The sequence below is a fragment of the Spirillospora albida genome (genome assembly GCF_000718255.1).
Taxonomy (GTDB): Bacteria; Actinomycetota; Actinomycetes; order Streptosporangiales; family Streptosporangiaceae; genus Spirillospora; species Spirillospora albida.
The window spans coordinates 1-111152 of the sequence record NZ_JOFJ01000015.1 but is presented as its reverse complement, the minus strand read 5'-3'; the positions used below and the strand labels follow the sequence as shown (position 1 = coordinate 111152).

Here is a 111152-nt window from a genome sequence, read left to right as displayed (position 1 = left end):
TACTCCATGTCGTTGGACTGGGCAAGCGCGCGCCCGGCATCGATCTTCTGCCCGGTGCGCAGATCTCGCGGACCCGCCGCCGCGAGCATGAGGGCGAACGCCTTCGTCCTGCTGGAGTCCCTTCGGTATTGCTGAGCGAACCAGTACCTGCTGCTGAGCGCCGGAGCGTCGACCTCGATGGCCTTCGTCGCACCTTGTGTGAAGGCGATGACGGCGGCAAGGTCGTCGGCCATCTTCCGAGCGTTCCAGCCTTCGTAGTAGCCGCTCAGCGCGGTCTTCCAGAACCAGCTGCGGAGCGCGGCGAACTGGTGGGCATTCGGCTTCGGGAGCCGCCGGAAGATCTCGATGACGACGGCGAGCTGGTTCGGGTAGGGCAGCGCCTCGGCCGTCGGCGTGCCGATCTCCGTCGTCAGGAAGTCGACCGCTCGCCGTGCCGCGTCCTCGGTGGCCGCGATGGCGGCCGGCAGAGCCGCAGGGTCCAGGTTGGGCAAGTTCTCGATGTCCCTCGTCGCGAATCCAAGCCCGGCTGCCGCAGCGATGGAACGCAGCAAGAGCTTGCGCTCGATATGGCCGTAGTGCTTGCGCGCCAGGGCCTCGCGGACACGATCGATGGCGTCGAGGAGGTCGAAGTCGTCCCGCCACGTGGCAGCGCGGACGAACTCGATCGTGGTGAGCGGAGTGCCTCGGGTGTTCACCCGTTCGAAGATGCGTCCCACCTCGGTGAACGATGTCGCTTCGAGGGTGACGACCGCGACCTCGTACTTCGTGAACCGGTTGAACAGCACGCGCGCCCTTTCCTGCTGCTCTCTGGGCAGCTCCATGACGCGCTGGAAGAAGTCCGATGGTTCTACCAGGAATCGGAGAGGGATCTGGTGCTTCGGCGCGTCGTCCAGGTCATGCCGATGCAGAAAACGCTCTTCCTGCAGGTCGTACACTAGATTCCAGTAGCTTTCCGGGTCGCCGTGCGGCTCCCAGTACAGGGCACCGCAAATCGTCGATAGACGTTGGCAGCCGTCGAGCAGGTAAGCCGGCTCGTCCTTCCCTTCATAGACGTCGACATCGAGGCCGGCAATGCTCCTTTCACTCGCAAGGTCGAGCGGGCTGCGCCATAGGAGGAGACTGCCGATGGGATAGTTGCGCGCTATCGATCCAGCAGATCGAGCACCTGGGTGCGAGACCACACGAATTCCCGCTGGAACTTCGGAAGTTTGATCCGACCTGCACGGACACGCTCTGCGAGTCCCGTGATCGGTTCCGGTACCGGCCTGTGCTCCCGTTCCTGTGAACTCTTCGCCACGTGGTCCCCGATGTCTTCGATTCCGACCTTTACCACCATTCTGGCATCCAGATCGTCCACGATCGGTGGCTTTGAGGAATTCAGGGGGTGAGGGCGCCGCGTCCGATGGGGCGGGCGCCCTCGTTCGCGGGGCGGCCGCAGTGGGCGCAGACGACGACGGGGTCCAGCCGTTCCCCGCAGACGTGGATCCAGCGGACGGGCGGGTCGGCGGTGTTGAGGTGCCGGTCGCCCCATTTCATGAGCACGGTGAGGACGTCGCTGAGCTCCCGCCCCTTGGCGGTGAGGTGGTACTCGTACCGGGGCGGGTGCTCGCTGTAGGGCTCGCGGCGGACGATGCCCGCCTCCTCCAGCTTGCGGAGCCGGGTGGTGAGGATGTCGCGGGCCGCGCCGGTGTTGCGGACGATGCCGTCGAAGCGCCGGACGCCGTAGAGCAGCTCCCGGATGATCAGCAGCGTCCAGCGCTCGCCGACGACCTGGAGGGTGTCGGCGACCGAGCATTCCCTTGGTGCGACGCCCTTCGCCATGCCCCCAGGGTAGATCAGAGCCGCTCGATGATCGTCGCGTTGGCGAGGCCGCCGGCCTCGCACATGGTCTGCAGGCCGTAGCGGGCGCCGCGGTCCTCCATGGCGTGCAGGAGGGTCGTCATGAGGCGGGCGCCGCTGGCGCCGAGGGGGTGGCCGAGGGCGATGGCGCCGCCGCGCACGTTGACCCTGGCGAGGTCGGCGCCGGTCTCGTGCCGCCAGGCCAGGACGACCGGGGAGAACGCCTCGTTGACCTCGAACAGGTCGATGTCGCCGAGCGTGAGACCGGCTCGGGCCAGGACCTTCCCGGTCGCGGGGATGATCGCGGTGAGCATGAGCAGCGGGTCGGCTCCGGCGACCGCGAAGGAGTGCAAGCGCGCGCGGGGGCGCAGGCCGAGGCGGCGGGCGGCGTCCGCGCTCATGATGAGCAGTGCGGCGGCGCCGTCGTTGACCGGGGAGGCGTTGCCCGCGGTGACGTTCCAGCCGATCTCGGGGAAGCGCTCCGCGTGGGCGGGGGTGAAGTAGGCGGGCTTGAGCCCGGCGAGGGCCTCCATGGTGGTGGTCGGACGGACGGTCTCGTCGCGCTGCCCCGTCCAGGCGACCTCGCGGTCGAACTCGCCGCCGTTCCAGGCGGCCGTCGCGCGCATGTGGGACTCGTGGGCGAAGGCGTCCAGCTCCTCGCGGGTCATCTTCCAGCGGGCGGCGATCAGCTCGGCGCTGATGCCCTGGCCGACGAGCCCTTCGGGGTAGCGGGCGTGCAGCCGGGGGCCGAACGGGTCGCTGCCGGGCAGGACGGCGGAGCCCATCGGCACCCGCGACATCGACTCCACGCCGCAGGCGATGGCGATGTCGTAGGCGCCGCTCATGACGCCCTGGGCGGCGAAGTGCGCGGCCTGCTGGGACGAGCCGCACTGCCGGTCGACGGTGGTGGCGGGCACGCTCTCGGGGAACCCGGCGGCGAGGACCGCCGTCCGGGTGACGTTCAGCGCCTGGTCCCCGACCTGGCCGACGACGCCCCCGATGACGTCGTCGACCAGGGCGGGATCGATCCCGGAGCGCTCGACGAGCTTCTCCAGGGTGAGGGCGAGCAGGTCGGCGGGGTGCTCGGCGTGCAGGGCCCCGCCGGGCCTGCCCTTGCCCATCGGGGTGCGGACCGCCTCGACGATCACCGCGTCTCGCATGGCTTCCTCCTCGTCCGGAACGCGCGTCCAGTGAGACGACGATAGGGCGAGTAAGTTGGAAAATACAACTCACTGCGGAGGAGACCCGCGCCACAGCCGGACGGCGCTACCTGACGGGAACCGGCTCCGAGAGCGGCGCCCCCTCCGCGTGCGGGGCCTCGCCCCGGGTGTTCGCGGCGCGCAGCCCGATGACGGCCGCCGCGGCCACGAAGACCGCGCAGGCCAGCAGGGCGCGGGAGAAACCGCCGGTCAGGGCCTCCGGGGGCGCGACCCGGTCGGCGAGCAGGCCGTTGGTCCGGGACGTGGCGACCGCGGTGAGGATCGCGAGGCCGAGCGCCCCGCCGAGCTGCTGCGACGCGTTCAGCATCGACGCGGCGAGCCCGGCCCGCTCCGCCGGGACGTTCGCGTTCGCGGCGGTGGTGACGGCCACGAACGCGAACCCGAGCCCGACCGAGGTGATCAGCAGGCCGGGCAGCAGGTCGGCGACATAGGTGCCGTCGACGGGGATGCGCGACAGCAGGTAGATGCCGGCGGCGGCGATCAGCATCCCGGTGACGATCAGCGGGCGGGTGCCGAACCGTCCGGTCAGCTTCCCGGCGACGCCCGCGGCGACGCCGACGCCGAAGCACAGCGGCAGGTAGGCGGACCCGGTCTCCAGCGGCGTGTAGCCGAGGACGCTCCCCATGTAGAGGCTGAGGAAGAAGAACATCGACCCGAGCCCGGCGATCCCGATCAGCTGGGTGAGGTCGGCGGCGACGAGTCCCTTGACGCGGAGGATCGACAGGGGCAGCAGCGGGTCGCGGGTGCGGTGCTCGACGGCCAGGAACGCGGCGAGGAGCAGCAGCGCCCCGGCGAGGCCCCCCACGGTGCGGGCCGTGTCCCAGCCGGCGTCCGGCGCCTCGACCAGGGTGTAGACGAGCAGGAGCATCCCGCCGGTGACGAGCAGCGCGCCGGGGACGTCGATGTCGGCGAGCCGCGCGGTGCGGCGCTCCCCGTCCACGAGGAGGAACAGCCCGGCGATCACGAGGGCGCAGACCGGCGCGTTGACGAGCATGACCCAGCGCCAGCCGGGGCCGTCGGTGAGCAGCCCGCCGAGCAGGACGCCGGCGGCCGCCGCGCCGCCCGCGACGCCGCCCCAGATGCCGAGCGCCATGTTCCGGTCGCGCCCCTCCTTGAACGTCGTCGTGAGGATGGACAGCGTCCCGGGCAGCATCAGCGCGGCGCCGGCGCCCTGCGCGAGCCGCGCTCCGACGAGCGTCCCGGCGTCCTGGGCGAGCCCGCCGGCGAGGGAGGAGAGGCAGAACAGCACGGTTCCCGCGACGACCACGCGGCGGCGCCCGAACAGGTCGGCGACGCGCCCGCCGAGCAGCATCAGCCCGCCGTAGGCGAGCAGGTAGGCGCTGGGCACCCACTGCAGCGCCTGGACGGAGAAGTCCAGGTCGCCGCGTATCGCGGGGAGCGCCACGTTCACGATGGGCGCGTCGGCGAAGTCGATGAACGCGATCGTGCACAGCAGCGCCAGGGTGAGCCTGCCGCGTCCGGTCGCGAGGAACGACCCTTCGGTCATGAGGTTCTCCTTGGAATCGGTCACGCGAACATGAGCCCTCGCGGGGCACCGGATGTGACATCGCGGCCCGCCGATGAGGGCTACATCACATTCCGGTCACCGATGTCACACTCGGACGTCCCGGACGCCTCTCAGGGGGCGAGGAGGTCCGCACATGCCCGAGGGAACCGCCACGCGCGTCTTCGCCGACCACAGGGAGCTGCTGTTCTCGGTCGTCTACAACATGCTCGGCAGCGTCGCCGACACCGAGGACGTCCTGCAGGACGCCTGGCTGGCCTGGGCCGCCAGGGAACGGGACGTCGACAACCCGCGCGCCTACCTGGTTCGGATCGCGGTGAACACCGCCCTGTCCCGGCAGGCGGCGATCAGCCGCCGCCGCGAGACCTACGTCGGCCCGTGGCTGCCCGAGCCGCTGCTCGGGCCCGCGTCCGGCGGCGCGGACGAGCACGCCGAACGCGGCGAGACGGTGTCGATGGCGCTGCTGGTCGTCCTGGAGTCGCTGTCGCCCCTGGAGCGGGCGGTGTTCGTCCTGCACGAGGTGTTCGGGTACGCGCACGCCGAGATCGCGGGGATCCTCGACCGGAGCCCGTCGGCGGTCCGGCAGCTGGCGCACCGGGCGCGCGAGCACGTCCACGCCCGCCGGCCCCGCTTCCGGGCGGACCCGAAGGTGCGGCGCGAGGTGACCGAGCGGTTCCTGGCGGCGGCGCTCGGCGGCGACATCGACGCGCTCATGGAGATCCTCGCCCCGGACGTGACGCTGTGGACGGACGGCGGCGGCAAGGCCCCCACGGCGGCGCTGCGCCCGATCACCGGCGCCGACAAGGTCGCGCGCGTCGTCTCCGCCACGAGGGGCCGCCCGTCCGGCGAGGTCGACATCCGCTACCGCACGGTCAACGGGGATCCGTGCGCGGTGCTGTTCGACGGCGACGCCCTCTACGGCGTCATGGTGCTCGACCTCTCGGCGGACAACCGGGTCGTCGGCGTCTACGCGGTCGCCAACCCGGACAAGCTCGGGCACATCAGCGCGGACGAGTGAGCACGGCCCGGATCAGTGGCCCGGGAGGACGCACATCGCGTCGAGGCCGAGGACGTGGTTGAGGCGGCCGAACGCCAGCCACGAGCCCAGGCACATGCTCAGCTCGACGATCTCGCGCTGGGTGTAGTGCTCGCCCATCCGCTCCCAGAACGCGTCGTCCAGGCCGTGGTGGTCGAGGGCGTAGCGTTCGGCGTACTCGGCGGCGAGGCGGGTGCGGTCGTCGAACGCGTCGGTGGTGCGCCACTCGGTCACCGCGGCGGCGAAGGTCTCCTCGACCTTCTCGCCGTCGCGGTCGGTGCGCCAGTCCAGGCAGAAGAGGCAGCCGTTGATCTGGGCGACGCGCAGCCGCGCGGCCTCGAACTCGCGCAGGCCGAGCGTGGTGTGGGCGTACACGGCGAGGGACAGGTTCGCGGCGGCGGGGCCGATGCCGGGCACCATCTCGCCCCACACGTACTGGATGGGGTCCTTGCCGTCGGGGACGTCGATCATGGCTTCCTCCCGAGCGCCCGCGTGGGCCGGAGTGGGACGTCGAGCGCGTCGTAGAGGCCCGGGTCGGCGCCGGCGAGCCAGTCGATGGCGCCGACGAGGCGTCCGACGGCGGTGGCGTTGCCGCCCGCCGCCCGGTTGCCGTGCCGGTCGGTGGCCTCGACCGTCACCTCGATCCGCGGGTCGCCCTCGATGACGACGCGGTGCGCGCCGTCGCCGTCCGGCGGCACGGGCCAGTCGGGCGCGCAGGACGCGTGGATGCGGGTGACGTGCTCGATGACGATGCGGGGCACGCCGTCCACGATGCCCTGCACCTCGAACCGCACCGCGCCCTGCGTGCCCTTCTCGAAGTCGCCCATCTTGTCGGTGGTGACGGTCGCGTCGAGGGGGCGGCGGGCGACGGTCTCGCGGATCTCGTCGAGCTCGACGCCGAGCGCGCGGGCCATCAGCCGGATCTGCCCGCCCCACACCATGGTGGGGACGGTCGCGGCGAGCATCGGCGGCTCGTAGTCCATCGGCTGGCCCATGCCGACGAGGTAGCGGACGGAGTCGGGCTGGTCGTAGGTGGTGTAGTCGAAGATCTCCTGGCAGCGGATCACGTCGACGGTGGCGCCGAGGCCGCTGACGAGCAGCGGCAGGACGTCGTTGCCCCAGCCGGGGTCGACGCCCGAGACGAACAGGGAGCCGCCGCCCGCCTCGACGGCGTCCAGGACCTGCCGCCGCATCTCGGGCGGCGCGTTGCGCTGGTCGTAGAGCGCGTAGAGCGCGGGGGTGACGACCACGGCCCCGGCCCGGATCGCGCGGGTGATGTCGGCGAGCGCCTCGTCGGGGCGTATGTCGCCGGACGCCGCGTACACGACGGCCCGGGGCCCGGCGGCGAGGGCGGCGTCCACGTCCGCGGTCGCCGCGACGCCGAGTTCGCGGCCGGTCCCGGCGAGGTCGCCCGCGTCCCGGCCGACCTTCCCGGGATCGTGGACGATCACGCCCGTCAGCGCCAGCGCCGGATGGGCCTCGACGGCCCGGATCGCGAGCCGGCCGACGTTCCCGGTGCCCCATACGACCGTGGAGATCATGCGTCGGAATCTAACAGGGCGCCGGCGGGTCTGCCAAGCAAGCATTTGGTTAACTCTATGTGATCTCATACCACAACTTTGTGATCGACCGCAAGTTACTTGCGCGTATCTAGTGACGCGGCCCATCACGTCGATATAGAACCTGTTCCAGCCTGATCGAGAGTGAGGTGGGTCACATGGACGACTCCACTGCGCACAACGCCGAACCCATGCGCCTTTCGCGGCGCGGGTTCGTGCTCGGAACCGGTTCCATCGTCGGTCTGGGGCTGCTGCAAGGAACCGGCATCGCCCGGGCCGCCGCCGCGCCCGCGGCGCCGATCGGTGACGGCGCGCGCGTCCCCGTCCTGGTGATCGGCACCGGCTACGGCGGCTCCGTCGCCGCCCTGCGGCTCGCCGAGGCGGGCGTCGACGTGCACATGGTCGAGATGGGGCAGTCCTGGGACACCCCGGGCACGGACGGCAAGATCTTCGCCAACACCCGGACGCCGGACTACCGGTCGTTCTGGCTCAGGACGAAGACCAAGCAGCCCCTCAGCAACTTCCTCGGCTTCCCGATCGACAAGACGGTCCCCCGCCACACCGGCATCCTGGACGCCGAGGACTTCAGCGGCATCACCGTCTACCAGGGACGCGGCGTCGGCGGCGGCTCGCTGGTCAACGGCGGCATGGCCGTCACGCCGCGGCGCGACCGGTTCGGCGCCGTCCTGCCGTCGGTGAACGCCGACGAGATGTACTCGGTCTACTACCCGCGGGCCAACGCCGGGCTCGGCGTCAACGAGATCGACCGGGCCTGGTTCGACACGACCGACTGCTACCAGTTCGCGCGGGTCGGGCGGAAGCACGCCCAGCGGTCGGGCTTCGAGTTCGTCTACGTCCCGAACGTGTACGACTTCGAGTACATGAAGCGGGAGGCCGCCGGGACGGTGCCGAGGTCGGCGCTGGAGGCGGAGATCCTCTACGGCAACAACCACGGCAAGAAGTCGCTCCAGCAGACCTATCTCGCGCGGGCCAGGGCGACCGGCCGGGTCTCCATCTCGGCGCTGCACCGGGTGACCTCGGTGTCCCCCGCGTCCGGCGGCGGCTACCGCGTCACCATCGAGCAGATCGACACCTCCGGCACCGTCACGGCCACCAAGACCGTGACCGCCGCCCGGGTGTTCTTCGCCGCCGGCAGCGTCGGCACCAGCAAGCTGCTGGTCAAGCTGAAGGCGACCGGCGCGCTGCCGAACCTGAACGGCGAGGTCGGCCGGGGCTGGGGCGACAACGGCAACGTCATGTGCGGACGCGCCAACCACATGTGGGACCCCACCGGCAGCCTCCAGTCGTCCATTCCCACGGCCGGCATCGACAACTGGGACGCGGGCGGGGCCTTCGCCGAGGTGGCGCCGCTGCCCACCGGGATCGAGACCTATGCCTCCTTCTACCTGTCGATCACCAAGAACCCGAACCGTGCGCGGTTCACCTGGAACGCCGCGGCCGGGCGGGTCGAGCTCGACTGGCAGACGGCCTGGAAGCAGCCGAGCATCACGATGGCCAAGACGATCTTCGACAAGATCAACCAGAAGGAGGGGACGATCTACCGGACGGACCTCTTCGGCGCCTACAAGATCTGGGGCGACCACCTCACCTACCACCCGCTCGGCGGCGCCGTCCTCAACAGGGCCATCGACAACTACGGCCGGCTGCACGGCCACCCGGGCCTGTACGCCATCGACGGCTCCCTCATCCCCGGCAACACCAGCGTGAACCCGTTCGTCACCATCACGGCGCTCGCCGAACGGAACATCGAGAAGATCATCGCCACCGACCTCTGACGGCGGCCCGCGGATCCGGCCACGGGCGCGTGTGGCCGGACCCCGATTCCCGACCTCTTCCGAACGCCCATTTAGTCCGCTTCGCAACATGTGTGACACTTGCGACTCTTGCTGCGCTTAATGATCATTGGGCCGGCCGGGATTCGGGAGAGGCATGCTGAAGCGCAGTGCGATCGGGGCGTCCGTGGCGGTACTGGCCGTGGCGGGAACGGTCACCTACACCGTCACGTCGGAGACCACCGCGACCCGGACGGCGGGATCGGACCGCGGCCGCGTCCACTCGCGGGCCCTCGAGGACCTGCCGGGCGCCGCGTCCGGCGGGACCGGCGGCAAGGCCAAGGGCCTGTCCCGCCGCACCACCGAGCCGTTCAGCATGGTCGGCGTCACCTGGGACAGGCCCGCCGAGGAGCTGCGTGGAACGATCCGCTTCCGCGCGCGGGACGCCGGGACCGGCACGTGGTCCGGCTGGAAGGCGATCGAGCCCCACAGCGCCGACGCCCCCGAGCACGGCGGGCGGGGCGGGACGAGCGGCCTGTGGACCGGGCCGTCCGACGGCATCGAGATCACGGTGGCCGGCGCCGCCGCGCTCCCCGTCGGCCTGCGCGTCGACCTCATCGACCCGGGCACGGCCGGGGCGACCCCGCGCGCGCTCGGTGAGGGCGGGATGCGGCTCATGGCGGCGCGGGACGTCACCGCCCCCAGGCCCGCCATCGTCCCCCGCGCGACCTGGGGCGCGGACGAGACGCTCGTCAAGGAGCCCCCGGAGTACGACACGTCGGTGAAGGCGGCGTTCGTCCACCACACCACCTCGGGCAACGACTACACGTGCGCCGAGTCGGCCGCCGTGGTCCGGTCGCTGTTCCTGTACCACGTGCAGGGCCAGGGCTGGAACGACATCGGCTACAACTTCCTCGTCGACAAGTGCGGCACCCTCTACGAGGGCCGGGCGGGCGGCGCCGACCGCCCCGTGCACGGTGCCCACACCTACGGGTTCAACACCGACACGACGGGCATCGCGCTGCTCGGCACCCACACCGCCGCGAACGACCCCGACCTCCCCGGAGTCGCCCCCACCCAGGCGTCCCTGAACGGCGCCGCGAAGGTCGCCGCCTGGAAGCTCGGACTGACCGGCGCCGACCCGACCGCGAGGACGACGCTCACGTCCGCCGCGCCCGACGGGACCGGCGGCAAGTACCCCTTCGGCCAGGAGGTGGAGTTCGGCACCATCGCCGGGCACCGCGACGGGTTCGCGACCGCCTGCCCCGGCGAGCAGCTCTACGCGAAGCTCCCCGCCATCAGGACGGCCGCGAAGCAGATCACCGTCCCGGCCATCGCCACGGAAGTGACCGGCGCGACCCTGGCCGGCGGGCGATACCACACCAGGAGCACCGCCACCCTGAAGTGGTCGCCCGCCCAGGGGGCGACGTACAAGGCGCACGTGGACGGCAAGGCGGTCGCCACCGGCACGGGCTCCGCGACGGTGACGCTGGCCCCCGGCACGCACACGGTCCAGCTCCACGGCTCCTACGCCGATGGGACGACGTCGTCCTCGCCCGCCTACACGATCGTGGCGGACACGACGCGTCCGACGATCACGGGCCAGGCCCTCTACCTGCGCCGCAGCACGGTCAGCGGAACCGCGATCCCGGTCGCCCTGCACTGGAAGGCCGCCGACAACGCGTTCCTCGCCGCCGTGAAGGCGACGTCACCCGCCGCGAAGACGTTCGAGACGACCGCCACGAGCTGGGCCGCGTCCGCGAAGCCGTACACCACCCAGTCGTGGTCGCTGACCGCCGCCGACGCCGCCGGGAACACCGGCACGGCCGCCATCAGCCGCTACGCGGGCGTCACGAACGAGCAGTCGGCGACCCGCACCGGCACGTGGAAGACCACGACCACCGCGTCCTACCTCGGTGGCCGCGGCCTCTACAGCAGCGCGAAGGGCGCCGGCGCGAGCTGGACGTTCACGGGCCGGACCGCCGGCCTCATCGTCAAGCGCGGCTCCGGCCTGGGCGCCGTCCACGTCTACGTCGACGGCGCCAAGCTGGGAACCCTCGACACCCGCGCGTCCACGACGTCCTACCGCCAGCTCATCTGGACGCGGTCGTGGAGTGCGAGCGGCAAGCACACGATCAAGATCGTCGTGGCGGGCACGTCCGGACGCCCCACGGTCGGCATCGACGGGCTCGCCTACATCCGCTGACGCGAAAGGGCCGCCGTCCCCCCGGGACGGCGGCCCTTCCAGCCGCGGTCAGGCGCCGAGCGCCTTCCACGTGCGGCCGCCCACCACGCCGTGGGCGGTGAGCTTGTGGTTCTTCTGGAACTTCTTGACGGCCGTGCGGGTGTTCTCGCCGAACCGACCGTCCGCCTTGATGCCCAGCGCCTTCTGCAGGGCCTTCACCGCGTCCCCGCGCGACCCCAGCCGAAGCGTGGTGTCCTTGTAGCGGGTGAGCGGGCCGGCCTTCCGCGCGGGCGCCGGGACCTTGACGGGTGCGGGGGTCTTGACGGGTGCCGTGGTCGTCGCGGGAACCGGAGCCGGAGCCGTCGCGGGGGCCGCGACGGGGGCCTTGACCGCCGGGGCCAGCAGCGCCCGCCACGTGTCGGCCGTCATCGTGCCGGTCTGCGGCAGGCCGCGGCCCTTCTGGTAGTTCACGACCGCCAGCTTGGTGGCCGCGCCGAACTTGCCGTCGGCGCCGACGCCGAGCGCCTGCTGGACGGCCGTGACGACCACGCCGGACGAGCCCGGCCCGACCTGCGCGCCGGAGTACCGGTACAGCTTCGCGACCAGCGCGGACGCGCCCACCGGCGCCTTCACGACCGGGTAACCCGGGCAGGCGGCCGTCCGGGCGGCCTGGTACGGCGGCGCCCAGTTCAGGTCGCTCGGACGGCACGGCCCGTAGTCGACGGCGGCGGCCTTCTGCGTCCAGTAGGACGTGCGGCCCATGGCACCCGCCCAGGTGAGCGAGATGTGGACGTGGTCCTGGTGGCACAGCGTCGTGCCGGAGCACGCGTACGGGCGCCAGCCGTCCTGCGGGCGGTACAGCCCGAAGATCTTCTTGTCCCAGATCAGGTACATGACGCCGAGCCGGCGCGCCATCGCGTACTTGTTGCCCTTCGCGTCCGTCGCGAGGAGCCAGCTCAGGAACGCCTCGGCCTTGGCCTTCTGGGCGGGCACGGCCGAGTCGATCATCCAGTCGACGGCCCGGCCGTCGGAGTGCTCGGTGGTGCCGTCGACGCAGGACCGCCCCAGCCCGTACGAGGTGCCGGGGTAGGTCGTGCGCAGCAGATCGCCGAGCGCCTTGGCGCCGGGCCGGGTGACGGGGTCGCAGGCGACCTGCGGCAGGTAACCGGACGCCGCCTCGATGGCGGCGGGAAGGCCCGCGGGGACGGCGGGCGTCGCGGGGGCGGCCGAGGCGGGCACCTGGACGACCGCGGTGGCGCCCACCGCCGCGGCGGCGAGGGCGAGGGAGAAGCGACGGGACGAGGGGAAACGGGACAACGCTGACCTCCAAGGACGGGTTTCCGCCCTCTTCGGCCGCGGCACTCACCATCTGAGGTGTTCCGCGCGGCCCGCCGCCTACCGCTCCGCCGCGTCGGGCGCGCTCCCCCGCTCCCGACGCGGCGTGCCGCTCAGCGCGAACGGGTCACCTCCAGACGTCGACGACGATCCGGGTCGGGTTGCTGAGCTTGGTCAGCCTGACGTTCGGGTTGGAGACGTCCGTGGTGACGCCGAAGCTGACCGTGGCCTCGAAGTCGCCGAGCAGCGCGAAGCCGTGCAGGAACCGCATGCGCAGGTCCCGGATGAACCGCGGCCCGCGGTACCGCGTGTGCGCGTCGGCGAACCACATCGTGACCTGGACGTTCCCCCTGCCCGCCAGCGGGACGGGGTTCCCCGAGCCGTCGTAGTGCAGGCTGTAGGGCTTCGTCACGCGGACGGTGCCGGGCATCCGGCCGCGGATGTCGATGACCATGCGGTCGTAGTAGCTGTGCGCGCCGAAGCGCACGTTCGTGACCTTGCTGATCGGCGGTGTGGTGACGGCGGGCGGTACGGCCGCGACCGCCGAGGTGCTTCCCCCGACGACCACGGTGGTCGCCGCGGCGAGCGCGGCGAGCAGGCGACGTTTCATGACGTCCTCCTCGAATGTGGCCTACGTCACAGGATTGTACGCTCCCGTCTCATGCCGCACTCTGGTACCTCGCGTCCCGCCGGATGGCGGCGGGACGCGGGCCCCGGCTCCGCATCGCCGAGACCCCGCGCCCCGCCCCCGTCATCCGGCCGCGCTCATCCGGACGCGGCCGGATGCCATCGGGTCAGGCGGCGCTCCAGCAGGACGAGCGCGTAGTTGAACGCGAGCCCCACGACGGAGATCGTGACGATGCCCGCGTACATCTCGGTGATCGCGAAGTTCTGCTGGGACGAGTTGATCAGGAATCCGAGGCCGTTCTTGGCCCCCACCATCTCCGCGACGATGACGACGAGGACGGCGGCCGCCCCCGCCAGCCGGATCCCGGTGAAGATCGTCGGCACCGCCGCCGGCAGGATCACCTTCTGGAAGATCCGGACCGGTGGCAGGCCGAGCGACCGCGCCGACTTCACCAGCGTCGGGTCCACCGTCCGGACGGCGCTGATCGTGTTGAGCAGCACCGGCCACGCGCACGCGTACAGCACGATCGTGATCTTCGACGTCTCGCCGATGCCGAGGATGAGCGTGAACACCGGCAGCAGCGCGATCGCGGCGGTGTTGCGGAAGACCTCCAGCAACGGGCCGAGGAGCTCGGCGACCGGCCGGTACCAGCCGATGACGAGCCCGAGCGGCACCGCGACGGCGAGGGCGAGCGCGAAGCCGCTCAGCGCGCGGATCAGGCTGGCGCGGGTGTCGTCCCAGAGCCGGCCGCTGCCCGCGAGGTCCGCGAGCGTCGGGACGATCTCCGACGCCGGGGGCAGGAACGTCCGGTCGACGAGGCCCGCGCGGGGCGCGAGCTCCCACAGGGCGAGGAACGCCACGATCGCGACGCTGCGCCGGAACAGGGTCGCCGCCCTCCCGACGCCCCGCCGGGCGGGCGCGGGACGTGCGGCCGGGATCTCCTCGCGGGTGACGGGCGCTCGCAGTGCGCTAACCAAGGCGGGCCTCCTCGCGCGGTGCCGGGACGGTGAGCCGCTGCGCGGCGCTGACCTCGTCCCGCAGCAGTGACCAGACACGGTGCCGGTGCGCCGCGAACTCCGGGCTGGAGCGCAGGTCGTCGACCTCGCGCCGGGACCCGAGGTCGATGTCGACGACCTCCTTCACCCGGCCGGGGCGGGACGTGAGGACGGCCACCCGCCGGCCCAGGTAGACGGCCTCGTCGATGCCGTGGGTGATGAACACGATCGTCTTCCCCGTGCTCTGCCAGATGCGGAGCAGCTCGTCCTGGAGGGTCTCGCGCGTCTGGGCGTCGAGCGCGGCGAACGGCTCGTCCATGAGCAGGACGCCCGGGTCGTAGGCGAGGCTGCGGGCGATCGCGACGCGCTGCTTCATCCCGCCGGACAGCTCGTGCGGGTAGCGGTCCCCGAACCCGGAGAGCCCGACGAGGTCGAGGTGGTAGCGCGCCACGTCGGCCCGCTCCTTGCGGGTCAGCCCCATGCCTTCGAGCCCGAACTCGATGTTGCGGGCCGCGGTGCGCCAGGGGAACAGCGCGTACTGCTGGAACACGACCCCGCGGTCGAGGGCCGGACCGGTGATCTCCGCTCCGTCGAGCAGGACGCGTCCGGAGGTGGGCCTGGTGAGCCCGCCGAGCAGATCGAGCAGCGTCGACTTGCCGCAGCCGGACGGGCCGACCACGACGAGGAACTCGCCCTCGGCGATGTCGAGGCTCGTCTCCTCGAGCGCGGTGAACGCGCCCCCGCCCCGGACCGGGAACTCCTTGCGGACGTTCTGGATCTGGATCTTCACTGGGCGCTCCCCGCGTACGGGTTGAACTCGTTCGTGTAGAGGCCGTCGACCTCGACCTCGCCCTTCGGGATCTGCCCGACCTGCTCCAGCCAGGCGATCCAGGTCGTGAACTCCTTGTCGGCGATGACGCCGCCCTTGCCCGCGACGCCGTACGACCGCCAGTACTTCAGCGCGTCCGGGCTCTCGTTCCGCTTGCGCTTCTGGACGATCTGCAGGAAGCGGGCGATGACCTGGTCGCGCGGAGTCGTCCGGGACCATTCGATGGCCTTCGCGACGCCGGCGGTGAACGCCCGCACGGTCTCGGGGTCGCGCTTGATGAAGTCGTTCCGGAAGACGTAGCTGCCGCCGGTGAACGAGCCGAGGAACTCGTAGTCGGTGAACACGGGCCGCAGGCCGCCGGTGGCCAGCGCCTTGTCCCGGAAGATTCCGGAGAGCGCGGCCGCGTCGATCTGCTTTTGCCGCAGCGACTGCTCGGTCGTGACCGGCGGGAGGGCGAGCGGCTCGGTGCGCTTCACCTCGTCCGGTGTCAGCCCGTTGCGCTGCAGGTACAGGTCGAGGACGGCTTCGGAGTGGCCGCCGAGCGTGTTCATGCCGATCTTCTTGCCGAGCAGGTCGCGCGGCCCCCGCACCGGGCTGCCCTCCGGGACGAAGAAGCCGGTGTAGGTCTCCTTGTCGGTGCCGTAGTAGCCGATGACGGGGGTGAGCGGCGCGCCGGCCGCCTTGAGCTTGACGACGGCGCCGTTGAAGGCGCCGCCGAAGTCGGTCTGGCCGGTCGCGGCGGACTGGATGTCCTGCGGGCCGCTGATGGTGTTGCCGACCCACTTCAGCTTCACCTCGCCGAGGTAGCCGAGGTCCTCGGCGAGCTCGAAGGGCGTCACCTGGCCGGTCCAGCCCTGGTAGCGCAGCGTCGTGGTGCCGGACGCCCCGGCGGAGGCGCCGCACGCGCTCGCGCCGAGCGCGGCCGCGCTCAGGACGGCGGCGAGGAGGATGGATCGTCGTCTCGTGGTGCTCAACGGGTGTCTCCCGGGTGTGGACGGTCTGGGGGTTCAGGGCGTCCGGGGGAGACAGAGCGCGCTGGCCTGCCGCCTGAGGTCGACGTGCAGCCGGGCGACGAGGGGGGCTCGGCGGTTCACACGGCGAGCATCGCCCGAGCATCGAACTAAGTCAATAGGTTTAGTAGGAAATATTCAGGACTTAATTGGTAGGAATAGTTGACGAACGCTCGTCCCGCGTGCTTGGCTTGCGGCCATGCGGCAACTGCTCCTCACCCGCCGGCGCCACGTTGACCTGGTCCGTGTCGCCGCCTCGGCCTGTCAGCGCTGACCGTCCGCCCGCCCCTGGCGCGGGCCTCTCATCCCCCTGCACCCCCGCGCGGACCGGTCCGCGCACCCTGACTTCCCTGAGGAGAGGCATGTCCCAGTTCGATGTCCGCAAGGTCGGCGGCCGCATCGGCGCCGAGGTCGTCGGTGTCGACGTCCGCGACCTGTCCGACGAGGTGTTCGCCGAGATCGGCGCCGCCCTGCTCGAGCACAAGGTCCTCGCGTTCCGCGGCCAGGACCTCACCGACGACGACCAGATCGCGTTCGCGTCCCGCTTCGGCGCCCTGACCGGCGCGCACCCCACCGTCCCGGGCGACGAGGAGCGCCCCGAGATCCTGCCCGTCGACAGCGAGTCGAGCCGCGCCGACCAGTGGCACACCGACGTCACGTTCGTGCGGACCCCGCCGAAGATCAGCACCCTGCGCAGCCTGGTCGTCCCGCCCTACGGCGGCAACACGCTGATCTCCAACACCGCCGCCGCGTACCGGGACCTGCCGGAGGAGCTGCGCCTGCTCGCCGAGCGGCTCTGGGCCGTCCACACCAACGACTACGACTACGTCCGGCCCGCGTCCGCCGGCGCCGACCCGGAGAAGTTCGCCGCGCACCGCGAGGCGTTCGTGTCCCGCGTGTGGAAGACGGCCCACCCCGTCGTCCGGGTCCACCCCGAGTCGCAGGAGCGGAACCTGTTCATCGGCGGGTTCGCGCAGAGCGTCGTCGGGCTCTCGTCCCGCGAGAGCCGGGCCCTGCTGGACATCTTCCAGTCGTACGTCACCCGTCCCGAGAACGTGTTCCGCTGGCGGTGGGCGCCGAACGACCTGATCGTCTTCGACAACCGCATCACGCAGCACTACGCGGCCGACGACTACGGCGACCTCCCCCGCCTCCTGCACCGCGTCACCGTCGCCGGTGACGTTCCGGTCGGCGTGGACGGCAAGGAGAGCTACCGCGTCGAGGGCGACGACGCGTCCCACTACACCCCGACCGCCACGGCGGCCTGACAGGACCCCCGGGCCCGGCGCACCCCCCTCCGCGCCGGCGCCCCGGGCTCGTGGGACGGACGCGGTCACCGGAGGCACCCACGCCCTCGCCCTCACCAACGCCGCCGAGGGCGAGGGGCCGCCCCTCCAAGCGGTCGAGCTACCGGTCGTGACGTCCGGAACGGATGTCACGGGCCAGCGCGATGAACGCGTCCCGCACCAGGACGATCCGGGACCCGTCCGGGTCCCTGGAGTCCCGCACCGCCACGACCGACCCCACCCCGGCCACCTCGACGCAGTCGCCGCCGGAGGAGTCGCTTCTCGCGCTCTTGCGCCACTTCGCGGACGACAGATCCAGTGTGCTCACACGCTCTCCATGGTCGAACGGATCAGGTGCTCCGAATCCTCCGCGGACAGCGCGGTGGACCTGATCAAATTGAAGAGTACGGCAAGCCTCCTCACGCTCGCCGGTTTCGTGAGCATCTGCCCGTAGCCGCTCGCACCGTCCACGTACGCGACGTCCGCGCTCTCATCGAACGACAGCAATTGGAACCCGCTGCCTTGGAAAACGCGGGCCCGAGTCGGGATGATCTGAATGGAGACGTTGAGCATCTGCGCCATATCGATGAGCCGCTTGCACTGCTCCTCACGGATCTCCTCGCGCAGGTCCCTGACGACCGCCTCGCGGAGCAGGAGGAACACCAGCGGGGGCTGGGGTTTTGCGAAGATCGACTGCCGCGCCATGCGAAGGGAGAGTAGTTCCTCCACCTTGTCCGGGGGCTGCTCCGCCTCGAACACCATGCGCGCGTGTTCCTCGGTCTGCAGAATGCCAGGGATCAGCAGCGGGGCGAAGATGCTGAACTGTGAGGCATCCGGTTCGGCTTCGGCCAGTGGTCGAAAGCCGCTAGGAATCAGCCCGCGCCGACGCACCTCCATGTGTCGTTCCCACATACGGCGGAATGCGCCGTGCGCCTCAAAGTAGGTATCCAGGTCATCCGCCAGACCTTCGGACGGCGCCTTCTCGAACGTCTCGACCTTGGCGATCCATTGCGGGGTGCAGCCCAGTGCGGCCGCGAGCTTGTTGCGGGACAGTCCGGCCATCTCTCGCCGGGCCCGGAGTTCGCTGACGAAGACCTCCTGGAAGGGTGAGCAGTCGGCGCCGTGTGAGGGTGTCACGGGGGTGCCTCCCGGGTGTCGGTCCGCCGGTTCGGGGTGTCACCCCCGTCCGGCCGGGTGCTCGGAGGTGGGTGTTCGGTTCGTAGCTCACGGTAACTCCGCGCTGCGAGGCTCGTCCGCGAAAAGCCGGAACGACCTCGCAGGGGATCCATTCCATGGACGATCAAGAGCGTGCCCGACTCCAGGAGCAGTACCCGTCCTGGCATATCCGCCATCCACAAAACGCGGCGTTCGTCATCGCGCCCCGTCGTGGCCGCCCTCTCACCAGCGAAGAGCTCTACCAGGGCCTTTGCGCGACCCTCATCGAGGACACCTGCGAACGGATGCAGGAATCCCTGGCCGCCCAGCTCGAGATCGAGAAGACCCTGTGATCCCGGCCCTCGCCATCGTCGGCGGATCACTCCTCACCCTCTACCTGATCTGGATGCTCGCCCTGCTCGTAGGCATGGCCTTCACCGGCAGCGGCTATGTCGGCAGGCATCGCGCGACATAGCACCCGATTCCCGGCGTCCGGTCGTGAACCGCGCGGTTCACCGGGGGCGGGACGAGTCGGCCGGTTCGTGCCTGGCGGACGTCGCGTCGTCGGTGTAGAGCCAGGATGTGGCGCGTTCGTAGGCGAATCGGAAGGCGAGCGGCATGATCAGGTTGCGCACGCGGCGGGCGATCGGGCCCATGGTTTTGGCGTCGCGGGAGTCGTCGCCGGCTTTGAGCGTCCTGGTCACGCGGGCCTGCCTCGTCCGGCGGTACGCGGCCAGTGCGGTGGGCACGTCGGCGGTGGTCTCCAGGGCGCGGGCCAAAACGATCGCGTCCTCGATCGCCATGGACGCGCCCTGGCCGGCGCCGACCGGGTGCAGGGTGTCGCCGACCAGGACGATCCGGTCGTTGTGCCAGGTCGGCACCTTGGCGAGCGAGTGCATCAGGGTCGGCCGATGCAGTGCGGTCACCGCGTGCAGCAGGGCGTTCGGCACCTCTTCGCGCCGGTACAGGTCTCGCAGCACGTCCAAGCCGATCGCGTCCGGATCGGGCGCGTGCGCCGCCGCGGCCACGACCTGACCGACCCCGTCCAGCTCCGCGACCGTGGCCACCGGCTGCCCGGCGACCCGGCCCTGCTGGCCGCCATGATGGGCGCCGCCACGTCGATGTTCGGCTACGCCTTCCTGACCGCGGGCACCGAAGAGGCCACGGACGAAGAGATCATCGACACCCTCGCCGCGCTCTTCCTCAACGGCCTGAAAGGTCCATGACCTTCGCGGTGCTAGCCTCGAAACCGGTCACCCAGCGTGGCGGCCCCGGACGAGTACGTCGTACCCGGCATGACAAGACGACGTGGACATTCGCCAGTCTCTCGCGGAGGTACGTCGTCGTGGCGTGGATCGTCCTTGTCATCTCGGGTTTCCTGGAGACCGCCTGGGCTGCGGCCCTGGCCTCGTCCAACGGCTTCACCCGTCCGCGTCCCACGGTGCTGTTCGCCGTCGCGCTGGCCCTGAGCATGGCCGGGCTCGCCTACGCGCTGCGCGCCATCCCGGTCGGCACCGGTTACGCGGTGTGGGTGGGCATCGGGGCGGCGGGCACGGCCGTGTACGGCATGGCCGTCCTGAACGAACCCGCCACGACCGCGCGGCTGCTGTGCCTGGCGCTGATCGTCGGCGGGGTCGCGGGCCTGAAGTTCCTGCACTGACCCTAGAACGCCGGGGAGATGATGACGCGCTGGTCGCGGACGGCCGCGCGGCGGTGGCGGTAGGCGTCGAGGTATTCCGGGTCCTCGAACAGGTCGAGCACGGCCGCACCGGACGGGTAGTGCCCCACGACGCCGCTGCACGGCTCGTCCCGGCCGTCCTCGTACTCGGCCCGCTCGCGCAGCGCGAACAGATTCACCAGGACGACCGGCCCCGCCACGCCGGCTGCCTGCTCCAGCGCCGCCGTGTCCTCGGCGCTCAGCCGCATCTCCGCACCCATCGCTGGACTCCCTCGGGTACCCGGCGTGCTCGGGACGCACGACACCAGCAGGTACACCGTACCGATCCCTCCCGGACCGGCGATGGCCGCTGCGCGGGTCAGGGGCAGGGCGGGTAGAGGGGGCGGGTTCCGCTGGTGTACGCGGCCTTGTCGGTGAACCGGCAGCCGTAGGTGGGGGTCGCGACGGTCTTCGGGTTCGTGGTCGTGTCGCCGGCCGGGCGCTTGCCCGTGTCGATCCAGTGGATCAGGTCGTCCCAGGCGCGGGCCGCTTCGGCGGGGGTGAACTCGCAGTGCTGGGCCGCGCGGATCGCGCGCTGGACGAGGAGGCCGGAGCGGTGGTGGCGGGCCGTCTCGGACGCGTAGACCTGCTCCATCGAGAACGGGACGAACAGGTCTCCGAGGTTGTGGAGGGTCAGCACCGGGACGGTCGGCCGGCCGTTGACGCGCGGGATGTGGGACAGGCGGTTCGACAGGCGGGCGGGGAGGTTCTCCGGCCGCACGCGCTGGACGGCCGCGTTCACGTCGAACGGCGTGTTCGGGGTGTAGCGGGTGAACAGGTTCGTCGCGACCTGGCCCGGGTTCTCCGCCGGCGGGGCGCCGGGCAGGGAAGGCGATGCCAGGGTGAAGGGGAAGTCCTTCCAGACGGCGAAGGCCGCGTCGGCGCCGGGGCGGGGGCCGCCCGTCCGGTTGGTGACGATCGTCCGGAACTGCTTGCCGCGGTCGTTGGTGGTGTCGGGGCCGCCGGGGCGCAGGCCGTCCAGGCCCAGCGCGGCCTGGATCTTGGGGACGGTCACCGTCGCGTAGGCGGAGGTCACCGGGTACTCGCGGACGCCGGACAGCGCCTGCGCCGCGAGGTTGTAGTCGAGGAGGTAGTCGAAGAGGGCGTTGTCGCCGAGCACCCCGCACATGGGGAGGGCGCCGGAGTAGTAGCCGGGGTACTGCTCGATGGAGCGTCCGGCGACGTGGCCGCCCATGGAGACGCCGACGATCACGCGGTCGCGGGGGCGCCCGATCCTCGCGGTGAAGAGGTCGGCCAGGTCGCGGGTGCCGAGGACGCCCGCGCGGACGTCGTAGCCGTTGGCGTAGTAGGACGACGCGGCCCATGCGAAGCCCTGGTCGAGGAGGCGCTGCCGCAGCCCGTAGGGCGGGGGCGAGACGGTGAGGACCTTGCCCTGCCCCGCGTAGCCGTGCGCGTAGAGGGCGAGGCGGCCGTTCCAGCGGGGCGGGACCTCGATGTCGTACGCCGCGTGCCGGTGCACGCCCTGCAGGACGCGGGACGGCTCGCCGTTCACCTGGACGGGCGGCAGCACAGGGTTCTGGATCGTGTACCCGGGTAGTGGCCGGTCGTCCGGGACCGGGTCGGCGTGAGCGGCCGCCGGGGCGAGCGCGGCGAGGACGGTGGTGACGACGGCGAGTGCACGGATGCGCATGGGAGCCCTCCACGGTGGTCCCGCGCATTACATACCGCCCGGTCGGTATGGGGCAGCCCGATGGCCACATCCGGACGGACCGGCCGGGGACCGAAGGCCCGCGGGAAAGGGACGAACGTCCCCCGTTCGCCGCTGCGGAGCGCCGCCAGACTGGCCCGATCGGGCCGGACCTGCGGTTCGCCGCGGAAGGGAGTGCCATGGCGGATGTCGTCAGGGCGCTGGCCGGCGCCGTCGGCGCCGCGCACGTGCTGGCCGGCGACGCGGTCCCCGACGACTACGGGCGGGACGAGTCGCTCGGCGTCGCCGCGACGCGTCCGCTCGCCGTGGTGCGGCCGGCCGACACCGCGCAGGTCGCCGCCGTGCTGCGGATCGCCGGCGAGCATTCCGTGCCGGTCACCGCCCGGGGCTCCGGGACGGGCCTGTCCGGGGCGGCCGTGCCGTGTCCCGGCGGGCTCGTCGTGTCGTTCGAGCGGATGAACCGGATCATCGACATCGACACCGCGGGCCAGATCGCCGTGGTGCAGCCCGGGGTCACCCTGAACGAGCTCGACCGGGCCACCGCCGAGACCGGCCTCGTGTACCCGGTGTTCCCCGGCGAGGGCGGCGCGAGCATCGGCGGGACGGTCGCGACCAACGCGGGCGGCATGCACGCGGTGAAGGACGGCGTGACGCGGCGGCACGTGACCGGGCTGGAGGTCGTCCTCGCGAACGGGGACATCCTCCGGACGGGCGGCCGGTACGTGAAGAGGTCCACCGGCTACGACCTGACGCAGCTGATCGTGGGGTCGGAGGGCACGCTCGCCCTGGTCACGGAGGTGACGCTGCGGCTCCGGCCCCGTCTCGCGCACATGGCGGGCGTGCTGGCGCCGTTCCCCGACCTGCCGGGCGTGACGGCCGCGGTGCCCGGCCTGGTGCGGTTCGACCCGCTCGTCCTGGAGTACGTGGACGTCCTGGCCATGGGGGCGATCACCGCGAACGCGGGCGTCGACCTCGGCGTTCCGGCGGACGTGCGGGAGCGGGCGCAGGCGTACCTGCTGGTGGTCCTGGAGAACGCCTCCGCTGACCGGCTGGCCGAGGACGTCGAGGCGCTGGCGCGGCGGCTCTCCGGAACGGCCGACGTCTACATGCTGGAGGACGACGCCCTGCGGCGGCTCGTCTCGGCCCGGGAGAAGGCGTTCTGGGCCGCGCGGAACGCCGGGGCGAACGCGATCGTGGACGCCGTCGTGCCGCGCGCCGTCCTGGCCGACTACTTCGCCGCCGTGCACCGGCTCGCCGAGAAGAGCGGCACGCTCCTCAGCGGCTGCGGCCATGTGGGCGACGGGAACGTCCACCTGTCGGTGTTCCAGCCGGACGCGGACGCGCTGCGCGCCGTGATGGACGGCATCCTCCGGGCGGCCGTGGCGCTGGGCGGGACGATCAGCGGCGAGCACGGCGTCGGGCGGGAGAAGGCCGCGCATTTCCTCGCGCTGGAGGATCAGGCTGGAATCCGGCTGATGCGGGGCATCAAGCAGGCAATCGACCCGGACGGGATACTCAACCCCGGTGTCCTGTTCGGTTGAGCGGTGGGAGACGCATATGAACGGCGCGCAGGCGATGGTGCGCACGCTGGCGGACGCGGGCGTGACGGTCTGGTTCGCGAACCCCGGGACCTCAGAACTGCATCTGGTGGCCGCCCTCGATGAGGAGCCGCGCGCCCGGGGCGTCCTGTGCCTGTTCGAGGGCGTCGCGACGGGCGCGGCCGACGGGTACGGGCGGATGGCGCCGGACCCGGCGGCCGTCCTGCTGCATCTCGGGCCGGGGCTCGGGAACGGGCTCGCGAACCTGCACAACGCGCGGCGCGGCGGGACGCCGGTCGTCAACGTCGTCGGCGACCACGCGACCGGGCACCGGCGGTTCGACGCGCCGTTGCAGTCCGACATCGCGGCGATGGCCGGGACGGTCTCCGTCTGGACGGGCGCACCCGAACGCGTGGCGGAGGCCGGGGGCGCGGCGGCGGAGGCCGTCGCCGCGGCGCGGGCCGGGGGCGTCGCGACGCTGATCGTCCCCGCCGATGTGGCGTGGGACGAGGGCGGGAGCGTCGCGGCGCCCGCCCCCGCACCGGCGGTGCGGGACGACGCCGACCTGGAGCCCGTCATCGCCGCGCTGAACGGCGGTGAGCCCTGCCTGCTGCTCATCGGCGGCGGCGCGACCCGGCGCGAGGGCCTCGAGGCGGCCGACCGGATCGCGGCGGCGACCGGGGCGCGGGTGCTGTGCGAGACGTTCCCGGCGCGGCTGGAGCGCGGCGCGGGACTGCCGGCGGTGGGGCGGCTCGCGTACCTGGGCGACTTCGCGGCGATGCAGCTCGACGGCGTCCGGCACATCATCCTGGCGGGGGCGCGCCGCCCCGTGACGTTCTTCGCCTACCCGGGCCGCGAGGGGGACCTCGTGCCGGACGGCTGCGCGGTGCACGACCTCGGCGCCGCCGCCCTCGCCCGGCTCGCCGACGCGGTCGCGGCGGACGTGAAGCCGACTCCGCAGCCGCTCCGGCGGCCGGACGTCCCGGACGCGCCGCTCACGGCGGAGACCGCCGCGGCCGTCATCGGGGCGCTGCTGCCCGAGGACGCGATCGTGTCGGACGAGTCGAACACGTCCGGGCTGTGGCTCGCGGACGCGACGGCGGGCGCGCCGCGGCACGACTGGCTGACGCTGACCGGCGGCGCGATCGGGCAGGGCCTGCCGGTCGCGACGGGCGCGGCGGTCGCGTGCCCGGACCGCCCGGTGATCTGCCTGGAGTCGGACGGCAGCGCCATGTACACGATCTCCGCGCTGTGGACGCACGCCCGGGAGAACCTCAACATCACGACCGTCGTGTTCAGCAACGGCGCCTACGCGATCCTGTCGATGGAGATGGCGCGGGTCGGCGCGACGGAGGCCGCGCCGACGACCGAGGGGACCGCCGTCAAGGACATGGTCGACCTGTCCCGTCCCGGCCTGGACTTCGTGGCCATGGCGACGGGGATGGGCGTTCCGGCGACGCGGGCCCGCACGGTCGAGGAGTTCGCGGACCGATTCGCGCGGGCGCTCGCCGAGCCGGGGCCGCACCTCATCGAGATCGCCGTTCCGCCGATCGGCTGAGCCTGCGAGCGGGGGGCCGGATCGTCCCGGCCCCCGGGGTCGCGGCGCGGGTCAGCGGACGGGCCGCCAGCGGACGGCGGCGGACGGACCCTCGTTGCCCGCCGCGTCGATCTGGTAGACGCGCAGGGTGTGCGTGCGGCGCGGCAGTTTCCGCAGGTGGAGCGAGCTGCCGCAGGCGCGGTAGGCGGTCCGGTCGAGCTTGCACCGAAAGCTCGCGCCGCGCTCGCCGCGGATCCGGACGACGACCTGGTCCTCGCCGACGGGGCGCGGGTCGGTCACCCACGGCTGGTCGGGGTTCGTCCGGTCGACCGTCCAGGAGTCGGTGTGGGCGGCGCCCGGGGTCCCGTGGGCGTTCACGCCCCGCACCGACAGGGTGTGCCGCCCCTCGGCGAGGTCGCGGGCACGGTACGGCGAGGTGCAGTGGTGGTAGGGGCCGTCGTCGAGGCGGCACTGGAAGGACGCGGCGGAGCGGTCGCCCGGGGCCGGGGCGAACAGCACCGCGATGTTCGTGTACTTGGTGACGGTCGGGGCCCCGGAGACCGTGGGCGCCTTCGGTACAGCACGGTGGGACGGGCCGTCCGCGAAGGTCGCGGTCCCGGCCGCGGTGAGCAGGCCCAGCGCGAGCGTGACCGCACACGCCGGTGACGTCATTCGTTGCACACGCATTCTGGTTCTTTTCGACGGGTGCCGCCGGGCGGCACAGGAATGGTCAGGCCGCCACCCTGCCACCGTTACCGCGTGCGTTCCCGCAGCTCAGAGCGGGTAAGTCCTTTTCTTTGCCGAATCCAGCCGCGCGTGAGGGTTATTTCCGACGGCAATATCACCGGCGCGCGTCCCGCCGGGCCGAGGCCGCCGCGCGCGCGGCCCCGGGTCGACCGCCGGGCGGCGGTCGGCCCGGGGCCGACGACGGGGCTCGCGGCTCAGACGCCGAGCGAGCGGCCGATGATCTCCTTCATGATCTCCGTGGTGCCGCCGAAGATCGTCTGGATGCGGACGTCCTGGTACGCCTTGGCGATCGGGTACTCGGTCATGTAGCCGTAGCCGCCGTGGAGCTGGACGCAGCGGTCCACGACCCGCTTGAGCAGCTCGGTGTTCCAGTACTTGAGCATCGCGGCCTCGTCGGCGGAGAGCTCGCCCTTGCTCTCCTTGACGATGCACTCGTCGGTGAAGGACCGGGTGACGGTCAGTTCCGTCTTCATCTCCGCGAGGGTGAAGCGGTTGTGCTGGAACTTGCCGATCGGGCGGCCGAACGCCTCGCGGGTCTTGCAGTACTCCAGTGTCTGCTCGAACGCCGTCTCGGCGGCGGCCTGCGCCGTCGCGCCGATGGAGAGGCGCTCGCGGGCGAGGTTCTGCATGAGGTAGATGAAGCCCATGCCCTCCTCGCCGAGGAGGTTCTTCGCCGGGACGCGGACGTTGTCGAAGAACAGCTCGGCGGTGTCCTGCGCGTGCATGCCGACCTTGTCGAGGTTGCGGCCGCGCTCGAAGCCCTCCATGCCGCGCTGGACCATGAGGAGGCTGACGCCCCGCGCGCCCGCGGACGGGTCGGTCTTCGCGACGACGATGACGAGGTCGGCGAGGATGCCGTTCGAGATGAACGTCTTGGAGCCGTTCAGGACGTACTCGTCGCCGTCCTTGATCGCGGTGGTCTTGATTCCCTGGAGGTCGGAGCCGGCGGCGGGCTCGGTCATCGCGATGCCGGTGATGAGCTCGCCGGAGCAGTAGCCGGGGAACCAGCGGGCCTTCTGGTCGTCGTCGCACAGCTGGCGCAGGTAGCCGCCGTTGATGTCGTTGTGCACCGAGAACCCGGGGCCGTGCACCCCGGCCTTCGCCAGCTCCTCGTTCAGGACGACGTAGTACCGGTAGTCGTCGATGCCGCCGCCGCCGAACTCCTCCGGCATGTCGATGCCGAGCAGGCCCTGCCGCCCGGCCGCGAGCCACACCTCGCGGGAGACGACGCCGTCCTTCTCCCACTGCTCGTGGTGCGGCGCGATTTCCTTCTCGATGAACGAGCGCACCGTGTCGCGGAACGCCTCGTGCTCCGCGGTGAAGATCTCCCGTGCCATCCGGCGGACTCCCTCGGTAAGTACGTCCTGATACACGATTAATGTAACACTAGGACTGTCACATAGAGGAGGCCGGGAGTGGAGCTCACCGTGGACGAGCTGGCCGCGCGCGCCGGCGTGACCGTCCGGACCGTGCGGTTCTACGCCGGACGCGGCCTCCTCCCGCCGCCCCGGCTGCGCGGCCGCACCGGCCTGTACGGCGAGGACCACCTCGCGCGGCTGGAGCTCGTCCGGGAACTGCAGTCCCTCGGGCTCACGCTGGCCGCGATCGAGAAGCACCTGAAGAAGATCCCGGCGGACGCGCCCGCCGAGGACCTCGCGCTGCAGCGGGCGCTGCTGTCGCCGTGGGCGCCGGAGCGCCCGGAGCTGCTCGACCGGCACGAACTCGACCGGCGGGCCGGGCGGCACCTCGAGGACGACGCGCTGGAGCGGCTCGAGGCGCTCGGGGTCGTCGAGCTCCTCTCCGACGGGACGGTCCGCGTCATCAGCCCCGCGCTGCTCGGCGTCAGCGCCGAGCTGGCCGAGCTGCCGATCCCGCTCGACACGCTGGCCGCCGCGCACGCGGCCGTCGACCGCCACACCTCGGCGCTGGCCGTGGAGCTCCAGGACGTCTTCCAGCAGACGATCGTCCGCCCCTACCGGGAGGGCGGCCGCTCCCCCGACGAGCGCGCGCGGCTCACGGAACTGGCCGGAAAGCTCAAGCCGCTCCTCATCCAGTCGCTGGTCACCTCCTTCCAGCACGCCGTCGACGAGGCCATCCGGCGATCCGTCCCGGACTGAGGCCGGCCTGTCCGGTTCCGGCCGCGAGGCTTCGTCCGGCGCCCGGGACCCCGTACCGTCCTTTCTTGCCAGTAGACACTGGCAAGGTACGGGCCGCACCGCCCGCGACGCCATGGAGGCTCCATGTCATCCGTGCCCACCCGCCGCGCCGCCACCCCGATCACCCTCACCGCTCTCGCCACCGCGCTGCTGGCCGCCACGCCCGCCGCGCCCGCCGCGGCGGACCCGCCGGACGGCGCGTGGACGTCCACCGTCCCCGCCCTGACCCAGCCGGCCGCGCTCTACGGCGTCACCGCGCCGAGGACGCGGACCGCCTGGGCCGTCGGCTCCGAATCGGACGGGACGGTCCCCGTCGTCCTCCGCTGGGACGGCTCGTCCTGGACCCGCGATCCCCTTCCGCCCGGCACCGCCCCCGCCCTCATGGGCGTCTCCTCCAACGGCCCCCGCAACGCCTGGGCGGTCGGCCAGTCCTCCGACCCGGCGGACACCCGGTCGCTGCACTGGGACGGACGCTCATGGAAGCCCGTCCCCTACCCGCTGCCCACACCCCTCGCGGTATCGGTCGACTCGCGCGGCGGCGCATGGTCGGCCGGATGCCAGACCGAGGCGGACTGCGCCGTCCTCAAGTACACCGGCGGCGCCTGGACCGAGCAGGACATCGGCCTGGACCCCCTGCCGCTGGCCACGGTCGCCGCCCGCACGCCGCGCGACGTCTGGGCGGGCGGGAGCGGCGACGCGTCCGACCCGACGGCGCTGCGCCGCTTCGACGGCCGGACCTGGCAGGACATCGACTTCCCGACGCGGTGGCCCCAGTGGATCCTGCAGATCCTCCCGGTCGACCGGGACGACGTCTGGGTCCTCACCATGCCGTTCGACCCCCTGTTCTCCGGCCCCACGCTCATGCGCTACAAGGACGGGACCTGGACGGAGCACAAGCCGCCGCGTCCGGCCGCCGCCGCCGCGCGCTTCACCCCCGCCGACCCCGGGTTCCTCGGACGCATCGCCGCGGACGGGCGCGGCGGCGTCTGGTTCCAGGGCAACCAGGCCGCCGTCTACCAGCACTTCGACGGCACCGCGTGGACGAGCGTCGAGCGCGCCCTGCCGCCCGGGGGCGGCATCCCGTCGATCTACGAACTCACCCAGGTCGGCCGGGGCCGCACGGTGCTGGGCGTGGGGCACACCACGCGGGAGCCGGTCATCGAGCGCTTCCGCTGACACCGCGGCCCCCGGCCGGTTAGGAGTACTTCCACTCGTCCTTCTGGTACTCCACCAGGCGCGGGTGGACGAGCGTGTTGATCTCGGCGTCGTCGCGGCGGAGATCCTTGGGGAAGACCGTGGCGGCCTGGAGGAGCGGCGTGTCCACGAAGCGGAGGTCCCCCGCGTCCGGGGACAGCCGCACCGGCGGCGGGGCCCCGCCCGGGGCCGCGAGGACGTAGCCCCAGTCGCCGAAACTCGGGACGTCCACGTGGTACGGCGCCGTCGCGTACCCGGCGGCGGCGATCGACTTGCGGATGCTCCAGAACGACCGCGGCGCGAAGTACGGCGACCCGGACTGGACGACGACGCGCCCGCCCGGCGCCAGCACCCGCTTCACCAGGCCGTAGAACTCGACGGAGTACAGCTTGGCGGTGGAGACGTCGTCCGGGTCCGGCATGTCCACCACGACCGCGTCGAACTTCCCGGTGCCGCGGCGCAGCCAGGAGAACGCGTCGGCCGCGACCGTCCGCACGCGCGGGTCGTCGAACGCGTGCCCGTTCAGCGACGCGATCGGCCCGTAGGTGCGGGCCAGCCGGATCATCGCCGGGTCGAGCTCCACGAGCGTGACGTCCCGGACGTCCCGGTAGCGGAGCACCTCGCGCAGCGCCAGGCCGTCCCCGCCGCCGAGGATCAGGACCCGGCCGCGCGGCCCCGCCATCAGGGGGTGCACGAGCGACTCGTGGTACCGGTACTCGTCCACGGACGAGAACTGCAGGTCGCCGTTCAGGAACAGCCGCAGATCGGACGTGCCGCCCGACAGCGACACCTTCCGCGTGATCACGATCTCCTGGTACGGGGTGCGCTCCGCGAGCGCGATCGGGGCGGCGTAGAGCGCCTGCCGCGCCGACACCTCGAACCCGTCCGCGAGCGCGTACGTCCAGCCGAGGACGGCGAGGACGGCCGCCATCCCGCCGCACAGCGCCACCCGCGCGGCGCGGCCCAGCTGCCGCCGGAACAGCCACAGCACGACCGCGATCCCGGCGACCGCGTTCACGACGCCGACCAGCAGCGCGCCCCGGATGTGCCCGAACGTGGGCAGCAGCAGGAACGGGAACGCGAGGCCGCCGATCAGCGCGCCCACATAGTCGGCGGCGAACAGGTCGGCGACCGCCGACCCGGCGTCCTGCCTGCGGATCCGCTGCAGCAGCGTCATCAGCAGCGGGATCTCCGCGCCGATCAGCGCGCCGACCGCGAACGCCACGACGACCAGCGCCGGCACGTACAGGTTCAGCCACGCGTACGCGGCGTACAGCACCAGCACCGACAGCCCGCCGGCCAGCGCGAGCAGCCCCTCGATCACGGCGAACGCGACGACCGGGCGCCCCTGCAGCGGCTTCGCCGCGAGCGAACCGACCCCCATCGCGAACACCATCACCGACAGCACGACCGACGCCTGCGTGACGGAGTTGCCGACCAGGTAGCTGCCGAGCGCGACCAGCGCCAGCTCGTACACCAGCCCGCACGCCGCGCACGTGAACACGGCCGCGAGGACGAGCGCCCGCGCCACCCGCGCCGGCGCCCCGAGCGACGCGGCGCCCGCACCGCCCTCCGCGACCGCACCGGTCTCCGCGACCGCACTGGTCTCGGTGGCCGGGTCGCATCCGGCGCCCGTGCCGCTCTCGGCGGGCGGGGTCAGGAGACCGCCCCGGCGACGATCGCGGCGACCGCCAGGTCGGTGGCGGCGACCACCCAGCCCGCCGGGTGGATCGCGGACCCGCCGACGAGCGTCTCGCCCAGCTTGCCGGGCGTGACGACGTCCAGCAGATAGAACGCGACCACCATGAGGACGATGCCGATCCCGCCGAACACCGCGGTGTCGACCAGCCCCTGGCCGAGGTCGTCGTCACTGGTGACGATCGCGGTCGTGACGATCGCGCCGACGCCGACCAGCTTCGCCGACAGCAGCAGCGCCGCGCCCCGGTTGGCCTCGGCCCAGATCTGGTTGCTCAGCCGTCCCGGCGTGGTCACCTCGACCACCAGGTAGCCCAGCGCCATCAGCGCGATGCCGAGCGCCCCGTAGGCCAGGGTGGCGCCGATCTCCTGCAGGATGTCGTTCATCGGTTGCTCCTCACTCGCCCGAATCCGGGCCGCTCACTTGCCCGATCCGGGGCCGCCGCCGCGGAACGACGCGGCGCCGCCGCTGGTCCATCCGTGGCTGCCGGGGGCGATCCACAGCACGCCGACGTGCGAGTGGTACCGGCGGTAGCCGCTGTCGGGGTCGTCGACCGTGATGCGGCTGCCCGTCCCGTCGGGCAGGACCCCGACCACCAGGTCCGGATAGCGCAGGAAGAGCCCGCCGCCCGACCGGCCGAGGGAGTCGACGGTGTCGATCGGCTTGTGCTTCCGGCCGATCTCCGCCGCGACGGCCTTCGGCGCCTTGCCGGAGTGGTACGTCCCGGCGGACACCTTCTTGTACTTCTTCCCGATCCAGTTCTCCGGCGAGTCGTCCTTGAGGACGGCGATCGCCACGATCGCGACGATGACGGCGGCGCAGATGCCGCCGATCCACCAGAATTTCTTGTTCACGGCGTCTCACTCACTCGGGCCTCGTGCGGCTCGTCCGGCCTCACGAGGCGGCTCCGCGTCATGACGATCTCCCGGGTCTGGGGGTAGGCGTGCCACGTCCGCCAGCCGAGGCCCGCGCTCCCGGGGCCGCCGCTCTCGAGGGCCAGGGCCGTGACGGCGTGCCGGGCGCCGGGGAACGTTCCCAGCAGCGCGTCGTCCCGTCCGGCGAGGCGCGTCCGGACGTCCTCGACGGCGGCGGCGAACGCGGCGTCATCGGCGTGGACGGCGGTCGAGGCGGCGAACCGGTACGTCCAGCCGCCGACGGCCCGCGCGGCGCCGGCGGGCAGCGGGTCGGCGGTGCCCGGCAGGCACGCGACCGTCTCGCTCAGCGGCCCGGCGAACACCTGGTGGGACGTGCCGAGGAGGCGGAACTCCACGGCCGTCCCGCCGCGCTCCACCGCGAGGACGGCGAGGGCGTCCATCCTGGGCAGGTCCAGCGCGAACGACAGCGCGTCGGCGCGGGCGTCGGCGTAGGGGACGTCGAGGGTCGCGAGCACCGTCAGCTTCCGCCCGGGTAGATGGTGAGGGCGCCGTTCGGGACGCGGTCGCCGAGCCCCGCCTCCCACTGGCCCGCACCGTACTGCTCGAACGACAGGTACTTGCCGCGCGGGCCCGCGTAGTCGAGGTACTCGACGCGCCCCTGGACGCCGAGACCCGTCGTGCCCTCGCTGGTGTAGTCGGCGGTGCCGTGCTCCTCGCGGCGGTACTCGACCCCGTCCACGGTGATCGTCTTGCCGCCGGGGCTCAGGCCCTCCATGTCGCGGCCGGTCCACCAGACGACCTCGAGGTCCGGGTCCTCCTCGACCGACAGCCACACCTTGGCGCCCTCGATCGTGTCGGCGTCGAGGAGGTGCTCGCTCCAGGTGAAGCCGCCCTCCTTCAGCCGGACGGAGCCGCGCACGAAGTAGCGGGTGCCGAGGTACTCGATCATGTCGCCGGCCTTGATCGTGCGGGGGTCGCCGCCGACCTGGTCCTCCGCCGCGAACGGGTCGCGGGGCGCGGCGGGCGCCGGGGCCCCCTCCGCCTTGGAGCGGCGGCGCAGCAGGACCCCGATCAGCACACCGAGCGCGAGCAGGATGAGCACCAGCAGGACCACGATCACCGCGTCCACGGGAACCTCCGTCTAATCGTCCACTCGGACCGGTACTGACCTGCGGATTCTACCCGCAGGGCGGGCGCCGGTCCCTATACCGGGGTGAGACGTGACAAAGCCGGAACCCGTTCCGGAGGGTCACAGCCGCGCGACCGCCTCCGCCACCCGCTCGTCGGTCGCGGTCAACGCGATCCGGACGTGCCGGGCACCGGCGTCCCCGTAGAAGTCGCCGGGGCCGACGAGGACGCCGAGTGACGCGAGGTGCGCGACGGTGTCCCAGCAGGGCTCGTCCCGCGTGGCCCACAGGTACAGGGACGCCTCCGAGTCGTCGATCCGGAACCCGTGCCCCTCGAACGCGGCGCGCAGGGCCGCGCGGCGCTTCGCGTACCGGGCGCGCTGCTCGTCCACGTGCGCGTCGTCGTCGAACGCGACCGCCATCGCCGCCTGCACCGGCGCCGGGACGATCATCCCGGCGTGCTTGCGGACCTCCAGGAGTTGCTTGACCAGCGCGGGGTCGCCGGTGACGAACCCGGCCCGGTACCCCGCCATGTTCGAGCGCTTCGACAGCGAGTTCACCGCGAGCAGCCCCTCGTGGGAGCCCTCGCACACGTCCGGGCGCAGGATCGAGACGGGCGGCTTCTCGTCGTCCCACCCGAACTCCAGGTAGCACTCGTCCGACACGAGGATCGCGCCGCGGCTCCGCGCCCACGCCACCATCTTCCGCAGATGCTCGACGGGCAGCACCTTGCCGGTCGGGTTGGACGGCGAGTTCACCCACACGATCTTCGGGTTGACCGGGCCGAGCGTGAGCAGCCCGTCCGCCGCGATCGACTGCGCGCCCGCGAGCCGGGCACCCACGTCGTACGTCGGGTACGCGAGCCGGGGGAAGACGACCTTGTCACCGGGCCCCGCGCCGAGCAGCGTCGGCAGCCACGCGACGAGCTCCTTCGTCCCGATCACGGGCAGGACCGCGGCGGGATCGGCGCCGGTCACCCCGCAGCGGCGGCGCAGCCACCCCGCGACGGACTCCCGCAGCTCCGGAGTCCCGTACGTCGCCGGGTAGCCGGGAGCGTCCGCGGCCCGCGCGAGCGCCTCGCGGATCGGCTCCGGCGTCGGGTCGACCGGGGTCCCCACCGACAGGTCGACGATGCCGCCGGCGTGCGCGCGGGCGCGCTCCTTGTACGGCTCCAGCCGATCCCACGGGAAGTCCGGCAGCGTGAACACGGCTCGTCCTCTCTAGAAAGCCGCAGGGCCGCGGCCTCCGCCGACGCGGAGCACCACGGCCCGAACGGAAAGTCCCAGCGGGGGATTACTCGTCGTGGGTCTGCGGGGGCAGCGCCGCCACGATCGGGTGGTCCTTGTCGATCTTGCCGACCTTGGACGCGCCGCCCGGGGAACCGAGGTCGTCGAAGAACTCCACGTTCACCTTGTAGAAGTCCTTCCACTGCTCGGGGACGTCGTCCTCGTAGTAGATGGCCTCGACAGGGCAGACCGGCTCGCACGCACCGCAGTCGACGCACTCGTCCGGGTGGATGTAGAGCTGACGCTTCCCCTCGTAGATGCAGTCGACCGGGCACTCCTCGATGCATGCCTTGTCGAGCAGGTCCACGCAGGGCTGCGCAATGACGTAGGTCACGTCAGTGACTCCTCTCGGGTTTCCGGCCCCGCCGCACGTCACGGCTCACCGCAAGCTCGCTGTGAATAGTATGGCCACCACCACACAGTCGATTCGACATGGGGGTCGCACATGTCCCGCTTCGCCGCACGGCTGGTGGTGTCCATCAGTCCCGCGGACGTGGGCCAGCGGGTCTCGCTGCGCCGTCGTCTGCGTACGGGAGAGTACAGCGACGTGCTGGGGCACCTCGAATCCTGGTCCGATGGAACGCTCCTCATCCGGCGCCGCACGGGGGAGCTCGTCGAGGTCCCCGAGGCCGACATGGTGGCGGGCAAGGTCGTCCCGTTCGACCCGCCCGCCCGCCGCCGCCCCCGCGCCGGATAGGCGTCAGCGGGTCGGCCAGTCCGGCACCTGGGCCGGGAGGTCCTCGCTGACGCGCATCGGGAACTTCGCCGGCCGCTTCTCCAGGAACGACGTGACGCCCTCGCTCGCGTCGGCGGCGGCGCCGAGCGCCGCCATCAGGCGGGAGTCGGCCGCGTGCGCGTCCCACGGCGACGGCGCCGACAGCCCCGACCACATGAGCCGGCGAATCGCGGCGACCGACACCGCCGAGGTGTTGTCGGCGATCTCCCGGGCCAGCGCGTAGGCGGCGGGGAGCAGCTCGTCCGGCGCGTAGAGCCGCGACACGAGCCCGCCCGCCAGGGCCTCCCGCGCGTCGAAGACCCGTCCGGTCGCGGCCCACTCCATCGCCTGCGCGATGCCGACGAGACGCGGCAGGAACCAGCTGGAGGCGGCCTCCGTGACGATGCCGCGCCGCGCGAACACGAACCCGAACTTGGCCTTGTCACTGGCCAGCCGGACGTCCATCGGCAGGGTCATCGTGACCCCGACGCCGACCGCCGCGCCGTTGAACGCGCCGATGACGGGCTTGAGGCAGCGCGCGATGCGCAGCGCGACCGTGCCGCCGCCGTCGCGGGGCGTGCCGTCCTCCAGGACGTCGTCCTCGCCCGCGTACATGTCCTTCGACTTGTCCGCGTCGAAGGTGCCGCCCCCGCCGCTCAGGTCGGCGCCGGCGCAGAACGCCCGCCCCGCGCCCGTCACGACGACCACGCGGACGTCGTCGTCGGCGTCGACGCGGTCGAAGACGTCCAGCATCTCGTTGCGCATCGTGAAGGTGTAGGCGTTCATCTTGTGCGGGCGGTTCAGGGTGACCGTGGCGATCCCGTCCTGAACGCTGTACTCGATCTCTTCGTACGGCACCTGCGGCTCCGATCCTCGACGAATAGAACGCGATTCTAGTACGGGAGCCGTAGCAGCGGCCGAGTCTGGTGGCACGCCACCGGCCGCCGATAGGCTCGCCTCCGCGTTCGGTCAAGAGGGCGCTCGGCGGCGCGGATGCGACCAAAGGGGAGACCAGAGTTGAGCGATCCGGCATTCGCTACCCGCCCGCATCCGGACGAACCGCCGCAGGACGCGGTCCCCGGCGCTCCGCCCGCGAAATCCCGGAAACGCATGGCCATCGGGCTGGGAGCCGGCGGCGTGGCGGTCGCCGGCCTCGCCGCGGTCGCTGCCGTCGCGCTTCTGGGTGACGACGGCACAAGGCCGTACACCCTCACCGCGCCCCCTGCCGTGGCGGGACTCCCCCTCGACTCCGATGCCACCAAGTCTCTCGAGTCTGCCGGCTCATCCCTTGAGGACTACGAGCGAAGAGCCGGCGCAGCCCTGGGGGGCGAGATCGACGGCAGGATGTTCGCCGTCTATTCGGCCGGCGCCGACGGCCTGAGGATCAGCCTCGACGGGCGGACGGGCAGCGGGCTCGCCCCCGGCGAACTGAAATCGGGCCTGGAGAGACTCGCGCGCGAGTCCAACAACCCCATCCGAGGGCTCCGGTCGGTCGCCCCCGGCCCGCACGGCGGCTCAGCCGTGTGCACTGTCACCCCTCGCGTCGGCTGCGCCTGGCTGACGTCCACGACCTTCGTCCTGATCGATTTCCGAGTCGCGGACGAGGAGAACAAGCCGCTCGAGCTCGACGAGGCCGTCGAACTCCTCCACAGGATCCGCGCTGCCGTGGAGAAGCCCGCTTAGCGGCGCCCTCACCTGCTCGCCTCGGGGAAGAGGCGCACCAGGACGTCCCGCCGCCAGTCCTCCAGCGCGCCCTCATGGCCGGGCGGCGGGACGGGCGTCAGATGCCCCTCCCCCGCCTCGGCCAGGCCCACCTCGACTCCCGGCGCGAGCTCGATCGTCTCGGGCGGGGTCGGGGACGCCGCCAGCCGCAGGACGACCTGCCCCAGGACGCGCGCCCAGCCGTCCCCGAGATAGGGCGGCAGGTTCGCCATCCGCACCTCCGGAAGGCCGCGCGCGGCCAGCCCCACGGTCTTCAGCTCCAGCCCGTTCGCGCTCTCGGCACCGATGATCCGCACCTCGCTCATGATTCGACGGTACGGGGCCGGCGCGCCGCGTGCGCACCGGCTCCACCCAGGGTGAACTGGATCACCGCCGCGCGGCGCGACCACGAAAGGCCACTACATCGACGACTTGTCCGTTAAATTGGGACAGTGAATTGGGCCGTGTCCACGTACGACTCCGCGTTCGGGTACGTATCCGCGCACGGTGCCCCGCTGGTGGACCTGCTCGACCCCCAGCCCGGCGAGCGGATCATCGACCTCGGATGCGGCACCGGCATGTTCAGCGCCGAGATCGCCGAGCGCGGCGCCGAGGTCCTCGGCATCGACGGCTCCCCCGAGATGGTCGCGCAGGCGGCGGCGCTGCACCCCGGGCTGTCGTTCATCGTCGGAGACGCCCACGACTTCACCGTCGGCGAGTCGTTCGACGCCGTCGCGTCCAACGCCGCCCTGCACTGGATGAACCGCGACCCGGACGCCGTCATCGCCCGCGTCCACGCCGCGCTCCGCCCCGGCGGCCGCTTCGTCGGCGAGCTCGGCGGCGCCGGCAACTGCGCCGAGCTGGTCGCCGCGATGCAGACGGCGTGGCGCGTGTTCGGCCTGGGCGAGCCCGAACTGCCCTGGTACTTCCCGACCCCAGCCGAGTACGCGGCGAAGCTGGAGGACGCCGGGTTCACGTTGCGGCTCCTGGAGCACGCGGACCGCCCGACCCGGATGACGGAGGGGCCGTCCGGCGCGGCGGACTGGGTGCGCGCGTACGCGGCGACCGCCCTCGCGGAGGTGCCCCCGGAACTCGTCGCCCCGCTCCTGGCCCGCGTGAACGACCTGGCCGCGCCCGCCCTGCGCCGCGAGTCGGGCTGGGTCGCGGACTACGTGCGGCTGCGGTTCGCGGCCGTCCGGAAGGCCGACGGGGGCGCCGCGATGCCCCTCGGCCCGCTGCTGAACGACACACCCCTCTAGGGTTGGGAACGTGCTGCGACTGCACGACCAACGGACCGGGCGCCTTGAGGACCTCCCAGGGGGCCGTGTTCTGCGCGTGCTGGTGGCCGACGAGGCAGGTCTGCGGACATGCATCGTCGCCGACCTGCTCCGCCGGGTCGCCGGCCGCGCCGGCCGGCACGCGCTGGTGATGGGACCGTCTCCTGACCTCGCCGCGTACGGGGTGCAGCCCTTCGATTCCGTGGACGGGCGTCCGGTGGACGTGCAGGTGGGCGGGGATCCCGGCGACGCGCTGACCTTGGCCGTCGGTGCGGAGCCCGCCTCATGGGCGGACGGCCTCGATCCCCTCTCGGCCCGCCTGGCGGCCTTGCAGACCCATTACCGGGAGCCCTTGGCCGGCCGCGAGGCGTCCGAGCGCCTGGCCGGGTGGCGGGAGGCGGTCGCCGAGTGGGCGAACGCGCCCGGACGCCCGATGGCCCGCGAGTACGCGGGGGCCGCGGAGACCGCTCTGGCCGATGATCTCGACAGCGCCCGAGCCCTCGCGGTCCTGGACGAGATCGCCGCGGACGCCTCCCTGCCGCCGGGCGCGAAACTGGAGACGTTCATCCACCTCGATCTGCTGTTCGGGCTGGATCTGGTGGCGCTCGTCGGCCGCGCATGATCCCCCGCGGTGACCTGCGGAGTGTCGGCTACCGTGTGATCCGTGTCGACTGAAGCGCCGGAAGCCTCGGCCCCCGCCCCACCGGCCCGGCGCCCGCGCCGCCGTCTCCGCGCGACCCTGCTGGTGTTCCTGACGCTGCCGGTTCTGGCGTGTGCGTCCATCGGCGGGATCGGCTGGCATTTCTCCGGCGTCGCGACCGAAGTCGCCCACGGCGACGAATACCCGCTGACCGTCCTGGAGGTCGGCTCCGGGACGGTGACGCTGCCGCGAGAGCCGGAGACGGCACGTCCCGGCACGTGGGGCCTGGTCTGGAAGGACGGACGGGCGCTGCTCGGCCCGGTCGTCGGCGGCGACGCGTCCAAGGTCGTCCGGAAGGTGACCTCGGTCGTCCAGGGCCGGCTGGCCAAGGGTCTCGCGGTCGACGTCGACCACTGGGTCTACGGAGGCGACCCCAAGCGCGCGCTGGGGATCGACTTCCAGGACGTGAAGTACGCGTCCGAGCTCGGCCCCATGCCCGCCTGGCTGCTCCCGGGGAAGTCGCCCAAGAGCACATGGGTGATCGGCGTCCACGGGCGGAACGCCGACAAGGCCGAGACGTTCCGCGTCATGCGGACCGTGCACGGCCTGGGCCTGCCCATGCTGTCCATCGCCTACCGCAACGACGTGGGGGCGCCCGCGTCGTCCGACGGCAAGAACCACCTGGGCGACACCGAATGGCAGGACGTCGCGTCCGCTGTCTCCTACGCGCGTTCCCAGGGGGCCACCGGCGTCGTCCTGCACGGCTGGTCGATGGGCGGCGCGATGGTCATGACGACCCTCCGCCGCGACGCCTACCTGCGCGCGCACCCGGCGTTCGTGCGCGGCATGGTCCTCGACTCGCCCGTCATGGACTGGGGCGCCACCCTGGACAAGCAGGGCGACGCCCGCGACCTCCCCCGCTTCCTGACCTTCGTCGCCAAGCAGACCCTCGAACAGCGCATCGGCATCGACCTGGAGTCGTTCGACCAGCCGCGCCACGCCGCCCGCCTGACCACTCCGACCTTGATGTTCACCACGAACGATGACGAAACCGTCGCCAATGCCCCCGCCTATGCCTTCGCAATGGCGGCGCCGCCTGGGATGGTGACTCACATTCCGACGGCCGGCGACCACACCGACTCATGGAACGTCGACCCGGCCGCCTACGAACGCGCCCTCGCGGCCTTCCTGACCAAGGTCCGCTGACACCCTTTCGATACCCGCCGGTCGCAACGAATCGCTTTTCTCCCCACACGCACCTCTGTAAGCTTTTCCGCGTATTCCGCCCCGTTGTCGGCTGACGCTCAGGGATGGCGATGCGCGCCGTACGTACCTCCCCGTCCAGGTTCAGCCACGGTGCCCTCATGCTGGCCGCTGCTCTGGCCCTGACGGCCTGCGGCCCTTCCCCGTCCGCGTCCGACGGCAAGCTCGACCCCGCCGGCTCCGCCGGAGACGCGCGCCCCTCCCCCGCGAGCACGGTGGCCGCACCGTCCGCCCAGCCGACGGAGCAGCTCTACAAGACCGTCCTCGACCGGTACCGCGAGTACCAGGCGGTCTACAAGCGCACGTACGAGAGGAACGATCCGTCAGAGCTCTCGACGGTCGCCATGGAGCCCCTCCTCAGCCGCCTTGTCAAGGACGTCGAGAAGACCAAGGCCAAGGGTGAATTCTGGCGGTTCACCAACTCGCTCAACCCGCGCGTCTACGCGAAGTCGAAAGACAGCACGAAGATCTACGTCCTCGATTGCGTCCGCACCCTGGCCGCCTACCGCTTCTCCAGCGCGACGGGGAAACGCCTCGGCGGAGGCCCAGGCGGCGCCTACGTCGTCAGGACCACCGTCCAGTACGACTCCGGCACCTGGAAGGTCGCCGAACTCGTCCAGGACCGCCCATGCTGACGGTCCGCAGAGAAGGACACGCGATGTCTCCGCTCACCAGCCTGCCGCGCAGGTCCATCGCATGCGCGGTCACAGCAGCGTCCCTCATGGCACCTTTGCTCGCCGCCGTACCGGCACGCGCCGCCCCGTGCAATTCGGTCAAGGATCCGTCGAGCGGAAAGCTCATCTGCAACCCCGTGCATGTCGGAGACAGGCCACCGGCCGGCGGGGGTCCGGGAGGCGGCGGAGGCGGCGGCGGTGATCCGGCGGCTCCACCACCCGAAGGGCTCAGCCCCGACCAAGGAACCGGCTTCGTTCCCGTTCCGGGCGGCCCTGCAGAACCAGCCCCCTTGAACACTGCCCAGCTCGTCCAGATGGCGATGGCGAGCGCCGCCTTCCCGGTCCCGAAAGTGCACACGGCCCCTAACGGGAAGACGTATGTACGAGTGCGGACGTCACTCTGGGTGGAAGGTTTCCGCGTCGTGGAGACGAATCCGGTGAGTGCGGGCGCTCAAACGGTTCAGGCGAGGGCGGAACCCGTGGCCGTCGAATGGAACATGGGGGAGAACAGGATCCGGTGCGACAACGCCGGCTCCAGGAACGGGAAGACCTGCGGTTATACCTACCGGCGGTCATCGGCCGGGCAGTCGGGGAGCGGCTCCTACAAGATCACCGCAACCATCATATGGAACGTCACGTGGCAATGCCAGGGTGCCGACTGCACCGCTCCCCAGGGAGCTCTGCCACCGATGGTCATGACCTCGCCGCCGACTCCGCTCATCGTGAGCGAGATCCAGACCAACACTGATCAGTGAACGAGATGGGGACACGCAGCTGGACGCTGCCCGGCTTCATCGAACTGAAGGAGCTGGGCTCGGGGGCGCAGGGAGAGGTCGTCCTCGCACGACACGAGACGGGCACTCCGGTGGCCATCAAGTACCTCTCTCCCGCCCTCCTCGGCGACCCGTTCATTCGGAACCTCTTTCAAACCGAGGCGGATCTCCTGAGACGCGTCATCGATCCCCACGTGGCGCGGCTTTTGGAGTACGTGGAGTCGCCCTACGGCGCCGCAATCGTCATGGAAGCGGTGCCGGGGCGTTCACTCCGACGGCTGCTGGAGGAGCGAGACGAGACCCTTACGCCAGAGACCGCGCTGACCATTTTGAAGGGTTCACTACTCGGGCTGGGTGCCGCGCACGCCGTGGGTGTCGTCCACCGCGATTACAAGCCGGAGAACGTGATAGTCCGGGACGACGGACAGAGCAAGCTGATCGACTTCGGGATCGCCGTCCTCGCCGGCCAGGGCAACCGCTTCGGCACGCCATCGTACATGGCGCCGGAGCAATGGGAAGGGGCGCCGTCTACATCGGCAACCGATCTCTATGCCGCCACCTGCGTCTTCATCGAATGTGTCAGTGGCCACAAGCCCTTCCGAGGAACAACTCTGGCAGAGCTTGAAGCGCAGCACTCAGAGGCTCCTGTACCGCTGGACGGCGTCCCGGAGCCGCTGCACCCCCTGATGCTGCGAGGTCTCGCAAAGTCCCCCTCCGACCGCTTTTGGAACGCTTACGAATTCGTTGCCGAACTAGAGGCGATCGCCGTCCAGACGTACGGTCCGGACTGGGAGCGCCGCGGCCTCCTGACTCTGGGTGCGTTGGCGGCGGCCATCACGACAGCAATTCCGCTAGGCATTCTCGGCAGTGCGCTCCTATCTCCCGGCATCTCGGCTACCGGTGGCGGTGCGGCAGCCTCCGGTGCAGCAGGAACCGGCCATGCGACAATGGCGGTCGGTCAGAGCATCTCGCAGGACGCGGCGTTCGGAGCCGGATCCTCTACCTCCAAGGGTGTGCTTGCCAAGGTCGGCGGAGCGAAGGGAGCCGCAGGCATCGGAGCCGCCACTGCCGGTGCCGTGGCCGCCGCCTGGTTCTTCTGGCCCGGTCCAACCATTGGCGGGACGAGTCAAGGAAGCGTCCATGCCGCATTCGCGAACCCGGGGATTCTCCTCAGTCAGGCGGACATGCCGGCCGCCGAGACGCCCTATATGGACTTGAAATTGACAGTGACTCCGGCACGGGCAAAGCCGGGGACAGCGGTGCGACTGGTGACACAGTTCCGAGCCAGAACCGTCGTGGGAGCCCTGTACCGACGAGGAGGATCCCGACAGTGCTACGGCGAGAACCCTGAACAAGAACAGATCAAGGGCTACGAGTTCTTCATGGGCGAAGAGCTGGAGAGCGACGACAAGAACCCGTACATCTCAGTGTTCTACCGCGTTCCCCCACTGAAGCGTAACGAGCTACCGAAGGATTCGAAGAACGCCGTCATCATCCCGGTCAACGGTAAGATCACCGGCGAGTCGCAGCCGTACATCCAGTCCGAGTGCGCCTACATGAGTTCCTGGACGGACACCCGCACGTTCAAGCTTCCCGGCCCCCGCGTCCTGCGACCTGGAAACTACCTCATCTCCCCAGTGACGCCGCCGCGCTTCGTGACCGCGGTCCAGGATGGCAAGAAGATCCCCGCCGCGTCGGCAGGCGCCATCGCGGAGGGGTCACTGCCGATGATCAAGATACTGGACGACTGAGCTTCCCATCCGCACTCAGTCAGCACGTGGCGACATCGACCGCTCGCCTATTCGTCCCGCTCACTCGCTTCCGCGACGAAGGTGCCGCGTCCCGGTACGCCGATGACCGCCCCCCGCTCCCGGAGCACTCGGAGCGCGTCCACGCAGGTACGGCGGGAAACTCCAAACTCCTCCGACAGCGCCGTGGCGGATGGGATCCGGCGGCCGGGCCGATACTCGCCCGCCGCTATGCGCCGCTCCACCTCCGCCACGATCTGGAGATAGATCGGCGTCGGCCCATCGAGGTCGATCATGACAAAACGGTATCCGACCTGCACCCATGCTTCCCGGCACGGTTTGGCAGGAACCGGCCTCGCCTGGCTCTTCCCTGATCTTCCCTGGTTCGCCTAGGCTAGTGAATGACACAAGAACGCCCCGCCCGGACGCTGCGACCCGCCGGACGGGGCTAGGACCGAACGCCTATAGGGAGGCGAACGACCCGTGAGACCTGATGCTAGGGCGCGGCTCGACGCGCTGGGAACCGTGCTGCGCGTGCATGGGATGCGCGCGTGGATGACACCGGACGGCCTGCACGTCGAGAACCCGCAAGCGGAAGGCTGCTGCTGGCTGCACCCGGCCGCCGTCCTCGCCATGGAGGCGCGCCGGGACGACGCCGGACGCCCCTGGTTCTGGGCCACGTGGCGTCTCGCCCTCGCCGAGGCCGACCACGTCCCCGACACCGTCACCGCCGTCAAGACCCTGCTGCACGGCCGCCCGGGAATGCCGCTGTGATCGCGCTCGCCTCCGCCTCGATCGGCGCGGTGGTGCTCGTCGCCGCCGCATCCGCCATCGCCGTCACCGTGAGCCGCAGGCCACGCTACGTCGGTCGGCACCGCACGCTCTTCTGACGCCCCTCGGCAAGGCGGCCCGACTTCGGTGGTCGGGCCGCCTTCCCACTCCGGGGGGACGGCGCTCCAAGACAGAGCTGCGAGGAAGCGGCGCGGCCGGTCGAGGAAGGCCCGCTACCGGATGCGGGCCGGTGCTCTGGCCTTCAGGCCGGAGGTGAAGGCCCGCGCTGGGAGGGCCGTCAGGCCCGAGCAGTGCCTTGACCGGGAGGGCTCTGCCGCTCGATGTACCGCTTCACGAGGTGAACACTTCGCGCCGAAACTTCGTTATTGCACGGAAATCAAATGGACATGTGTCGCGAAACGCGATGTCCACCAGTACGGATACCTTTAAGATCTATCATTTGCCGATGGTACGGTGCTTTTTGTGCAGCTCCGTGACCAGTTCCGCGTCTACCCGACGCCTGGCCAGCGGATCGAGCTGGCTCGGGCGTTCGGGTGCGCGCGGGTGGTGTTCAACGACGGGCTGCGCCTGCGGCGGGAAGCCCGCGAGCGGGGTTTGCCATACATCTCGGACGCCGAACTGTCCAAACAGGTCATCACGCGAGCCAAGCTGACCCCGGAGCGGGCGTGGCTGGGCGAGGTCGGTGCCTTCAAAACGCAGCGTCGGCAAGGCGCAGCACCACGGAATGTAAAACACATTTCAATTTCTGTATAGGCCACCGTCGACAAGGGGGGATATCTGGTGTTGTGCACCGAATGAGCAGTGCATGCCCTGGCGTTCGATGCGTTTCGGTTCGCAGAGTCCGCAGGCCATTCGAGGTGAACCTAGGACACCGGACCCCGCTCAGCCGGGGTCTGGCGGCCACCATTTGAGACGCGTCCTGTGGATCTTGAGCCATGGCCCATGGGCTTGCGCACCCATGAACGGCCAACGCCCGCGCGGTCGGCACGGCCTCACGCGACGGCGCCCGCTCAGCTCTCGGCGATCAGCTTGCGGTAGACGTCGTAGGCGGGCTTGGGCTGGTAGCCGCTGGTGGTCAGCCCGAGTTGGGCGGTCGGCTCAGGGCGGGCGGAGTCGGCATCACGCAGACCGAACAGTTCGTAATGGGTGACGTTGCAGTGCGCGGCGGTGGCGGTCACCGTGCGGATCATGATGTCCAGTCGGGCCGCCTGGTCGTCGACCGTGCGGTCGGGTCCGGTGGGGGTGCCGTTCTCGGCGACGTGAATGGGCACGTCCGGGCCGAGGTGGGCGCGCGGCATGCACTGCTCGCGCAGATGGCGCAGGGCGTGCTCGGTGAGCCCGGCCAGGGCGGGTTCGGGCACCGGAGAAAAGGCGTCCGGGTAGAGCCCCAGGCCCACATAGTCAACGTGGGCCGCGAAATCCGATGGTGCGAGCGCCTCCAGATGCGCCCAGAATTCCTCGTCGCCGCCGAGGAACTCGGGTGGTTCGGCGACAGAGAAGCCGAGCTGGACGTCACGGTGCCCTGCCGAGTCGAGCAGGTGGCGGGCGTGGCGAATCCCGGCGGTGAGGGCGTCGAGGACTCCGGGAGAGCTGCCGTCAATCCAGGGCAGCTTGAAATTCGGCTCCAGGGTGATCTGCAGGAAACGCACGATGGACCCGTATCGGAGAACCACCCGCTCGATGAAGTTCAGCCAGCCGTCGAGGTCGGCTTCGGGCGGCAGGTAGCACAGGACCAGGTCGAGCCGGCGGTTTCCGGTGCGGTACCACTGGTCGGGCATGGTCAGCTCACGCATCCGCCGCTCGGGCGCCAGGACCCGCGCCTTCTCGGGGTCGGCCGGAGTTCCTAGGAAGTGCACGTATTCGCGGACGACGAAGGGCCGTCCGCCGCTCAGCCCACTGACCAGATCGTCGATGGCCGCCGGGGCGTCGGGCGGGCCCGCCGTGGCGGCCACCTGGCCGGCCGCGTAGATGCCGTAGGTCAAGCCGTTCACGTTCACCCCTTCGTCGGCCACGCCAGCTCGCCGTTGTCGACGCGCGCGATCAGCGCGCGGATCCATTCCGCCTCGGAGCGCAACTGGTGCAGGACGAAGTCGACCTCGATCATGGTGATCTCCGGCAGTCCGGAATCGCCCGCCCGCTCCAGCTCCGCGATCCGCTCGTCCAGCGACTCCTGCCGCCCGCGCAGGATCTCCGGGGCCTCGGAAGGGTCGAGTGCGCCGAGATAGGCCAGGGCGTCGATGAACGTCGAGGTGTTCACCTTGACCTCGCGGATCTGACGCCGCACCCGTTCCTTGAAGACGTCCCAGCCCTGATCGGTCAAGGCGTAGACGGTACGCGCCGGACGATTGCCCATCTGCTCGACCCCGGTCGGAGCGACCCATCCGGCCGCCTCCAATGACCGCACGAGCGTGTAGACGGAGCCGCTCTTGGCGTTCAGGTAGGGATACCGCTCGTTGAGCGCGACCGCCAGCGCGTACTGGTGCATCGGCCGCTCCACCAGGAGGCCGAGCAGCCGCAGAGCCAGGGGGTTGTCCACCGCAGTCAATGGCATACCCGAATACTATCACTCGTATACGGCTATATTGCCAGGCGGGATGTGCGCGGCTGAGCGCCCCGATCCACACGACGCCGCGCCGCTCACGTGCCGCATGGTCAGCGGAGGGGGCGGCCTTTTATGGCGCGGCCCAGGGCGCTGCCTTCCTTCCATTCCTCCCAGCCGATGGCCCAGGGGGTGGGGCCGTTGCCGAATTCCAGGCGGCGTTCGGTGCCCGTCACCAGGACGATGTCGCCCCGTCTGGTGAAGTCGTAGAACCACTCGGCGTCCTCCGGGGACACGTTGATGCAGCCGTGGCTGACGTTGCGGTCGCCCTGGTCGTACACCGACCAGGGGGCCGAGTGGATGAACGTGCCGCTGTAGGTCAGGCGGACGTTCCAGTGAGTCCTGACCCGGTACTCGCCGGGTTCACCGACGGTGTCCGAATCCATGATCATCTTGGCGCGCTTCTCTTGGGCGATCATGGTGCCGGACCACGTCTCGTAGCCCGGCTTGCCGAGACTCACCCGCATCTCCCGGATGGCATCGCCGTCCTCGTAGACGGTCGCGTGCAGCGTCTCCCCGTCCACGTGGGTGATGTGCCGGTCGCCGACCCTGAAGTTCAGGACGCGGTCGTGCGCCCCCAGCAGCCCGTTCCCGAGCCGAATGCCCTTCAGGTCCGCCACGACCCGCACCCGCTGCCCGGCGGGCCAGGGCTCCCTCGGCCGGAAGTCGACCTCCCGGTCGTTGATCCAGCGCCAGGCGCCCCAGACCCGCTCCGACATCCGGACGGTCAGGCGGCGCTCCACCTTCCGCTTCGCGGACACGCCGGTGATCGGCGCGGAGAAGAACACCTGGACGGGCATCCCGACACCGACCAGCTCGTTCTCCAGCGGCGCCATCCGCAACGCCAGCCGGCGCTCCGCGGCCGAGGCGAGCGTCACGTCCTCCTGATCGACGGATACGGGCTGCCGGGCCCCGCCGGTATCGGTCCGAGTGGTCCCCGCCAGGGCGAGCGCCGCGGCCAGTGTGCTCATGATGACCGCCCGTACGGCCGTGTGCTCGTCCATGCCGCCCCCCGAAACCGACACAGGTGATCATCGGTATATGCGCAGCGGGGCGGAAAGTAACCCGGGAACGTTCCAAAAGCGTCGCAATCCTGGCTCACCGGTGCGATAGGTGTGGCGGATGCGGTGCCCGAGAGGCGCGGATGCGGTGAGGCGACCGGGGCGGTCCGGGCACGCTGCTATGATCGCGGCCGTTGCGCGGGTGAATGCAGTGACACGCCCGGGAGCCTCGCCAGGCGGTCCGGCGGGCCGCATCTCCCCGGCTCCCCGCCCGGAAAGACCGAACCGACGGCCGCAGCCGACAATCACATAGGACGAGAGACGTCCTGCCCGCCGCACGTCCAGAGTAGGTGCCCGGTGTTGCCATCCCCTCGCAAGGGCCGAAGCCCGGCCGAGCCCGCCGGACGGCGGCGCGGTTCCGCGCGGGCCGCCGTCCTGGGCAACCGGCTGTTCGCGGCGCTGGTGGCCGTGGGCGTGGTCCTGCGGGTCGTGGCGATGCTGGGGTATCCGCCGGCGCTGTGGTTCAACGACGGGTACGACTATGTCCGGATCGCGGACGACCCGTTCCCGCATCCGCTGCGACAGGTCGGCTACGGGTTCTTCCTGTGGGTTCTGAAGCCGTTCCACAGCCTCGCCCTGGTGACGGGGCTGCAACACCTGATGGTCGTGGCCCTGGCGGTCGTCGCGTACCGGGTGCTGATCCGCGATTTCGGGGTCCGGCGGCCGTGGGCCGCGGTGGCGCTCGCGCCGGTGCTGCTGGACGGCTACCAGATCGAACTCGAGCACATGGTGCTCTCGGACACCCTCTTCACGGCGCTCGTGTTCGCCGGCGTCCTGCTGCTGGCCCGCCCCGGCCCGGCGGCGGGATGGCGGCGGGCCGCGCTCATCGGGGGGCTGCTCGGCCTCGCGGCCCTCACCCGGACGGTCGGGATGCCGCTGATCGGCATCGCCGTCCTGTACCTGCTGGTCAGGCGGGCCCGCTGGACGGCGCAGGTCGCCCTGGTGGCGGCGTTCGCGCTGCCCCTCGTCGCGTACGGCGCGTGGTTCCACGGCGTCCAGGGGCGGTTCGGGATCACCGGGCCGGGCGGGGTGTTCCTGTGGGGCCGGACGGCCGCCTTCGCCGACTGCGACCGGTTCGCGCCGCCGCCGGACATCGCGCGCCTGTGCCCGTTCGGCGCGCCGGACGACCGGCCCGCGTCGTCCCACCAGATATGGGAGGACAACTCCCCCACCGGCTGGAAGAACGGCCAGGCGTTCTCGCCGAAGACCGACGACGACGCGCGCCGCTTCGCGATGTGGGCGATCGCGAACCAGCCGCTCGACTACGCGCGGGTGGTCTCCTACGACTTCTTCGTCCGGACGTTCTCGTGGAACCGCGAGGCTTACCCGACGCCGGGCACGGAGGCGAAGTACCGGTTCCCGAAGCGTCCCGACCGGATGCGGCCGCTGCCGGTGATCGGCGGCGGCGACCGGCTGTCCGTCGTCCGGGAGTACGAGCACGGCTCGGGCCGGACGGAGGTCGTGGAGCCGTTCGCGGGCGCGATCCGCGGCTACCAGCGGCATGTGAGCGTGCCGGGGACGGTCCTCGGCGCGGTCCTGCTCGTCGGCGCGGCCGGGGTGCTGCGGCGCCGGGCGCGGCCGGGCACGGTGCCGCTGTGGCTGACGGCGGTGGTGCTGCTGGCCGTCCCGCCGGTCACCGCGGACTTCGACTACCGGTACATGCTCCCCGCCGTGCCGTTCGCGTGGATGGCCGCGGTGGCGGCCTGGGCCGGACGCCGCCACCCGGACGAGGCGGCGCCGGAGCCGATCCCGGTGCGCGTGCCCCGGCAGGAGCCGGAGGCCGAGCCCGCCCGCGCGTGAGGCCGTCCGCCCCCGACGCGCCGGCTCAGGGGCGGCCCGGCGGGACCCAGCCGCCGAAGCGCTTCTCCAGGTGCATGGCGACGGCGATCGTCACGTGGTCGTTGCCCGGGGCGCCCGCGACCTGGACGCCCAGCGGCAGCCCCCTCCGGTCGAGCCCGAGCGGCACCTGCGTCACCGGCAGACCGAGCAGGTTGAACGTGAGCGCCGGAGCGATCAGCCAGGGGCGCGCGACGATGCCGCCGTGCCGCGGCGCGACCGTCGCGAACGACGGGTGCAGCCACACCCCGTCCCCGACCGTCTCGGCGGCCTGCTCGGCGAGCCGCATGCCCGCGACCCGGAGCTTCGCGGCCTGGCGTTCGGGCAGCCGGGCGCCGAGCGCCTCCATCCCGACCAGCATCCGCGTCGCGACGGTGTGCGGGCCGCCCCGCCGCAGCAGCGACCGGACGCGCGGCGCCGCAGCGCCCTGCTCGATGAGCGTCTCGGCGAGGGTCTTCTGCGAGATGTCGTCGAAGGCGGTGAGGTAGAGCCCGATCACCGTCCGCAGGTTCTTCATCGGCACCCGCCGCAGCCTGGCGCCCGCGTCGGCCAGCGACCGCGCCGCCGCGACCCGCGCGGCCAGCATGTCCCTCGATATGGGCGTGTACGAGAAGTCCTCGGAGACGACGACCTTGAGGCCGCTCAGGTCGACGGTCTCCGGGTCGCCGAGGGGCGTCTCCCGGACGAACGTGTCCACACCGTCCGGCCCCGCGATGATGCGGAGCAGCGGCATGAGGTCCGAGGCCCGCCGGGCGATCGGCCCCTTGGACAGCATCCGGCCCTCGCCCGGCGACCCGCCGGGGAACTCGCCCGTGTTCGGGACGATCCCGGGCGAGGTCTTGTGCCCGAACACCCCGTTGAAGAACGCGGGCAGCCGGATCGACCCGCCGATGTCCGAACCGATCCCGAACGGCGACCCGCCCGCTCCCACGCAGGCGCCCTCGCCGCTCGACGACCCACCGGACGTCCGGGACGGGTCGTAGGGGTTGCGCGTCCGCCCGTAGAGCCGGTTCTCCGACTCGATCCACATGCACAGCTCGGACGTGTTCGTCACGCCGAGCGGGACGGCGCCGGCGTCCAGCACCCGCCGCACCACGGTGGCGTCCGTCGTGGCCAGGACGTCCTTGCGCGCCACGACGCCCGCCGCGTTGGGCATCCCGGTGAACGCGAGCGACTCCTTGATCGTGCACGGCACTCCGAGCAGCGGCGGAAGCTCCTCCCCCGCGTTCGCCGCGATCCGCGCGTCGGCCGCGTCGGCCTCGGCCCGCGCCGCCTCGAACCGGTCCCGGGCGAGCCCGTTGACGACCGGCTGGACCCGCTCCAACACCGCGATGTGGGCGTCCACGACCTCCCGGGACGTGGTCCGCCCGTCGCGGATCGCCTCCGCCAGCTCGAACGCGGACGCAAGGGTGAGCTCCACGATCCCTCCACCTAAAACTAGAGTCTCTAGATAAGGTCTGGAATGTAGCGCCCGAACCGCCATGAGGGGAAGAGATGGGACGACCGTCCACACCACTGCTGACCCGCGACGGCATCCTGCGCGCGGCCCTCGACCTCGTCGACGAGCAGGGCCCGGACGCGCTGACCACGAACCGCCTGGCCGCCCGCCTCGGCGTGCGGGGCCCGTCCCTCTACCACCACATCGCGAACCGCGGCGAGATCATCGAGGGCCTCCGCGAACTGATCGTCGCCGAGATGGACGCCACCGCCGCGTCCCTGCGCCCGTGGACCCTCGCCCTGGACCGCTGGGCCCGCTCCTACCGCGCCGCCTTCGCCGCCCACCCGCGCGTGATCCCCCTGCTGGTGTCGACGCCGGTCCGCGCCCCCGCCGCCCTGGCGCACTACGCGTCCGCCGTGACCGTCCTCCGCGAGGCGGACTGGCCCGACCACCTGGTCATGCCGGTGATCGAGACCGTCGAGTCCTTCCTCCTGGGCTCGGCCCTCACCCTCGCCGCCCCGAATCCTCCCGCCGCGGCCGAAGGCCTCCCGCCCGAGCTGGCCGCCGCCCTGGCGGCCCGCACCGGCGACCCCTCCGATACGGCGTTCGAGATGGGGCTACAGGCCCTGATCCAGGGTTTGGAACACCACCGCCGCACCCTGGAAGAGTGATCACGCCAGGACGTCGCGTTCCGCCAGGACGATGCCGTCCTCGTCGCTGTAGAGCCAGTCGCCCGGCCGGAACTCGGCGCCGCCGAAGGTGACCGGGACGTCCACGGCGCCCGCGGCGTCCTTGGCCGATTTGCGGGGGTTGGAGCCGAGCGCCTTCACGCCCAGGGCGAGCGTGCGGAGCGCCGGCACGTCCCGGACGGCGCCGTTGATGACCACGCCGGACCAGCCGTTCTCCACGGCGGCGGCGGCGATCATGTCGCCCATCAGCGCGGACGCCAGGGAGGCGCCGCCGTCGACGACCAGGACCCGTCCGGAGCCGGGGGTGTTCAGCAGCTTCTTGACCAAGCCGTTGTCGCGGAGGCAGCGGACGGTGACGACCGGGCCGGAGAAGACGGAGACGGCGCCGTACTGGCGGAACTGGGTCTCGCAGCTGCGCAGTTCGTCCCCGAAGTCGTCGATCAGGTCGGCGGTGGCGAAAGAGCGGTCCATGCGCCGTAGCCTACTGGCCGGTAACCGGCTCGGGCGAGGGGGCGTCCGTCGGGCGGCCGATCAGTCGGGACAGGACGATCGACGTCTTGGTGGCCGTGATGTTGTCCTCTCGGCGGAGCCGTTCCAGCACCTGCTCAAGGTGCTGGATGTCGCGGGCCCGGACGTGCACCAGCGCGCTCGCGTCACCGCTGATCGTGTACGCGGCGACCACCTCGGGATGGACCCGGACGCTCGAGGAGATCTCCTCGGGGGACGTCGCCCCCGTGCAGAAGATCTCGATGAACGCCTCGGTCGTCCAGCCGAGCGCGGCCGGGTCGACGACGGCCGAGAAGCCGTTGATGACGCCGTCGGCGCGGAGGCGGTCGACGCGGCGCTTCACCGCCGGGGCGGACAGGCCGACCTTGTCCCCGATCTGGGCGTAGGAGGCGCGGCCGTCCTGCAGGAGCCGCGCAACGATATGACGGTCGAGCTCGTCAAGACGCAACAAACAACACCCCCCGAGTACACTTTCGTCATTGGTCGACGGTAGATCCCGAGATTACGCTGTGAAACGGATCGGCGGCCACCCCGTCCTGCCGACCACCCCTCCCCCCCCGGATGCCGGACGCCGTCCGGCGTCCAGTGTTGCCCCGGGCCCGACCGGCCCGGGTGGAACCACGAGAGGAGCGTCGTGACGAACACCGACCGGCTGCGAGCGATGTCCGAGGACCACAGCGCGCACAACTACCACCCGCTCCCGATCGTGGTCGCCGAGGCGGACGGCGCGTGGCTGACCGATGTGGAGGGGCGCCGCTACCTCGACATGCTCGCCGCGTACTCGGCGGTGAACTTCGGGCACCGCAACGCGCGGCTCGTCGAGGCCGCGCGGCGGCAGCTCGACCGGGTCACGCTGGTCAGCCGGGCGTTCGACCACGACCAGTTCGGCCCGTTCGTGACCGAGCTGGCGGAGCTGTGCGGCAAGGACATGGTCCTGCCGATGAACAGCGGCGCCGAGGCCGTCGAGACCGCGCTGAAGACCGCCCGCAAGTGGGGCTACGAGGTCAAGGGCGTCCCGGCGGACCAGGCGAACATCATCACGTTCGAGGGCAACTTCCACGGCCGCACCACGACGATCATCAGCTTCTCCACGGACCCGGACGCGAAGGAGTCCTACGGCCCCTACACGCCGGGGTTCCGCACCGTCCCGTACGGCGACGTCGCGGCGCTGGAGGCCGCGATGGACGCCAACACCGTCGGTGTGCTGATCGAGCCGATCCAGGGCGAGGCCGGCGTGAACGTCCCGCCGAGCGGCTTCCTGGCGCGGGTGCGGGAGCTGTGCACCGCGCACGGCGCCCTCATGATCGCGGACGAGATCCAGTCCGGTCTCGGCCGCACGGGCACCACGTTCGCGGTCGAGCACGAGAACGTCGTCCCCGACATCTACCTGCTGGGCAAGGCGCTCGGCGGCGGGATCATGCCGGTGTCGGCGGTCGTCGCGGACACCGGGGTGCTCGGCGTCTTCAAGCCCGGCCAGCACGGCTCGACGTTCGGCGGCAACCCCCTCGCCTGCGCGATCGCCCGCGAGGTCATCGCGATGCTGCGGACCGGCGAGTTCCAGGAGCGGTCCCGGACGCTCGGCGCGCACATGCACGAGCGGCTCGGCGCACTGCCCGTCGACCTGGTGCGCGAGGTGCGGGGGCGCGGGCTGTGGGCGGGCGTCGAGCTGCACGGCGAGGCGCGTCCGGTGAGCGAGCGGCTCATGGACCTCGGCGTCCTGGCGAAGGAGACGCACGAGACGACGATCCGGCTGGCACCGCCGCTGATCATCTCTTTGGGCGACCTGGACTGGGCGCTCGACCAGCTGGAGATCGCCCTGAAGGGCTGACCCGATCGCGGGTCCGCGAGCGGGGACGGGCGGCGCCGGTCAACGGCGCCCGCCGCCGCCCTTCCCGCCCGAAGCCCGGCGAGCCCCCGCGGTTCGCCGGGCTTCTGCGTTCCTCCGGGCGTCTCTCCATGGCTCGACATGATCCCTCTGAGCGGATTAGTCTAAGTGGACTAATCAATGTCGACCATCGGACGAGTCCGTCATGTCACGACCGCTCACACCGCTCGCGCTGACCGTCCTGCGCATGCTGTGCGACGCCCCCATGCACCCCTACGAGATGCAGCAGCGCATCCGCGACCACCACTACGACAGCGCCGTCAAGGTCACCCACGGGTCGCTGTACCACTCCGTCGAGCGGCTCGCCTCCGCCGCGCTCATCGAGCCGCTGGAGACCAGCCGCGAGGGCCGGCGCCCGGAGCGCACCGTCTACGCCGTCACCACCGCCGGACGCGACGCCGCGCGGATGCGGCTCGCCGAGCTCCTCGCCCGACCCGGCGAGGAGTTCCCCCTCTTCGGCACGGCGCTCGCGTTCGTCAACCTGCTGCCCGAGGCGGAGGCGGCCCGCCAGCTCCGCAAGCGGGTGGTCGGGCTGGCGGCGCGCCTCGCCGGGCTGCGGACGATCAACCAGACCCTCCGCGAGCGCGGCGTCGAACGCCACAAGCTCCTCGACCAGGAATGGTCGATCATCCAGATCCAGGCGGAGCTCGGCTTCGTCGAGGCCCTCGCGGACGACCTCACCTCGGGCCGGCTCACCTGGCGGGACGAGGCGCCCTGCCCGATGCGCCCCCACGACACGGAAACGGGGACCACCACATGAACCGCTGGCGCGGCAATCCGTGGGCGATCCTGCTCACGCTGTCCCTCGGCTTCTTCATGACGCTGCTCGACCTGACGATCGTCAACATCGCCATCCCGAGCATGATCGACAGGCTGGACGCCTCGCTGGACCAGGTGCTGTGGGTCGTCAACGCCTACGTCCTGGTGCTGGCCGTCCTGCTGATCACCGCCGGCCGGCTCGGCGACCTGTGGGGCAAGAAGAACCTGTTCATCGCTGGGGTCGCGGTGTTCACCCTGGCGAGCCTCGCGTGCGGGATCGCGCAGGACCCGGCCCAGCTGATCGCCGCCCGCGCCGTCCAGGGGCTCGGCGCGGCGCTGCTGATGCCGCAGACCATGTCGCTCATCATCGAGGTGTTCCCGGCGGAGCGGCGCGGCGCCGCGCTCGGCGTGTGGGGCGCGGTCGCCGGGGTGTCCACGGTCGCCGGCCCGACGGTCGGCGGGCTGCTCGTCACCACCCTCGACTGGCGCTGGATCTTCTTCGTGAACCTGCCGATCGGGATCCTGGTGCTGGTCATGGCCGTCCCGGTCCTGCCGCCGCACACCCGCGCCGTCCGGCACCGCTTCGACGTGCGCGGCGTGCTGCTCGCGTCCGCCGCGCTGTTCTGCCTGACGTTCGCGCTCACCGAGGGCCAGAAATACGACTGGAACGCGGCGATCTGGGCGCTCGTCGCCGCCGGATGCGTCCTCACCGCCGTCTTCCTCCTCTACCAGCGGACGCAGCAGGACGGGGAGCCGCTCGTCCCGTTCTCGCTGTTCCGCGACCGCAACTTCACGATCCTGAACGGGGTCGGCGCGGCCGTGTCGGTCGGGATGATGGGCGTCTTCCTGCCGATGACCATCTACTTCCAGTCGGTGCTCGGGTTCAGCGCCCTCAAGGCCGGCCTGGTGTTCGCGCCGTCGTCGCTGGTGTCGATGTTCGTCGCGCTCGGGGCGGGCCGGCTCTCCGACCGCATCGGCGGCAGGTTCATCCTCATGGCGGGCCTCACCGCCTACGGCCTCTCCACCCTGTGGATCCTGCTCCTCGCCGAAGTCGGGACGGGCTGGCCCGCCTTCATGGCGCCGTTCGTCCTCATGGGGTTCGGGATGGGCTGCGTGTTCGCGCCGATGGCGACGGAGGCGACCCGGTACGTCCCGCCCCGGCTCGCGGGCGCCGCGTCCGGGGTGAACACCACGATCCGGCAGGTCGGGTCCGTGCTGGGCAGCGCGGCCGTCGGCGCCGTCCTGCAGAACCGGCTCGCGGCGGCGCTGGAGGACGAGGCGGCGCGGCGCTCCGGCGCGCTCCCTCCGGACCTGCGGCCCGGATTCACCGAGGGCTTCGCCGGCGCGGCCGAGGGCGGCCTCGAGGTCGGCGGGCGGCATCCCGGCGCGGGCAGTCAGGTGCCGCCCGGTGTTCCGAGGGACGTGGCGGAGCGCGTCCAGGACCTCGCCGCGCAGGTGTACGCGCACGGGTTCGTCCACGCCATGAAGCCGACGCTGGCGCTGCCGCTCGTGGTGATCCTGTGCGCCGCGGCGGCCTGCCTCGGCGTCCGGAGGTACACCGCCAAGGCCCCCACGGGCACTCCGCCCGAGACGGCGGGGCTGCCCGGCTGAGTTCGGCGGGACCGGGGCCGGGTCAGGCCAGCTCCCGGTAGCGGCCCTCGTAGAACAGCAGCGGAGGGGCGCACGCGTCCGGGACGTCCAGCGAGACGACCTCGCCGACGATGATGCTGTGGTCACCGCCGTCGTGGACGGCGGTGGTCCGGCACTCCAGCGCGGCGACCGCGCCCGCGAAGACCGGGGCGCCGGTCACCGGGCCCCGGACGTGGTCCCAGCCCTGGAGCTGCCCGTCCAGCATCCGGCCCCGCGTCGCGAACCACTGCGACGCGTCCCGCATGTGGTCCGGCAGGACCGACACCGCCCACTGCCCCGCGTCCACGACCCACTCGTGGAACCGGGCGACCTTCTCCACGCAGACGAGCACGAGCAGCGGATCGAGCGACACGGACGTGAACGCGTTCACGGTCATCGCGTGGTCGGTGCCGTCCACGACCGTCGTCACGATCGCGACGCCCGTCGCGAACCGGCCCACCGCCCGCCGGAACGCCGCCCGCCGCAGCTCCACCGCTTCGTCGTCCACCGCTTCGCCCGATCGGGTGCGCTCAGCCACGGGGACGTGCCGCGCGGCCGGTCAGCCACTCCCCGGACGGACGCGCCGACGGCACCCGCGCGACCCCGATGACCGCGGCGACCATCCCGCCGATGATGTAGATGTATCCGGCGACCGTCGCGGGGACGACCAGGTCGCCCTCCGGCCGCCGCATCGACATGACGAACACCACAAGGCCCCACACCACCGCGGGGATCAGCGCGCCGAGCCGTCCGCCCATCCCCCACCCGGCCGCCCTGACCAGCCCGAACACGACCACGACCGCCGCGATCGCGGCGGCCGGCACGCCGGCGACCGTCCAGCCGATGCAGAACGACCCGAGCAGCGCGACGACGGACCCGAGCAGCGCCAGCACCGCGTACGCCGCGCCGGAGACGAACGCGTCGAGCGTCCCGTCCGCACCGGCCGGCTCGGGCGCCGGCGGGGGGGCCGCTGATCGCGCGAGGGGGGCCTCGTCGTCCTTGTCCACGAACGTCAGGGTATCCAGGGGTCAGGCGCGGACCACCGGCAGCCCGGCGAACAGGTCGGTCTCGCGGCGGCCGGGGCCGGGCGGGCCCGGCTCGCCCTCCTTCAGGATGAAGTACTCGGTGCCGAACGCCTGCTGGCCGAGATTGTTCGACAGCGCGAAGAACGGGCCGACCTCCTCCGGCGCCACCGTCAGCTGGGTCCGGTGGGCACGGAGCGCGGCGAGCTTGGCGGGCAGGTGCGCGCGGGCGTCCACCATCGTCGTGACGTCGCCGTCGGCGACGCCGGTGCCGAGCTCGTCCAGCCCGGCGACCCGCGCGAACGGCAGCCGCGCCTCCCGCATCACCGCGATCGCGCGTGCGAGGACGGTGCGGGGGGTGCAGTACGAGTAGAACTTCGCGGCCCGCCACGGCTCGGCCCCCTCGCCGGCGAACCCGGGGTCGGCGGCCAGCTCGAACGCCCGCCACGCGACGCGGTGCGCCTGGATGTGGTCGGGATGCCCGTAGTTGCCGCGCTCGTCATAGGTGACGATCACCTGCGGCCGGACCTCGCGGATCACCTCTGCGAGCGCGGCGGCGGCCTCGTCCACGTCGGCCTGCCAGAAGCAGCGCGGGTCGTCGTTCGTGGGGGCGCCCATCATGCCGGAGTCGCGCCAGCGGCCGGGGCCGCCGAGGAACCGGTGGTCGGTGACGCCGAGCGCGGCGCACGCCTCCGCGAGCTCCCCGATGCGGTACTCGCCGAGCCGGTCCTCCTTGTCGGACGCCAGGTGGCGCAGCTCCGCCGGGACGACCTCGCCCTCCTCGCCGAGCGTGCAGGTGACGAGACAGACGTGGGCGCCCTCGGCGGCGTACTTGGCCATGACCGCCCCGGTCCCGATGGACTCGTCGTCCGGATGGGCGTGGACGAACAGGATCCTCGGCTCCTTCATAGTGAAGGAGCCTACTCAGCCGCCGGAGTGGCGGCGAAGACCGCCCTGCCCGCCGCGCTCGGCCGCCCTCAGTCGCCCTCGCCCGGGCCACCGCCGCCGCCGGCGCCGGGACCGCCGGTGGTGCCGCCGCCACCGCCCGTGGTGGGCGCGCCCGTGGTCGGCTCGTCCGAGGTCGGGGGCGGTTCGCTGGTCGGCGGGGTCTCGGTGGTGGGCGCGGTCGACGGCCGGGTGGTCGTTGGCCGCTGGGTGGGCGTGCGGGTGCGGGTGCGGGTCGGCGTGTCCTCGGTGGTCGGCTCGTCGGACGGCGTGCCCTCCGTGCCCGTGTCCGAGGAATTCCACGTCGGCGACGTCGGGGTCTCCGGCGTCTTGTCCCCGCGCGTCGCCATGAAGATGCCGACGACGAGCGCCAGCACCGCGATCGCCGCGACGGCCGCGATCACCGGCATCCGGGACGGGCGGTCGGGCTCGAAGTCGTCGTAGCCTCCGCGCCGGGCCGGGCCGCCGCCGTAGGGCGGCTGCTGGACGGGCGGGAGCGCGCCGGTGAACTCCGCGGGCGACACCCGCCGCGTCGCGCCGGCGGGCTGCGTCGCCCCCGCCTGCCGGGCGCCGGTGCCGTAGGCGTCGGGCATCATGCCGGGGATGGCGGCACCCGCGGCCAGGGTCGACCCCTCCGCGAGGAGCGACGTGGCCTGCGCCGGGTCGTCCATCCGGGGCGGGCCGCCAGGGCCGGAGCCGATCAGCGCCATCATCAGCTGCTGCGCGGTGGGCCGCCGCTCCGGCTCCTTCGCCAGGCACGCCGCGATCATCTGCTGCATGTCGGCGGGCACGCCGTGCAGCGACGGCGGCTCGTGCATCACCCGGTTGATCACCGCGACGACGGTGTCGTCGCCGAAGGGTGGCCGCCCGGTGGCGGCGAACACCATCGTGGTCGCCCACGCCCACACGTCCACGGCCTCGGTGAGCGTCGCGCCCGCCACCTGCTCCGGGGCCATGTAGGACGGGGTGCCGATCGCCTTCGTCGCGGCGGTCTGCCCGGTGTCGAGGGCGCGCGCGATACCGAAGTCGATGACGCGCGGCCCGTCCGGCGCCATGATCACGTTGTGCGGCTTGAAGTCGCGGTGCACGATCCCGGCCTGGTGGATCGCGACCAGCGCGGTCGCGGTGCCGATCGCGAGGCGGTCCAGCGCGGCACCGGTGATCGGGCCGCTCTGCCTGATCTGCGCGTACAGCGACGGGCCCGGCACGTACTCGCTGGCGATGTAGGGCTGGTCGCCCGCGACGTCGGCCTCCAGCACCTGCGCGGTGCAGAACCGCGCGACCTGCTTGGCGGCCTGCGCCTCCCGGACGAACCGGTTGCGGGCCGAGGCGTCCCCGGCCAGGTCGGCGCGCAGCAGCTTGATGGCGGCCTTGTTCCCGGAGGCGTCGACACCCGCGTAGACGACCCCCTGGCCGCCCTCCCCGAGCCGTTCGACGATCTCGTACGAGCCCAGCCGCCGGGGATCTCCCGGCTGCAGCTCCGGCATGGACCACTCCTTCGGCGCCGCGCCCGACGCGCTGGCGACTCTGATGTTTCCGGCGACTCTCACGCTTCGGCGAAGCTTCGAGCTTACGCGAGGGGACGTCCGGGTAAGGGGCATTCCCGCCCGCGAGGGGACGACCCGTGATCATAGGGCCGGACGGCCCGTCCCGTCGGGGCGAGCCGGCGGCGCGAGTCGGGCGGGCGAGTCGGCCGGGCGGGGCGCCGCCGTCCCTCCCGCCTGGCAGACTCGGATGCCATGAGCATCAGCTATCCACGGCAGAGCGCACGGACCCGCCGGTTCACCCTCGGCGTACCGCGCGCGTTCCAGATCGCGCCGGACGGGTCCCGGGCGGCGTTCCTGCGCACCAGGGCGGGCGACGACCCGGTGACCTGCCTGTGGACGCTGGACACCGGCACCGGCGAGGAGACGTGCGTCGCCGACCCGGCGGCCCTCGCCGTCCCCGGCGAGGAGGACCTGCCGCCCGAGGAGCGGGCGCGCCGGGAGCGGGCCCGCGAGCAGGCCGGCGGCATCGTCGGCTACGCGGCCGACCGCGAGCTGCGGCAGGCCGTGTTCACCCTCGCGGGACGCCTGTACGCGGCCGACCTCGGCGCCGGGACCGTCCGCGAGCTGCCGGCGCGGGGCCCGGTGTTCGATCCGCGCCTCGACCCGGCGGGGCGGCGCGTCGCGTACGTGTCGGGCCGGACGCTGCGGATCATCGAGATCGACGGCACCGACGACCGGGCGCTCGTCCAGCCGGAGAGCGACCAGATCTCCTACGGCCTCGCGGAGTTCATCGCGGCCGAGGAGATGGGCCGGATGCGCGGCTACTGGTGGTCGCCGGACGGGGGGACGCTGCTGGCCGCCCGCGTCGACGAGACCCCGGTGCAGCGCTGGCACATCGCCGACCCCGCCAACCCGGACCGGCCCGCCACCGAGGTCGCCTATCCGGCCGCGGGAACCCCGAACGCGATGGTGTCGCTCGTCCTGCTGAAGGTCGACGGGCGGCGCACCGGCGTCGCGTGGGACCGGGGCGAGTTCCCGTACGTCAACGCCGTCTCCTGGGACCGGCACGGCCTGCTGATCGTCGTGCAGCCGCGCGACCAGCGCGCGCAGCGGGTCCTGACGGTCGACCCGTCCAACGGCGCGACGTCGCTGCTGCACACCGAGCACGACCCGGTCTGGACGGAGATCGTCCCGGGGCTGCCCGCGCGGACCGGCGCCGGCGACCTCGTCTGGATCACCGAGGACGCCGGGACCGACACCCGGCGGATCACCGTCGCGGGGACGCCCGTCACCCCCGGCGGGCTGCAGGTCCGGGCGGTGCTGGGCGTCGAGGGCGACACGATCCTGTTCACCGCCTCCGAGGACCCGGTCGAGACGCACGTCTACCTGTACGACGGCGGGAAGGACGCGGTCGAGCGGCTGACGGAGGGGCGGGGCTCGTTCGGCGCCGTCCGCTCCGGCGGCGTCACCGTCGTCAGCGGGGCGCGGCTCGACCGTCCCGGCACCGAGGTCGAGGTCCGCACGGCGAACGCCGTGCGCCCGGTCGCCTCGTTCGCCGAGACGCCGGTCATCACCCCGAAGGTGGAGCTGTTCACGGCGGGCGACCGTGAGATCCGCACCGCGCTGCTGCTGCCGACCGGGTGGGTGCCCGAGCACGGGCGGCTGCCCGTCCTGCTCGACCCCTACGGCGGGCCGCACGCCCAGCGGGTCGTCGCCGTCCAGCGCGCCTACTGCGAGGCGCAGTGGCTCGCCGACCAGGGCTTCGCCGTCGTCATCGCGGACGGCCGCGGCACCCCCGGGCGCGGCCCCGCGTTCGAGCGGGAGGTCCGCGGCGACTTCGTCGGGCCGGTGCTGGACGACCAGATCACCGCGCTGACCGAGGCGGCGCGGCGGCACCCCGGCGCCCTCGACCTCGACCGGGTCGGCATCCGCGGCTGGTCGTTCGGCGGCTGGCTCGCCGGCCTGGCCGTCCTGCACCGCCCCGACGTGTTCCACGCCGGCATCGCGGGCGCGCCCGTCACCGACTGGCGGCTGTACGACACGCACTACACCGAGCGGTACCTCGGCCACCCCGACGAGGAGCCGGAGAACTACACGGCGAACTCCCTGCTCGGGAAGGCCGGCGAGCTGAAGCGCCCGATGCTGCTCATCCACGGCCTGGCCGACGACAACGTGGTCGCCGCGCACACGCTGCGCCTGTCGTCGGCGCTGCTGGCCGCCGGGCGCCCGCACACGGTGCTGCCGCTGTCCGGCGTCACCCACATGACGCCGCAGGAGATCGTCGCGGAGAACCTGCTGCACCTCCAGGTGGAGTGGCTCAAGTCGAACCTGACGCGCTGAGCCGGAGCGATCGCACGCGATGACGTGACGCCGGGGAGCTGGGAGGGCCCCGGCGTCACGGCACCGTGCTGTGATGCTGCCAGGAGCGCCAGAGGGCGGCGTAGGAGCCGTCCGCGGCCAGGAGCTCGTCATGGGTGCCCAGTTCGGTGATGCGGCCGTCCTCCACCACCGCGACGCGGTCGGCGTCGTGCGCGGTGTGCAGGCGGTGGGCGATCGCGACCACGGTGCGGCCGTCGAGGGCGGCGGCGAGCGAGCGCTCCAGCCGGCGGGCGGCGCGCGGGTCGAGCAGCGACGTCGCCTCGTCCAGGACGAGGGTGTGCGGGTCGGCGAGAACGAGCCGGGCCAGTGCCAGCTGCTGCGCCTGCGCGGGCGTCAGCGGCTCGCCGCCCGACCCGACCTCCGCCTCGAGGCCGGGGCCGTCCCAGCCGACGGTCGCGAGGACGCCGCGCAGCTCGGCGTCCGAGGCGTCCGGGCGGGCCATCGCGAGGTTGTCGCGGAGCGTCCCCCGGAACACGTGGTGCTCCTGCGTGACGAGCGCGACATGCCCGCGCAGCTCGTCCAGCGGCAACTCCACCAGCGGGACCGGCGCGCCGGACCCGACCGTGACCGAACCCGCGCGGGGGCCGTCGACCCCGGCGAGCAGGCGCCCCAGCGTCGACTTCCCGGCGCCGGACGGCCCGACCATCGCGAGCCGCTCCCCCGGGCGCAGGTCGAGGTCGACGCCGTGCAGGACGTCCGCGCCCGGCCGGTAGGAGTAGCGGACCCCGCGGGCCGTCAGCCGCTCGCCGTCGGGGCGGGCGCCGTTCGGCGTCCGGTCCGGCGGGACGTTCCCGACGCCGAGGAGCCGGGCCAGGGACGCGCCGCCGATCTGCAGCTCGTCCAGCCAGGACAGCAGCGTGTTGACGGGCCCGATGAGCAGCTGGGCGTACAGCGTCGCGGCCGTCACCTCCCCCAGGGACGCCATCCCGTGCACGTGCAGCAGGCCGCCGACCAGCAGCGTCGCCACGACCGGCAGCAGGAAGCCCATGTCGGCGAGCGGGAACAGCACCGTCCGCAGCCGCAGCGTGTACCGCTCCGCCCGGTACGACGCCGCGATGTCGGCGTCGGCGCGGGCGTGCCGCTGCTCGGCCAGGCCGAACGCCTCGACGGTGCGCGCGCCCGCGACGGTCTCGGCGAGCCCGTCGGCCAGGTCGCCCCACGCCGCGTTCTCCGCCAGGTATCCGGCCCGCGCCCGCCGCAGGTACCAGCGCATCAGCACCCACAGGCCCGGGGCGGTGATCAGGCACGGCAGCGCGACCAGCGGCCCGAGGAGGAACAGCGCTCCGACGGTGACCGCCGTCGCGACGACCGCGACGAGCGTCTCCGGGATGGCGTGCCGTACCGACGTGCTGAGCGCGTCCACGTCGCGGGACGACCGGCTCACGAGGTCGCCGGTGCCGGCCCGCTCCACCGTGGACAGCGGCAGCGCCACGACCTGGTCGACGAACTCCTCCCGCAGCTCCGCGAGGACCCGCTCGCCCAGCGCCGCCGAAGCGTAGAACGCGTACCGGGTCAGGACGCCCTGCACGATGACGAACCCGGCGATCGCGAGCCCGATCGTGTCGATGGCGCCGGTGTCGATACCGCCGGCGGCCGTGCCGTGCTGGACGCCCTCGACGAGGTCCCCGAGCAGCCGGGGCGTGACGAGGCCCGCCACGGCGGCGAGGGCGTGCAGCGCCAGCGCGCCGGCGAGCGCGCCGGGGTGCCGCAGCGTCATCCGCCGCGCGTACGCCCGCACCTGCGCGGGCGTCGCCACCGGCAGCGTCTCGGCGCTCATCGGACCGGCTCCTTCGGGTTCTCGCCGCGCGTGACGGCGGCGGTGTAGCGCGGCTCCGACTCGAGGAGGTCGCGGTGGGTGCCCTCGGCGACGACGCGTCCGGCCTCGACGTAGGCGACGTGGTCGGCGCGGTCGAGCATCAGGGGACTGGTGGTGCACACGACCGTGGTGCGGCCCGCGCGCGCCGCGCCGAGGCGCTCGGCGATGCGCGCCTCGGTGTGCGCGTCGACCGCGCTGGTCGGCTCCACGAGGACGAGCACCTCGGGGTCGGCGGCGAGGGCGCGGACGAGGCGGAGCCGCTGCCGCTGGCCGCCGGAGAACTCCCGTCCGGCCTCGGCGACGCGCCCGTCCAGGCCGGAAGCGGCGACGATGTCGTCGGCGCCCGCCGCCCGGAGCGGGCCGGTGAGGTCGCCGCCGCCCGGGGCGAGGGTCGCGTCCAGGCGGCCGGAGAACAGGCGGTCCTCGTCGACCGCGACGAGGACCCGCTTCCGGACGTCGGCGACGGAGTGCAGCGGGACGCCGCCGAAGTCGACGTCGCCGGGCGCGTACCGGCCGATGCGGTCGGCGATCGCCTGCGCGTCGCGGGGGTCGGCGGCGGCGACCGCGGTGACCCGTCCGGGCCGGACGACCAGCCCGGACGCGATGTCGACGATCTCCACGGGCGCCTCGGGCCGGGCGTCGCCGCCGGGCGGCAGCTCCGGTTCGACGGCCAGCAGCCGGACGATCCGGTCCGCCGCGACGAGGCCGCGCGCGGTCTTCCCGGCGACCTCGCCGAGCGTCTTCAGCGGAGTGATGAGGAAGACGGCGTAGCCGTAGCAGGCGACGAGGCTCCCGACGGTGATCGTCCCGTCCGCGGCGAACCGGGCGCCGACCCAGGTGACCAGCGCGATCAGCAGGCCCGGCAGCAGCACCTCGGCGCCGCTCAGCCATGACTCGGCCCGCGCCGTCGCGGCCCCGGCGGCGCGGGCGCGCTGGGAGTCGGCGCGGTAGCGGGCCGTGAACAGGTTCTCGCCGCCGACGCCGCGCAGCACGCGCAGGCCCGCGACGAGGTCCGTCGCGTGCGTGTTCAGCTCCCCGACCAGCTCGCGGTGCTCGTGCTCCCGGTCCCGGTAGGGGCGGATCAGCGGCGCCGCCACGGCGAGGACCACCGGGACGCCGATCAGGACGATCAGGCCCAGCTCCGGTGCCGTGGCGAGCAGCAGCCCCGTGACCACGACGATCGCGACGACGGAGCCGGTGCCCCGCGCCACGATGTCGAGGACGTCCCCGATATGGGCGGCGTCCGTGGTGCCGACGCTGACGACCTCGCCCGCCGTGACCCGTTTCGACAGGGTCGCCCCGAGCCGCGTCGTATGCCGGGTGACGACCTGGACCGTCCGGTACGCCGCGGCCAGCCAGTTGTAGACCGCGAACCGGTGCCGCAGCACCGCGGACGCGGACTGGACGGCGGCCAGCCCGAGCAGCACGGCCGACCACGCGACGAGCGCGCCGGTGTCCTTCGCGGCGACGCCGTCGTCGATCGCGCGGCCGATCGCGGCGGGCATCAGGGCCTGCGCGAGCATCCAGACGATCCCGAGCGCGGCGCCGCCCGCCAGGGTGCGCCACTGGACGCGCAGCAGCCACAGGACATAGCGGGCGGGGGTTCGCCGGCCGGGGCTGCCTGGATCCTTCTCCGGCAACGGCCTCACACGACGCAGGGTATGCGGGCACCGTCCCGGAATTCGAGCGATTTTCCGGCCGCCGCCGGGCGGCGGGAAGGGCATGACGACCGGGGCGGACAGGCTCCCGGGAGGCGGAGCGGTGCCCGGCGAGGGGGTGCCCTTCCGCCGGGGACTCCGGTAGGGTACGGGGCGTGACGGGGCGTTGACACGCTCCTTGAGCCGGGAAAACTGCGGCTAGGCAGAAGCCGCTCCCCCGGCGCGGTCCAGGCATACCCTCCAGCGAGCCCCGAGAGCCGCAGGAAACCGTCCATCGTGCCGGCCGTTGCCTTTCGCACCGCCATCCCCGGACTCTGGAAGCACACGTGAGCATCATCAGCCAGCAGACGCATCCCCTGGCCCCCGGCGCAGAGGACACCGTCGACCTGCTCCTCATCGACGACGATCCGACCGACGTCCTGCACGTCGAACGGATGCTCGCCGAGAGCGGCCTCGCCACGGAGATCACCGTCGCCCGCGACCTGCCCGCCGCGCGCCGGATGCTGACCCGCCGGACCCAGTGCATCATCGTCGACCTGTCCGCCACCGGCGTCGACGGGCTCGACGGCCTGCGCGACGTGCTCCGCATGTCCGGCACGGCCGCGGTCATCGTCCTCACCGGGCTCGGCGACGCCTACCTCGGAGTCCGCGCGGTCGCCGCCGGGGCCGAGGACTACCTGATCAAGCAGGAGGTGGACGGGCCGCTGCTGGCCCGCGCCATCCGCTACTCCATCGAGCGCAAGCGCGCGGAGGAGAGCGAGCGGCGGCTCGTCGAGGCCCGCATCCTCGGCCGGGAGAACGCCCGGCTGGAGCGGGGGCTGCTGCCCGTCCCGCTGATCGACGACCCCGCACTGCGGCACCACTCCCGGTACCGGCCGGGCCGGCGCCGCGCGCTGCTCGGCGGCGACTTCTACGACACCGTGCAGACCGAGGGCGGCGCCGTCCACCTGGTGATCGGCGACGTGTGCGGGCACGGCCCGGACGAGGCGGCGCTCGGCGTCCAGCTGCGCATGGCGTGGCGGACGCTCGTCCTCGCCGGGCACACCGGTGAGCAGCTGCTCGGCACCCTCGACACCGTCCTCGGCCACGAGCGGCGCAGCGAGGAGATCTTCACGACGCTGTGCATGGTCACGATCGCGCCGTCGCGGCGGACCGCGCGGATGCACCTGGCCGGGCATCCCGCGCCGCTGCTGTTCCGCGACCTGCCCGGCGGCGGGGCCGAGGTCGAGGCCCTGCCGGACTACGCGCACGGCCCGGCGCTCGGGCTGCTGCCCGGCGCGGAGTGGCCGACGATGGAGCTCGACCTCGGCGACTCGTGGGACCTCATGCTCTACACCGACGGCCTGATCGAGGGCCGGGTCGGCGACGGCGCCGCCCGCCTCGGCACGGACGGGCTGGCGGAGCTGGCGCGCGGCGCCCGCGGCCGGGGCGCGTCCGGGCGCACGCTCATCGATGAGCTGGTCACCGAGGTGGAGCGGCTCAACGGCGACGCGCTGACCGACGACCTGGCCGTCCTGCTGCTGTCGCGGCGCCCCGCGGAGGAGTGATCGTGGCCCGGGTCACCTCCCGGGCGAGTTCCCCGATCTCCTGTGAGAACACTCACCCGAAGGTCCCTTCGTCCGGGACGAAAGTCCCGTCCTCGCTCGTTCCATAGCCTGCGGCTATCGCTACGAGTTCCACGATGACTTGGCGCTCTTCCCGCAGCAAAACGTACGTTGCCCCGCGTGGCTATAGCGATACCTGCGATCTACCGATCGACCGTCGGCAAGAAGGCCGTCATGGCGGTGACCGGCGGCGTCCTCGTGACGTTCCTGATCACGCACATGCTCGGGAACCTGAAGATCTTCCTGGGCGCGGAGGAGTTCAACCACTACGCGCACTGGCTCCGCACGATCGGTGAACCCGCCGTGCCGCACCGCACGGTGCTGACGCTCCTCGAGGTGCTCCTCGGAGTGTCGGTCGTCCTGCACATGTGGTCCGCGGTGTCGCTGGCCCGCCGCGCGCGCGCCGCCCGGCCGGTCAAGTACCACGGGAAGAAGAAGTCGCACGCGCACGGATACGCCGTCCACACCATGCGGTACGGCGGCGTCATCATCGCGTTCTACGTCATCTGGCACCTGCTGGACCTCACCTTCTTCGTGGTGAACCCCAAGGGCGCCGACGCCACGCCCTACGAGCGGCTGGTCGCCGACTTCGACCCGTCCCGCTGGTACATCACCGTCTGGTACGTCGTCGCGGTCCTGCTCGTCGGGCTGCACATGAACCACGGCATCTGGAGCGCGTTCCAGACGCTCGGCCTGCGCACCGCCGGCCGCGACAAGGTGCTGCGCGCCCTCGCCGGCGGCATCGCCGCCGTCGTGACCGCCGGCTTCGTCGCCGTCCCCGTCTCCATCACCTTCGGATGGGTGAGCTGAACATGACCGACAGCTTCTACACGCCCGGCGAGCCCATCGCCGACACCAAGGCCCCGGCCGGCCCCGTCGAGGACCGCTGGACGAAGCGCAAGTTCGAGGCGAAGCTCGTCAACCCCGCGAACAAGCGCAAGAAGAAGATCATCATCATCGGCACCGGGCTCGCGGGCGGCTCCGCCGGCGCGACCCTCGGCGAGGCCGGCTACCAGGTCGTCCAGTTCTGCTTCCAGGACAGCCCCCGCCGCGCCCACTCCATCGCCGCGCAGGGCGGCATCAACGCCGCGAAGAACTACCGCAACGACGGCGACAGCGTCCACCGGCTGTTCTACGACACGGTGAAGGGCGGCGACTTCCGCTCCCGCGAGTCGAACGTCCACCGCCTCGCCGAGATCTCCACCCAGATCATCGACCAGTGCGTCGCGCAGGGCGTCCCGTTCGCCCGCGAGTACGGCGGCCTCCTCGACAACCGCTCCTTCGGCGGCGCCCAGGTCTCCCGCACCTTCTACGCCCGCGGCCAGACGGGCCAGCAGCTCCTGCTCGGCGCCTACCAGGCCCTCATGCGGCAGGTGGACGCGGGCAACGTCGAGCTGCACGCCCGGCACGAGATGCTCGACCTGATCATCGAGGACGGCCGGGCCCGCGGCGTCGTCGTCCGCGACCTGATCAGCGGCGAGATCAAGAACCACACCGCCGACGCCGTCGTGCTCGCCTCCGGCGGCTACGGCAACGTGTACTTCCTGTCCACGAACGCGATGGGCTCGAACGTCACCGCGTCCTGGCGCGCCCACAAGCACGGCGCCCTGTTCGCCAACCCCTGCTACACGCAGATCCACCCGACCTGCATCCCCGTCAGCGGCGACCACCAGTCGAAGCTGACCCTGATGTCGGAGTCCCTCCGCAACGACGGCCGCGTCTGGGTGCCGAAGAAGGCCAAGGACGAGCGCCGCCCCGCCGACATCCCCGAGGACGAGCGCGACTACTACCTGGAGCGCATCTACCCGTCCTTCGGCAACCTCGTCCCGCGCGACATCGCGTCCCGCGCGGCGAAGAACGTCTGCGACGAGGGCCGCGGCGTCGGCCCCGGCGGCCTCGGCGTCTACCTCGACTTCGCCGGCGCCATCGGGCGCCTCGGCCGCAAGGCCATCGAGGCCAAGTACGGCAACCTCTTCGAGATGTACGAGCGGATCACGGGCGAGAACCCGTACGAGACGCCGATGCGCATCTACCCCGCCGTCCACTACACGATGGGCGGCCTGTGGGTCGACTACGACCTGCAGTCGAGCATCCCCGGCCTGTTCGTGGTCGGCGAGGCGAACTTCTCCGACCACGGCGCGAACCGCCTCGGGGCGTCCGCCCTCATGCAAGGCCTCGCGGACGGCTACTTCGTCCTGCCGACGGGACTCGGCGACTACATCGCCCGCACCGAGCTCCCCCCGGTCACCGACACGGCGGTCGCCGAGGCCGAGGAGCGCGTGAAGTCGCAGATCGACAGGCTCCTCTCGATCGACGGCGACCGCACGGTCGACTCCTTCCACCGCGAGCTCGGCCACATCATGTGGGAGTACTGCGGCATGGAGCGCACCGACGCCGGCCTCCGCAAGGCCCTCGAGCTCATCCCGGCGCTCCGCAAGGAGTTCTGGGAGCGCGTCAAGGTCACCGGCAAGGGCGAGGAGCTCAACCAGCAGCTCGAGAAGGCCGGCCGCGTCGCCGACTTCCTGGAACTCGGCGAGCTGATGGTCATCGACGCCCTGCACCGCACCGAGTCCTGCGGCGGCCACTTCCGCGCCGAGAGCCAGGACGAGGACGGCGAGGCCAAGCGCGACGACGACGCCTTCTCCTACGTCGCCGCCTGGGAATGGGCCGGGGAGGGCGCGCAGCCCGTCCTCCACAAGGAGGCCCTCGAGTTCGAATACGTCCACCCGACGCAGAGGTCGTACAAGTAACTTTGACATTTTTCCCTGCCCTGAAGGGTGGGAATTCCCTTGGTCGCCCTCGGGTGTTCCTGTTTCACAGCCAATTGCCCCGTCCGGGAGGATTCCCGTTGAGGTCTTACAGCGGCTCCGCAGGCCGTTACCGCCAGCCCGGCGGCCAGGATGTTGCGTGCCGCGTTGACGTCGCGGTCGTGGACGGTGCCGCACCGGCACCGCCACGCCCGCACGCTCAGCGGCATCTTCTCAGCGAGGGCGCCGCAGGAGGAGCAAAGCTTGGACGAGGGGTACCAGCGGTCGATCACGACCAGGTCCCGGCCGTACCAGTCGGCCTTGTACTCCAGCATGCTGCGCATTTCGCGCCAGGCCGCGTCGCTGATCGCGCGGGCCAGCGCGTGGTTCTTGACCATGTTGCGGACGGTCAGGTCCTCGATCACGAGCGTTTGGTTCTCACGCACGAGCCGAGTGGTCAGTTTGTGCAGGTGATCCCGGCGTCGGTCGGCGATCCGCGCGTGGATGCGGGCCACCTTGAGGCGGGCCTTGGCCCGGTTCGCCGACCCCTTGTCCTTGCGGGCCAGTTCCCGCTGGGCGCGGGCGAGCCGGTCCCGGTCGGCGCGTTCGTGCCGGGGGTTGGCGACCTTCTCCCCGGTCGACAGGGTGACCAGGTGGTTCAGGCCGGCGTCGACACCGACCGCGTTCCCGGACGCCGGAAACGGTTCGATGGCGTCCTCGCACAGCAGGGACACCCACCAGCGGCCGGCCGCATCGCGCGACACCGTCACCGTGGACGGGGCCTGCCCGTCCGGCAGCGGCCGCGACCACACCACGTTCAGCGGCTCGGCCATCTTGGCCAGGGTGAGGCGACCGTCCCTCCACCGGAACGCCGAGGGGGTGAACTCGGCCGAGGCCCGGGACTTGCGCTTGGACTTGAACCGCGGGTAGCGAGCACGCCTGTCGAAGAACGCGGCGAACGCACCTTGCAGATGCCGCAGCGTCTGCTGCAGCGGCACCGAGGACACCTCGTTGAGAAACGCCAGTTCCTCAGTCCTCTTCCACGTGGTGAGCATCGCGCTGGTGGCGTTGTAGTTGACCTGCTCTTGCCGCTACCGCCACGCCGTGGTGCGGGCCTCCAGCGCCAGGTTGTAGACCTTGCGCACACACCCGAACGTCCGGTTCAGCAGATCCGCCTGCTCCGGAGTCGGATAGAAGCGGAACTTGAACGCCCGCTTCACGCTCGTGGCCACGCCCTGCAAGTTAGCACACCTGTTCGAGCCGGATCTGGTTTTCTGAGTTCACCGCCGGTCCGCCCCGGTCGGCGAATCGGCCACCCCTGACACCTGCTCCGCAAGAGTTCCGTTTCCTCCCCTGCCTGAAGCTAGGGGTATCCACAGAAGGAAAATCTGATGAAGCTCACATTGCGCGTCTGGCGCCAGGGCGGACCCCGGGACAAGGGCAAGATGGTCGAGTACCCCATCGACGACATCTCCCCCGACGCCTCGTTCCTGGAGATGCTGGACGTCCTCAACGAGAAGCTCATCGCCGACGGCGGCGAGCCCGTCGCGTTCGACCACGACTGCCGCGAGGGCATCTGCGGCATGTGCTCCCTCGTCATCAACGGCACCCCGCACGGCCCGGAGCGGGCCACCACCACGTGCCAGCTCCACATGCGCAAGTTCAAGGACGGCGAGGTCATCGACGTCGAGCCGTGGCGCGCGAAGGCGTTCCCGGTCGTCAAGGACCTCGTCGTGGACCGCTCCTCCTTCGACCGGATCATCCAGTCGGGCGGCTACATCTCCGCCCCGACCGGCACCGCCCCGGAGGCGCACGCCACGCCCGTCCCGAAGCCGGACGCCGACCGCGCGTTCGAGGCCGCCGAGTGCATCGGCTGCGGCGCCTGCGTCGCCGCCTGCCCGAACGGCTCCGCCGCCCTGTTCCTCGGCGCGAAGGTCACCCACCTCGGCCTCATGCCGCAGGGCCAGCCCGAGCGCTGGGACCGCGTCGTGTCCATGCTGGACACCCACGACGAGGAGGGCTTCGGCGGCTGCACCAACACCGGCGAGTGCACCGTCGCCTGCCCGAAGGGCATCCCCCTCGACGTCATCGGCCGCCTGAACCACGACTACCTGAAGGCCGGCGTGGGCGGCAAGAAGAAGTAGCGCGTCCGACTGCTCGAGAAGCCCCGCCCGGTTCGTCCGGCCGGGGCTTCTCGCCGTCCGGGTCCGGGCGCGCGTTCGTCACCGACCCGTCAGCTCGCCGATCGCCACAGGGCGGACGCCGCCAGCGCCGAGGCCAGGCTCGCGAAGAAGAACGTCCCGATGGCGTTGGTGGTCGTGGAGCCCCATTCGGGCGGGCCGCCCAGCGCCTGGACGAACGGGCCGACGTTCAGCACCCTGATCCGCCGGCTCGGCCCGATGGCAGCAGGTTCAGCATCACCACGGGACCGCCCGGGTCCTCGTCGAGGTACCGCTTGAGCCCGTCACCCGTCGGATCGACCGCCATCCGTCCGCCTCCTTCGCGCCTCTTCGTCCGCGACCCTAGCGGGAGCCGGCACGGAAGACATCCGGCACCGCGTCCGGGATGGCCCCGGACGAACCGCCGGGGGCCCATTTCCGGTTCGGGATTCAGCATCCGGGCGCGTCGGGCGTCTTCTCTTGTAGAGGCCCATGGGAAGGCGGCGCCGGACGTGCAGGAGAACGCGGCAAGGACGAGAGCGGCCGACACCGTGAGCGAGATGGTGTCGGAGCTGTTCCACAGGCACGCGCGGATGCTGGTGCGAAGCGCGGTGCTGCTGATCGACGACGAGGGCGCGGCGGAAGAGGTGGTGCAGGAGGCGTTCCTGGGCCTGCACCGCCGCTGGACGAAGAAGGGGCCTCCGGACAGCCCCGAGGCGTACCTCCGCACGTCGGTGGTCAACGGATGCCGGTCGGCGATGCGGCGGCGCCGGGCCGCCGTGCGAGCACGGGTCCACCACCGCGTGCCGGAGGGGTCGGCGGAGACCACCGCGATGCTGCGCCATGAGCAGGCCGAGGTCCTGGCCTGCCTGGACCGACTCACCCGGCGGCAGCGCGAGGTGCTGGTGCTGCGGTACTTCCTCGATCTCGACGACCACCAGATCGCCGCAACGCTGCGGGTGAGCCGCGGCACCGTGTCGTCGACGATCTCGCGCGCGCTGCGCAGCCTCGAAGCCCTGATGGGAGAGAACCGATGACCGCATCCCTGGACGACCTGATCCGCGCGGCCTTCCGGGACAGGACGACGGACGTGCCCGCTCCGGTGGAGCCGGACTGGAATACGGCGCCCCGGGGCCGTCCGTCGCGGAGGGTGTGGGTGGTCCTGCCCGTCATGGCCGTGCTGGCGATCGTCGTGGCGGTCGCCGTTGTGGGCGGACGGGACGAGCCGCAGGGCAGGCCTGTCACCCCCGTCGAGCCTGTTGCGACCCCGACGCTGGCGATGCGGGTCTCTGAGCGGAAGATCGAGATCGTGGATGTCGCGTCCGGGCGGGTACGCGGCACCGTTCGTCTCCCGGAAAGGACGACCTTGCCCCCCTCCCCCGGCCCTGCGTCGGCGGCGGCCGATAACCGCACGTTCTTCTTCACGGTTCTGTCGGCGTCGGGCCACTCGGTCGTCGCTCGCATCCACGTGGACGGCCAGGGGCGGCCGGGCAAGGCCAGCGTGGTCGTGCGGGCACCGTCCACGCCCGACATCGGCACCGTCGTCCCGGGACTCGACGCGTCCTCGACGCACCAGCCCGCGCTGTGGGGGACGGCCGACGCGGTCGCCGTCTCGCCCGACGCCACCCGCCTCGCCATGGTGGCCGGGACCCCGCGCGGCGACGCGATCGTCCTGTGGGACCTCGGTACCGGGGCACGGCGACTGTGGGGTACCCAGGCCGATGTCCTCTCGCTCACCTGGACGACCGACGGGCGCAGGCTGCGCTGGGCATCCAGGCGGTCGACCGGCACGGTCGATCCGGGCGCCACACGGCAGGCGCCACCGGTCGACCGGCCCGTCGGCGAAGGGGACAGGACGCCCCCCGCGCTGCTCCCCGACGGATCACACGTCGCCTATGTCGGCGGGAAGGCCGTCCGGCTCATGGTGCTCTCGCCGCAGGGTCGGCCCGTTCGGGAACTGGGCCGGTGGACCGACGCATCCGGCATGCGCAGCCGCCCGACCGTGGACGCGTCCGGTCGGCATGTCCTCTTCATCCGGAACGGCGCCTGGGAGCGCATCGATCTCGCGACCTCTCAGCGCTCCACCACCGCACTCCGCCTCACGCACATCTACGACGCCCACTTCTACGCCTGGTGAAGACGCCTCGCGGAGCCGTCCCTAGTGGACGAGGGTTTCCACGCCCGCCGGGAGGCTTCCGGCCAGGCCCGCCTCGATGAGGAAGGACTCCAGGACGTCGCGGAACGCGCGGGCGGCGTGGGTGGGTTCGACGTCCTTGCGGTGGGCCAGGGCGATGGTGCGCAGGAGGCCGGAGCCGCGCTGGTCGTCGGCCTTGTCGGCGAAGACGAGGGGCGTGCCGCGCAGGCCGGGGCGTCCGGCGAGGACCATGCTGGGGACGACCGCGATGCCGAGGCCCGCCTCGACGAAGCGCAGGACGGCGTCCATCTCGCCGCCCTCGACGGCGAACGTCGGCTCGAACCCGGCCGCCCGGCAGGCGTTGATCGTCGCTTCGCGGAGGTCGTAGCCGGAGCGGAACATGACGAGGGGGCGGTCGCGGAGGTCCTCGATGCGCAGGGGCGAGCGGCGCGGCATGTTCGCGGCCCTGGTGTGGGGGCCCTCGGGGGACGCGACGACCAGGTACTCGCGCAGGATGGGCACGGTCTCCAGTGGCGGGTCGCCGTGCAGGGGGAGGATGACGAGAGCCAGGTCGAGGGAACCGCGCGTGAGTTCCCGGACGAGATCCCGCGACCCGCCCTCTTCCACCATGAGCTGGATGCCGGGGTAGGCGTCGTGGAAGCGGCGCAGGACGTCCCCGAGGAGACCCGCGCAGAGGGACGGTGTGGCGCCGAGCCTGACACGGCCGCGCCGGAGGCCCGCGAGCTCCTGCACCTCCAGGCGCGCGGTCTCCACGTCGGCCAGTATCCGCTTCGCCAGCGGGAGGAGGGCCTCGCCCGCGGGGGTGAGGGTGATGTTGCCGCGGGCGCGGCTGAACAGGGAGACGTTGAGTTCGGCCTCCAGCGCCCTGATCTGCTTGGACAGGGACGGCTGGGCGACGCGCAGCAGCTCGGCGGCCTGCGTGAAGTGGCGTACCTCCGCGACCGCGACGAAGTAGGTGAGCTGCTGCAGCTGCATCCTGCACAGGGTACGGGCGGCCCTCAGCGGGCGTGACGGCGGAGGGCCTGCAGGTCATGGACGATCATCCGGCGGCGTCCCGTCTCGACCCAGCCGTGGTCGCGGAGCGTACGCAGCGCCTTGCTGACGGCCTCGCGGGACGCGCCGACCCAGCCGGCCAGCTCGTCCTGCGTGATGTCGAGGGTGATGCGGACGCTCCGGTCGTCGTAGGGGACGCCGAAGCGCTCGGCCAGCTCGACGAGGCGCTGCGCGACGCGGCCCGTCGCGTCGAACATGCCGAACTCGACGCGCTTGCGGTCGGCGTCCCGCCAACGCTGGCACAGCATCCGCATGATGATCAGGGACACCCGGCCGTGCGCCTGGAGGAACGCCCGGAACTCCTCCGCGGTGAGGGCGCGCACCCGCACCGGCTCCATCGCGGCCACGGACGCCGAGCGCGGGAAGCCGTCGATGGCGGCGACCTCCCCGAGCAGCGAGCCCGGTTCGCGGACGGCCAGCAGCGCCTCGCCGCCGTGGTCGCGGTAGGAGAACGCCTTCACGCGGCCCCGCAGCAGGACGGCGACCCAGTCGGTCGCCTCCCCCTCGATGAAGAGCGTCTCCCCCCGCGTGAAGTCGCGGATCCGTCCGCGCGTGTCCAGGTCGTCCCGCTCCTCGGAGGTGAGCTCGGCGAGGAACGAGCCGGGAAGGGGGAGGCTCATGGCGTCCACGCTAAGGCGAACGCGCCGCGTACGGGGAGGACGGGAGAACAAATCACGGACGAATCACCCGTTGTGTGTACTTCTCCCTATAACCGGGACGTGTGGTGGGCGAGGGTGGACGCGGCGTTCATGGGGAACGGCGGTACGGCGGGCGGCGACGACGGGGGACGCCGCCCGCCGTCTTGTGCGCTGCTCCGGTGACCCCCGGCACGACGGACGCCCCCTGCCGGCGCGGTGCAGGGGGCGTCCGGGGATGAAGGCGCTCAGGCGGACCCAGGGGGTCAGGCGGACGGGGTGTCCTGGCCCTTCTTCACGATTCCGAGCTTCGAGCCGAGCCAGACGATCGGGTCGTAGCGGCGGCCCACGACCCGCTCCTTCATCGGGATCAGCGCGTTGTCGGTGATCTTGATGTGCTCCGGGCAGACCTCGGTACAGCACTTGGTGATGTTGCAGAAGCCGAGGCCGTGGTCGTCCTGCGCGATGTTGCGGCGGTCCGCGACGTCGGCCGGGTGCATCTCCAGCTCACCGATCCGCATGAGGAACCGCGGCCCCGCGAAGCCCGGCTTGTTCTCCTCGTGGTCGCGGATGACGTGGCAGACGTTGTTGCACAGGAAGCACTCGATGCACTTGCGGAACTCCTGCGAGCGCTCCACGTCCTCCTGCCGCATCCGGAACTCGCCCGGCTTCACGTCGCCCGGGTCGAACGACGGGATCTGCTGCGCCTTCTGGTAGTTGAACGACACGTCCGTCACGAGGTCGCGGATGACGGGGAACGTCCGGACCGGCGTGACGGTGATCGTCTCGTCCGGGTCGAACGTCGACATCCGCGTCATGCACAGCAGCCGCGGCATGCCGTTGATCTCCGCCGAGCAGGAACCGCACTTGCCCGCCTTGCAGTTCCACCGGACGGCGAGGTCGGGCGCCTGCGTGGCCTGCAGCCGGTGGATGATGTCGAGGACGACCTCGCCCTCGTTCACCTCGACGGTGTAGTCGGTGAGCTCCCCCGCGCCCTCGTCGCCGCGCCAGACCCGGAACTTCGCCTGGTAGCTCATCGGTCGTCCTCCTTGTCCAGCGCGTCGGCCGCGGTGGCGCCCGCTGCGCCCGGCATCTCCTCGGCCGTGAGGTACTTCTTCAGCTCGTCGCTCTCGAACAGCCCGATCAGGTCGTCGCGCATCGGCGGCATCGGCTGCCGCGTCAGCTGCACGCGGTCGCCGTCGAGCCGGCAGACGAGGTTCACCTTCCGCCATTCGGCCGACATGCCGGGATGGTCGTCGCGGGTGTGGCCGCCGCGGCTCTCCCGCCGCTCCAGCGCCGCCTTCGCGATCGCCTCCGACACGATCAGCATGTTGCGCAGGTCGAGGGCGAGATGCCAGCCGGGGTGGTAACCGCGCCCGTCGTTCACCGCGACGGGCTCGACGCCGACGTTCGCGACGCGCTCGCGCAGCTTGTCGAGGGCTTCGAGGGCCTGCTGGAGCTCGCCCTCCTTGCGGATGATGCCGACGAGCTCGTTCATCGTCTGCTGCAGCTCGGCATGGACCGCGTACGGGTTCTCGCCGCCCTCGCGCTGGAACGGGGCGAGCGCCTCGTCCCGCGCCGCCGCGATCTCCGTCTCAGGGACGGCCGGACGCGCGTCCAGCCCGTCGATGTACTCGGCCGCGCCGAGCCCGGCCCGCCGCCCGAACACCAGCAGGTCGGTCAGCGAGTTGCCGCCGAGCCGGTTCGAGCCGTGCATGCCGCCGGAGCACTCGCCCGCAGCGAACAGGCCCGGGACGAGCGCGGCGCCCGTGTCGGGGTCGACCTCCACGCCGCCCATCACGTAATGGCAGGTGGGGCCGACCTCCATCGCCTCCTTGGTGATGTCGACGTCGGCCAGCTCCTTGAACTGGTGGTGCATCGCGGGCAGCCGCCGCCGGATCTCCTCCGCGCCGCCCGGCATCCGGTCGACGACGGTGAGGAAGACCCCGCCGTGCGGCGATCCGCGTCCGGCCTTCACCTCGGAGTTGATCGCGCGGGCGACCTCGTCGCGCGGCAGCAGCTCCGGGGGGCGCCGGTTGTTGTCGGGGTCGTCGTACCAGCGGTCGCCCTCCTCCTCGGTGGTGGCGTACTGCGCCTTGAACACCTCGGGGATGTAGTCGAACATGAACCGCTTGCCGTCGGAGTTCTTCAGGACGCCGCGGTCGCCGCGCACCGACTCCGTCACGAGGATGCCCTTGACGGACGGCGGCCAGACCATCCCCGTCGGGTGGAACTGGACGAACTCCATGTTCAGCAGCGTCCCGCCCGCCAGCATCGCCAGCGCGTGGCCGTCGCCGGTGTACTCCCAGGAGTTGGACGTCACCTTGAACGCCTTGCCGATGCCGCCCGTCGCGAGCACCACCGCGGGCGCCTCGAACACGACGAACCTGCCGGTCTCCCGGACGTAGCCGAACGCGCCGGAGATCCGGTCGCCGTCCTTGAGCAGCCGCGTCACGGTCGTCTCGGCCCACACCTTGAGGCGGGCGTCGTAGTCGCCGAACTCGCGGTGGTCCTCCTGCTGGAGCGCGACGATCTTCTGCTGCGCGGTGCGGATCAGCTCCAGGCCGGTCCGGTCGCCGACGTGCGCGAGCCGGGGGTACTCGTGGCCGCCGAAGTTGCGCTGGCTGATCTTCCCGTCCCGGGTGCGGTCGAACAGCGCGCCCCAGTGCTCCAGCTCCCAGACGCGGTCGGGCGCCTCCTTGGCGTGCAGCTCCGCCATCCGCCAGTTGTTGAGGAACTTCCCGCCGCGCATCGTGTCGCGGAAGTGGACCTTCCAGTTGTCGTTGGGGTTGACGTTCCCCATCGCGGCCGCCGCGCCGCCCTCCGCCATCACCGTGTGCGCCTTGCCGAACAGCGACTTGGAGATGATCGCGGTCTTCTTGCCCTGGAGGCGGGCCTCGATCGCCGCCCGCAGCCCGGCGCCGCCGGCGCCGATCACCACGACGTCGTACGAGTGCCTCTCGATCTCAGTCATGATTCCTCGGCCTCAGTTGAAGATGCGCAGGTCGGAGATGGTGCCGCTGGCCACCAGCGCGACATACAGGTCGGCGACCACGAGCGAGCCCAGCGTGATGAGGGCGTACATCCCGTGCCGCTGGTTGATCTTCGACACCCAGCCCCACATCCGGTACCGGAAGGGGTGCTTGGAGAAGTTCTTCAACCGTCCGCCGACGATGTGCCGGCACGAGTGGCACGACAGCGTGTAGAGCCACAGCAGGACCACGTTGGCGACCAGGATGATCGTGCCGAGGCCGATGCCGAACCCGCCGTCCTTGCCGTGGAAGGCGAGGATCGCGTCGTAGGTGTTGACGAGCGAGATGAGGACGGCGGCCAGCCAGAAGTAGCGGTGCAGGTTCTGGCCGATGAGCGGGAAGCGGCGCTCGCCCGTGTACTTCTTGTGCGGCTCCTGGACGGCGCACGCCGACGGCGACAGCCAGAACGACCGGTAGTACGCCTTGCGGTAGTAGTAGCAGGTCAGGCGGAACAGCAGCAGGAACGGCAGCGAGACCGCCGCGAACGGGATCCAGCCGCGCGTCTCCGCCGGCAGGAACGTGCCGAACTCCGCCGCGCTGCCCGTGTGCCCGTCCACCGTGACGCTGTTGCAGATCTCGTTCAGGCACGGCGAGTAGAACGGCGTCAGGTAATGGAACTCCGGGACGTAGAACGCGGAGCCCCAGAAGGCCCGGACGGTCGCGTACGCCACCCACGCGGTGAAGATGATGAAGGTGGTGAGCGGATACTTGCGCCAGTTGTCCTTGCGGAGCGTGCGTTCCTTGATCTGGGCGCGCGTTTTGGCCGGCGCCTCCACAGTGCTCATCGATCGCTCTCCTGAGCTCGGGTCGGTCGTGTCCCCGTACCACGGTCTGAGCGCACCATGCGGCCCCGCGCCTCCGATGAGGCCCGCGCCTACGTGACCGCATGCGGGCGGTGACGCCCCGTGTGCCCATCCAGCGAAGCGCACACTACGCCACCCGCCGGTACCTGTGACATACATAACAGCGAGGGCCGGATGTGACCCTGACCACAGACTTTAGCGACCGGAGCCCGGTACGGCGGGGTGCGACTCTCACAGCCTGTGGTGATTGCCGGACAGAATCGACACGAGCACCGGACGGCATGATCGCGACCTCTTTCGCGGGACCGCCGATCGCTCATCACGCACACGGAACCGCGCCTGCGCGCCGGTCCGTCCCGGCGCGGGGAAAGGGCGAGGACGCGATCGCGAGATGCCAACAAACCCGACAGATCTCTCATCCAACAAGAGAGACCACATCTGCGCCCTAAACTGACAAGTAACCAGAACCACGCGCCCTGGACGGGGCCCGCCTGAAACAGGACCGATGAGCGACGACGACCCCGGCCACGACGATCTCGCGGGGAACCGCACCGGGGAAGCGCCCGGCCCCGAGATGCCGGAGCCGGGCGGTGAGACGGCGAAGCCCGACGGGCGGCGGACGCGGCGCCGGAAGATCCTCCGGCGGACGGCCCTCGGCATGACCGCCGTCGTCCTGCTCGGCGGAGCGGGCGCGGCGGGGCTGTACCACAACCTGGTCGGCGGGATCGAGCAGAAGGACGTCCGCGACCAGCTCGGGACGAACCGTCCGGCGAAGCTCAACAAGTCGCTCAACATCCTGCTGATCGGATCGGACACCCGCGACGGCGACAACGCCCGCTACGGCGCCGCCGCCGGGATGTCGGGAGCGCGCTCCGACACCGCGATCATCCTGCATCTGTCGCCGAACCGGGACCAGGCCGTCGGCATCAGCTTCCCCCGCGACTCCATGGTGAAGATCCCGGACTGCAAGAAGGAGAAGGGCGGCACCGTCCCCGGCCGGTTCGGGATGCTGAACAGCGCCTTCGCGTTCGCCGGGCCGACCTGCACCTGGAAGACCCTCGAATCGCTCACCGGCATCCACATCGACCACTTCGTGCAGATCGACTTCTCCGGCTTCAAGAAGATGGTCGACGCCCTCGGCGGCGTCCAGATCTGCGTCGACAAGCCCGTCCACGACCCGCGCGCCGAGCTGTACTTGAAGGCCGGGAAGCAGACGGTGAAGGGCGAGCAGGCGCTCGGCTACGTCCGCGCCCGCTATTCCCTCGGCACCGGCTCCGACCTGGAGCGGATCGAACGGCAGCAGAAGTTCATGGCGTCCGTCGTCGACAAGGCGGGCGACTCCGTCCTCTCCGACCCGGCGAAGACCTACAAGTTCCTCAAGGCCGCCGCGAAGTCGATGACGACGGACGACGAACTCGACCTGTCCGCCATGCGGAAACTCGCCGACGGCCTGCGCGGAATGAGCGCCGGCCAGGTCCGCTTCGTCACCGTCCCCACCGAGCGATACAAGCCCGACCCGAACCGCGTCCAGTGGAACGGCAAGCGCGCGAAGGAGCTCTTCGAGGCCATCCGCCACGACAACGACCTGCCCGCCGAACCACCGGCGCCGAAGAACCGGCGGAAACTCCCGGAACCGAAGCAGGTGAAGGTCACCGTCGTGGACGCGGGCGCCGACGACAAGCTGGTCGAGCGCATCACGGCGCAACTCGGCCGCCGCGGCTTCGACGTCGCGAAGAAGGTCGAGAAGGCCGGCGACGCATCCGAGAGCGGCATCGTCTACACGGCGGAGAACGAAGCGAAAGGCTCGGTACTCGCCCGCGTCGTCCCCAACGCGGTCCTCACCTCGGACCCCAAGGCCCCCAAGGACGGCGTCCGCCTCGTGATAGGCAAGAACGGCGTCCGCCTGGTTCCGGCCCTCAACAAGATCCCCGCCGGCGTGAAGGGCGGCCAGAACCCCTGCAAGTAGCTAGAACACCGCGAGGGCGAGTCCGCCGAGGACGCAGACACACCCAGGACCACGAAGACGACGGCATTCCCGGCACCCCGTCCGGAGGAGGTGTCGATGGTGGCCTCCCGGAGGTTCTCCGGGTTGTAGAGCACCCGGACCTGACGGCCGCGCATCATCTCGACGCCGATCCCCGTGGGCGCGGTCGTGCGCCCGACCGTCTCCACCTCGACGCCGTCCAGCGTACGGAAACGCAACTCCGGGTAATACTTGTAGGAGGAGTCGGCGCCCCACTCCTGCCGCGTCCCCGTGACGATCCCGGGAACCCGATGCGCCGACGCGAGAAAGGCCCGCGTGCTCCGGAACTGCTGAACGCCACCGAACACGAACAGAGCGCCGAGCCCACCAAGAACCAGCGGGAAGAACCAGCCGGACATCCCCGACCCCCGTTCCATGGCCTGGGCCGACCGGCCTCCATCAACGGTGTCGATCGCATTGGTCGGCTTCCGGTCCCGTGCATCATAGGCACGGCGCCGAGTCGGGTCTCAACTTTCGAGCTTGCGTAGGACCTCTTAGGCTGTGACGCGCCCTGGCGGCAGCGACGCATATCCGCTCACCGAGGCCCCTTCCCTTGATAGAACCGCACCGGCGCCTTCCCTATGATGCCCAACTGCACCTGTCATCAAGGGAAGAGGTCGTCGTGTACTTGTTCGCCTCGGCGGGTCGGACGCGGGTACGGCGCGGCGTTATCGCAGCGTCTGCGGGTGTTCTCATGCTCTCGGCCTGCGGTGGAGGCGGCGACGATTCCGGAGGCGGGCCGGGTACGGATAAGGCGAGACAGGCGACCTCGTCCGGTGAGCGCCGGTCGGTTGCCTTCGCACACGCGGGCGGGCCGGCGCACATCGATCTGGTCGCGCTGAATCGGACGTCCGAAACCACGGTGACCGGCCGATTCAGAGTGGTCAATGACGGCCGCGCACCACTCGATATGGCCGGTCCCTTGGGCGACCGATCCAACGACCCGCAGGCGGGGAGCATTCTCACCGTCAGCGGTCTCGGACTGCTCGACGGGCGGAACAACAAGCTTCATATGCCGTTGCACACGACCGCCCCCACCTGCCTCTGTTCCAAGATTCAGACCCTTGCACCGGGCGCGTCAGCCGACATCTACGCCGTTTTCCCCGCACCGCCCGCCGACGTCGAACGGGTGACGGTGACGGCGCCGAACGCCATGCCGTTCCACGACGTGCCGCTGGGCAAGGGAGCCGTTCCACCGCTTCCGGACCAGATCGATCCCGCCACGGTCAAGCTCAGCGCCCCCGGATCCTGCCGGTGGTCAGCGTCTCCGAGGGCGTGGAGTTCGGTGTGAGCGACAACGCCGACGACCGCAGCGTGCAGCTGTCGTCCGATGTGCTCTTCGCCGTGAACAAGGCCGACCTGACGCCGCGCGCCGACGCCCTGCTCCGCCAGGTGGCCCAGCAGATCAACGCCTCAAAGGGCAGCACCGTCAAGGTCGACGGCCACGCGGACTCCACCGGCGACGACGCGATCAACGAGCCGCTCTCCGAACGCCGGGCCCAGGCCGTGGTCGAACGGCTGAAGGGGCTGGTCACCCGGCAGGGCATCGCGTTCCAGGCCGCCGGGCACGGCTCGTCGCAGCCGATCGCGTCCAACGACAGCGACGAAGGGCGGCGCAAGAACCGGCGGGTGGCCGTTTCCTTCACCCGCCCGATCGACGCCGCTGCTCCCGCGGCGGCAGGCGAGCCGTACCGGTCCGGCGACAAGACGGCCCTCAGGAGCGGGCGCATCGAGCAGCCGCGGGAGCTCGAGTTCACCGTCAACAGCCTGCACCGGGGCGCGTCGGGTCTGGCCGTCCTCGTCTGGACGATCAAGAACACGGGCGCCGCCGAAGCGAGCGTCGAGCATCTCGAGCGGAACATCACCCTGCACGGCAGCGCCCCGCGGAACCGAGGCTGGGCCACGGGAGGCGTCATGCTCGTCGACCCCGCCACGAAGACCCGCTACTGGCCGTTGGAGACCTCGGTAGGCCACTGCCAGTGCTACACCTTCACTCCCAAGGCGAAGACCAAGCTGGCTCCCGGCGAGAGCGTCGTCCTCTGGGGCGTCTACAAGCCTCCGGCCCGACTCCGCGCGGTGGACCTCCACATCCCCTGGGACCACCAGGTCGGAGCGACCGCAACCGGCCTCACCATCGCTTGAGCCACCTCATCGGCTGTGCCCTGCCCGCCATCCCCTCGGGTCAGGTCGTGGAGATGGCGATGAGGGTTCCCGCGAGCATGTGGGGACCGAACGCGAACTCGGTCTTGCGGGTCCGCCGGGCGGCCATGACGGTGACGGCGGTGAAGGCGCCCAGGACGTGGGTCGCCAGCAGGGCCGTCAGCCATGTCCCCTGGCCGAACCAGCCCAGGCATAGCCCGAGCACGCCGGAGAGTTTCACATCGCCCAAGCCGAGCCCGGTCGGCACCGCCAGCGCCTGCGCCGCGTAGAGCAGGAGCAGGGCGAGCATGCCGAGAAGCGCGTGTGCGAAGCGGCGTTGACCGTCGTGGGTGAAGGGGACCGCCGTCGCCAGCAGGGCGGCCGCGATCCCGTAGGACGGGAGCGTGAGGCGGTCCGGCAGCCTCTTGGCCTTCAAATCGATGTGGGCCAGGAGGACGCCCGCCGCGGCCACGTACAGCAGGGCGGCGAGCACCGGTTCCGAGCCGATCCGACGGCCGAGCAGACCGAAGGTCCCTGCCGTCACCAGGCCGAGGTACAGCCTGTGGACGGGCCTGGTCTCACCCGCGTACGGTTCCGCGAGCGGGGTGGCGAGCGCGCCGATGAGGAAGCCCGACAGCAGCAGCGGCGTGGTCATGGAGCCCTCCTTTCGTCCGGGCTCCCGACCTCATCACGCCGCCTCAGGCCCGGACGCGTGAACGCCGAGTTGTGGACAACCCCGGTGAACGGCTGCGGGACGCGGTGGCCGCATAGCCGGTGACCGAGCCCGCCAGCGCAGCGCCGACGACCAGGAGCGCCCACTCCGGGCGGCCTTCGGCCGCCACACCGGCCTGGGTCAGCAGGCTCGCCGCGAAAGGGCCCGCGCACGCGAGGCAGGCGACACGGACGCCTGTGGCGGCCAGGCGCCGGGTGGCGAAGCGCGCGGCCAGGAACCCGAGGACGCCTTGCAGGAGCGCCGCGGCGGCCACCGAAACCCACAGGAAGGTCACCGATCCGGTCAGGCCGGGCGCGGCGATCACGACGAGGGTGACGAGGACGGCCGCGGCGAGGGTGCCGGCCAGGGTGACGAGGCCACCGAGGAGGACGGCCCCTACTCCGGTACGTATCCGCACACCTGCCCCCTCTCGTGGGACCGCGGCGTCGCGTACGCGGACGGCGGCGAATCCCACCGGTACCTGATGCGAGCGTCCGTCATCGGGGAACGCCCACCCACCAGTAGGCGCAGCCGAGAACGGCGCCGACCAGGAACATGGCCGCCGCGACGGCCACATCGACGGCGGGGCTGCGGTGGAGGCGCGCCCTCCCGGGGCGCCTCGGGTCGTACAGGACGGGCACCTCGGCGCCCACCGGGCGGCGCGGGGCGTTGTCCTCGGTGAAGACGTGGTCGCGACCGTCGACGTCCGGGAAACGGATCGTGAGGGTGAAGACGGTGTCGTCCGAGAAGCCCTCACAGCGTTCGACCGTGCCCGTCGTGCGGGCGGCCCCGCCGCGGAAACACAGCCGGCGGACCAGGTAGACCGGGGCGAGCGCGGCCATGGCGGGGCCGCCGGCGCCCATGATCACGGCGAGCAGTACGGCGTCGGGAGCGGCCTCCAGGGCGTCGAACACGAGCAGGAGCAGCGCGATCCCGAAGCCGAGGGCGAGGATCCTGGGAAGGGTTCGGCGCGCCATCATCCGTTTTCCCGGAGGCGGAGGGTGGAGAGGATCGCGGACGCCTGGGCGGCGGACCGCCGCGGCGTCCGCACCATGAATTCCACGAGCGTTTTCTCCTTGGTCAGGGCGTACATGCCGACGAGGGCGTACGGGACGCGCCGGTCCTCGTCCAGTCGCAGGTCGTACGACGCTTCGAAACGGTGGGCCCGGACGGCTCCCGCGAGCTTCGCCGGTTCGCTCAGAGTGATCCGGTAGTGGTTCAGCCGTGCGATGCCGCGGAACCGGTCGAGCACCGTGGCGAAGTCCTGCGGGTAGTCGCGGTAGCGCTGGACGTGGATGTGACCGTCGCGGACGCCGTCCGGCGTCGGCGGGGCCAGCACGGTGAGGGTCGCGCTCTCCTCCGTGCGCCGCCAGCCCGCCGGATGCGCGAAGGCGTACTGGCCGGTGCGGTACTCCTGGAATCCCGACGGGACGGGCACGCCGCCGACCCGGGCCTCCGGTGAGCAGGCCGCCAGGGCGCACAGGGCCAGGACGGCGAGCACCCTCATCGGCATTTCGCCCATGGCACCCACCCGGTCCCGGGCTTGTAGAACTCCGCGCTCTGCAGCGTGTGCCTCTCGGTCTCCCGGCCGATCTCGAAGATGCCCCAGCGGGATTTCGGTTTGCCGCCGCCGTCGCCCTTGGCCTCCAGCTTGGAGGTTTCGCCCGTGTTGTCGTAGGTGGTCCGGCCCATGGTGCCGAGGCCGTCGTCCCAGGCCCGTTCGACGGCGCCGTCGTCGCCGTCGCGCAGGTACCGCTCGATGACCTCGCGCTCCTCCGGCTTGGAGGCGTCCATGGTCTTCTCCGTCAGGGTGCGCTGGGCGAACAGGATCCACTGCTGTCCGAGCGTGCCCTGCGCCTTCGCGCCCTCCCCGTCGGCCTTCAGCTTGCCGTCGACGCGGGCGTACAGGATGTCCTGGCCGTTCTGCACCTGCGAGAGCCGCACGACGTTGCCGTTCTCGTCCTGGGTGACGGCCCATGTCGTACCGCCGCGGTGCTTGTAGTTGAGCCCGATGCTCGGATTGAGCTTCACCGCGGCCCTCACCTGCGCGCGCTGGCCCGGGAGCATCTTGAGCCCGTTCTTGCCGAGCTCCTGCTCGACGAGCACCATCACGGCATCGATGCCATCCGCGAAGCCCTGCTTGGCACGCGTGCGCGCGGGTTCCGGAAGGAGCCGGACGAGCCGGCTGACATCGATCTGGACACCGGCCTCCGCTTCGCCCCGCTGGGTGTAGTAGGTGGTCTTCTCGCCGTTCTGGAGATTGTTCTGGCTGCCCGTCACCACCCAGCCGCGGCCCTTGAGCGGAACCTTGATGGAGCTGAGTTCGATGTCGGCCTTCACTCCGCCGGTGAGCCCGTCGTCCAGATACTCCGAGGTGGGCTTCCGGTCGGGTTCGCTGCCGCCCATGTACCGGTCGAAGTCGTCGCCGACCCACGGCAGCCGGGTGCCGAGCCAGACGAGGCCGCCCGAGACCGGATTCGTGCGGACGGTGAACTTCACGTCGCTGCCGATGCGGTGTTCCTTGAGGTCCTCGAAGAACCTCCGAGCTTCCTTCTCATCGTGGAAGCCGCCGTAGACCTTGCCGTTGGTGACGGTGTACCCGCCCCAAACGCCGCCCTTGACCGGCCCCCCGCCGACCTCCGGGGTGGCGACGCCCACCTCGCCCCAGGTGAAGTCGACGACCTCCCAGACCGGCTTTCCGTCCGGGCCGACCCGCTTGTTCAGCTGGACCGTGCCACGGCTGTTGGTGCGGCCGTCGACGCGCCGGGTCGGAATGGTGACGGTCTCCTCCAGATAGGTGCTCTCGGACTGCGCCAGACATGGCTGCGTCGGCTCGTCCGGGTCGGGTGCCGCCTTTCCCGGACGGTTCCCGCCCGGATCCAGCGGACAGTTCTGCCCCATTCCACCCGCCCTGAGAACCTTGCAGATTCCTTCCGATATCCCGTCGGATATCAGTCCGCCGACGCCGCCCACCACGACCGCGGCGACGATCGCCGCGCAGAGCAGCAGCACGGCCAGATAGGAGACCGCACCCTCACCGCGATCGGCGCCCGATCGCCGTACCGATATTCCGCCTCGTTGCTGCACAGGTGGACGTTGTCAGGAAAACACTAATCCACCATGAGTCCGTGGGCCTATCGGAAGACCCAATTTCGCGGAACCGGAACAATTATTCGAAACTCATTCACGGCCAATTCGCCAGCCATTCACCTGAGCGTTGTGTGAGGGCTCAGGCGTACAGCAGGACCCCGGTCAGGGTGCCCGCGAGCATGAAGGGCCCGAAGGGTATGGTCGATCTGAACCGCGCGCGCCGGACGACGAGCAGCGCGGCCGAGTACAGGCCGCCGAGCAGGAACATGGCGAGGACGCCCAGCACCCACGCGTCCGGCCCGAGCCAGCCGAGGTAGAGGCCGAGGACGCCGGACAGCTTCACGTCCCCGAAGCCCATCGCGGACGGCACGATGAACCACTGCACCGCGAACAGCGCCCACAGCGCCGCGAGCCCCGTGAGCGCCGCGGTGAGGCGGCCGCCGCCGCCGTCGGTGAACGGCACCGCCGCTCCGAGGAGGACGAGCCCCGCGACGTAGGACGGGAGCGTCAGCGGATCGGGCAGCCGGCGCAACCGGACGTCCACGGCCGTGAGGGCGACGCCGGCGACCATCAGATACGCGAAGGCGGGCAGGTCGGGGCGGGGCCCCAGCCGCCACGCGAGGAGCGCGACGCCGAGGACCGCCGCGACGGCCACCGGCACGCGGTCGCGCCTGAGCGGCTCGGTCCAGTCGGCGCGCCATGACCAGACCGGACGGGACGGCTCCTCGATCGCGGGCCCGGTCACGCCGACTCGTCCCGCCGTACCATCCCTGGCCTCGCCTCACAGGTCGCGGATATCGCCCGAAATGCTATCGAGCAGCGCGTCGCGGCAACAAGGTCACGATGGTGCGGACGAGCCCGCGCGGCGGCCGCGCGGCCCGTTCAGCGCGGACGGTTCAGCGCTGGACGGTGAGGCTGGTCACCACCGCGCCCAGCCCGGCCGCGTCGAACTTGGCCTGCGCTCCGCGCACCGTCAGATCGAGCATCGTCCGGCCCGGTGTCAGGGCGTAGATGTCGACGCTGCGGATCCGGACGGTGAGGCCGCCCTGGAAGCGGGCGTCGTACTCGGTCTCGACGCGGCGCGCCTCGCGCGCTCCCGGCACCTTCACCGCCGTCTCACTGACAAGACGCCTCCCGTTGACCTGGGTGACCGTCCTGGCCTGCACCATCATGTCGTTCATCGTGCCGTCGTACCGGTCGACGCGGGACACGATGACCTGGCCTCCGCTGCCGTCGTTCCCGGCCGCCGCATCATGGCCCTCGACGATCGGCCAGCCGCGTTCATCGGTGCTGGTCTGGAAGACCCAGGCGGACGGGTGGGCGAACGCGTACACGTCCCCCTTGTAGACGGTGAAGCCCGGCGGCGGGGTCGGCGGGGCCGCACCGGCGCCTCCCGCCTCCCCGTCCCCGGAACAGCCGGTCGCGATCAGGATCGCGCACGCCAAGACCGCCGCCCTGGCCACCGCATCCCGCACTCTCGTCATCGCCACATCACAACCACAGCAAAGTAGGCGATTCCGAGCCCCATCACCACCATGACCGCGGTCATCCCCGCCACGTATCCGACACCGAACCGCACGTACGCGCGTTCGGGATCGACAGGGTCGTACAGCACCTCGACGGGCTCGCCGACCCCGCGGTCGCGATCCACCTTCTGCTCGAGGGTGAACTCCCGGCCGTCCGTCACCCGGTAGCCGATCGTGAGCCGGGCCGTGGACGCGCCGGTCCCGTCGTGCTGGACGTCCCTGTCCAGCACATGGCCCAGCGCCCGCTCGGCGCGGCTCAGGAACGCGAGCCGCCGGACCAGGAACACCGGAGCGGCGACGAGGAACGCCACGGCCGCCAGGGTGACGGCGGACGCCACGACGATCGCCATGCCCGTCACCGTCCCCGCGCGGCGGCGATCCGCGGGGCGAGCGGGATTCCGGCGAGGGCCCCGAGCAGCGTCGACCCGAGATACAGCAGCCCGGCGGCGTGCTCACCGCCGGCCCAGGCCGGGACGGCGACGAGCGCGACCACCGCGGCCGGCCCGATGAGCGGCACGCCGTACCGGACCGGCCCGGACGCGTCCAGCCGCCGGACCGCCAGCCCGGCGGCGGCCGCCCCGCCCAGCATCAGGACGAGCGCGCCCACCATCGTCGCGGTCCAGAAGAACCCCTCGCTGAGGACGGTGTCCGCGGGCAGCAGCCCGGCCATCACGACGCCGAGCATGAGCAGCAGGAGCGTGCCCACCATCGTCAGCGCGCCCTCGGCGACCGCGCGCAGTCCCGGCTTCATCGCGCCGCCCCGGTCAGCGATGGCATTCGGTCCACGGCACCCATCCTTGTCCATCTCGCCATATCTTCGCGCCGGTCAGCACGGAGTGACCGTTCTCTCCCTCCAAGCGCAACGCTCCCTCCTTCCGTCGCCCCTGCGCCTCGATGGAACCGCTGAGGCCCGCCGCGGACTCGTCGTACGTCAGCTCTGTCACCGTGCCACGCCGCCGGAAGAGCTCGTCGAGTTTCCGCCCCTGTGGCGTCAGGTGGTTGTGGAAGGATCCGATCCCCGCCTTCCAGGTGAGGGCGCCCTGGGCGAACAGCAGGGTCGCCTCGCGCCGGTCCTGCGGGTCGCGCAGGTCGAGCGCGTAGTTGGTGGTGGTCCGGCCGCCGCTGAACGCCGGCAGCGGCACCTGACCCGTGATGGGGACGTTGTCGAGAGGAGAGACGTTTCCCCGCAGCCGGGCCGTCCAGGAGAACGTCACGGAGCGGTTCAAGCGCACTGGATTCCCGTGCTTGTCCAGCGTGTACTGCAGATCGTTCTGACCGATGAACTCGACGGTCATCCCCGCCTTGACCCCTCTCTTCACGGCGGCGGCGATCTGGTCTCGCAACTTGTCCGGCACCTTGAACTCCGACCCGAACTTGCTCTTCCCCTGTTGCTCCAGATACGTCAGGACGGCATCGGTGCCCCGCTGCAGCACCTGTTTCGGAAGCTTGCTGAGGTCCACCATGACGGTCGGGTCGGTCAGCGCCCGGTCCCGGAGGTTGAGGATCCAGTTGCCGTCCTTGTCCCGCGCGACCCCCGCCAGCGACCAGAACCGCGTCGGGGCCGAGGCGTCCACGATCTCGCCCGGGAGTTTGATGTTCGGCGTCCCGCCGCCGGCCGGCCCCACCTCGATCCCGGTCTTGTCCGCCTTCGGGAGCGACGTGTCACCGAGCCAGTCCCGGAGCTTGTCCCCGAGGAACGGCACGTTGAGCAGCGGAGCGATGGCGGGGTTGAGCTGGAGGGCCTGTTTGGCGCGCGCCTCGGCGTACTTGCGGGGGAACTCCCGCGCGTCCTGCTCGTTGTCGAACGAATAGGTCTGGGTGCCGGTGCCGTTGCCGCCGATCCACACGCCCTTCAGGAAGGGGATCTCTGGCGCCGCCACACCGAGTTCCCCGAAGGCGCCGACGTTCACGAGCCAGCGGACCTTGCCGTCCTTGTCGATGATCTTGGTGATCGAGTAGAACGCGCGGACACTCCCCCGGACGTTGACGAACCGCGCCGGCACGATGACCGTCACGTCCCGGTACCCGGTGTCGGCGTCACCGGAGCAGACCGGATCGGGCCGGTTGACCGGACGGACGGGCGGCGTCTGCGAAGGCGTCGGTGTCGGCGTCGGCGTTCCCGACGGCCGCGGCGACGGGCTCGACGGGGTGGGGCTGGGCTGCGCCGATGGGCTCGGCTGCGTCGTGCCGCTCGGACTCGGCGAAGGGCTCCCCGACGGGCTCGGCCCGGTACCGGAGGGGCTCGGGCTGGTCCCCGGCGGGATCGGCCGGCCTCCTCCGTCGTCGCAGTCGCTGAGGCCGCCCACCGCGAGAACCCTGCAGATGGCGTTCTCGGTGCCCGTGGTGACGGCCGCGGCCACCCCGGAGACGGCGACGGCCGCGAGGACGGCGGCGAGGAGCAGGATCGCGGCGAGATAACCGACCGGGCCTTCGCCGCGATCGCGCAGACTTTTCTCGCCGTTCATTTTTCGGCTACCCGCCGTTCGCTTCCCGTCCACTTATCGGCACAGGGCGAAGCTATGGCGCTGAACGATCGAGCGATTGAGCCCAGGGGCCCATCCGTGGGCCCAACATGGGAAATGCCGGGGGCACGGGGTCCCGGCGGCCTCGCCGGGGTTTACAGAACCGAGATGTGCACGTGGTCGAAATGGTTCTGGGTGAGGCTGCCGCGATCCTCCATCGGCCGCCAGCCCTCCGCGTGCCGCGCGGGGTTGTAGATGTGCTGGCGGTAGATGATGTAGTAGATCCCGAGTTTGGTGGCGTTGGCGTGCGCCCAGTTGGAGATGGCGAAGCCGAGCTCCGCCTCCGAGGCCGACGGGGCTCCGGCACTGATCATGAAGTCACAGGCGCGGCCGAGCGGGTGCTCACCGCCGCCGGTGATGCCGCCGTCCGCCCGCCAGCAGCCGATGCCCCTCGGCACCCCGAACTTCTGCTTGATCAGGTCGCGGACGCAGCGCATCCGGGGGGTGATGTTCTCGGCGCCCTGCGGGCCGCCCTCGCTGCACATGCTGGCGTCCGGCAGCATCGGGCTGAAGCCCTCGCCGCCGGGGAAGACGGGCCGGCCCTTGTACTCCTCGTCCGGCTTGGCGACGAGACGGATCTTGAACATGCGCAGCAGCGCCTCGCGGGGGTGCCGGTAGCCGCCGGACGTCCAGATCCTCGTGCCGGCGCACCACAGCTCGCTGTAGGTCACCATGCCGTGGGTGCCCGGAACGGTGTAGCTGACCCCGCGGCACGGCGGCAGCTGCAGCTCGGCGATCGCGGTGGCGGTGCCGTAGCTCTTGGCGATGCCGACCTTTCCCTCGGCGTCGGTGCAGAGGTTCTTGCGCTGGGCGAGGTCCTGCCGGTCCTTGGCGGTCAGCTCGTCCTCGCTCTTGAGGCGGCAGTCCCTGCTGCGCACCTTCACCTTCATCGTGTAGCCCTTGGCGCCGGACGGCTCGACCCGGTCCGTGACGACGGTGTTGTTGCGGCGCGCGTACTCCTCCGCGGACTGCTGGTAGGGGAGCTCGCCCAGGGGCGCCTTGATGTTGGGGGCGACGGCCCAGAGGCCCACGTCACCCGGCAGCTCGCCCATCATCGCGACGCGGATGGCGGCGTCCCGCAGCGGGACGACGGCTCCGATCGCGGCGGCGTCGGCACCGGTCTGCGACCGGGTTCGCATGTCGTTGGCCTGGGCCAGCGGAACGAGCATGACCGTGAGCGCGACCGTGCACACGCAGGCCATGAGCATGACGAGCTGCGTGGACCCCTCATCGCCACGGTGCCGGCGATAACGCCCGAACCCCACCCAAGTCACCACCGGAGACGCGGATCTGAATGATCACCCCAAACTTAGGCAAGGTGGTGCCGATGGCACAGGGTCCCAGGGCCCAATCGTGCGGTGACGGTCAGCGGTCGAACCAGCCGTCCTTCTCCTGGACGACGAGGGACCCGAGGACCGTGTCGAGCCGCCGCCGCTCGGCGCCGTCCTTCGGGGACCGGACGATGACGTGCAGCAGTCTCCGCTTCTTCGTCAGCACGAACGTCTCGGTGACGCGCATCCGCACCTTCGCGCCGGTCACCGTTGTGATCCGGTTCGTCAGGTGGAAGCGGTGCGCGGACTCGGCACCGGACACCATGACCGGTTCGTCCTTCTCGATCGTGTAACCGGAGCGCGGGGCGGCGCCGCGGAACTGCACGACCTTGTCCAGCAGCGTGTTCCGCCAGACGCCCCAGTCGACGACCTGCACCTCGGCGGCGCGCGTCCCGTCCTCCCGTGCCGGGCCGTTGAACTGGACGGAGGGCCGGTTGCCCGACTCGCCCTCCCGGACCGCCCACCCGGACGGGTAGTCGATCACGAAGCGGTCGCCGTGGTAGCGCTCCAGCCCGGCGGCCGGCGAGTCCTCCGCGACCGCGCCACAGGCGGCGAGTGCGACGAGCAGGGGAAGGGCGACCAGCAGGCGACGCGTGAGCACGCTCGAAATGTAGGTGGCGCGGTCGGCCCTAGGAGTGAGTCCGGAGACCCCATTCTGGGCCCAATCGTCCTGATCCGGTCACCCGTCGAGGTCGCCACGCGCGGCGCGCACCCCGCCGGGCGGGCGCACCCGCGCCGCCGCGATCCGCCGCGCCGCCGGCGGGCTCAGCGCGAGCACGGCCGCGAGCGCGCAGCCGGCCGCCAGCCAGCCGAGCCGCCACGGCACCGGCTCCCCCTCCCCGGCGACGCCGCTGCCGGCGGCCGCGACCAGGGCGGCGACCAGCACGGGGGCGCCCGCGGCTAGCGCGACCGGCAGCGGCGCCGCGCGTCCGGCGAACCGGATGCCGGCCAGGACGACCGCGAACCCGATCGGCAGCGCGAGCCACACCGTCCGTCCGGCGGCCAGGGACGCCGCCTGCTCCCCCGCCGCGGTCAGCAGGACGGTCAGGCCGGCCGCGGCGTGCCCGCGGCCGTACGCCGCCAGCGCGCCGGCCGCGCCGCCGGCCAGCACCGCCGCGACACCGCCCGCGTACATCGGCGTCTCGGTCTCGGCGAGGATCCTCGGCATGGCCTTGACCGCGACCAGCGCGACGAGCAGCGCGGTGACCGGCAGGGCGACGAGCGTCCGGGAGGACGGGCTGCCCGCGCGCCGGTCCGCCCGGTCGATCGCGATCCAGGACGCCAGGACGCCGGACGCCGCGCAGGCCCGCACCGCGGCCTCCGCCGCGTCCGCCGACTCCAGGCCGGACGCGCGGATGGCGGCGAACTGCACCAGCAGGGCGGCGGCGCCGACGATGATGCCGATGAGTCCCGCCATCGCGTCACCCCGGGTGCGCAGCCGCCAGTAGGTCCGTAGCGGGACGATACCGGGCAAGATCCCCGCTGTGATGGGTCTGGAAGCCCACCCCGCCCGTCGTCAGGACCCAAATCTGACTGGGCCCGCAACGCAACCGGCCCCGCCCGTCAAAACCGTACACACGCCCCACACACCCGAACCCCGCCGTCCTGCCCGGTCTGCGGGGACGGCATGCGGGTCAGTGGTCGGTGATTCGTAGGACGCCCCAGAGGGACGAGTAGGCGTCCGTCCATACCGGGCCTGTGGGGGCTACGGCGCGCCAGGGTGCGGCGAGGTCCGTGAGGGGGCGCAGGGTGGTGGTGTCTCGGGCCAGGGCCACCCACTGGGACCGGTGCGCGGCTTCCTCGTCCTCGCGGCCGCCCGTGCGGGACACCGCGGCGAGTCCTTCGGCGCGGGCGGTCGCGCCGAGCATGGGGGCGAGGTCCAGGTGGCGGTTGCTCACGTGGAACGCCAGGACTCCGCCCGGACGCAGTTTGCGCATGTAGACGCGGAGGGCCTCGCGGGTGAGGAGGTGGGCGGGGACGGCGTCGGAGCTGAAGGCGTCGAGGACGATCAGGCCGTACGCGCCGTCGGGGGCCTCGGCCAGCCGCAGCCGGCCGTCGCCGACGACCGTCCGGGCGTCGCACGGGCAGTCGCGCAGGTAGGTGAACCGGTCCCGCGCGATGCGGACCACGGCCGGGTCGATCTCGTAGAAGTCGAACCGCTGGCCGGGCCGCCCGTACGCGGCGACGGTCCCTGCGCCGAGGCCGACGACGGCGACGCGGTCCGCCGTCCCGTACGCGGTCGAGACGTCGCCGAGGGGACCGCCGCGCGCGTAGTAGGACGTCGGGACGCGGCGCCGGGCCGGATCGCGGAACTGCGTGCCGTGCACGGTCGTGCCGTGCGAGAACTCGCGGAGCTCCCCCTCGTCCTTGACCTGGTAGGCGCCGAAGAACGTGCGCTCCCGGTGCGGCGAGTCGCGGTACTGCGCGCCGATGAGCAGCACCAGCGCGACCGCGACCAGCAACGCGAAGGCGCCGCGCGTCCGGGTCAGCAGCACGCAGGACGCCACCGCGAGGACGGTCCCGAGCAGGAACCCCCAGGTGCCGCCGACCAGGACGAAGAGCAGCAGCATCAGCGTGGGTCCCGCGAGCAGCGCGGCCTTCGCCGTCCACCCGAGCGCCGTGGACGGACGCGGCCCCGCCCACAGCAGCAGCGCCAGCGCCGCGACGGCCAGGGGGAGTTCCGCCACCCAGTCGAACACGAGGGGCGCGAGCAGGCCGTTGAACAGGCCGCCCAGCGTCCCGCCGAGGGACACCAGCAGGAAGAACTCCGTGAGGCGCGCGGGGCCGGGCCTGTCCCGGGCGAGCAGGCCGTGGCAGGCGAGCCCGCCGACGGCGAGGACGACCAGGTCCAATGCCAGCACGTAGGCGGGCAGGGCGTCGCTGAGCAGGGCGAACACCACCGGCAGGATCGCGGCGCAGGCGGCGGCGACCGTCACCGTCGCGGGCAGCCACCGCCCGGACCGGACGCCGAACGCGACGATGAACGTCAGCAGGTACAGCGCGAGCGGCACCACCCACATCAGCGGCACGGGGGCGATGTCGGTGGAGATGTGCGTGGTGACGCCGAGCATCAGCGACGACGGCAGGAACGCGAGGGCCAGCCATCCCGCGCGGCGCCGCCAGGTGATCGGCTCGTCCGGTCCGGTGTCCGCGGCGGCCGTCTCCGCCGGGCGCCGCGTCCGGACGACGATCGCGCACAGCACCATCAGGACGACGAAGCCGACGTATCCGGCCGACCACCAGCGGGTCTGGGTGACGAGGCCGGCCGCCGGCTCGATCACGAACGGGTAGGCCAGCAGGGCCACGAGGCTGCCGGCGTTGCCCGCCGCGTAGAGGAAGTACGGGTCGTCCGAGCGCGGCAGGCCCGACCACGAGTACCAGCGCTGCACCAGCGGACCGGTCGTGGCGAGCACCGCGAACGGGGCGCCCACCAGCGCGGCGAGGACGAGCAGCAGCCACAGCGCGGTCGGCGCCGACTCCGGAGCGACCGTCCAGCCCGGCAGCGCGATGGGCAGGGCGGCGAGCGGCGCAGCGACCAGGACCACGTGGACGAGCGGCTGCCACCGCCGGCCCAGCCGCCGCTGCGACCAGTGCGCGTACGCGTACCCCGCGAGCAGCGCGCCCTGGAAGAACAGCACGGCCGTGTTCCACACCATCGGCGATCCGCCGTAGGCGGGCAGCAGCAGCTTCGCCACCATCGGCTCGACGGAGAACAGCAGCCCGGACGCGACCAGCGACGTCACCGTGTAGAGCACGACGGCGGGCGCGGCGCCCGCCAGGCGCCCGCGAACAGGCGCCTTCTCGGGGGCGGCGGCCTCCGCCTCCGCGCTCAGGGACATCGCGCTCAGACCGTGTAGGGGACGGGCAGGTCCGGCACGAGCGTCACGACCTTCTCGCGGATCCTCCCGTCCGGGCCGACGGTGAGTTCCCGGCGCTCCAGCGCCCGGTCCCGGACGACGAACGCGGTGACGGCGAACCCGTTCCCCTTCGCGGCGGCGGCGGGCGCCTTGACGACCGGGCGGTACTCGGCGATGACCCGGTCGCGGCGCGCGGCGTCGTCCCCGGTGATGTTCGGCCGGAACTTGATCTCATCGACGGTGCCGACGACATAGGTCAGCCTGCCCGGCTGCCGGGTCGACTCCAGGAAGAGGCGGGCCAGCCCGATCGCGGCCGACGCGTCGCGGATCTCCGTTCCGTCCGCCGCGGTCATCGCGCCGAACGCCTTGGGGGCTCCCGTGAGCAGCAGCGCCTGCGCGCCCCCGTTCGCGACGTGCAGGCGGATCGGGTGCGCCCCCTGCCGGTAGTCCACCTGGTAGACCTTCCAGCCGCGCAGGAACGGCGCGGGCAGCGGCGTGAGCCGGCTGCCGCCCCGGGTGACGATGGACGCCTCCCGGGCCCGGCCCTGCTGGGCCAGCGAGGCGGCGATCGTCCGGCGCAGCTGCTCGTCCGGCCGCTTGTTCGGAGTCGGGGACGAACCGCTCTCCCCTCCTCCGCCGCCGCATCCCGCCGCCCCGAGAAGCGCCGCGACGACCACCCACACGATCACCGCGCGCCGCGTCCAGCGGTCAGCAGAAGATCCAGAGGAAGCAGCTCTCGTTGGCGTCATCCCACGCGTCTCCGTAGTTCTCGGGGTAGGTGTTTCCGTCCACGGAGGAGACCACCTCACCGTTCTTGAAGGCGTCCTTCACCCGCTTCCGCCCGGCGTCCTCGCCTATCCGGCGCTCCTCCTCCGGCGTCAGCGGCGGGCGCTGCGCCTTGGCCCGCGCCTTGTTCTCCGCGTCGATGGCGTTCTGATACGCGGCCTCGTATTCGTTCTGCAGCAGCGTATCCGGCGGCGCGCCGTTCGCTCCGCGCGCCTGCTGCAGTTGCTGGTTGTTCTTGATCTGGTCGACGGTGCCCTGGGTCTCCTCGTCGATGGCCTTGTCGACGTATTCGTTCTTGTCCATCTTCTTCGGGTCGGGCACGTTCCGGTTCTTGCCGTGGTTGACCTCGTGGACGAAGACGTTCGCGCGCTCTTCGGGCGACTGGTTGGTGTCGATGTAGAAGGTCTTGTCGTCGTCGCTCCAGTACGATCCGCCGCCGCTTCTGTAGACGACCCGGACGCCGTTGTCCTTGACCCACTTCAGGGCGTCCCGGCCCATCTGCGTCTCGTTGAGGACGGCCTCGGTCTCCGTCTGCTCCTTCGGCGGCTTCGGCGTGGGGGGCGTCCGCACCGGCGGGCCGGGACTCGGGCTCGGCTCCGGCGTCGGCCCGTTCTGCCCCGGTGTCGGCTGCTGCCCGGGGGTCGGCAGGACGCTCGGCCCGGCCACGGGACCGCCGCTCCGGGGCGTCGTAGACGGGGTCTCGCAGTCGTCCCCGGAGACCTCGCAGATGGCGGACTCCAGGCCCCCGGAGATCTTCCCGCCGATGGACGAGGTCGCCACCACGCCGATGACCGCGGCGATGACGAGAATCACCGCGATATAGCTGATGGCCCCTTCACCGCGATCTCGACCTGGTCGCACGACGATTCTCCCGGGGGGCGCTTGATCGGCAACCCTGAAATCAAACCGCGCCAGGCCGCCCGGCGCATGGGTCTGGAGACCCCATCACGGACCTCTAGACGCCGGCCGTCACCAGCCCCGGCACCGGTGCTTTCCGCTGGGTCCCCGGCCCCAATTCCGGACCCAAATGCGGGTGCGCGCACATCGGGCCGTTCAGCGTTCGAACGGCCGACCATAGAGTGACGCGGTGACCGAGCCCCTCGCTCCCCCCGAACCACCCGCGGCGGCCGACCCCGCCGCACCGCGGACGCGCGGGGCGTGGCTCTGGCTTCTGCCGGCGGGCTGGCTCGCCCAGGTGTTCGTCCGCCTGTTGCTGACGCGCGGGCTGAACGCGCCACCGGTGTATCCGGACGAGGCCGGCTACCTGATCGCCGCCCGCTGGTTCACCGGCGGGCCCGCCGCCGACCTGTCCGGCGGCACGTTCTACCAGGGCGGCTACGCCCTGCTCCTCACTCCCGCATACCTTCTCGGCGACGACCCCGTCACGGTGTACCGGCTCGCCCTCGGCATCAACGCGCTGATCGGCGCGACCGCGTTCCCGCTCGGCTTTCTCGCGCTGCGGCGCCTCGGGCTGGGCCGCGCGACCGCCCTCGCCCTTGCCTGGACGGCCGCGCTGCTGCCCGCCACCACGTTCTGGGGCGGGGTCGCGATGTCGGACGCGCTGCTCCCCGTCCTGGTCCTGGGATGCCTGCTGTGCCTGGACCGGTTCCTGCGGACGCACGGCGCGGGCGCGGGCGCCGCCGCGAGCGCGCTCGCCTGCTACGCGATGACCGTCCACAGCCGGGGGACGGTGGTCCTCGCCGTCCACGGACTCGTGCTCGCCGCGTCCGCGTATCGCCGCGACACCCGGCGCGCCGCGCTCCTCGGCGCGGGGACCGCCGTCCTGGGCGTCGGCGCGGCCGTGTACTTCAACTCCGTGGTGCGAGACCGGCTCTACCCGTCCGGCTCGTTCCAGGGCTCGGACCTTCTGTGGACGCGGCTGACGACCCTCGACGGGCAAGGCTGGGCCCTGGCGGGTGCCGTCGGCCAGCTGTGGGCGATGCTCGCCGCGACATGGATGCTGGGCGGCATCGGCCTCGTGCTCCTCTGGGTCGTGGCGGGGCGGCGCGACACCCCGTACGCCGACCGCGTCATGGCCGTGGTCGTGCTGACGACCACGGCCGGGATCGCCTACGCGACCGCCGCCGGCCTCCCCGACGAGATCCGCTACGGCAACCACGCGTACGGCCGCTACCTGTCGTGCCTCGCCTTCGTCTACCTGCTGGTCGGCCTGGCGGCACTCGTCCGCATGGCCCGGGTGGCGAAACCGGCGGCGCTCGCCGTGCTCGCCTTCGCCGCCTGCGGGACGGTCGTCGCATGGCGCACCTCCGGCATGAAACCGACGACGCACATCTACCTCGCGTTCGACTTCCCCGAGGTCGGCCTGCTCGGCGGGTTCTGGACGGGACTGAAGCCGTTCTGGACGACCCTCACCGCGTGCGGCCTGCTCGTCCTGTTCTGCGCCCTCCGCCGCTTCGGCCCCGCCGCCCTTGTCGGGCTGCTGCTCACCGCCAACCTCACCGCGGGAATGCTGATGCCCGTCGTCCTGCTCGAGCCACGCGCACAGGAAATTCCTCCGGTGGGCGAGGCGGGACGCGGCGGGGTCGCGGTCGCGGCCTCCCTGAACCCGGACCGGATGCGCTCCCTGCTCATCCACTCACGCCTCGCGTTCCGCGTGTCCTGGACGGAACTGGAGAAGTTCGACCCGGCCGGGCCGCCGCGCCCGGGTATCTGCGCCGTCGTCGTGGGACAGCCCGACGGCGTCGCACCGGAGTCCACCTGGCCCGCCCACCCGCCGGGCTGGCGGGCCCGCGCGGCCGAACGCCGTCAGCTGCGCTGGGTGGTCTGGTCGGCCCCGTCCTGCGGCTGACGGCCGGCCTTCCGGCGCCACCACTCGACCACCTTCAGCAGAAGGTACGGGACGGCCAGCGCGTACAGGACGCCGAGCAGCACGTCCACGACGTAGTGCTCGCCGAAGTACACGACCCCGATCCAGATCGAGACCGGGTACACCAGCAGCGGCCAGCTCCAGCGCCACCCGAACGCCTTCGCCGCGAACACGGCGATCAGCAGCGGATACGCCGAATGCAGTGACGGAACCGCCGCCACCGCGTTGGGTGACAGCTGCCGGTAGAACGAGTCGTACGCGCCGCCGCCCATCGCGCTCCACACGTTCCCGGTCACCCGGTGGATCGGCTCGATATAGCCGTCCTGCGCCGCCATCCACGGCGGCGCCGCCGGATACAGCAGGTACGTCAGGAACGCCGCCATGGACAGCCCGACGAAGCAGATCACGAACGGCCAGTACAGCGCGGGACGCTTCTTCCACAGCACCGTGGCCAGCAGCAGCGGCGCCACGAAATGGAACGTGTAGAGCAGGTAGAAGTAGAAGTCGTACCACTGGTCGCCACCGCGCCACAGGTGCTCTTGCAGCCATTCGGTCGGCAGCCGCCCGCCCGTCAGCCACCGGTCGAACTCGATCATCGCCGTGTAGTGGACGTTGTCGTTCAGGTCATCGGCGATCCCGGCGAACGACTGGTACAGCATCAGCAGCGCGAGGAACGGCCCGAGCCGCATCAGGAAGACCCGCGACTGCCCGAAGATGGCGAACAGCGCCAGCAGGATCAGGAACACGGCGTCGGGCGTCCAGAAGACGACCTTCCGCGTCACCACGTACAGGAGCAGCAGCACCCCGCACACCCGGAGCGCGAAGACCCAGAACCGCCTCTGGCCGAACTGGCCGAGCACACCGCGGGCGAGGGACTCCTCGCCCGCGGTCACCTCCCCGAGCCGTTCCGGCCCGTCCTCGACCAGCCCGACCCCGGCACCCCCGCCGCCCGACCCGACCTTCATTGACCGGACGCTATCCGCGCCCCATCGACCCGCCCAGGGTCCCGAGACCCAAGGCGGACCCGGGTGCGCCGATCAGCCGACCGGCAGATTCTGCACCTGCAGGAAGCCCGGGATGTGCACGTTCGCGGTCTTGACCTCCGGCGGGAGTTTGAACATGGCCCACAGGGTGTACTCCTCACCCTTCTCGACCATGTACTCCTTCTGATCTGTGCTGATCAGGTTGGGACCCAGCGTCACTCGGTGCTCGGAGTCGCGAAGGGCTCGATAACGAAGCTGGCCACTGACGATGGCTGCCGCACTCGTGCTTGCCTCGGCGTAGATGCCACTGTGGTCGTACGAGGAGCTCCAGGCATTCAACGCCTTGGCGTCGTCGTTGCGAATCGTCCAGACCAGCGAGACGTAACCGTGCCGATCCCTCCTGAGCTCGTTGATACGCACTTCAGCGTTGGTGGGCCAATCGTTCTTGACGATCCATGGCGGGTTGCCGCTGCGAGCTGTACCGATGACAGGCAGTTTGCCGTCGGCGGTGGGCGCTTGGGACGTGGGCGGCGCTGCGGAACTGGTCGCAGGTGGCTTCGGCTTGGTGAACTGCACGGTCACCCGTCGGTTGACCCTGCGCCCCTCCGCATTCTCGTTGGTGGCGATCGGCTCTCGGGACCCGTGTCCCTTCGTCCTGTATTCGACGCCCTGCCGAGTGACGAGGCGTTGCAGCGCGGCCTTCACGGTCTGTGCCCGCCTGTCGGACAGAGGGTTGTTGATCGCATCATTGCCGCTGTTGTCGGTGTGACCGTCGATCTGCACAGTGTTGCCCGCGGACTGGTCGATCTTCGCTGCCACATCCTTGAGCGCACTCTGCGCCTTGGGCGTCAAGTCCGCCTTGTTGAGGGCGAAAAGCACGTCGGTCGACAGACGGACCCGCAGGTTGTTGCCGTCGTCGTCCTGCGCCTTGGAGTCGTCGTCCACCTGTTCCGTGAGCGGGAACACCTGCGGTTCACCCGCCTTGAGCGTGTTCGGGTCGGCCTTGCCGCCGCCGCTGTCGACCACCACCGGCTCAACCGGCCGACTGCCCAACTGAACATCGAGGAACGGGGGTGCCGACGGGAACAGCGCATCCATATGCGTCACATCGGCAGGTGGCGCAGGAAAGACGGCGACGAGGTCTTTGCTGGCTTTCGCCGGAACGGTGGGCCACTCACGGGTGCAGAGGCAACGACCATTGTTGTATTCCATCGGGAAGTACCGCTTAGCGTTCTTCCCGTCCAGCAACGAGATGCCCGAAACCGCGTTGCTGTCAACCTTCGGAGAGTTCCATGGCGACTTCAGCGCAGGACCGAATGAGTACTCGCTGTCCATGGTGTTGCGGATCCGCCAGCGCGCGACGACCGCTTTCGGCGACACCCGATCCAACGCCATCAGGTCGACAAGAACACTGGATCCTACGGCCAGGGGGCGTGTTTGAAGGGGCGTGTTCGCCGCAGGCGCACCTCCGGAAGAGGGGCTCGTCTTCTTCGGCGGGGCCTTCTTCTCCTCACCGCCGCCGCAGGCCGCCAGGGCGAGCGTCATGGCCGCGACCACCGCACCCGTCTTCACCATGGCTCGCATATCCATACCTTTCAGCCTCGTCTTCTTCCGCGCATGCCGATATGGAGAACCGGATCATCCGGTTCTCCATATCGGCGAAGATTCGGTTGAGCAATCGATGGATCGACGCTCTGCGAGAAGCGTCAGGTGCCGCTTCCGCTCTTCGAGCCCGCCTCGGTGCCGGCCACCTTGTCGATGGCCTTGCCGATGCCGTCGGTGATCTTCCCACCGATGCCGGAGACGGCGATGGCCGCCAGGATTCCGGCGATGAGGATGATGACCGCGATGTAGGAAACCGCGCCTTCTCCCCGGTCCGACTTCGCCAGTGCCGCACGCGTCTGCATTCCGATGAACATCTCGGGCAACTCCCCTTTTCGGCTCCGCCTTCCGATATTGAAGGTACGGATTGGGGAATGCCGAACACAGGGTCCGCAGGCCCAAGCTGGACCCATTCGCCGGGCCCATCAGCGGTCCCCCACGGCGGTGCCGAGCCAGCGGGCGATGGCGGCGGCGCGGTTCTCCACGGCGAGCTTGGCGAAGATGCGGTTGACGTGGTTCTTCACCGTCTTCTCGGTGAGGAACAGCTGGGCGGCGATCTCGCGGTTGGCGCGGCCCTGGGCGATGAGGTCCATGACCTCCGCCTCGCGGACGGACAACCGGTAGCGGTCGCGGTCGGCGTTGCGGGGCCGCTCCGCCGCCGGTTCCTTGACCGCCTCCATCAGCGCGGTGATCGCCACCGGGGACAGGGGGTTGCCGGTGCCCGCGGCGGCCTGCCGGACGGCTGTCGCGAGCTCCTCGACGTCGAAGGTGCCGTGCACGAGGTAGCCGCTGGCGCCGCCGCGGACGGCGGCGCGGATGACGTCGGGCTCGTCGGTGTACGTGAGCATCAGGACCCGGGTGATCTTGCTGAGCTGCTGGACGGCCGACACCCCGTCCAGCAGCGGCATCCGGACGTCCAGCAGGACGAGGTCCGGTTTGTGTCGTTCGGTGAGTTCGATGGCGCGGCGGCCGTCGCCGGCCTCGGCGACGACCGTGGCGACGCCGGTCGCCTCCAGCAGGGAGACCAGGCCGGACCGGACGACGGGGTTGTCGTCGGCGACCACCACTCTGACAGCGCTCATGCGACCTCCAGGATGGGAGCGGGAGCCTCTGCGCCGGCGGGGATCGGCACGGTGACGGTGACGGTGGTGCCTTCGCCGGGCCGCGACTCCACCGTGAGCTCGGCGCCGGCGTGCGCGGCGCGTTCCTGCATGCCGACGACGCCGTAGTGGCCGGCGCGGGCGAGGTCGTCGACGTCGGCCGGCATCGCGAAGCCGCGGCCGTGGTCGGCCACGGTGAGGACGGCGGCGCCCTGGTCGCGGCGGAGCCGGACGTCGACGGCCGCGGCGTCCGCGTGCCGTTTCACGTTCTCCAGCGCCTCCTTGAGGATGGCCGCGAGCTCGTGGCGGGCCCGGATCGGCAGGTCGATGCCGGGGTCGGCGGACACGTCCGCGGTCACGCCCGCCGCGGCGGCCCAGCCGGTCGCGATATCGGTGACGACCTCGTCGAGCGGCCGCCCGGCCGTGTCGGTGCGCAGCTCGGCGATCAGCTCGCGGGCCTCCCGGGACGCGATCTCGGCCGCGGCGACGATGCGCTGCGCCTCCTCGCGGGCCCGGTCGGGGCAGCGGGTCACCCAGGCGGGCAGCGCGGCCGCCGCCATCGAGATGCCGCGCAGGGTCTTGCCGAGCGAGTCGTGCATCTCGCGGGCGAGGCGGGTGCGCTCCTCCGCGGCGGCGGCGGCCAGCTCGGCGCGGTGCCTCGCCTCGTCGGAGCGGGCGAACTCGTCGAACAGCCGGCGCAGCGCGGTGCCGACGAAGCCGCCGATGAAGTAGCAGGCGGGCATCCCGACGGCCGTCTGGAAGCTCGGGACCCACGCGGAGTCGGCCGCCGCCGCGTAGTAGAGAAGCACCTGCAGGAAGCAGATGAGCAGCATCCCGTTCCAGAGGAACAGCAGGCCCGCGAGCGTCGAGGTGATGGCGGTGACGAGGAAGAACGGGCCGAGGACGCCGCCGACCTCGAGGGCGGCGTAGGCCACGAGGGCGTCCAGGGCGAGGAGCACGGGGTGGCCGAGCAGCCGCGGGACGATCTCCTCCCAGCCGAACAGGGCGAGCGCCGACAGCGCCCCGACGCACGACAGCACGAAGATCGCGGCGAGGGTCTGGCGGTCGCCGGGGACCAGCAGCAGCGCCAGGCCGGACGCGAGCACCCGCACCTGCATCAGCAGGCGGAAGGTCGCGCCGATCCGGGCGAGCGGCGGGTCACTGGCCAAGGAGACCGCCACCTCCCGAGTTGAGGCCGAAGTACAGCGCCCCCATGATCAGCAGCAGCATCCCCGGCACCATCATGAACGTGGTGACGATGGTGATCTTGGGTTCGGCGCGCTGCGCCTTGCGGCGGGCGAGCTGGGACGACTCGCGCCGCATGTCCACGCTGATGTCGGCGAGGGCGCCGGCGAGCGGGGCGCCGAGCTCCTCGGCCTGGAGGATGGCCGTGACGAAGCTGGCGAGCTGCTCGCTGTTGTTGCGGCTCCGCAGGTCCTCGAACGCCTGCCGGAACGGCGTCCCGACCTCCATCTGGCGGAGCGTCGTCGTCATCTCGTCCGACAGGGCGCCCGGCATGCTCTCGGCGACCCGGGCGACGGCCTGCCGGAAGCTGAGGCCGGCCGTGACCGTGACGGCCAGGACGTCCAGGAAGTCGGGCAGTCCCTTCTGCAGTTCCTGCTGGCGTTCCTGGGACAGGTTCCACAGCACCACGTCGGTCTGGAACCAGCCGAACAGCAGCAGCGCCGCCCCGATGAACAGGTGGTCGGACAGCAGCATGATGACGCCGATGGAGCCGAGCAGGACGAGGGTGCCGGCCTTGTTGCGGGCGTACTGCTCCACGGTGAGCCCGTAGGGACGTCCGGCCCGCTCGATGCGGCGGTTCAGCCGGCCCCGCGCAGCCGGGCTCATCGTGCGCAGCAGCAGCGGGGCGAGGAGGCCGCCGAGCGGCTCGGCGATGTCGCCGAGCGGCCCGAAGCCCTTCTTGCGCGGCTTCTTGGCGATGGCCGCGAGCTCCTCGTTCACCTGCTGGCCGGACACCTTGAGGTGCAGGCCCCAGACGAACAGCGCCGTGAACAGCGCGGCCGCCAGGGCAAGGGCGAGCGGCATCATACGTCGATCCTCGTCATGCGGCGGATGATGAACAGCGCCCCGGTGAACAGCGTCATGGCGACGAGCAGGATCAGCTGGCCCATGACGGAGCCGGTCATCCGGTCGACGACGCCGGGGGCGAGGAACGCGATGCCGAACAGCGTCGCCATGCCCATGCCGAAGATCGCCCAGCCGGCCGCGACGGACTCACCGACGATCGTCTTGACCTCGCGGCGGGTCTCCTTCCGCTGCTCGAGCGTGCTGGAGATGTTGCGCAGGGACGTGATGAGCGAGCCGCCCGAGCGGGACGCGACGACGAGGGTGCTCACCAGGACGGCGAGCTCCCGCGACTGCAGCCGGTCGCGCAGCTCGTTCATCGCCGCGTCGAACGACTGGCCGAGCCGCAGCGCCTCGGCGGTGCGGGACAGTTCAGTTCGGGCGGGGTCGTCGAGCTCCTCGGCGGCCATCTCGATCGCGGTCCGGATCGACAGGCCGGCGGCGGCCGCGTTGGACAGGACGCGGGCGAGCTCGGGGAGCTGGGCGATGAACTCCTCGACGCGGCGCGCCTCCTGCTGGCGGAGGAAGGCGAAGAAGGCGAAGCCGACGCCGGCGGCGGTGACGACGCCCAGGAACAGCGACAGCACCTGGCCGAGCAGGACGACGATGAGGAGGGCGGTGCCGGTCAGCGCCGCCACGAAGATCGAGAGCCGGACCCGCAGCCCGGACGCGGTGAGCCGCCGGTTGATCTGCCGGCCCAGCGCGGTCCGGCGCAGCCGGGCGTCCCACCGGTCGAGCCGGGTCGCCATCGAGCGCTCCCCGAACCCGCGGGCTCCGCGCGCGGCCTGCTCCCGCTGCTGGTCGAGGCCGCTGCCGAACTGCCAGACGCCCAGCACGGCGAGGGCCAGGACGAGCGTCAGCGAGAGCAGGATCAGCTGGTAGTTCATGGCGTCCCTCCGGGGGGCGGACCGCCCGGCGCCCGCCCGTTGCCGGCCGGGCGCGGGGGCGCCGGGGGTGGTGGCTGGGACGTCCCGCCGAAGGCCGCCGGGACCGCCTCCCCGGCGAACACGAGCTTGGTGACGAGCTCGGGGGGCAGGGATCTGTGGACGTAGCGCCCGCGGACGACCCGGTCGAGACCGACGGGCTCCATTTCGAACTTCACCACCGGGGTCAGCTCGATCGACTCGCGCCGGCCGGAGGACACCACGGCGACCTCGCCGACGCGACGCGAGCCGTCCACCGCCCGGTCCAGGAAGACGACCGCGTTGACGGCGTTGTTGATCTGGTCGCGGATCGCGTCGTAGGGGATCTTGACCTCGCTCATCGAGGCGAGCGTCTCGATGCGGTAGATGGTGTCCTCGGCCGAGTTGGCGTGCACGGTCACCATGGAGCCGTCGTGGCCGGTGTTCATCGCCTGCAGCATGTCGAGGGTCTCCGCGCCGCGGACCTCGCCGACGATGACGCGGTCCGGGCGCATCCGCAGCGCGTTGCGGACCAGGTCGCGGATGGTGATGGCGCCCTCGCCCTCGATGTTGGGCGGGCGCGACTCCAGCCGGATGACGTGGTCCTGCTGGAGCTGCAGCTCGGCGGAGTCCTCGATCGTGACGATGCGCTCGCTGGACGGCACGAATCCCGACAGCGCGTTCAGGAACGTCGTCTTGCCGGTGCCGGTGCCGCCCGCGATGACGATGTTGAGCCGCGCCCGGACGAACGCTCCGAGCAGCACGGCGGTGTGCTCGTCGAGGGCGCCCATCTGCACCAGCTCGTCCATCCGGAACGCGCGGGGGAACCGGCGGATCGTCAGGACGGGTCCGATCAGGGACAGCGGCGGGACGATCACGTTCACGCGCTCACCGGTCGGGAGCCGCGCGTCCACCATCGGACTCGACTCGTCCACGCGCCGGTTCACCTGCGCGACGATGCGGTCGATGGTCTGGTACAGCTGGGCCTCGTTGGCGAAGCCCATGTCGATGCGGGTCAGCCGGCCGAGCCGCTCGATGTAGACGCTGTTCGGCCCGTTGACCATGATCTCGGTGACGGACGGGTCGGCGAGCAGCGGCTCCAGGACGCCGAGGCCGAGCGCCTCGTCCACGATCCGGCGGACGAGCTGCGCCCGCTCGCGGGTCGACAGCACCGGGCCCTCGCGAGTGAGGATGTGCCCGACGACCTTCTCGAGCCGGGCGCGGCGCTGCGCCATGTCCAGCGTGGCGAGGTCGTCGAGGTTGACCTCCTCGAGGAGGCGCTGCCGCCAGTGGCCGATGTCCGGCCCCGCCGCCTGCTGCTCCGGTCCGCCCTCCCGGCGGTTCTTCAACCCCATCTCAGCCCACCGGCATCTCTACGCGCCGCCGGACGGTGATGTTCAGATGCAGCCCGTCCGCGATCAGCGGCACCTTCGCGCGCACCGTGCAGCGGACGCCGTCGTTCGGCAGCGCCTCGACCGTGATCTCCTTGTCCTTGATCACCTTGGGCAGCGCGGTGTTCGCGGCGTGCGTGCCGGGACCGATCTTGGTCACCGGCTCGTTCAGCGCGACGCCCTGCATCGACGCGGTCCGCGCGCCCGTCCGGGCGGCGTTCTCGACCTGCTCGACCGTCGCGAAGGTGGTGTAGGCCTCGTACGCGCAGAAGAGCGCGGCCAGGACGAACCCGATCCACGCCATGAACTCGACCGACGCCGAGCCCGCGTCGCCGCGCATCCGGATCACCCCTTCCCCTCGTGGACGATCTTGGCCCGGTGGCTGACGGTGATCGGGAGCGTGAAGCCCTTCAGCACCAGCGGCGGCTTGATCGACACCCGGACGTAGCCGCAGTCGGGGTCGCGGGGGCCCGCCCCGTCGCACTGGAGGCCGGTGGGGTACTTCACCGTGAAGCTGTCGTCGTCGGCGAACCGCCCGGACACCCGCTTCCTCGCGGCCTCCTCGACCTCGGCCTGCCCGCCGCCCACCGCGGCGATGCGGGCGCCCTCGTTCGCGGAATGCGTCGTATAGGTCATCGACCAGCCGATCAGGAACGCCTCCCAGACCAGCACGAGGACCATCAGGATCAGCGGCAGCATGCCGGTGAACTCGACGACCTGCCCGCTGTCGCGGGCGGCGGTGGAGAACTCGGGCCGGCGGCGGAGCCGGCGGGTCGCGGGTCGGTTCATGGCGCCCCCGTCATGGCACGTTTGCCGCCGCCCGGGTCGACGGCCGCGGAGTCCAGCACGCCGAGCTCGCCGGCGAGCTGCCGCACCGCCCGGCGGAACCCGTCGTCCTCGACCCGGCTCAGCGACGCGTTGTTGATCGCCTTCTCCAGCGCGCGGAACGCCGGCGGGACGGTCGTCCTGGTCAGCGCCAGCCCGAGGATCCGGGCGGCGAAGTCGGGCTGGATCTCGTTCTTGCGGCTCTGCCGGGTCAGCACCGCGACGACGTCCTCGCTCTTGCGCACGTCCAGCCGCGACCACAGCCGGACCATGCGCTTCGCGGCGCGCAGGCACGGCAGGTCCGGCATCACCGTGATCGCGACCCGGTCGGCCAGCTCGATCGCCGTGACGGACCCCTCCGTCATGAACGTCCCGCAGTCGACGAGCACGATGTCGTACCGGGACCGCAGCGCGCCCAGGATCTGGCGCGTGGCGAGCGCCGTCACGTCCTCGGACCGCTCGGGATCGGACGGCGCGAGCAGCACGTGCGGGCCGTCACCGTGCATGAACAGCGCGTCCGCCAGCATCGTGCCGGTGATCTCACCCGCCACGTCGATCAGGTCGGCGATGCTGCGCCGGTGCACCAGGTCGAGGTAGCTCGGCACGTCCCCGGCCTGCAGGTCCATGTCGACCAGGCACACCGAGCGGCCCGGCTGCTGCGCCGCGGCCAGCGCGAGCTGGACGGCCAACGTCGTCGTGCCGGTGCCGCCCTTCGCGCCCGCGAGCGCGACGATGCGGCCGCGCCGCCCCCCGACGGCGTCCACGTGCCCGCCGCCGATCCACTTGCTCATCCCCCGCGACCACTCCGCGGCGGTGGACAGCCGCGACTGAAGCTCCTCCAGGCTGGGCTGGCGGGACAGGACGCCGCGCGCCCCGGCCTCCAGGGCCCGGGTCAGCGCGCTCTCGTCCACCGTGGTGCAGAGCAGCACCGCGGCGCAGTTCGGGCGCTGCATCGCGATGTCGCGGACGAGGTCGTGCGCGGGGACCGGTCCGATGTTCTCGTCGATGAGGACGACGTCGACGTCCTGCTCGGTGGCGACCATCCCGAGCACCTCGTTGGAGGTCTTGCCGATCGAGACGAGCTCGAACCCGGTCAGCTCGACCATGACGGCGCGGAACGTCGCCACGAGCTCCTGGTCGTCCCCGCCGAGGAGGATCTTGATGTCGCTCATCGGCCCGCCGCGGGGGTGTCGCAGAGCCGGTTCGCGGGCGGCTTCACGTCCTCGGGACCGCCGACGAGCGCCAGCCGCAGGTCCCGGGCGAACGATTCCGCGTACGTCAGCCGGAGGGTCTCCTCCGCGGTGAGCGCGAACGTCACCGGCAGCGCCCCGCTGGTGACGCCGCCGCCCCCGCTCTGCGCCTGGTTCCCGCGGTTGTCGGTGACCTGGCGCTCCGGCCCCACGTTGATGACCTGCACGCGGTTCAGGATCCGGACCGCGCACGGCCCCTTGCGGGCGCCGGTGATCTGCTCGAACGTGCTGTAGACGTCCACGATGGAGCCGTTGACGACCTTGCCCGCCACACCGGTCCTGGAGTCGATCATCACGGCGATCTCGCGCTGCCCCGGACGGAGCGCCGGCCGGTCCTGCAGCATGCCCTGCTGCAGGTAGGCGCCGCGCGGGATGCGGCCCGCCGCGACCTTGTTCTGCAGATCCGGGATCTGCGTGATGAACGCCTCGGTGGCCCACTTCTTCGGGATCTTCGTCTCCCGGACCGCCGCCGCCGCGATCGGCTGGAACGCCTCGATGTCCGTCTGCACCTGCAGGACGACCGTCATCTCGCCCACCGCCGCATCGGCGTCGGCCTGGACCTGGCTGACATAGCCGATGACCGAGATGAAGACGAACACGGCGCCGAGGGCCGCCACGATCATCAACAGGACACCGCGTCGCTGCCGGGGGTTCATCTTGCTCCGTTCTGCGAGGTCGTCCGCTCAGGGGTGCCGGATCGCGCGGAACTCGACCGTTCCGGGGCGGGACGGCTCGTCCGCTTCGACGACCAGGGGGGTCGGGCGGGGGGCGGGGCGGGGG

At 71.5% G+C, this 111152-nt stretch carries 115 protein-coding genes, 3 pseudogenes and 1 riboswitch (1 of these 119 running past the window's edge); of the genes and pseudogenes, 40 read left to right on the top strand and 78 right to left on the bottom strand.

All coding sequences use genetic code 11. The features are described from left to right. From IE99_RS29505 to IE99_RS0120155, 4 genes are all read right to left on the bottom strand, one after another. Positions 1–1181: the 5' portion of a GmrSD restriction endonuclease domain-containing protein gene (locus IE99_RS29505; protein ID WP_169744458.1), read on the bottom strand. 397 nt of this gene lie to the left of the window's left edge; the window shows 1181 of its 1578 coding nt (coding positions 1–1181); the start codon lies at positions 1179–1181; the stop codon falls past the left edge of the window. A 196-nt stretch (positions 1182–1377) separates the two neighbouring features. Next, positions 1378–1821, bottom strand: a complete 444-nt coding sequence (locus IE99_RS0120165; protein ID WP_030172970.1) for a winged helix-turn-helix transcriptional regulator — start codon at positions 1819–1821, stop codon at positions 1378–1380. A 14-nt stretch (positions 1822–1835) separates the two neighbouring features. After that, the gene (locus IE99_RS0120160; protein WP_030172967.1) at positions 1836–2999 is read right to left on the bottom strand and encodes a thiolase family protein; all 1164 of its coding nucleotides are present in this window, start codon (positions 2997–2999) and stop codon (positions 1836–1838) included. Between the two features lie 106 nt (positions 3000–3105). Further along, positions 3106–4590, bottom strand: a complete 1485-nt coding sequence (locus IE99_RS0120155; RefSeq protein ID WP_245623280.1) for an MFS transporter — start codon at positions 4588–4590, stop codon at positions 3106–3108. A gap of 130 nt (positions 4591–4720) precedes the next feature. Here IE99_RS0120155 and sigJ point away from each other — a divergent pair, with 130 nt between their 5' ends. After that, on the top strand, positions 4721–5602 hold the full coding sequence (gene sigJ, locus IE99_RS0120150; RefSeq protein ID WP_030172961.1) for an RNA polymerase sigma factor SigJ: 882 nt from the start codon (positions 4721–4723) through the stop codon (positions 5600–5602). Between the two features lie 12 nt (positions 5603–5614). Here the strand turns inward: sigJ and IE99_RS0120145 are convergent, their stop codons facing one another. Both IE99_RS0120145 and IE99_RS0120140 read right to left on the bottom strand, forming a co-directional pair. Further along, complete coding sequence (locus IE99_RS0120145; RefSeq protein WP_030172958.1) at positions 5615–6091, bottom strand: carboxymuconolactone decarboxylase family protein; 477 nt, start codon at positions 6089–6091, stop codon at positions 5615–5617. Continuing rightward, complete coding sequence (locus IE99_RS0120140) at positions 6088–7161, bottom strand: NAD(P)H-dependent amine dehydrogenase family protein (RefSeq protein ID WP_030172955.1); 1074 nt, start codon at positions 7159–7161, stop codon at positions 6088–6090. Before IE99_RS0120140 ends, IE99_RS0120145 begins: the two co-directional genes overlap by 4 nt. Before the next feature lie 176 nt (positions 7162–7337). Between IE99_RS0120140 and IE99_RS0120135 the strand changes: the two genes are divergently transcribed. Continuing rightward, positions 7338–8975 carry a GMC oxidoreductase gene (locus IE99_RS0120135; protein WP_030172951.1) on the top strand — a complete coding sequence of 546 codons (1638 nt, stop codon included), beginning with the start codon at positions 7338–7340 and terminating at the stop codon, positions 8973–8975. Between the two features lie 154 nt (positions 8976–9129). Next, positions 9130–11178 (top strand): N-acetylmuramoyl-L-alanine amidase, encoded by a 2049-nt coding sequence (locus IE99_RS0120130; protein ID WP_030172948.1) that lies wholly within the window; start codon positions 9130–9132, stop codon positions 11176–11178. Positions 11179–11226: 48 nt separating this feature from the next. On the opposite strand, the gene IE99_RS0120125 is transcribed toward IE99_RS0120130, so the two are convergent. From IE99_RS0120125 to IE99_RS33700, 6 genes are all read right to left on the bottom strand, one after another. Continuing rightward, the gene (locus IE99_RS0120125) at positions 11227–12474 is read right to left on the bottom strand and encodes a peptidoglycan-binding domain-containing protein (RefSeq protein ID WP_030172945.1); all 1248 of its coding nucleotides are present in this window, start codon (positions 12472–12474) and stop codon (positions 11227–11229) included. 145 nt (positions 12475–12619) lie between these two features. Then, positions 12620–13102 (bottom strand): AMIN-like domain-containing (lipo)protein, encoded by a 483-nt coding sequence (locus IE99_RS0120120; protein ID WP_030172942.1) that lies wholly within the window; start codon positions 13100–13102, stop codon positions 12620–12622. 155 nt (positions 13103–13257) lie between these two features. Next, the gene (locus tag IE99_RS0120115; RefSeq protein ID WP_157610407.1) at positions 13258–14097 is read right to left on the bottom strand and encodes an ABC transporter permease; all 840 of its coding nucleotides are present in this window, start codon (positions 14095–14097) and stop codon (positions 13258–13260) included. Then, entirely contained in the window at positions 14090–14905 is an 816-nt protein-coding gene (locus tag IE99_RS0120110; protein ID WP_030172936.1) for an ABC transporter ATP-binding protein, read from the bottom strand. Before IE99_RS0120110 ends, IE99_RS0120115 begins: the two co-directional genes overlap by 8 nt. Beyond that, positions 14902–15918 (bottom strand): ABC transporter substrate-binding protein, encoded by a 1017-nt coding sequence (locus IE99_RS0120105; RefSeq protein WP_030172933.1) that lies wholly within the window; start codon positions 15916–15918, stop codon positions 14902–14904. The genes IE99_RS0120110 and IE99_RS0120105 overlap by 4 nt, the downstream gene beginning before the upstream one ends. Before the next feature lie 33 nt (positions 15919–15951). Further along, on the bottom strand, positions 15952–16038 hold the full coding sequence (locus tag IE99_RS33700; protein WP_425423843.1) for a putative leader peptide: 87 nt from the start codon (positions 16036–16038) through the stop codon (positions 15952–15954). A gap of 115 nt (positions 16039–16153) precedes the next feature. Between IE99_RS33700 and IE99_RS33695 the strand changes: the two genes are divergently transcribed. Continuing rightward, complete coding sequence (locus IE99_RS33695; protein ID WP_425423842.1) at positions 16154–16228, top strand: putative leader peptide; 75 nt, start codon at positions 16154–16156, stop codon at positions 16226–16228. An 88-nt stretch (positions 16229–16316) separates the two neighbouring features. Then, positions 16317–17222 carry a TauD/TfdA dioxygenase family protein gene (locus IE99_RS0120100; protein ID WP_030172930.1) on the top strand — a complete coding sequence of 302 codons (906 nt, stop codon included), beginning with the start codon at positions 16317–16319 and terminating at the stop codon, positions 17220–17222. 139 nt (positions 17223–17361) lie between these two features. Here the strand turns inward: IE99_RS0120100 and IE99_RS0120095 are convergent, their stop codons facing one another. Both IE99_RS0120095 and IE99_RS0120090 read right to left on the bottom strand, forming a co-directional pair. Further along, entirely contained in the window at positions 17362–17568 is a 207-nt protein-coding gene (locus IE99_RS0120095) for a DUF397 domain-containing protein (protein WP_037559771.1), read from the bottom strand. Further along, positions 17565–18377: a helix-turn-helix domain-containing protein gene (locus IE99_RS0120090; protein ID WP_157610406.1), complete on the bottom strand. Its 813-nt coding sequence runs from the start codon at positions 18375–18377 to the stop codon at positions 17565–17567. Before IE99_RS0120090 ends, IE99_RS0120095 begins: the two co-directional genes overlap by 4 nt. Positions 18378–18532: 155 nt before the next feature. Here IE99_RS0120090 and IE99_RS0120085 point away from each other — a divergent pair, with 155 nt between their 5' ends. Together IE99_RS0120085 and IE99_RS33470 are read left to right on the top strand one after the other, a co-directional pair. Further along, positions 18533–18748, top strand: coding sequence for a hypothetical protein (locus IE99_RS0120085; RefSeq protein ID WP_030172921.1), 216 nt, complete (start codon positions 18533–18535; stop codon positions 18746–18748). Continuing rightward, positions 18745–18870: a hypothetical protein gene (locus tag IE99_RS33470; protein ID WP_281176562.1), complete on the top strand. Its 126-nt coding sequence runs from the start codon at positions 18745–18747 to the stop codon at positions 18868–18870. The genes IE99_RS0120085 and IE99_RS33470 overlap by 4 nt, the downstream gene beginning before the upstream one ends. Before the next feature lie 37 nt (positions 18871–18907). Here the strand turns inward: IE99_RS33470 and IE99_RS0120075 are convergent, their stop codons facing one another. Continuing rightward, entirely contained in the window at positions 18908–19423 is a 516-nt protein-coding gene (locus tag IE99_RS0120075; RefSeq protein WP_245623279.1) for an FAD-dependent oxidoreductase, read from the bottom strand. On the opposite strand from IE99_RS0120075, the gene IE99_RS0120070 reads away from it, so the two are divergent. Both IE99_RS0120070 and IE99_RS0120065 read left to right on the top strand, forming a co-directional pair. Beyond that, positions 19406–19621: a hypothetical protein gene (locus IE99_RS0120070; RefSeq protein ID WP_051712872.1), complete on the top strand. Its 216-nt coding sequence runs from the start codon at positions 19406–19408 to the stop codon at positions 19619–19621. The two genes, IE99_RS0120075 and IE99_RS0120070, sit on opposite strands and share 18 nt — an antisense overlap. 21 nt (positions 19622–19642) lie before the next feature. After that, positions 19643–19708: riboswitch (guanidine-III (ykkC-III) riboswitch) on the top strand. A gap of 32 nt (positions 19709–19740) precedes the next feature. Then, complete coding sequence (locus tag IE99_RS0120065; protein ID WP_030172910.1) at positions 19741–20055, top strand: DMT family transporter; 315 nt, start codon at positions 19741–19743, stop codon at positions 20053–20055. Positions 20056–20057: 2 nt separating this feature from the next. On the opposite strand, the gene IE99_RS0120060 is transcribed toward IE99_RS0120065, so the two are convergent. Together IE99_RS0120060 and IE99_RS0120055 are read right to left on the bottom strand one after the other, a co-directional pair. Next, a complete protein-coding gene (locus IE99_RS0120060) occupies positions 20058–20333 on the bottom strand; it encodes a hypothetical protein (protein WP_030172907.1) in 276 nt (91 codons plus the stop codon). A gap of 98 nt (positions 20334–20431) precedes the next feature. Continuing rightward, on the bottom strand, positions 20432–21763 hold the full coding sequence (locus tag IE99_RS0120055; RefSeq protein ID WP_030172904.1) for an alpha/beta hydrolase family protein: 1332 nt from the start codon (positions 21761–21763) through the stop codon (positions 20432–20434). Between the two features lie 197 nt (positions 21764–21960). On the opposite strand from IE99_RS0120055, the gene IE99_RS0120050 reads away from it, so the two are divergent. Beyond that, entirely contained in the window at positions 21961–23322 is a 1362-nt protein-coding gene (locus tag IE99_RS0120050) for an FAD-binding oxidoreductase (protein WP_030172899.1), read from the top strand. Positions 23323–23338: 16 nt separating this feature from the next. Next, entirely contained in the window at positions 23339–24877 is a 1539-nt protein-coding gene (locus IE99_RS0120045) for an acetolactate synthase large subunit (RefSeq protein WP_030172897.1), read from the top strand. A gap of 51 nt (positions 24878–24928) precedes the next feature. On the opposite strand, the gene IE99_RS0120040 is transcribed toward IE99_RS0120045, so the two are convergent. Together IE99_RS0120040 and IE99_RS0120035 are read right to left on the bottom strand one after the other, a co-directional pair. Then, on the bottom strand, positions 24929–25528 hold the full coding sequence (locus tag IE99_RS0120040; RefSeq protein ID WP_030172894.1) for a hypothetical protein: 600 nt from the start codon (positions 25526–25528) through the stop codon (positions 24929–24931). A gap of 269 nt (positions 25529–25797) precedes the next feature. Further along, positions 25798–26940 (bottom strand): acyl-CoA dehydrogenase family protein, encoded by a 1143-nt coding sequence (locus tag IE99_RS0120035; protein ID WP_030172891.1) that lies wholly within the window; start codon positions 26938–26940, stop codon positions 25798–25800. Positions 26941–27018: 78 nt separating this feature from the next. Here IE99_RS0120035 and IE99_RS33465 point away from each other — a divergent pair, with 78 nt between their 5' ends. Together IE99_RS33465 and IE99_RS0120025 are read left to right on the top strand one after the other, a co-directional pair. Further along, the gene (locus tag IE99_RS33465; RefSeq protein WP_030172888.1) at positions 27019–27720 is read left to right on the top strand and encodes a MerR family transcriptional regulator; all 702 of its coding nucleotides are present in this window, start codon (positions 27019–27021) and stop codon (positions 27718–27720) included. A gap of 123 nt (positions 27721–27843) precedes the next feature. Next, positions 27844–28935 carry a beta propeller repeat protein gene (locus IE99_RS0120025; RefSeq protein WP_030172886.1) on the top strand — a complete coding sequence of 364 codons (1092 nt, stop codon included), beginning with the start codon at positions 27844–27846 and terminating at the stop codon, positions 28933–28935. A gap of 19 nt (positions 28936–28954) precedes the next feature. On the opposite strand, the gene IE99_RS0120020 is transcribed toward IE99_RS0120025, so the two are convergent. From IE99_RS0120020 to fdxA, 7 genes are all read right to left on the bottom strand, one after another. After that, positions 28955–30484: a polyamine aminopropyltransferase gene (locus IE99_RS0120020; protein WP_030172883.1), complete on the bottom strand. Its 1530-nt coding sequence runs from the start codon at positions 30482–30484 to the stop codon at positions 28955–28957. Between the two features lie 125 nt (positions 30485–30609). Further along, positions 30610–31035 (bottom strand): DUF350 domain-containing protein, encoded by a 426-nt coding sequence (locus IE99_RS0120015; protein WP_030172880.1) that lies wholly within the window; start codon positions 31033–31035, stop codon positions 30610–30612. A 33-nt stretch (positions 31036–31068) separates the two neighbouring features. After that, positions 31069–31503: a DUF4247 domain-containing protein gene (locus IE99_RS0120010; RefSeq protein ID WP_030172876.1), complete on the bottom strand. Its 435-nt coding sequence runs from the start codon at positions 31501–31503 to the stop codon at positions 31069–31071. Further along, on the bottom strand, positions 31500–32039 hold the full coding sequence (locus IE99_RS0120005; protein WP_051712869.1) for a DUF2617 family protein: 540 nt from the start codon (positions 32037–32039) through the stop codon (positions 31500–31502). The genes IE99_RS0120010 and IE99_RS0120005 overlap by 4 nt, the downstream gene beginning before the upstream one ends. 2 nt (positions 32040–32041) lie before the next feature. Further along, complete coding sequence (locus IE99_RS0120000; protein WP_084219694.1) at positions 32042–32653, bottom strand: DUF4178 domain-containing protein; 612 nt, start codon at positions 32651–32653, stop codon at positions 32042–32044. A 120-nt stretch (positions 32654–32773) separates the two neighbouring features. After that, on the bottom strand, positions 32774–33859 hold the full coding sequence (dapC, locus tag IE99_RS0119995) for a succinyldiaminopimelate transaminase (protein ID WP_030172866.1): 1086 nt from the start codon (positions 33857–33859) through the stop codon (positions 32774–32776). 85 nt (positions 33860–33944) lie between these two features. After that, complete coding sequence (fdxA, locus tag IE99_RS0119990; protein WP_030172862.1) at positions 33945–34271, bottom strand: ferredoxin; 327 nt, start codon at positions 34269–34271, stop codon at positions 33945–33947. A gap of 111 nt (positions 34272–34382) precedes the next feature. On the opposite strand from fdxA, the gene IE99_RS0119985 reads away from it, so the two are divergent. Further along, positions 34383–34634 (top strand): putative acetyltransferase, encoded by a 252-nt coding sequence (locus IE99_RS0119985; RefSeq protein WP_084219692.1) that lies wholly within the window; start codon positions 34383–34385, stop codon positions 34632–34634. A 3-nt stretch (positions 34635–34637) separates the two neighbouring features. Here IE99_RS0119985 and IE99_RS0119980 read toward each other — a convergent pair whose 3' ends face one another. Beyond that, positions 34638–35510: an enoyl-CoA hydratase-related protein gene (locus IE99_RS0119980; RefSeq protein ID WP_030172856.1), complete on the bottom strand. Its 873-nt coding sequence runs from the start codon at positions 35508–35510 to the stop codon at positions 34638–34640. A 252-nt stretch (positions 35511–35762) separates the two neighbouring features. On the opposite strand from IE99_RS0119980, the gene IE99_RS0119975 reads away from it, so the two are divergent. Next, on the top strand, positions 35763–36335 hold the full coding sequence (locus IE99_RS0119975; RefSeq protein ID WP_030172853.1) for a hypothetical protein: 573 nt from the start codon (positions 35763–35765) through the stop codon (positions 36333–36335). An 8-nt stretch (positions 36336–36343) separates the two neighbouring features. Here the strand turns inward: IE99_RS0119975 and IE99_RS0119970 are convergent, their stop codons facing one another. Next, entirely contained in the window at positions 36344–36679 is a 336-nt protein-coding gene (locus IE99_RS0119970) for a hypothetical protein (protein WP_030172851.1), read from the bottom strand. A gap of 138 nt (positions 36680–36817) precedes the next feature. On the opposite strand from IE99_RS0119970, the gene IE99_RS0119965 reads away from it, so the two are divergent. From IE99_RS0119965 to IE99_RS32755, 6 genes are all read left to right on the top strand, one after another. Then, positions 36818–37612 (top strand): class I SAM-dependent methyltransferase, encoded by a 795-nt coding sequence (locus tag IE99_RS0119965; RefSeq protein WP_245623278.1) that lies wholly within the window; start codon positions 36818–36820, stop codon positions 37610–37612. A 10-nt stretch (positions 37613–37622) separates the two neighbouring features. Next, the gene (locus IE99_RS30525) at positions 37623–38252 is read left to right on the top strand and encodes a hypothetical protein (protein WP_157610404.1); all 630 of its coding nucleotides are present in this window, start codon (positions 37623–37625) and stop codon (positions 38250–38252) included. Between the two features lie 42 nt (positions 38253–38294). Then, entirely contained in the window at positions 38295–39476 is a 1182-nt protein-coding gene (locus IE99_RS0119955) for an alpha/beta hydrolase (RefSeq protein WP_157610403.1), read from the top strand. 110 nt (positions 39477–39586) lie between these two features. Continuing rightward, positions 39587–40168 (top strand): hypothetical protein, encoded by a 582-nt coding sequence (locus IE99_RS0119950; protein ID WP_157610402.1) that lies wholly within the window; start codon positions 39587–39589, stop codon positions 40166–40168. 461 nt (positions 40169–40629) lie between these two features. Further along, a complete protein-coding gene (locus IE99_RS0119940; protein WP_157610401.1) occupies positions 40630–40962 on the top strand; it encodes a hypothetical protein in 333 nt (110 codons plus the stop codon). A 5-nt stretch (positions 40963–40967) separates the two neighbouring features. Beyond that, positions 40968–42731, top strand: a complete 1764-nt coding sequence (locus tag IE99_RS32755) for a serine/threonine-protein kinase (RefSeq protein ID WP_245623290.1) — start codon at positions 40968–40970, stop codon at positions 42729–42731. A gap of 47 nt (positions 42732–42778) precedes the next feature. On the opposite strand, the gene IE99_RS0119930 is transcribed toward IE99_RS32755, so the two are convergent. Further along, positions 42779–43024: a GntR family transcriptional regulator gene (locus IE99_RS0119930; RefSeq protein WP_030172832.1), complete on the bottom strand. Its 246-nt coding sequence runs from the start codon at positions 43022–43024 to the stop codon at positions 42779–42781. A gap of 187 nt (positions 43025–43211) precedes the next feature. On the opposite strand from IE99_RS0119930, the gene IE99_RS0119925 reads away from it, so the two are divergent. Further along, positions 43212–43502, top strand: coding sequence for a hypothetical protein (locus tag IE99_RS0119925; RefSeq protein ID WP_157610400.1), 291 nt, complete (start codon positions 43212–43214; stop codon positions 43500–43502). Positions 43503–43982: 480 nt separating this feature from the next. Continuing rightward, positions 43983–44273 (top strand): helix-turn-helix domain-containing protein, encoded by a 291-nt coding sequence (locus IE99_RS31350; RefSeq protein WP_425423840.1) that lies wholly within the window; start codon positions 43983–43985, stop codon positions 44271–44273. Positions 44274–44530: 257 nt separating this feature from the next. Here IE99_RS31350 and IE99_RS0119915 read toward each other — a convergent pair whose 3' ends face one another. The 3 genes from IE99_RS0119915 to IE99_RS0119905 all read right to left on the bottom strand — a co-directional run bounded on the left by IE99_RS0119915 (position 44531) and on the right by IE99_RS0119905 (position 47123). Next, positions 44531–45532, bottom strand: coding sequence for a glycoside hydrolase family protein (locus tag IE99_RS0119915; RefSeq protein WP_051712862.1), 1002 nt, complete (start codon positions 45530–45532; stop codon positions 44531–44533). Continuing rightward, a complete protein-coding gene (locus IE99_RS0119910; RefSeq protein ID WP_030172814.1) occupies positions 45514–46071 on the bottom strand; it encodes a PadR family transcriptional regulator in 558 nt (185 codons plus the stop codon). The genes IE99_RS0119915 and IE99_RS0119910 overlap by 19 nt, the downstream gene beginning before the upstream one ends. Positions 46072–46172: 101 nt before the next feature. Then, entirely contained in the window at positions 46173–47123 is a 951-nt protein-coding gene (locus tag IE99_RS0119905; RefSeq protein ID WP_051712851.1) for a L,D-transpeptidase, read from the bottom strand. 354 nt (positions 47124–47477) lie between these two features. Between IE99_RS0119905 and IE99_RS0119900 the strand changes: the two genes are divergently transcribed. Continuing rightward, on the top strand, positions 47478–48980 hold the full coding sequence (locus IE99_RS0119900) for a hypothetical protein (protein ID WP_157610399.1): 1503 nt from the start codon (positions 47478–47480) through the stop codon (positions 48978–48980). A 25-nt stretch (positions 48981–49005) separates the two neighbouring features. Here IE99_RS0119900 and IE99_RS0119895 read toward each other — a convergent pair whose 3' ends face one another. Beyond that, positions 49006–50436, bottom strand: a complete 1431-nt coding sequence (locus IE99_RS0119895) for an amidase (protein ID WP_051712847.1) — start codon at positions 50434–50436, stop codon at positions 49006–49008. Between the two features lie 74 nt (positions 50437–50510). Here IE99_RS0119895 and IE99_RS0119890 point away from each other — a divergent pair, with 74 nt between their 5' ends. Next, positions 50511–51125, top strand: coding sequence for a TetR/AcrR family transcriptional regulator (locus IE99_RS0119890; protein WP_030172806.1), 615 nt, complete (start codon positions 50511–50513; stop codon positions 51123–51125). On the opposite strand, the gene rraA is transcribed toward IE99_RS0119890, so the two are convergent. Then, positions 51126–51614 (bottom strand): ribonuclease E activity regulator RraA, encoded by a 489-nt coding sequence (rraA, locus tag IE99_RS0119885; protein WP_030172804.1) that lies wholly within the window; start codon positions 51612–51614, stop codon positions 51126–51128. It lies immediately after the preceding gene. A gap of 10 nt (positions 51615–51624) precedes the next feature. Further along, positions 51625–52098 (bottom strand): Lrp/AsnC family transcriptional regulator, encoded by a 474-nt coding sequence (locus tag IE99_RS0119880; RefSeq protein ID WP_030172795.1) that lies wholly within the window; start codon positions 52096–52098, stop codon positions 51625–51627. A gap of 213 nt (positions 52099–52311) precedes the next feature. Here IE99_RS0119880 and rocD point away from each other — a divergent pair, with 213 nt between their 5' ends. The 3 genes from rocD to IE99_RS0119865 all read left to right on the top strand — a co-directional run bounded on the left by rocD (position 52312) and on the right by IE99_RS0119865 (position 55905). Next, a complete protein-coding gene (rocD, locus tag IE99_RS0119875; RefSeq protein ID WP_169744461.1) occupies positions 52312–53478 on the top strand; it encodes an ornithine--oxo-acid transaminase in 1167 nt (388 codons plus the stop codon). 202 nt (positions 53479–53680) lie between these two features. Next, positions 53681–54295 carry a PadR family transcriptional regulator gene (locus IE99_RS0119870; RefSeq protein ID WP_051712845.1) on the top strand — a complete coding sequence of 205 codons (615 nt, stop codon included), beginning with the start codon at positions 53681–53683 and terminating at the stop codon, positions 54293–54295. After that, the gene (locus tag IE99_RS0119865; RefSeq protein WP_030172788.1) at positions 54292–55905 is read left to right on the top strand and encodes a DHA2 family efflux MFS transporter permease subunit; all 1614 of its coding nucleotides are present in this window, start codon (positions 54292–54294) and stop codon (positions 55903–55905) included. The genes IE99_RS0119870 and IE99_RS0119865 overlap by 4 nt, the downstream gene beginning before the upstream one ends. 22 nt (positions 55906–55927) lie before the next feature. Here IE99_RS0119865 and IE99_RS0119860 read toward each other — a convergent pair whose 3' ends face one another. The 4 genes from IE99_RS0119860 to IE99_RS30510 all read right to left on the bottom strand — a co-directional run bounded on the left by IE99_RS0119860 (position 55928) and on the right by IE99_RS30510 (position 59377). Next, complete coding sequence (locus IE99_RS0119860) at positions 55928–56431, bottom strand: flavin reductase family protein (protein ID WP_051712843.1); 504 nt, start codon at positions 56429–56431, stop codon at positions 55928–55930. 22 nt (positions 56432–56453) lie between these two features. After that, a complete protein-coding gene (locus IE99_RS30515) occupies positions 56454–56930 on the bottom strand; it encodes a DUF6113 family protein (RefSeq protein WP_051712841.1) in 477 nt (158 codons plus the stop codon). A 21-nt stretch (positions 56931–56951) separates the two neighbouring features. Then, positions 56952–57854, bottom strand: coding sequence for an N-acetyl-1-D-myo-inositol-2-amino-2-deoxy-alpha-D-glucopyranoside deacetylase (gene mshB, locus IE99_RS0119850; protein ID WP_030172772.1), 903 nt, complete (start codon positions 57852–57854; stop codon positions 56952–56954). 68 nt (positions 57855–57922) lie between these two features. Continuing rightward, entirely contained in the window at positions 57923–59377 is a 1455-nt protein-coding gene (locus tag IE99_RS30510) for a serine/threonine-protein kinase (protein WP_051712838.1), read from the bottom strand. A 252-nt stretch (positions 59378–59629) separates the two neighbouring features. Here IE99_RS30510 and IE99_RS0119840 point away from each other — a divergent pair, with 252 nt between their 5' ends. After that, a complete protein-coding gene (locus tag IE99_RS0119840; RefSeq protein WP_030172768.1) occupies positions 59630–61717 on the top strand; it encodes a S9 family peptidase in 2088 nt (695 codons plus the stop codon). A gap of 55 nt (positions 61718–61772) precedes the next feature. Here IE99_RS0119840 and IE99_RS0119835 read toward each other — a convergent pair whose 3' ends face one another. Together IE99_RS0119835 and IE99_RS0119830 are read right to left on the bottom strand one after the other, a co-directional pair. Further along, entirely contained in the window at positions 61773–63533 is a 1761-nt protein-coding gene (locus tag IE99_RS0119835; protein ID WP_030172766.1) for an ABC transporter ATP-binding protein, read from the bottom strand. Then, positions 63530–65221, bottom strand: coding sequence for an ABC transporter ATP-binding protein (locus IE99_RS0119830; protein WP_030172764.1), 1692 nt, complete (start codon positions 65219–65221; stop codon positions 63530–63532). Before IE99_RS0119830 ends, IE99_RS0119835 begins: the two co-directional genes overlap by 4 nt. A 335-nt stretch (positions 65222–65556) precedes the next feature. Between IE99_RS0119830 and IE99_RS0119825 the strand changes: the two genes are divergently transcribed. From IE99_RS0119825 to IE99_RS0119815, 3 genes are all read left to right on the top strand, one after another. After that, positions 65557–66777, top strand: a complete 1221-nt coding sequence (locus IE99_RS0119825; RefSeq protein ID WP_245623277.1) for a PP2C family protein-serine/threonine phosphatase — start codon at positions 65557–65559, stop codon at positions 66775–66777. A 177-nt stretch (positions 66778–66954) separates the two neighbouring features. Then, on the top strand, positions 66955–67644 hold the full coding sequence (locus tag IE99_RS0119820; RefSeq protein ID WP_030172760.1) for a succinate dehydrogenase/fumarate reductase transmembrane subunit: 690 nt from the start codon (positions 66955–66957) through the stop codon (positions 67642–67644). A gap of 2 nt (positions 67645–67646) precedes the next feature. Continuing rightward, positions 67647–69584 carry a fumarate reductase/succinate dehydrogenase flavoprotein subunit gene (locus tag IE99_RS0119815; protein ID WP_030172757.1) on the top strand — a complete coding sequence of 646 codons (1938 nt, stop codon included), beginning with the start codon at positions 67647–67649 and terminating at the stop codon, positions 69582–69584. Positions 69585–69622: 38 nt separating this feature from the next. Here IE99_RS0119815 and IE99_RS30505 read toward each other — a convergent pair. Then, positions 69623–70813, bottom strand: a pseudogene (locus IE99_RS30505) (RNA-guided endonuclease InsQ/TnpB family protein); the annotation flags it as partial. A gap of 159 nt (positions 70814–70972) precedes the next feature. Here IE99_RS30505 and IE99_RS0119805 point away from each other — a divergent pair. Continuing rightward, on the top strand, positions 70973–71725 hold the full coding sequence (locus tag IE99_RS0119805) for a succinate dehydrogenase/fumarate reductase iron-sulfur subunit (protein WP_030172755.1): 753 nt from the start codon (positions 70973–70975) through the stop codon (positions 71723–71725). A gap of 89 nt (positions 71726–71814) precedes the next feature. On the opposite strand, the gene IE99_RS32005 is transcribed toward IE99_RS0119805, so the two are convergent. Continuing rightward, positions 71815–71958: a hypothetical protein gene (locus tag IE99_RS32005; protein ID WP_157610397.1), complete on the bottom strand. Its 144-nt coding sequence runs from the start codon at positions 71956–71958 to the stop codon at positions 71815–71817. A gap of 14 nt (positions 71959–71972) precedes the next feature. Next, positions 71973–72068, bottom strand: a pseudogene (locus tag IE99_RS33690) (DUF1330 domain-containing protein); the annotation flags it as partial. A gap of 184 nt (positions 72069–72252) precedes the next feature. Here IE99_RS33690 and IE99_RS32000 point away from each other — a divergent pair. Together IE99_RS32000 and IE99_RS0119785 are read left to right on the top strand one after the other, a co-directional pair. Continuing rightward, a complete protein-coding gene (locus IE99_RS32000; protein WP_211258871.1) occupies positions 72253–72777 on the top strand; it encodes a sigma-70 family RNA polymerase sigma factor in 525 nt (174 codons plus the stop codon). Then, entirely contained in the window at positions 72774–73877 is a 1104-nt protein-coding gene (locus IE99_RS0119785) for a TolB-like translocation protein (protein WP_030172749.1), read from the top strand. Before IE99_RS32000 ends, IE99_RS0119785 begins: the two co-directional genes overlap by 4 nt. 21 nt (positions 73878–73898) lie before the next feature. On the opposite strand, the gene IE99_RS0119780 is transcribed toward IE99_RS0119785, so the two are convergent. From IE99_RS0119780 to IE99_RS0119760, 5 genes are all read right to left on the bottom strand, one after another. Beyond that, entirely contained in the window at positions 73899–74870 is a 972-nt protein-coding gene (locus IE99_RS0119780; RefSeq protein WP_030172747.1) for a LysR family transcriptional regulator, read from the bottom strand. Between the two features lie 23 nt (positions 74871–74893). Continuing rightward, positions 74894–75568, bottom strand: coding sequence for a Crp/Fnr family transcriptional regulator (locus IE99_RS0119775; protein ID WP_030172732.1), 675 nt, complete (start codon positions 75566–75568; stop codon positions 74894–74896). Positions 75569–75849: 281 nt separating this feature from the next. Next, positions 75850–76620 (bottom strand): succinate dehydrogenase/fumarate reductase iron-sulfur subunit, encoded by a 771-nt coding sequence (locus IE99_RS0119770; protein ID WP_030172719.1) that lies wholly within the window; start codon positions 76618–76620, stop codon positions 75850–75852. Next, the gene (locus tag IE99_RS0119765; protein WP_030172717.1) at positions 76617–78557 is read right to left on the bottom strand and encodes a fumarate reductase/succinate dehydrogenase flavoprotein subunit; all 1941 of its coding nucleotides are present in this window, start codon (positions 78555–78557) and stop codon (positions 76617–76619) included. Before IE99_RS0119765 ends, IE99_RS0119770 begins: the two co-directional genes overlap by 4 nt. 12 nt (positions 78558–78569) lie before the next feature. Next, the gene (locus IE99_RS0119760; protein ID WP_030172715.1) at positions 78570–79400 is read right to left on the bottom strand and encodes a hypothetical protein; all 831 of its coding nucleotides are present in this window, start codon (positions 79398–79400) and stop codon (positions 78570–78572) included. A gap of 523 nt (positions 79401–79923) precedes the next feature. Here IE99_RS0119760 and IE99_RS0119755 point away from each other — a divergent pair. Beyond that, a complete protein-coding gene (locus IE99_RS0119755; RefSeq protein ID WP_051712834.1) occupies positions 79924–81384 on the top strand; it encodes an LCP family protein in 1461 nt (486 codons plus the stop codon). A 98-nt stretch (positions 81385–81482) separates the two neighbouring features. Here the strand turns inward: IE99_RS0119755 and IE99_RS33685 are convergent. Beyond that, positions 81483–81800: pseudogene (locus IE99_RS33685) on the bottom strand (DUF3592 domain-containing protein); the annotation flags it as partial. A 335-nt stretch (positions 81801–82135) separates the two neighbouring features. On the opposite strand from IE99_RS33685, the gene IE99_RS31995 reads away from it, so the two are divergent. Together IE99_RS31995 and IE99_RS31335 are read left to right on the top strand one after the other, a co-directional pair. Continuing rightward, on the top strand, positions 82136–82732 hold the full coding sequence (locus tag IE99_RS31995) for a hypothetical protein (RefSeq protein ID WP_157610396.1): 597 nt from the start codon (positions 82136–82138) through the stop codon (positions 82730–82732). Then, positions 82729–83583: an OmpA family protein gene (locus tag IE99_RS31335; RefSeq protein ID WP_245623276.1), complete on the top strand. Its 855-nt coding sequence runs from the start codon at positions 82729–82731 to the stop codon at positions 83581–83583. Before IE99_RS31995 ends, IE99_RS31335 begins: the two co-directional genes overlap by 4 nt. A gap of 40 nt (positions 83584–83623) precedes the next feature. On the opposite strand, the gene IE99_RS0119745 is transcribed toward IE99_RS31335, so the two are convergent. From IE99_RS0119745 to IE99_RS0119700, 10 genes are all read right to left on the bottom strand, one after another. Beyond that, on the bottom strand, positions 83624–84235 hold the full coding sequence (locus IE99_RS0119745; protein ID WP_030172709.1) for a prepilin peptidase: 612 nt from the start codon (positions 84233–84235) through the stop codon (positions 83624–83626). A gap of 43 nt (positions 84236–84278) precedes the next feature. Continuing rightward, positions 84279–84710, bottom strand: coding sequence for a hypothetical protein (locus tag IE99_RS0119740; protein ID WP_030172707.1), 432 nt, complete (start codon positions 84708–84710; stop codon positions 84279–84281). 79 nt (positions 84711–84789) lie between these two features. Next, positions 84790–85269, bottom strand: coding sequence for a DUF3592 domain-containing protein (locus IE99_RS0119735; protein ID WP_030172705.1), 480 nt, complete (start codon positions 85267–85269; stop codon positions 84790–84792). Continuing rightward, on the bottom strand, positions 85269–85805 hold the full coding sequence (locus IE99_RS0119730; protein ID WP_157610395.1) for a hypothetical protein: 537 nt from the start codon (positions 85803–85805) through the stop codon (positions 85269–85271). Before IE99_RS0119730 ends, IE99_RS0119735 begins: the two co-directional genes overlap by 1 nt. Beyond that, positions 85796–87193, bottom strand: coding sequence for a hypothetical protein (locus IE99_RS0119725; RefSeq protein ID WP_030172699.1), 1398 nt, complete (start codon positions 87191–87193; stop codon positions 85796–85798). Before IE99_RS0119725 ends, IE99_RS0119730 begins: the two co-directional genes overlap by 10 nt. 328 nt (positions 87194–87521) lie before the next feature. Next, positions 87522–88127 (bottom strand): prepilin peptidase, encoded by a 606-nt coding sequence (locus IE99_RS0119720; RefSeq protein WP_245623275.1) that lies wholly within the window; start codon positions 88125–88127, stop codon positions 87522–87524. 151 nt (positions 88128–88278) lie between these two features. Continuing rightward, the gene (locus IE99_RS0119715; protein ID WP_157610394.1) at positions 88279–88866 is read right to left on the bottom strand and encodes a hypothetical protein; all 588 of its coding nucleotides are present in this window, start codon (positions 88864–88866) and stop codon (positions 88279–88281) included. Beyond that, positions 88863–89258, bottom strand: a complete 396-nt coding sequence (locus IE99_RS0119710; protein WP_157610393.1) for a DUF3592 domain-containing protein — start codon at positions 89256–89258, stop codon at positions 88863–88865. The genes IE99_RS0119715 and IE99_RS0119710 overlap by 4 nt, the downstream gene beginning before the upstream one ends. A 5-nt stretch (positions 89259–89263) precedes the next feature. After that, entirely contained in the window at positions 89264–89659 is a 396-nt protein-coding gene (locus IE99_RS0119705) for a hypothetical protein (RefSeq protein ID WP_030172687.1), read from the bottom strand. Between the two features lie 13 nt (positions 89660–89672). Then, complete coding sequence (locus IE99_RS0119700) at positions 89673–90923, bottom strand: hypothetical protein (RefSeq protein ID WP_030172684.1); 1251 nt, start codon at positions 90921–90923, stop codon at positions 89673–89675. On the opposite strand from IE99_RS0119700, the gene IE99_RS30500 reads away from it, so the two are divergent. Next, the gene (locus tag IE99_RS30500) at positions 90913–91326 is read left to right on the top strand and encodes a hypothetical protein (RefSeq protein ID WP_051712832.1); all 414 of its coding nucleotides are present in this window, start codon (positions 90913–90915) and stop codon (positions 91324–91326) included. The two genes, IE99_RS0119700 and IE99_RS30500, sit on opposite strands and share 11 nt — an antisense overlap. Before the next feature lie 199 nt (positions 91327–91525). Here the strand turns inward: IE99_RS30500 and IE99_RS30495 are convergent, their stop codons facing one another. From IE99_RS30495 to IE99_RS29465, 6 genes are all read right to left on the bottom strand, one after another. Then, a complete protein-coding gene (locus tag IE99_RS30495; protein WP_169744457.1) occupies positions 91526–92695 on the bottom strand; it encodes a VldE C-terminal domain-containing protein in 1170 nt (389 codons plus the stop codon). Positions 92696–92795: 100 nt separating this feature from the next. Then, the gene (locus IE99_RS0119685; RefSeq protein WP_030172674.1) at positions 92796–93362 is read right to left on the bottom strand and encodes a hypothetical protein; all 567 of its coding nucleotides are present in this window, start codon (positions 93360–93362) and stop codon (positions 92796–92798) included. A 78-nt stretch (positions 93363–93440) separates the two neighbouring features. Continuing rightward, positions 93441–94178 (bottom strand): hypothetical protein, encoded by a 738-nt coding sequence (locus IE99_RS0119680; RefSeq protein ID WP_030172671.1) that lies wholly within the window; start codon positions 94176–94178, stop codon positions 93441–93443. Positions 94179–94395: 217 nt separating this feature from the next. Beyond that, on the bottom strand, positions 94396–96600 hold the full coding sequence (locus IE99_RS0119675) for a fused MFS/spermidine synthase (RefSeq protein WP_030172668.1): 2205 nt from the start codon (positions 96598–96600) through the stop codon (positions 94396–94398). Positions 96601–96605: 5 nt separating this feature from the next. Continuing rightward, positions 96606–97307 carry a hypothetical protein gene (locus tag IE99_RS0119670; protein ID WP_030172659.1) on the bottom strand — a complete coding sequence of 234 codons (702 nt, stop codon included), beginning with the start codon at positions 97305–97307 and terminating at the stop codon, positions 96606–96608. Between the two features lie 19 nt (positions 97308–97326). Then, entirely contained in the window at positions 97327–98217 is an 891-nt protein-coding gene (locus tag IE99_RS29465; RefSeq protein WP_037559769.1) for a hypothetical protein, read from the bottom strand. 274 nt (positions 98218–98491) lie between these two features. On the opposite strand from IE99_RS29465, the gene IE99_RS0119660 reads away from it, so the two are divergent. Continuing rightward, positions 98492–100213 (top strand): hypothetical protein, encoded by a 1722-nt coding sequence (locus IE99_RS0119660; protein WP_051712829.1) that lies wholly within the window; start codon positions 98492–98494, stop codon positions 100211–100213. Here the strand turns inward: IE99_RS0119660 and IE99_RS29460 are convergent. From IE99_RS29460 to cpaB, 12 genes are all read right to left on the bottom strand, one after another. Next, on the bottom strand, positions 100171–101196 hold the full coding sequence (locus IE99_RS29460) for a phosphatase PAP2 family protein (protein WP_051712828.1): 1026 nt from the start codon (positions 101194–101196) through the stop codon (positions 100171–100173). The two genes, IE99_RS0119660 and IE99_RS29460, sit on opposite strands and share 43 nt — an antisense overlap. Before the next feature lie 72 nt (positions 101197–101268). Further along, entirely contained in the window at positions 101269–102789 is a 1521-nt protein-coding gene (locus IE99_RS31330) for an OmpA family protein (RefSeq protein WP_169744456.1), read from the bottom strand. Positions 102790–102920: 131 nt separating this feature from the next. After that, complete coding sequence (locus IE99_RS29450; protein WP_037559768.1) at positions 102921–103133, bottom strand: hypothetical protein; 213 nt, start codon at positions 103131–103133, stop codon at positions 102921–102923. Between the two features lie 108 nt (positions 103134–103241). Beyond that, positions 103242–103898, bottom strand: coding sequence for a response regulator (locus IE99_RS0119640; protein WP_030172646.1), 657 nt, complete (start codon positions 103896–103898; stop codon positions 103242–103244). Next, complete coding sequence (locus IE99_RS0119635) at positions 103895–105085, bottom strand: sensor histidine kinase (protein WP_037559767.1); 1191 nt, start codon at positions 105083–105085, stop codon at positions 103895–103897. The genes IE99_RS0119640 and IE99_RS0119635 overlap by 4 nt, the downstream gene beginning before the upstream one ends. Continuing rightward, positions 105075–105968 (bottom strand): type II secretion system F family protein, encoded by an 894-nt coding sequence (locus IE99_RS0119630; RefSeq protein ID WP_030172641.1) that lies wholly within the window; start codon positions 105966–105968, stop codon positions 105075–105077. Before IE99_RS0119630 ends, IE99_RS0119635 begins: the two co-directional genes overlap by 11 nt. Then, the gene (locus tag IE99_RS0119625; protein WP_030172639.1) at positions 105965–106891 is read right to left on the bottom strand and encodes a type II secretion system F family protein; all 927 of its coding nucleotides are present in this window, start codon (positions 106889–106891) and stop codon (positions 105965–105967) included. The genes IE99_RS0119630 and IE99_RS0119625 overlap by 4 nt, the downstream gene beginning before the upstream one ends. After that, on the bottom strand, positions 106888–108261 hold the full coding sequence (locus IE99_RS0119620; protein ID WP_051712825.1) for a TadA family conjugal transfer-associated ATPase: 1374 nt from the start codon (positions 108259–108261) through the stop codon (positions 106888–106890). The genes IE99_RS0119625 and IE99_RS0119620 overlap by 4 nt, the downstream gene beginning before the upstream one ends. A gap of 1 nt (position 108262) precedes the next feature. Beyond that, on the bottom strand, positions 108263–108637 hold the full coding sequence (locus IE99_RS29445) for a TadE/TadG family type IV pilus assembly protein (protein WP_157610392.1): 375 nt from the start codon (positions 108635–108637) through the stop codon (positions 108263–108265). 5 nt (positions 108638–108642) lie between these two features. Continuing rightward, positions 108643–109086 (bottom strand): TadE/TadG family type IV pilus assembly protein, encoded by a 444-nt coding sequence (locus tag IE99_RS30490; protein WP_051712822.1) that lies wholly within the window; start codon positions 109084–109086, stop codon positions 108643–108645. Continuing rightward, complete coding sequence (locus IE99_RS0119605; protein ID WP_051712821.1) at positions 109083–110294, bottom strand: CpaE/TadZ family protein; 1212 nt, start codon at positions 110292–110294, stop codon at positions 109083–109085. The genes IE99_RS30490 and IE99_RS0119605 overlap by 4 nt, the downstream gene beginning before the upstream one ends. Then, a complete protein-coding gene (gene cpaB, locus IE99_RS0119600) occupies positions 110291–110995 on the bottom strand; it encodes a Flp pilus assembly protein CpaB (RefSeq protein WP_051712818.1) in 705 nt (234 codons plus the stop codon). The genes IE99_RS0119605 and cpaB overlap by 4 nt, the downstream gene beginning before the upstream one ends. Positions 110996–111152: the final 157 nt, after the last annotated feature.

What these genes read in the sequence shown, in the direction of transcription:
- IE99_RS0120165 (WP_030172970.1), bottom strand. Translation starts at nt 1,821, where the DNA reads ATGGCGAAGGGCGTCGCACCAAGGGAATGCTCGGTCGCCGACACCCTC.
- IE99_RS0120160 (WP_030172967.1), bottom strand. Translation starts at nt 2,999, where the DNA reads ATGCGAGACGCGGTGATCGTCGAGGCGGTCCGCACCCCGATGGGCAAG.
- sigJ (WP_030172961.1), top strand. Translation starts at nt 4,721, where the DNA reads ATGCCCGAGGGAACCGCCACGCGCGTCTTCGCCGACCACAGGGAGCTG.
- IE99_RS0120145 (WP_030172958.1), bottom strand. Translation starts at nt 6,091, where the DNA reads ATGATCGACGTCCCCGACGGCAAGGACCCCATCCAGTACGTGTGGGGC.
- IE99_RS0120140 (WP_030172955.1), bottom strand. Translation starts at nt 7,161, where the DNA reads ATGATCTCCACGGTCGTATGGGGCACCGGGAACGTCGGCCGGCTCGCG.
- IE99_RS0120135 (WP_030172951.1), top strand. Translation starts at nt 7,338, where the DNA reads ATGGACGACTCCACTGCGCACAACGCCGAACCCATGCGCCTTTCGCGG.
- IE99_RS0120130 (WP_030172948.1), top strand. Translation starts at nt 9,130, where the DNA reads ATGCTGAAGCGCAGTGCGATCGGGGCGTCCGTGGCGGTACTGGCCGTG.
- IE99_RS0120120 (WP_030172942.1), bottom strand. Translation starts at nt 13,102, where the DNA reads ATGAAACGTCGCCTGCTCGCCGCGCTCGCCGCGGCGACCACCGTGGTC.
- IE99_RS0120100 (WP_030172930.1), top strand. Translation starts at nt 16,317, where the DNA reads ATGTCCCAGTTCGATGTCCGCAAGGTCGGCGGCCGCATCGGCGCCGAG.
- IE99_RS0120085 (WP_030172921.1), top strand. Translation starts at nt 18,533, where the DNA reads ATGGACGATCAAGAGCGTGCCCGACTCCAGGAGCAGTACCCGTCCTGG.
- IE99_RS0120060 (WP_030172907.1), bottom strand. Translation starts at nt 20,333, where the DNA reads ATGGGTGCGGAGATGCGGCTGAGCGCCGAGGACACGGCGGCGCTGGAG.
- IE99_RS0120055 (WP_030172904.1), bottom strand. Translation starts at nt 21,763, where the DNA reads ATGCGCATCCGTGCACTCGCCGTCGTCACCACCGTCCTCGCCGCGCTC.
- IE99_RS0120050 (WP_030172899.1), top strand. Translation starts at nt 21,961, where the DNA reads ATGGCGGATGTCGTCAGGGCGCTGGCCGGCGCCGTCGGCGCCGCGCAC.
- IE99_RS0120045 (WP_030172897.1), top strand. Translation starts at nt 23,339, where the DNA reads ATGAACGGCGCGCAGGCGATGGTGCGCACGCTGGCGGACGCGGGCGTG.
- IE99_RS0120040 (WP_030172894.1), bottom strand. Translation starts at nt 25,528, where the DNA reads ATGACGTCACCGGCGTGTGCGGTCACGCTCGCGCTGGGCCTGCTCACC.
- IE99_RS0120035 (WP_030172891.1), bottom strand. Translation starts at nt 26,940, where the DNA reads ATGGCACGGGAGATCTTCACCGCGGAGCACGAGGCGTTCCGCGACACG.
- IE99_RS0120025 (WP_030172886.1), top strand. Translation starts at nt 27,844, where the DNA reads ATGTCATCCGTGCCCACCCGCCGCGCCGCCACCCCGATCACCCTCACC.
- IE99_RS0120015 (WP_030172880.1), bottom strand. Translation starts at nt 31,035, where the DNA reads ATGAACGACATCCTGCAGGAGATCGGCGCCACCCTGGCCTACGGGGCG.
- IE99_RS0119985 (WP_084219692.1), top strand. Translation starts at nt 34,383, where the DNA reads ATGTCCCGCTTCGCCGCACGGCTGGTGGTGTCCATCAGTCCCGCGGAC.
- IE99_RS0119975 (WP_030172853.1), top strand. Translation starts at nt 35,763, where the DNA reads ATGGCCATCGGGCTGGGAGCCGGCGGCGTGGCGGTCGCCGGCCTCGCC.
- IE99_RS0119970 (WP_030172851.1), bottom strand. Translation starts at nt 36,679, where the DNA reads ATGAGCGAGGTGCGGATCATCGGTGCCGAGAGCGCGAACGGGCTGGAG.
- IE99_RS0119950 (WP_157610402.1), top strand. Translation starts at nt 39,587, where the DNA reads ATGCGCGCCGTACGTACCTCCCCGTCCAGGTTCAGCCACGGTGCCCTC.
- IE99_RS32755 (WP_245623290.1), top strand. Translation starts at nt 40,968, where the DNA reads ATGGGGACACGCAGCTGGACGCTGCCCGGCTTCATCGAACTGAAGGAG.
- IE99_RS0119930 (WP_030172832.1), bottom strand. Translation starts at nt 43,024, where the DNA reads ATGATCGACCTCGATGGGCCGACGCCGATCTATCTCCAGATCGTGGCG.
- IE99_RS0119910 (WP_030172814.1), bottom strand. Translation starts at nt 46,071, where the DNA reads ATGCCATTGACTGCGGTGGACAACCCCCTGGCTCTGCGGCTGCTCGGC.
- IE99_RS0119905 (WP_051712851.1), bottom strand. Translation starts at nt 47,123, where the DNA reads ATGGACGAGCACACGGCCGTACGGGCGGTCATCATGAGCACACTGGCC.
- IE99_RS0119890 (WP_030172806.1), top strand. Translation starts at nt 50,511, where the DNA reads ATGGGACGACCGTCCACACCACTGCTGACCCGCGACGGCATCCTGCGC.
- rraA (WP_030172804.1), bottom strand. Translation starts at nt 51,614, where the DNA reads ATGGACCGCTCTTTCGCCACCGCCGACCTGATCGACGACTTCGGGGAC.
- rocD (WP_169744461.1), top strand. Translation starts at nt 52,312, where the DNA reads ATGTCCGAGGACCACAGCGCGCACAACTACCACCCGCTCCCGATCGTG.
- IE99_RS0119870 (WP_051712845.1), top strand. Translation starts at nt 53,681, where the DNA reads ATGTCACGACCGCTCACACCGCTCGCGCTGACCGTCCTGCGCATGCTG.
- IE99_RS0119865 (WP_030172788.1), top strand. Translation starts at nt 54,292, where the DNA reads ATGAACCGCTGGCGCGGCAATCCGTGGGCGATCCTGCTCACGCTGTCC.
- mshB (WP_030172772.1), bottom strand. Translation starts at nt 57,854, where the DNA reads ATGAAGGAGCCGAGGATCCTGTTCGTCCACGCCCATCCGGACGACGAG.
- IE99_RS30510 (WP_051712838.1), bottom strand. Translation starts at nt 59,377, where the DNA reads ATGCCGGAGCTGCAGCCGGGAGATCCCCGGCGGCTGGGCTCGTACGAG.
- IE99_RS0119840 (WP_030172768.1), top strand. Translation starts at nt 59,630, where the DNA reads ATGAGCATCAGCTATCCACGGCAGAGCGCACGGACCCGCCGGTTCACC.
- IE99_RS0119835 (WP_030172766.1), bottom strand. Translation starts at nt 63,533, where the DNA reads ATGAGCGCCGAGACGCTGCCGGTGGCGACGCCCGCGCAGGTGCGGGCG.
- IE99_RS0119815 (WP_030172757.1), top strand. Translation starts at nt 67,647, where the DNA reads ATGACCGACAGCTTCTACACGCCCGGCGAGCCCATCGCCGACACCAAG.
- IE99_RS0119805 (WP_030172755.1), top strand. Translation starts at nt 70,973, where the DNA reads ATGAAGCTCACATTGCGCGTCTGGCGCCAGGGCGGACCCCGGGACAAG.
- IE99_RS0119785 (WP_030172749.1), top strand. Translation starts at nt 72,774, where the DNA reads ATGACCGCATCCCTGGACGACCTGATCCGCGCGGCCTTCCGGGACAGG.
- IE99_RS0119780 (WP_030172747.1), bottom strand. Translation starts at nt 74,870, where the DNA reads ATGCAGCTGCAGCAGCTCACCTACTTCGTCGCGGTCGCGGAGGTACGC.
- IE99_RS0119775 (WP_030172732.1), bottom strand. Translation starts at nt 75,568, where the DNA reads ATGAGCCTCCCCCTTCCCGGCTCGTTCCTCGCCGAGCTCACCTCCGAG.
- IE99_RS0119770 (WP_030172719.1), bottom strand. Translation starts at nt 76,620, where the DNA reads ATGAGCTACCAGGCGAAGTTCCGGGTCTGGCGCGGCGACGAGGGCGCG.
- IE99_RS0119765 (WP_030172717.1), bottom strand. Translation starts at nt 78,557, where the DNA reads ATGACTGAGATCGAGAGGCACTCGTACGACGTCGTGGTGATCGGCGCC.
- IE99_RS0119760 (WP_030172715.1), bottom strand. Translation starts at nt 79,400, where the DNA reads ATGAGCACTGTGGAGGCGCCGGCCAAAACGCGCGCCCAGATCAAGGAA.
- IE99_RS0119755 (WP_051712834.1), top strand. Translation starts at nt 79,924, where the DNA reads ATGAGCGACGACGACCCCGGCCACGACGATCTCGCGGGGAACCGCACC.
- IE99_RS31995 (WP_157610396.1), top strand. Translation starts at nt 82,136, where the DNA reads ATGCTCTCGGCCTGCGGTGGAGGCGGCGACGATTCCGGAGGCGGGCCG.
- IE99_RS0119745 (WP_030172709.1), bottom strand. Translation starts at nt 84,235, where the DNA reads ATGACCACGCCGCTGCTGCTGTCGGGCTTCCTCATCGGCGCGCTCGCC.
- IE99_RS0119735 (WP_030172705.1), bottom strand. Translation starts at nt 85,269, where the DNA reads ATGGCGCGCCGAACCCTTCCCAGGATCCTCGCCCTCGGCTTCGGGATC.
- IE99_RS0119730 (WP_157610395.1), bottom strand. Translation starts at nt 85,805, where the DNA reads ATGCCGATGAGGGTGCTCGCCGTCCTGGCCCTGTGCGCCCTGGCGGCC.
- IE99_RS0119725 (WP_030172699.1), bottom strand. Translation starts at nt 87,193, where the DNA reads ATGGGGCAGAACTGTCCGCTGGATCCGGGCGGGAACCGTCCGGGAAAG.
- IE99_RS0119715 (WP_157610394.1), bottom strand. Translation starts at nt 88,866, where the DNA reads ATGACGAGAGTGCGGGATGCGGTGGCCAGGGCGGCGGTCTTGGCGTGC.
- IE99_RS0119710 (WP_157610393.1), bottom strand. Translation starts at nt 89,258, where the DNA reads ATGGCGATCGTCGTGGCGTCCGCCGTCACCCTGGCGGCCGTGGCGTTC.
- IE99_RS0119705 (WP_030172687.1), bottom strand. Translation starts at nt 89,659, where the DNA reads ATGAAGCCGGGACTGCGCGCGGTCGCCGAGGGCGCGCTGACGATGGTG.
- IE99_RS30500 (WP_051712832.1), top strand. Translation starts at nt 90,913, where the DNA reads ATGACCGTCACGTCCCGGTACCCGGTGTCGGCGTCACCGGAGCAGACC.
- IE99_RS0119680 (WP_030172671.1), bottom strand. Translation starts at nt 94,178, where the DNA reads ATGGCGGGACTCATCGGCATCATCGTCGGCGCCGCCGCCCTGCTGGTG.
- IE99_RS0119675 (WP_030172668.1), bottom strand. Translation starts at nt 96,600, where the DNA reads ATGTCCCTGAGCGCGGAGGCGGAGGCCGCCGCCCCCGAGAAGGCGCCT.
- IE99_RS29460 (WP_051712828.1), bottom strand. Translation starts at nt 101,196, where the DNA reads ATGAAGGTCGGGTCGGGCGGCGGGGGTGCCGGGGTCGGGCTGGTCGAG.
- IE99_RS31330 (WP_169744456.1), bottom strand. Translation starts at nt 102,789, where the DNA reads ATGGTGAAGACGGGTGCGGTGGTCGCGGCCATGACGCTCGCCCTGGCG.
- IE99_RS29450 (WP_037559768.1), bottom strand. Translation starts at nt 103,133, where the DNA reads ATGTTCATCGGAATGCAGACGCGTGCGGCACTGGCGAAGTCGGACCGG.
- IE99_RS0119640 (WP_030172646.1), bottom strand. Translation starts at nt 103,898, where the DNA reads ATGAGCGCTGTCAGAGTGGTGGTCGCCGACGACAACCCCGTCGTCCGG.
- IE99_RS0119630 (WP_030172641.1), bottom strand. Translation starts at nt 105,968, where the DNA reads ATGATGCCGCTCGCCCTTGCCCTGGCGGCCGCGCTGTTCACGGCGCTG.
- IE99_RS0119625 (WP_030172639.1), bottom strand. Translation starts at nt 106,891, where the DNA reads ATGAACTACCAGCTGATCCTGCTCTCGCTGACGCTCGTCCTGGCCCTC.
- IE99_RS0119620 (WP_051712825.1), bottom strand. Translation starts at nt 108,261, where the DNA reads ATGGGGTTGAAGAACCGCCGGGAGGGCGGACCGGAGCAGCAGGCGGCG.
- IE99_RS29445 (WP_157610392.1), bottom strand. Translation starts at nt 108,637, where the DNA reads ATGCGCGGCGACGCGGGCTCGGCGTCGGTCGAGTTCATGGCGTGGATC.
- IE99_RS30490 (WP_051712822.1), bottom strand. Translation starts at nt 109,086, where the DNA reads ATGAACCGACCCGCGACCCGCCGGCTCCGCCGCCGGCCCGAGTTCTCC.
- IE99_RS0119605 (WP_051712821.1), bottom strand. Translation starts at nt 110,294, where the DNA reads ATGAGCGACATCAAGATCCTCCTCGGCGGGGACGACCAGGAGCTCGTG.
- cpaB (WP_051712818.1), bottom strand. Translation starts at nt 110,995, where the DNA reads ATGATCGTGGCGGCCCTCGGCGCCGTGTTCGTCTTCATCTCGGTCATC.